At 74.2% G+C, this 114267-nt stretch carries 106 protein-coding genes and 2 tRNA genes (2 of these 108 running past the window's edge); 29 read left to right on the plus strand and 79 right to left on the minus strand.

The window, feature by feature from the left end; genetic code table 11:
* Positions 1-442, plus strand: partial view of a GH25 family lysozyme gene (locus FE634_RS14350; protein WP_187366710.1) — the 3' portion only. It extends 410 nt beyond the left edge of the window; 442 of the gene's 852 nt are visible here — the last part of the coding sequence; the start codon falls outside the window, past its left edge; the stop codon is at positions 440-442.
* Positions 443-684: 242 nt separating this feature from the next.
* Here the strand turns inward: FE634_RS14350 and ffh are convergent, their stop codons facing one another.
* Positions 685-2250, minus strand: coding sequence for a signal recognition particle protein (gene ffh / locus FE634_RS14355; protein WP_138876264.1), 1566 nt, complete (start codon positions 2248-2250; stop codon positions 685-687).
* Positions 2251-2329: 79 nt separating this feature from the next.
* Here ffh and FE634_RS14360 point away from each other — a divergent pair, with 79 nt between their 5' ends.
* Positions 2330-2647 carry a hypothetical protein gene (locus tag FE634_RS14360; RefSeq protein ID WP_137293426.1) on the plus strand — a complete coding sequence of 106 codons (318 nt, stop codon included), beginning with the start codon at positions 2330-2332 and terminating at the stop codon, positions 2645-2647.
* Positions 2648-2680: 33 nt separating this feature from the next.
* On the opposite strand, the gene FE634_RS14365 is transcribed toward FE634_RS14360, so the two are convergent.
* From FE634_RS14365 to FE634_RS14385, 5 genes are all read right to left on the minus strand, one after another.
* Positions 2681-4009: a hypothetical protein gene (locus tag FE634_RS14365; protein WP_148240711.1), complete on the minus strand. Its 1329-nt coding sequence runs from the start codon at positions 4007-4009 to the stop codon at positions 2681-2683.
* 60 nt (positions 4010-4069) lie between these two features.
* The gene (locus FE634_RS14370) at positions 4070-6283 is read right to left on the minus strand and encodes a [protein-PII] uridylyltransferase (protein WP_137293424.1); all 2214 of its coding nucleotides are present in this window, start codon (positions 6281-6283) and stop codon (positions 4070-4072) included.
* Between the two features lie 41 nt (positions 6284-6324).
* Positions 6325-6663 (minus strand): P-II family nitrogen regulator, encoded by a 339-nt coding sequence (locus tag FE634_RS14375; protein WP_137293423.1) that lies wholly within the window; start codon positions 6661-6663, stop codon positions 6325-6327.
* Positions 6664-6822: 159 nt separating this feature from the next.
* Positions 6823-7161, minus strand: a complete 339-nt coding sequence (locus FE634_RS14380) for a P-II family nitrogen regulator (protein ID WP_134767370.1) — start codon at positions 7159-7161, stop codon at positions 6823-6825.
* Positions 7158-8465, minus strand: coding sequence for an ammonium transporter (locus FE634_RS14385; RefSeq protein ID WP_262347432.1), 1308 nt, complete (start codon positions 8463-8465; stop codon positions 7158-7160). Before FE634_RS14385 ends, FE634_RS14380 begins: the two co-directional genes overlap by 4 nt.
* Before the next feature lie 302 nt (positions 8466-8767).
* Between FE634_RS14385 and FE634_RS14390 the strand changes: the two genes are divergently transcribed.
* Both FE634_RS14390 and FE634_RS14395 read left to right on the plus strand, forming a co-directional pair.
* The gene (locus FE634_RS14390) at positions 8768-10750 is read left to right on the plus strand and encodes a glycosyltransferase family 2 protein (RefSeq protein ID WP_138876266.1); all 1983 of its coding nucleotides are present in this window, start codon (positions 8768-8770) and stop codon (positions 10748-10750) included.
* Positions 10751-10776: 26 nt separating this feature from the next.
* The gene (locus FE634_RS14395) at positions 10777-12444 is read left to right on the plus strand and encodes a glycosyltransferase family 2 protein (protein ID WP_148240712.1); all 1668 of its coding nucleotides are present in this window, start codon (positions 10777-10779) and stop codon (positions 12442-12444) included.
* A gap of 28 nt (positions 12445-12472) precedes the next feature.
* Here FE634_RS14395 and FE634_RS14400 read toward each other — a convergent pair whose 3' ends face one another.
* Positions 12473-14614 (minus strand): acyltransferase family protein, encoded by a 2142-nt coding sequence (locus FE634_RS14400; RefSeq protein ID WP_187366711.1) that lies wholly within the window; start codon positions 14612-14614, stop codon positions 12473-12475.
* An 88-nt stretch (positions 14615-14702) separates the two neighbouring features.
* Entirely contained in the window at positions 14703-15434 is a 732-nt protein-coding gene (locus FE634_RS14405; protein WP_148240714.1) for a class I SAM-dependent methyltransferase, read from the minus strand.
* A gap of 127 nt (positions 15435-15561) precedes the next feature.
* Here FE634_RS14405 and FE634_RS14410 point away from each other — a divergent pair, with 127 nt between their 5' ends.
* The 3 genes from FE634_RS14410 (at position 15562) to FE634_RS14420 (ending at position 19830) form a co-directional block, all read left to right on the plus strand.
* Positions 15562-16599, plus strand: a complete 1038-nt coding sequence (locus tag FE634_RS14410; protein WP_187366712.1) for a class I SAM-dependent methyltransferase — start codon at positions 15562-15564, stop codon at positions 16597-16599.
* Between the two features lie 73 nt (positions 16600-16672).
* On the plus strand, positions 16673-18211 hold the full coding sequence (locus FE634_RS14415) for a glycosyltransferase 61 family protein (protein ID WP_138876272.1): 1539 nt from the start codon (positions 16673-16675) through the stop codon (positions 18209-18211).
* On the plus strand, positions 18208-19830 hold the full coding sequence (locus tag FE634_RS14420) for a glycosyltransferase family 61 protein (protein WP_148240715.1): 1623 nt from the start codon (positions 18208-18210) through the stop codon (positions 19828-19830). The genes FE634_RS14415 and FE634_RS14420 overlap by 4 nt, the downstream gene beginning before the upstream one ends.
* A gap of 9 nt (positions 19831-19839) precedes the next feature.
* On the opposite strand, the gene ftsY is transcribed toward FE634_RS14420, so the two are convergent.
* The 15 genes from ftsY to FE634_RS14495 form a co-directional block, all read right to left on the minus strand.
* Positions 19840-21021 carry a signal recognition particle-docking protein FtsY gene (ftsY, locus tag FE634_RS14425; RefSeq protein WP_137293415.1) on the minus strand — a complete coding sequence of 394 codons (1182 nt, stop codon included), beginning with the start codon at positions 21019-21021 and terminating at the stop codon, positions 19840-19842.
* A gap of 48 nt (positions 21022-21069) precedes the next feature.
* Positions 21070-21294, minus strand: a complete 225-nt coding sequence (locus FE634_RS14430) for a hypothetical protein (protein ID WP_137293414.1) — start codon at positions 21292-21294, stop codon at positions 21070-21072.
* Positions 21295-21397: 103 nt separating this feature from the next.
* Positions 21398-21865, minus strand: coding sequence for an acyl-CoA thioesterase (locus FE634_RS14435; RefSeq protein WP_138876274.1), 468 nt, complete (start codon positions 21863-21865; stop codon positions 21398-21400).
* Entirely contained in the window at positions 21865-25467 is a 3603-nt protein-coding gene (gene smc / locus FE634_RS14440; protein ID WP_148240716.1) for a chromosome segregation protein SMC, read from the minus strand. The genes FE634_RS14435 and smc overlap by 1 nt, the downstream gene beginning before the upstream one ends.
* 192 nt (positions 25468-25659) lie before the next feature.
* A complete protein-coding gene (locus FE634_RS14445) occupies positions 25660-26148 on the minus strand; it encodes a VanZ family protein (protein WP_137293411.1) in 489 nt (162 codons plus the stop codon).
* 4 nt (positions 26149-26152) lie between these two features.
* Positions 26153-27433, minus strand: a complete 1281-nt coding sequence (locus FE634_RS14450) for an MFS transporter (RefSeq protein WP_138876275.1) — start codon at positions 27431-27433, stop codon at positions 26153-26155.
* Positions 27434-27473: 40 nt separating this feature from the next.
* On the minus strand, positions 27474-27677 hold the full coding sequence (locus FE634_RS14455; protein WP_138876276.1) for a hypothetical protein: 204 nt from the start codon (positions 27675-27677) through the stop codon (positions 27474-27476).
* A gap of 74 nt (positions 27678-27751) precedes the next feature.
* Positions 27752-28636 (minus strand): bifunctional DNA-formamidopyrimidine glycosylase/DNA-(apurinic or apyrimidinic site) lyase, encoded by an 885-nt coding sequence (mutM, locus tag FE634_RS14460; RefSeq protein WP_138876277.1) that lies wholly within the window; start codon positions 28634-28636, stop codon positions 27752-27754.
* Between the two features lie 9 nt (positions 28637-28645).
* Entirely contained in the window at positions 28646-29353 is a 708-nt protein-coding gene (gene rnc / locus FE634_RS14465; protein WP_222847755.1) for a ribonuclease III, read from the minus strand.
* Between the two features lie 22 nt (positions 29354-29375).
* Positions 29376-29561, minus strand: a complete 186-nt coding sequence (gene rpmF / locus FE634_RS14470; protein ID WP_134767351.1) for a 50S ribosomal protein L32 — start codon at positions 29559-29561, stop codon at positions 29376-29378.
* Positions 29562-29570: 9 nt separating this feature from the next.
* Positions 29571-30164: a YceD family protein gene (locus tag FE634_RS14475; RefSeq protein WP_137293463.1), complete on the minus strand. Its 594-nt coding sequence runs from the start codon at positions 30162-30164 to the stop codon at positions 29571-29573.
* A gap of 70 nt (positions 30165-30234) precedes the next feature.
* Positions 30235-30723 carry a pantetheine-phosphate adenylyltransferase gene (gene coaD / locus FE634_RS14480; RefSeq protein WP_138876278.1) on the minus strand — a complete coding sequence of 163 codons (489 nt, stop codon included), beginning with the start codon at positions 30721-30723 and terminating at the stop codon, positions 30235-30237.
* 31 nt (positions 30724-30754) lie between these two features.
* On the minus strand, positions 30755-31318 hold the full coding sequence (rsmD, locus tag FE634_RS14485) for a 16S rRNA (guanine(966)-N(2))-methyltransferase RsmD (RefSeq protein WP_148240717.1): 564 nt from the start codon (positions 31316-31318) through the stop codon (positions 30755-30757).
* Between the two features lie 124 nt (positions 31319-31442).
* Positions 31443-33671, minus strand: coding sequence for an ATP-dependent DNA helicase RecG (locus FE634_RS14490; RefSeq protein WP_137293404.1), 2229 nt, complete (start codon positions 33669-33671; stop codon positions 31443-31445).
* Between the two features lie 15 nt (positions 33672-33686).
* Positions 33687-35438: a DAK2 domain-containing protein gene (locus tag FE634_RS14495; protein WP_148240718.1), complete on the minus strand. Its 1752-nt coding sequence runs from the start codon at positions 35436-35438 to the stop codon at positions 33687-33689.
* A gap of 172 nt (positions 35439-35610) precedes the next feature.
* Between FE634_RS14495 and rpmB the strand changes: the two genes are divergently transcribed.
* Positions 35611-35796, plus strand: a complete 186-nt coding sequence (gene rpmB, locus FE634_RS14500; protein WP_134767345.1) for a 50S ribosomal protein L28 — start codon at positions 35611-35613, stop codon at positions 35794-35796.
* A gap of 79 nt (positions 35797-35875) precedes the next feature.
* Here the strand turns inward: rpmB and FE634_RS14505 are convergent, their stop codons facing one another.
* Both FE634_RS14505 and FE634_RS14510 read right to left on the minus strand, forming a co-directional pair.
* On the minus strand, positions 35876-36433 hold the full coding sequence (locus FE634_RS14505) for a dihydrofolate reductase family protein (protein WP_148240719.1): 558 nt from the start codon (positions 36431-36433) through the stop codon (positions 35876-35878).
* Between the two features lie 105 nt (positions 36434-36538).
* Positions 36539-37528 (minus strand): thiamine-phosphate kinase, encoded by a 990-nt coding sequence (locus FE634_RS14510; protein WP_148240720.1) that lies wholly within the window; start codon positions 37526-37528, stop codon positions 36539-36541.
* A 135-nt stretch (positions 37529-37663) separates the two neighbouring features.
* Here FE634_RS14510 and FE634_RS14515 point away from each other — a divergent pair, with 135 nt between their 5' ends.
* Positions 37664-37900: an Lrp/AsnC family transcriptional regulator gene (locus tag FE634_RS14515; RefSeq protein WP_134767342.1), complete on the plus strand. Its 237-nt coding sequence runs from the start codon at positions 37664-37666 to the stop codon at positions 37898-37900.
* A 2-nt stretch (positions 37901-37902) separates the two neighbouring features.
* Entirely contained in the window at positions 37903-38424 is a 522-nt protein-coding gene (locus FE634_RS14520) for a DUF3515 domain-containing protein (RefSeq protein ID WP_187366713.1), read from the plus strand.
* 113 nt (positions 38425-38537) lie between these two features.
* Here the strand turns inward: FE634_RS14520 and FE634_RS14525 are convergent, their stop codons facing one another.
* Positions 38538-39653, minus strand: coding sequence for a D-alanine--D-alanine ligase family protein (locus tag FE634_RS14525; RefSeq protein WP_148240722.1), 1116 nt, complete (start codon positions 39651-39653; stop codon positions 38538-38540).
* A gap of 24 nt (positions 39654-39677) precedes the next feature.
* On the opposite strand from FE634_RS14525, the gene FE634_RS14530 reads away from it, so the two are divergent.
* On the plus strand, positions 39678-40787 hold the full coding sequence (locus FE634_RS14530) for a trans-sulfuration enzyme family protein (protein ID WP_187366714.1): 1110 nt from the start codon (positions 39678-39680) through the stop codon (positions 40785-40787).
* Positions 40788-40912: 125 nt separating this feature from the next.
* On the opposite strand, the gene FE634_RS14535 is transcribed toward FE634_RS14530, so the two are convergent.
* Together FE634_RS14535 and FE634_RS14540 are read right to left on the minus strand one after the other, a co-directional pair.
* The gene (locus tag FE634_RS14535) at positions 40913-41929 is read right to left on the minus strand and encodes an NAD(P)H-dependent glycerol-3-phosphate dehydrogenase (RefSeq protein WP_148240723.1); all 1017 of its coding nucleotides are present in this window, start codon (positions 41927-41929) and stop codon (positions 40913-40915) included.
* A complete protein-coding gene (locus FE634_RS14540) occupies positions 41926-42705 on the minus strand; it encodes a lysophospholipid acyltransferase family protein (RefSeq protein WP_137293397.1) in 780 nt (259 codons plus the stop codon). The genes FE634_RS14535 and FE634_RS14540 overlap by 4 nt, the downstream gene beginning before the upstream one ends.
* 61 nt (positions 42706-42766) lie before the next feature.
* Between FE634_RS14540 and cofC the strand changes: the two genes are divergently transcribed.
* The gene (gene cofC, locus FE634_RS14545; protein ID WP_246060629.1) at positions 42767-43423 is read left to right on the plus strand and encodes a 2-phospho-L-lactate guanylyltransferase; all 657 of its coding nucleotides are present in this window, start codon (positions 42767-42769) and stop codon (positions 43421-43423) included.
* Positions 43424-43483: 60 nt separating this feature from the next.
* Here the strand turns inward: cofC and FE634_RS21895 are convergent, their stop codons facing one another.
* From FE634_RS21895 to leuC, 3 genes are all read right to left on the minus strand, one after another.
* Entirely contained in the window at positions 43484-44242 is a 759-nt protein-coding gene (locus FE634_RS21895) for an HU family DNA-binding protein (protein WP_138876282.1), read from the minus strand.
* Positions 44243-44479: 237 nt separating this feature from the next.
* Positions 44480-45079, minus strand: coding sequence for a 3-isopropylmalate dehydratase small subunit (gene leuD / locus FE634_RS14555; RefSeq protein WP_137293395.1), 600 nt, complete (start codon positions 45077-45079; stop codon positions 44480-44482).
* Positions 45080-45082: 3 nt separating this feature from the next.
* Entirely contained in the window at positions 45083-46519 is a 1437-nt protein-coding gene (gene leuC, locus FE634_RS14560) for a 3-isopropylmalate dehydratase large subunit (RefSeq protein WP_137293394.1), read from the minus strand.
* Positions 46520-46628: 109 nt separating this feature from the next.
* On the opposite strand from leuC, the gene FE634_RS14565 reads away from it, so the two are divergent.
* A complete protein-coding gene (locus FE634_RS14565; protein ID WP_091021586.1) occupies positions 46629-47351 on the plus strand; it encodes an IclR family transcriptional regulator in 723 nt (240 codons plus the stop codon).
* A 134-nt stretch (positions 47352-47485) separates the two neighbouring features.
* On the opposite strand, the gene FE634_RS14570 is transcribed toward FE634_RS14565, so the two are convergent.
* Together FE634_RS14570 and FE634_RS14575 are read right to left on the minus strand one after the other, a co-directional pair.
* A complete protein-coding gene (locus FE634_RS14570; RefSeq protein ID WP_138876283.1) occupies positions 47486-47974 on the minus strand; it encodes a methylated-DNA--[protein]-cysteine S-methyltransferase in 489 nt (162 codons plus the stop codon).
* 1 nt (position 47975) lies between these two features.
* Positions 47976-49490, minus strand: a complete 1515-nt coding sequence (locus FE634_RS14575) for an AlkA N-terminal domain-containing protein (protein WP_138876284.1) — start codon at positions 49488-49490, stop codon at positions 47976-47978.
* 115 nt (positions 49491-49605) lie between these two features.
* On the opposite strand from FE634_RS14575, the gene FE634_RS14580 reads away from it, so the two are divergent.
* The gene (locus FE634_RS14580) at positions 49606-50859 is read left to right on the plus strand and encodes an LCP family protein (RefSeq protein ID WP_138876285.1); all 1254 of its coding nucleotides are present in this window, start codon (positions 49606-49608) and stop codon (positions 50857-50859) included.
* An 83-nt stretch (positions 50860-50942) separates the two neighbouring features.
* Here the strand turns inward: FE634_RS14580 and FE634_RS14585 are convergent.
* From FE634_RS14585 to FE634_RS14605, 5 genes are all read right to left on the minus strand, one after another.
* Positions 50943-51015, minus strand: a tRNA-Glu gene (locus FE634_RS14585).
* Positions 51016-51105: 90 nt separating this feature from the next.
* Positions 51106-51177 (minus strand) — tRNA-Gln (locus FE634_RS14590).
* A gap of 55 nt (positions 51178-51232) precedes the next feature.
* Positions 51233-52249, minus strand: coding sequence for a CPBP family intramembrane glutamic endopeptidase (locus FE634_RS14595; protein ID WP_262347433.1), 1017 nt, complete (start codon positions 52247-52249; stop codon positions 51233-51235).
* Positions 52246-53697, minus strand: a complete 1452-nt coding sequence (gene gltX, locus FE634_RS14600) for a glutamate--tRNA ligase (RefSeq protein ID WP_212721631.1) — start codon at positions 53695-53697, stop codon at positions 52246-52248. The genes FE634_RS14595 and gltX overlap by 4 nt, the downstream gene beginning before the upstream one ends.
* Before the next feature lie 50 nt (positions 53698-53747).
* Positions 53748-54557 carry a fumarylacetoacetate hydrolase family protein gene (locus tag FE634_RS14605; protein WP_137293389.1) on the minus strand — a complete coding sequence of 270 codons (810 nt, stop codon included), beginning with the start codon at positions 54555-54557 and terminating at the stop codon, positions 53748-53750.
* 46 nt (positions 54558-54603) lie between these two features.
* On the opposite strand from FE634_RS14605, the gene FE634_RS14610 reads away from it, so the two are divergent.
* Positions 54604-55497 (plus strand): 3-methyladenine DNA glycosylase, encoded by an 894-nt coding sequence (locus FE634_RS14610; RefSeq protein ID WP_148240724.1) that lies wholly within the window; start codon positions 54604-54606, stop codon positions 55495-55497.
* Positions 55498-55557: 60 nt separating this feature from the next.
* On the opposite strand, the gene FE634_RS14615 is transcribed toward FE634_RS14610, so the two are convergent.
* Positions 55558-57180, minus strand: coding sequence for an ATP-binding cassette domain-containing protein (locus FE634_RS14615; RefSeq protein ID WP_138876286.1), 1623 nt, complete (start codon positions 57178-57180; stop codon positions 55558-55560).
* A gap of 194 nt (positions 57181-57374) precedes the next feature.
* Between FE634_RS14615 and FE634_RS14620 the strand changes: the two genes are divergently transcribed.
* From FE634_RS14620 to FE634_RS14630, 3 genes are all read left to right on the plus strand, one after another.
* On the plus strand, positions 57375-57656 hold the full coding sequence (locus tag FE634_RS14620; protein ID WP_138876287.1) for a DUF2087 domain-containing protein: 282 nt from the start codon (positions 57375-57377) through the stop codon (positions 57654-57656).
* Positions 57657-57758: 102 nt separating this feature from the next.
* On the plus strand, positions 57759-58418 hold the full coding sequence (locus FE634_RS14625; RefSeq protein WP_138876288.1) for a maleylpyruvate isomerase family mycothiol-dependent enzyme: 660 nt from the start codon (positions 57759-57761) through the stop codon (positions 58416-58418).
* Positions 58419-58474: 56 nt separating this feature from the next.
* Positions 58475-58783 (plus strand): hypothetical protein, encoded by a 309-nt coding sequence (locus FE634_RS14630; protein WP_137293384.1) that lies wholly within the window; start codon positions 58475-58477, stop codon positions 58781-58783.
* A 21-nt stretch (positions 58784-58804) separates the two neighbouring features.
* On the opposite strand, the gene FE634_RS14635 is transcribed toward FE634_RS14630, so the two are convergent.
* From FE634_RS14635 to FE634_RS14645, 3 genes are read right to left on the minus strand one after another with little or no spacing between them, the layout of a single operon-like run.
* On the minus strand, positions 58805-59341 hold the full coding sequence (locus FE634_RS14635) for a GNAT family N-acetyltransferase (RefSeq protein ID WP_262347434.1): 537 nt from the start codon (positions 59339-59341) through the stop codon (positions 58805-58807).
* 2 nt (positions 59342-59343) lie between these two features.
* On the minus strand, positions 59344-60771 hold the full coding sequence (locus FE634_RS14640) for an amidase (RefSeq protein WP_138876289.1): 1428 nt from the start codon (positions 60769-60771) through the stop codon (positions 59344-59346).
* A 31-nt stretch (positions 60772-60802) separates the two neighbouring features.
* Complete coding sequence (locus FE634_RS14645; RefSeq protein WP_138876290.1) at positions 60803-61363, minus strand: NAD(P)H-dependent oxidoreductase; 561 nt, start codon at positions 61361-61363, stop codon at positions 60803-60805.
* A gap of 92 nt (positions 61364-61455) precedes the next feature.
* Here FE634_RS14645 and FE634_RS14650 point away from each other — a divergent pair, with 92 nt between their 5' ends.
* Positions 61456-62052 (plus strand): TetR/AcrR family transcriptional regulator, encoded by a 597-nt coding sequence (locus FE634_RS14650; protein ID WP_170981525.1) that lies wholly within the window; start codon positions 61456-61458, stop codon positions 62050-62052.
* Positions 62053-62097: 45 nt separating this feature from the next.
* Here the strand turns inward: FE634_RS14650 and cimA are convergent, their stop codons facing one another.
* From cimA to FE634_RS14680, 6 genes are all read right to left on the minus strand, one after another.
* Entirely contained in the window at positions 62098-63693 is a 1596-nt protein-coding gene (gene cimA, locus FE634_RS14655) for a citramalate synthase (protein WP_138876291.1), read from the minus strand.
* A 212-nt stretch (positions 63694-63905) separates the two neighbouring features.
* Positions 63906-64601 (minus strand): response regulator, encoded by a 696-nt coding sequence (locus FE634_RS14660; RefSeq protein ID WP_212721621.1) that lies wholly within the window; start codon positions 64599-64601, stop codon positions 63906-63908.
* On the minus strand, positions 64598-65677 hold the full coding sequence (locus FE634_RS14665; RefSeq protein WP_138876293.1) for a sensor histidine kinase: 1080 nt from the start codon (positions 65675-65677) through the stop codon (positions 64598-64600). Before FE634_RS14665 ends, FE634_RS14660 begins: the two co-directional genes overlap by 4 nt.
* A gap of 27 nt (positions 65678-65704) precedes the next feature.
* Positions 65705-66511: an ABC transporter permease gene (locus FE634_RS14670; protein ID WP_148240725.1), complete on the minus strand. Its 807-nt coding sequence runs from the start codon at positions 66509-66511 to the stop codon at positions 65705-65707.
* Positions 66511-67479 (minus strand): ABC transporter ATP-binding protein, encoded by a 969-nt coding sequence (locus FE634_RS14675; RefSeq protein WP_138876295.1) that lies wholly within the window; start codon positions 67477-67479, stop codon positions 66511-66513. The genes FE634_RS14670 and FE634_RS14675 overlap by 1 nt, the downstream gene beginning before the upstream one ends.
* 145 nt (positions 67480-67624) lie before the next feature.
* Positions 67625-69445: a serine/threonine-protein kinase gene (locus FE634_RS14680; protein ID WP_148240726.1), complete on the minus strand. Its 1821-nt coding sequence runs from the start codon at positions 69443-69445 to the stop codon at positions 67625-67627.
* A 113-nt stretch (positions 69446-69558) separates the two neighbouring features.
* Here FE634_RS14680 and FE634_RS14685 point away from each other — a divergent pair, with 113 nt between their 5' ends.
* Together FE634_RS14685 and FE634_RS14690 are read left to right on the plus strand one after the other, a co-directional pair.
* Positions 69559-70917 carry a M20/M25/M40 family metallo-hydrolase gene (locus tag FE634_RS14685; protein WP_138876297.1) on the plus strand — a complete coding sequence of 453 codons (1359 nt, stop codon included), beginning with the start codon at positions 69559-69561 and terminating at the stop codon, positions 70915-70917.
* Positions 70914-72365 carry an MFS transporter gene (locus tag FE634_RS14690; protein ID WP_137293375.1) on the plus strand — a complete coding sequence of 484 codons (1452 nt, stop codon included), beginning with the start codon at positions 70914-70916 and terminating at the stop codon, positions 72363-72365. Before FE634_RS14685 ends, FE634_RS14690 begins: the two co-directional genes overlap by 4 nt.
* A 49-nt stretch (positions 72366-72414) precedes the next feature.
* On the opposite strand, the gene FE634_RS14695 is transcribed toward FE634_RS14690, so the two are convergent.
* The 3 genes from FE634_RS14695 to FE634_RS21680 all read right to left on the minus strand — a co-directional run bounded on the left by FE634_RS14695 (position 72415) and on the right by FE634_RS21680 (position 74823).
* A complete protein-coding gene (locus FE634_RS14695) occupies positions 72415-73488 on the minus strand; it encodes a branched-chain amino acid aminotransferase (RefSeq protein ID WP_137293374.1) in 1074 nt (357 codons plus the stop codon).
* Between the two features lie 86 nt (positions 73489-73574).
* Positions 73575-74678 (minus strand): 3-isopropylmalate dehydrogenase, encoded by a 1104-nt coding sequence (locus FE634_RS14700; RefSeq protein ID WP_148240727.1) that lies wholly within the window; start codon positions 74676-74678, stop codon positions 73575-73577.
* 10 nt (positions 74679-74688) lie between these two features.
* The gene (locus FE634_RS21680; protein WP_262347435.1) at positions 74689-74823 is read right to left on the minus strand and encodes a hypothetical protein; all 135 of its coding nucleotides are present in this window, start codon (positions 74821-74823) and stop codon (positions 74689-74691) included.
* A 383-nt stretch (positions 74824-75206) separates the two neighbouring features.
* On the opposite strand from FE634_RS21680, the gene FE634_RS14705 reads away from it, so the two are divergent.
* Positions 75207-75806 carry an O-methyltransferase gene (locus FE634_RS14705; RefSeq protein WP_137293372.1) on the plus strand — a complete coding sequence of 200 codons (600 nt, stop codon included), beginning with the start codon at positions 75207-75209 and terminating at the stop codon, positions 75804-75806.
* Between the two features lie 126 nt (positions 75807-75932).
* Here FE634_RS14705 and FE634_RS14710 read toward each other — a convergent pair whose 3' ends face one another.
* The 10 genes from FE634_RS14710 to FE634_RS14755 form a co-directional block, all read right to left on the minus strand.
* Entirely contained in the window at positions 75933-76403 is a 471-nt protein-coding gene (locus FE634_RS14710; RefSeq protein ID WP_262347436.1) for an FHA domain-containing protein, read from the minus strand.
* A gap of 306 nt (positions 76404-76709) precedes the next feature.
* Complete coding sequence (locus tag FE634_RS14715) at positions 76710-77990, minus strand: vWA domain-containing protein (protein WP_137293370.1); 1281 nt, start codon at positions 77988-77990, stop codon at positions 76710-76712.
* On the minus strand, positions 77983-79116 hold the full coding sequence (locus FE634_RS14720; protein WP_137293369.1) for a double zinc ribbon domain-containing protein: 1134 nt from the start codon (positions 79114-79116) through the stop codon (positions 77983-77985). Before FE634_RS14720 ends, FE634_RS14715 begins: the two co-directional genes overlap by 8 nt.
* Before the next feature lie 19 nt (positions 79117-79135).
* Complete coding sequence (locus FE634_RS14725) at positions 79136-81568, minus strand: serine/threonine-protein kinase (RefSeq protein ID WP_137293368.1); 2433 nt, start codon at positions 81566-81568, stop codon at positions 79136-79138.
* Complete coding sequence (locus FE634_RS14730; protein WP_262347437.1) at positions 81568-82737, minus strand: hypothetical protein; 1170 nt, start codon at positions 82735-82737, stop codon at positions 81568-81570. The genes FE634_RS14725 and FE634_RS14730 overlap by 1 nt, the downstream gene beginning before the upstream one ends.
* Positions 82738-82745: 8 nt before the next feature.
* Positions 82746-83717, minus strand: a complete 972-nt coding sequence (locus FE634_RS14735) for a glutamate ABC transporter substrate-binding protein (protein WP_138876299.1) — start codon at positions 83715-83717, stop codon at positions 82746-82748.
* Entirely contained in the window at positions 83714-85006 is a 1293-nt protein-coding gene (locus FE634_RS14740; RefSeq protein WP_148240728.1) for a hypothetical protein, read from the minus strand. The genes FE634_RS14735 and FE634_RS14740 overlap by 4 nt, the downstream gene beginning before the upstream one ends.
* On the minus strand, positions 85003-86559 hold the full coding sequence (locus FE634_RS14745; protein WP_138876301.1) for an AAA family ATPase: 1557 nt from the start codon (positions 86557-86559) through the stop codon (positions 85003-85005). Before FE634_RS14745 ends, FE634_RS14740 begins: the two co-directional genes overlap by 4 nt.
* Positions 86560-86569: 10 nt before the next feature.
* The gene (locus FE634_RS14750; protein WP_138876302.1) at positions 86570-87091 is read right to left on the minus strand and encodes a hypothetical protein; all 522 of its coding nucleotides are present in this window, start codon (positions 87089-87091) and stop codon (positions 86570-86572) included.
* Positions 87092-87120: 29 nt separating this feature from the next.
* The gene (locus tag FE634_RS14755; protein ID WP_137293362.1) at positions 87121-88371 is read right to left on the minus strand and encodes a toxic anion resistance protein; all 1251 of its coding nucleotides are present in this window, start codon (positions 88369-88371) and stop codon (positions 87121-87123) included.
* A gap of 88 nt (positions 88372-88459) precedes the next feature.
* Here FE634_RS14755 and FE634_RS14760 point away from each other — a divergent pair, with 88 nt between their 5' ends.
* A complete protein-coding gene (locus FE634_RS14760; protein ID WP_187366715.1) occupies positions 88460-88999 on the plus strand; it encodes a type II toxin-antitoxin system PemK/MazF family toxin in 540 nt (179 codons plus the stop codon).
* A 9-nt stretch (positions 89000-89008) separates the two neighbouring features.
* On the opposite strand, the gene yczE is transcribed toward FE634_RS14760, so the two are convergent.
* Positions 89009-89710 (minus strand): membrane protein YczE, encoded by a 702-nt coding sequence (yczE, locus tag FE634_RS14765; RefSeq protein WP_148240730.1) that lies wholly within the window; start codon positions 89708-89710, stop codon positions 89009-89011.
* A gap of 61 nt (positions 89711-89771) precedes the next feature.
* Between yczE and yczR the strand changes: the two genes are divergently transcribed.
* Positions 89772-91208 carry a MocR-like transcription factor YczR gene (gene yczR, locus FE634_RS14770; RefSeq protein WP_138876304.1) on the plus strand — a complete coding sequence of 479 codons (1437 nt, stop codon included), beginning with the start codon at positions 89772-89774 and terminating at the stop codon, positions 91206-91208.
* A gap of 48 nt (positions 91209-91256) precedes the next feature.
* Here yczR and serA read toward each other — a convergent pair whose 3' ends face one another.
* Positions 91257-92828, minus strand: a complete 1572-nt coding sequence (gene serA, locus FE634_RS14775) for a phosphoglycerate dehydrogenase (RefSeq protein ID WP_262347438.1) — start codon at positions 92826-92828, stop codon at positions 91257-91259.
* Positions 92829-93106: 278 nt separating this feature from the next.
* Between serA and FE634_RS14780 the strand changes: the two genes are divergently transcribed.
* A complete protein-coding gene (locus tag FE634_RS14780) occupies positions 93107-94762 on the plus strand; it encodes an ABC-F family ATP-binding cassette domain-containing protein (RefSeq protein ID WP_148240731.1) in 1656 nt (551 codons plus the stop codon).
* Here the strand turns inward: FE634_RS14780 and efeB are convergent.
* The 4 genes from efeB to FE634_RS14800 form a co-directional block, all read right to left on the minus strand.
* Positions 94755-95999 (minus strand): iron uptake transporter deferrochelatase/peroxidase subunit, encoded by a 1245-nt coding sequence (gene efeB / locus FE634_RS14785; protein ID WP_138876305.1) that lies wholly within the window; start codon positions 95997-95999, stop codon positions 94755-94757. The two genes, FE634_RS14780 and efeB, sit on opposite strands and share 8 nt — an antisense overlap.
* A gap of 13 nt (positions 96000-96012) precedes the next feature.
* Positions 96013-97176 (minus strand): iron uptake system protein EfeO, encoded by a 1164-nt coding sequence (gene efeO / locus FE634_RS14790; protein ID WP_222847586.1) that lies wholly within the window; start codon positions 97174-97176, stop codon positions 96013-96015.
* The gene (gene efeU, locus FE634_RS14795; RefSeq protein ID WP_148240732.1) at positions 97173-98063 is read right to left on the minus strand and encodes an iron uptake transporter permease EfeU; all 891 of its coding nucleotides are present in this window, start codon (positions 98061-98063) and stop codon (positions 97173-97175) included. The genes efeO and efeU overlap by 4 nt, the downstream gene beginning before the upstream one ends.
* Positions 98064-98159: 96 nt before the next feature.
* Positions 98160-98909: a DsbA family oxidoreductase gene (locus FE634_RS14800; RefSeq protein WP_262347439.1), complete on the minus strand. Its 750-nt coding sequence runs from the start codon at positions 98907-98909 to the stop codon at positions 98160-98162.
* Between the two features lie 161 nt (positions 98910-99070).
* Here FE634_RS14800 and FE634_RS14805 point away from each other — a divergent pair, with 161 nt between their 5' ends.
* The gene (locus tag FE634_RS14805) at positions 99071-99997 is read left to right on the plus strand and encodes an ABC transporter ATP-binding protein (RefSeq protein WP_148240733.1); all 927 of its coding nucleotides are present in this window, start codon (positions 99071-99073) and stop codon (positions 99995-99997) included.
* On the plus strand, positions 99994-100794 hold the full coding sequence (locus FE634_RS14810) for an ABC-2 transporter permease (RefSeq protein ID WP_138876306.1): 801 nt from the start codon (positions 99994-99996) through the stop codon (positions 100792-100794). Before FE634_RS14805 ends, FE634_RS14810 begins: the two co-directional genes overlap by 4 nt.
* 88 nt (positions 100795-100882) lie before the next feature.
* Here the strand turns inward: FE634_RS14810 and ilvC are convergent, their stop codons facing one another.
* From ilvC to FE634_RS14840, 6 genes are all read right to left on the minus strand, one after another.
* The gene (gene ilvC / locus FE634_RS14815) at positions 100883-101911 is read right to left on the minus strand and encodes a ketol-acid reductoisomerase (RefSeq protein ID WP_281283795.1); all 1029 of its coding nucleotides are present in this window, start codon (positions 101909-101911) and stop codon (positions 100883-100885) included.
* Positions 101912-101960: 49 nt separating this feature from the next.
* Positions 101961-102500, minus strand: a complete 540-nt coding sequence (ilvN, locus tag FE634_RS14820; RefSeq protein ID WP_137293353.1) for an acetolactate synthase small subunit — start codon at positions 102498-102500, stop codon at positions 101961-101963.
* The gene (locus FE634_RS14825; protein ID WP_137293352.1) at positions 102497-104254 is read right to left on the minus strand and encodes an acetolactate synthase large subunit; all 1758 of its coding nucleotides are present in this window, start codon (positions 104252-104254) and stop codon (positions 102497-102499) included. The genes ilvN and FE634_RS14825 overlap by 4 nt, the downstream gene beginning before the upstream one ends.
* Before the next feature lie 254 nt (positions 104255-104508).
* Positions 104509-105234, minus strand: coding sequence for a 4a-hydroxytetrahydrobiopterin dehydratase (locus FE634_RS14830; RefSeq protein ID WP_148240734.1), 726 nt, complete (start codon positions 105232-105234; stop codon positions 104509-104511).
* Positions 105231-105644: a VOC family protein gene (locus tag FE634_RS14835; protein ID WP_138876308.1), complete on the minus strand. Its 414-nt coding sequence runs from the start codon at positions 105642-105644 to the stop codon at positions 105231-105233. The genes FE634_RS14830 and FE634_RS14835 overlap by 4 nt, the downstream gene beginning before the upstream one ends.
* Before the next feature lie 28 nt (positions 105645-105672).
* Complete coding sequence (locus FE634_RS14840; RefSeq protein ID WP_138876309.1) at positions 105673-106368, minus strand: GNAT family N-acetyltransferase; 696 nt, start codon at positions 106366-106368, stop codon at positions 105673-105675.
* Positions 106369-106448: 80 nt separating this feature from the next.
* Between FE634_RS14840 and FE634_RS14845 the strand changes: the two genes are divergently transcribed.
* Complete coding sequence (locus tag FE634_RS14845; RefSeq protein WP_138876310.1) at positions 106449-106820, plus strand: UBP-type zinc finger domain-containing protein; 372 nt, start codon at positions 106449-106451, stop codon at positions 106818-106820.
* A gap of 17 nt (positions 106821-106837) precedes the next feature.
* Here the strand turns inward: FE634_RS14845 and FE634_RS14850 are convergent, their stop codons facing one another.
* The 4 genes from FE634_RS14850 to FE634_RS21685 all read right to left on the minus strand — a co-directional run bounded on the left by FE634_RS14850 (position 106838) and on the right by FE634_RS21685 (position 111588).
* Positions 106838-108073 carry an FAD-binding domain-containing protein gene (locus FE634_RS14850; RefSeq protein ID WP_138876311.1) on the minus strand — a complete coding sequence of 412 codons (1236 nt, stop codon included), beginning with the start codon at positions 108071-108073 and terminating at the stop codon, positions 106838-106840.
* A gap of 64 nt (positions 108074-108137) precedes the next feature.
* Positions 108138-109160 carry a S66 family peptidase gene (locus FE634_RS14855; RefSeq protein ID WP_138876312.1) on the minus strand — a complete coding sequence of 341 codons (1023 nt, stop codon included), beginning with the start codon at positions 109158-109160 and terminating at the stop codon, positions 108138-108140.
* Between the two features lie 5 nt (positions 109161-109165).
* Positions 109166-110386: an MFS transporter gene (locus FE634_RS14860; protein WP_262347674.1), complete on the minus strand. Its 1221-nt coding sequence runs from the start codon at positions 110384-110386 to the stop codon at positions 109166-109168.
* Positions 110383-111588, minus strand: a complete 1206-nt coding sequence (locus FE634_RS21685; protein ID WP_262347440.1) for a kynureninase — start codon at positions 111586-111588, stop codon at positions 110383-110385. Before FE634_RS21685 ends, FE634_RS14860 begins: the two co-directional genes overlap by 4 nt.
* 86 nt (positions 111589-111674) lie before the next feature.
* Here FE634_RS21685 and FE634_RS14870 point away from each other — a divergent pair, with 86 nt between their 5' ends.
* Entirely contained in the window at positions 111675-112868 is a 1194-nt protein-coding gene (locus tag FE634_RS14870; protein ID WP_138876314.1) for a GNAT family N-acetyltransferase, read from the plus strand.
* Between the two features lie 34 nt (positions 112869-112902).
* Here the strand turns inward: FE634_RS14870 and FE634_RS14875 are convergent, their stop codons facing one another.
* Positions 112903-113898 carry a hypothetical protein gene (locus FE634_RS14875; RefSeq protein WP_138876315.1) on the minus strand — a complete coding sequence of 332 codons (996 nt, stop codon included), beginning with the start codon at positions 113896-113898 and terminating at the stop codon, positions 112903-112905.
* A 23-nt stretch (positions 113899-113921) separates the two neighbouring features.
* Positions 113922-114267 carry the final stretch of a dihydroxy-acid dehydratase gene (gene ilvD / locus FE634_RS14880; protein ID WP_138876316.1) on the minus strand. It continues 1355 nt past the right edge of the window, so the window shows 346 of its 1701 coding nt (coding positions 1356-1701); its start codon lies beyond the right edge, outside the window; the stop codon is at positions 113922-113924.

The raw sequence follows: 114267 nt of genomic DNA on the forward strand, positions 1-114267 counted from the left end.
CGTCGACAACGTCGCCGGGGCGCGCAGGGCCGGGCTGCGGGTCGGCGGCTACCACTACTTCAGCCTCTGCTCCCCCGGCGCGCCGCAGGGCGAGCACCTCGTCGAGACCCTCGCCGCGGCCGGGCGCACCACCCTCCCGCCGGCCATCGACCTCGAGCTGCAGGGCCAGTGCGCGACGCCGCCGGCGCGCGCGGACCTGCTGGCCGAGGTTCGCGCGTTCCTCGACGTCGTCGAGGCGGCCACCGGTCGCCGGGTCGTGGTCTACGCCTTCCCGGACCTCGAGGAGGAGTACCGGCTCGCCGACGAGCTCGGGCGGCGCCAGTGGGTGCGCCGACTCGGCGACGTCCCGCCCGCGCGGGACTGGTGGATCTGGCAGCGCGCCGACGACGCCACGGTCGCCGGCGTCGACGGACCCACCGACCTCAACCTCATGCGCCCCTGACGCCGCGCCCGACAGCCGACCTGCGGTACCCAAACCGCGCGATCGCGCGGATTGGGTGCCCCGCACGCCCCACCACCGACCCAAACCGCGCGATCGCGCCGACTGGGCACCCCGCACGCCCCAACACCGACCCAAACCGCGCGATCGCGCCGACTGGGCACCCCGCACGCCCCAACACCGACCCAAACCGCGCGATCGCGCGGATTGGGTCTCGAGCGACCGACCCCACCCGGGGCCGGTCGTCACTTGAGGAACTTGGAGAAGTCCTTCGGGAGGTCGAGGTTGGCCGCGGCCGACTCGTAGTCGATGGCCTCGCCCGGCGTGCCGAACGGGGTCGCGGCGGCGCGCTCCTTCGCCGCGGCGGCCTCCTGGGCCGCCTTGGCCGGGTTGCCGGACTTCTTGGCGCCCTTGCCCTTCTTCACCTGCTGCTTGGCCTTGCCGCGCTTGCCGCCACCGGCGGCGCCGGGCATCCCCGGCATCCCCGGCATGCCGGGCATGCCGCCGCCGCGGGCCATCTGCATCATCATCTTGCGGGCCTCGAAGAACCGGTCGACGAGCTGGTTGACGTCGGAGACCTGGCGACCCGAGCCCTTCGCGATCCGGGCCCGGCGCGAGCCGTCGATCATCTTCGGGTTGCCGCGCTCGGCCGGCGTCATCGACTGGATGATCGCCTGGATGCGGTCGATCTCGCGCTCGTCGAAGTTCTCCAGCTGCTCGCGCATCTGACCCATGCCGGGGAGCATGCCGAGGATCTTCGACATCGAGCCGAGCTTGCGGACCTGCTGCATCTGCTCGAGGAAGTCGTCGAGGGTGAACTCGCCGCCCTGGCCGGCGAGCTTCGCCGCGGCCTTCATCGAGGACTCCTGGTCGAAGGCCTTCTCGGCCTGCTCGATCAGGGTGAGCATGTCGCCCATGTCCAGGATGCGCGAGGCCATCCGGTCGGGGTAGAAGACGTCGAAGTCGGTCATCTTCTCGCCCGACGAGGCGAACATGACCGGGCGACCGGTGACCTGGCGGATGGAGAGCGCCGCACCGCCGCGGGCGTCACCGTCGAGCTTGGTGAGCACGACGCCGTCGTACCCGACGCCGTCGAGGAAGGCCTGCGCGGTGACGACGGCGTCCTGGCCGATCATGGCGTCGACGACGAAGAGGACCTCGTCGGGCTGGACGGCGTCGCGGATGTCGGAGGCCTGCTGCATCAGCTCGGCGTCGACGCCGAGCCGGCCCGCGGTGTCGACGATGACGACGTCGTGGAGCTTGCGCCGGGCCTCCTCGATCGAGGCGCGGGCGACCGCGACCGGGTCGCCGGTGCCGTTGCCCGGCTCCGGCGCGTAGACCGGGACGCCGACGCGGCCACCGTTGACCTGGAGCTGGTTGACGGCGTTGGGGCGCTGCAGGTCGCAGGCGACCAGGAGCGGGGCCTTGCCCTGGTCCTTCAGCCACAGCGCCAGCTTGGCCGCGAGGGTCGTCTTGCCGGCACCCTGCAGGCCGGCCAGCATGATGACGGTGGGACCCGACTTGGCGTAGCGCAGCCGGCGCTCCTCGCCACCGAGGATGGTGACGAGCTCGTCGTGGACGATCTTGATGACCTGCTGGGCCGGGTTGAGGGCCCCGCTGACCTCCTCGGTGCGCGCCCGCTCCTTGACCGCGGCGACGAACTCCTTGACCACGGGCAGGGCGACGTCGGCCTCGAGCAGCGCGATCCGGATCTCGCGCGCGGTGGCGTCGATGTCGGCCTCGGAGAGGCGCCCCTTGCCCCGCAGGTTCTTGAAGGTGTCGGCGAGGCGGTCGGAGAGAGTGGCGAACACAGGAGTCCTCAGCAGTGGCTCTGGAGATGGCGCGGTCGTGAAAGCACCAGACTAACGGCGGCTCACCTACGGTGAGGACGTGGACGTCGTCATCGGGGTGGTCGGGGGGCTGGTCCTCCTGCTGCTCGCGTTGTGGGTCGGGCACCGCTCCCTCGGCGCCGGTGGTCCCAGCAGCGCCGGCGGCAACGCCCTGGCCGGCGGGTTCGAGGTCTTCGACCCCGCCCGCGCCCGGGCCCGCGAGGACCTCGACTCCAAGGAGACCGAGGGCGAGGCGCTGCCCGCCCCGAACGACGAGGACGTCCCCGTCCGCGTCGACCTCAAGACCGGCAAGGTCCACATCCGCAAGCAGCCGCCGGCGTCGGCGGACGCGACGCGACCGCCTGCCGACGAAGCCTGACCCGCGGGGTACGACGGCGTCCGGGGCGGACGCCTACCGGGCCGGCGGCGGCGGCGGTGGCGGCGGCGGCGGCGGTGACGGTGTGGTCGGCGGGTACGGCGTCGGCGCGATCGTCACCACGGCCGTCGTGCGCAGCGGCAGCAGCGCCCCGAGGAGCGAGGCGGCCAGGCCCGCGCTGGTCGCGAGCAGACCGACGTCGAGGGTGTCGACGTCGACGACCGCGACCAGGTGGACGAGCAGGCCGCCGGCCATGACGAGCACGAGGAACGGGCGAACGGCCCGTGGGCTGACCGACCGGCCCCGGCGGCCCAGGGCGACCAGCACCGCGACCACCCCGGAACCCAGGAGCAGCGCCCAGCCCAGCCACCCGAAGTAGGCCTCGGCGACCGGGTCGTCACCACCGCCGTACTCGCGGGTGGCGTCGCTGATGTCGGCGAAGGTGACGTCGGTGGCCCAGGGCAGGAACCCGTAGCCGGCCAGGCAGAGCACGGCGGCGAGCGCGGCGAGGACGACGGCGACCGGCTGGGTGGTGGAGCGCACGAGCGGACCCCGGCCGTACGGCACCGGCCACCCGGCGGGGCCCGGGGGCGCGCCGGGCCCCCCAGGTGCGGCGAGGTGGGCCGGGAACCCGGGCGCGCCCGGGCCTCCGACCGCGGCCCCGGACGGCAGCCGGTAGCCGACGCGGGGCCCGAGCGCGCCGGCGATCCACAGCAGGAGCGCGCCCCCGAACCAGGTGTAGGCGCCCACCGCCGGCTGGACCTCGGCCTCCAGGAACTCCGGCTCGGCCCTGCCGCCGGACTCGGGCGCAGCCCCGGTCGAGCTCGGCGCGGAGGTGTCGGGCCCGCCCGTGGTGTCGAGCACCCACCCGAGGTCCAGCAGAGCGATCATCCCGAAGCCGAGGGTCGCGGTCACCGCGACGACCGCGGCCGTGCGGGCCACCGTCGTCCGGGTCCGACGCCGCAGGCCCACCGAGGCCAGCGCGGCGAGCCCGCAGGCGACGACGGTGACGACCAGCGCCCCCCAGGGGAAGAAGGCCCCGGCGAGGGCTCCTGCGTCGTGGAAGCGCGGGACCACCCCGACGACGTCCTCGACGACGTCCCGGGCGTCGAAGAGGCCGGCGTACTCGCCCCTGTCGTCGAGCGGGCCGTCCTGGCCGGAGCCGTAGACGACGAACCGGTTGGTCTCGACCCAGTCGAGGGCCAGGCTGCCGAGCATCATCAGCGTGCCGAGCACCGCCAGCGGGAGGGCGAACCCGATCGCCTCACGCCGGACCAGCCCGGCGGACTCGGGGTCGACGTCGACCGGGTACGGCGGGTGGCCACCAGGGACGACGTGGGGCTGCCCGGCATCAGGGAAACTCATGGCGGTGAGCATGCCCCACGGGCGCCGTCCCACACGGCGGGTGGCGTCGCGTCGCGCGGGTCAGCTCAGCGCGGCCCGGACGGCGTGCGCGGTCTCCGCGGCACGGGTCTCCGACAGCGCCCCGGCCGAGGGCTCTTGGAGGTAGAAGACGTCGACGGCCTGCGGGCCGAGGGTGTCGACGTGGGCCGAGCGCACGGCGACGTCGAGGCGGGCCAGCTCGGCGCAGACGAGGTGGACGACGCCGGGCCGGTCGGCCGCGCGCACCTCCAGCACCGTGGCGTGCTCGCTCGCCTCGGGGCGCACGACGACCGTCGGGGCCAGCCCGTCCGCGGGGTGGGCACGGGCGAACCTGGCGGCCGGGTCGACCCGGCCGTCGACGACGGCCTCGTAGCGGGTGCGCAGGACGGCGGCGTCGACGGTGTCGGAGCCGACCTCCCACACCGAGACGCTGTGGTCGTCCTGGGCCCAGAGGCGGGCCGCGCGGATCGGCAGCCGGAGGAGCGCGAACGTCGCGGCGAGGTCGGACAGGAGCCCGACCCGGTCGAGGGCGATCGCGGTGACCCGGCTGCCGTCGGCGACCGGCTCGACGGAGATCGCGACCGAGGCGGCCGTCAGCCCCGCGGGCACGGCGACCTCGCCGACGGGGAAGGCCGGCAGCGTGGCGCCGGTGTCGAGGGCGGCGTGGGCCCGGCGGGCCAGGTCGGCGACCAGGCCGGCGCGCCACGACGTCCACGCCTTCGGGGCGGTCGCCTTGGCGTCGGCCTCGGTCAGGGCCCGCAGGAGGGCGAGCGCCTCGGGCGTGCGGAGCCGCGAGGTGAGGATCTCGACGGTCGCGGGGTCGTCGGGGTCGCGGGTGGTCGCGGTCTCGGCGAGGAGCAGGTGCCAGCGCACGAGCAGCGCGACCAGCTCGACGCACTCCTCGTCGAAGCCCATCCGGGTGGCCACCGCCCGGGCGATCGGCTCACCGGCGACGCTGTGCTCGGTGAGCCCGCCCTTGCCGATGTCGTGCAGCAGCGCGGCGACCATCAACACGTCGGGGCGGCGCACCGAGCGGATCAGCGCCGAGGCCTCGATGCAGGTCTCCACGACGTGCCGGTCGACGGTGAAGCGGTGGATCACCGAGGCGTGCGGCAGCATCCGGACCCGCTCCCACTCGGGCAGGAAGCCGGCCAGCGCACCGGTCTCCTCGAGCGTCTCCCACACCTCGAGCAGGCCGCGTCCGGAGGCGAGCAGCCGCACGAGCAGCTGCCGGGCCTCCTCGGGCCAGGGGTCGGGCAGCGGCGCGCCCTCGCGCACCAGCCGCGCGGCGGTCGGCGGGGCGAGGACGACGCCCCGCTCGGCCGCGACCGTCGCCGCCCGCAGGAGCAGCAGCGGGTCGGCGGCGGGGTCGGCACGGCCGTCGAGGACCACCTCGCCGGCCGACAGCGCGACGCCCGGCCCGAGCCGCTCGAGCACCGGGCGGCGCGCCGTGCGCGCCGACGCCGGTCGCGCCAGGACGCCGTCGACCCGGCGCCACGCGAGGCGCGACAGGTGGGTGATGCGGCGTCCGGCCTCCCGCACGTGCACCTGGGCGGCCCGGTCGCCGGCCAGGCCGAGCACCTCGGCCAGGACCGGCCAGGTCTCGGGCGTGATCCGGTCGGTCGCCCGCCCGGCGGCCTCGTGGACGACGTCGCGGACGTCGAGCAGGGTCTGCCGGCTGCGCTCGAGCTCGGTGTGCGGGACGTCGACCAGCCAGGTCGCGACCAGGCCGCGCAGGGTGGTGGCGTCGCGCAGGCCGCCCTCGGCCTCCTTGACGTCGGGCACCGACAGGTGGGCCAGCTCGCCCATCAGCCGGTGCCGCGCGTCGGAGGCCCGGCGGATCTCCGGCAGCCGCTCGCGCGCGCCGCGGCGCCAGCTCGCGAGCATGGTGGTCCGCAGCCGCAGCGTGAGGTGGGGGTCGCCGGCCACGTGGCGGACGTCGAGCAGGCCGGAGGCGACGCGGTGGTCGGCGTCCGCGGCGGCGACCATCTCGGGCAGGGAGCGCACCGCGTGGTCCAGGCGCAGGCCTGCGTCCCAGATCGGGTACCAGAGCTGCTCGGCGAGCGGGCCGAGGTCGACGTCCTCGTCGTGGACCAGGACCACGTCGAGGTCGGAGTACGGCGCGAGCTCGGACCGGCCGTAGCCGCCGACCGCGACGAGGGCCACGCCGGTGTCGGGACCGCCGGCCTTCTCGTAGGCCCCCGAGCAGAGCTCGTCGGCGGCGGCCGTGCGCCCGGCCCGGGCGGATGCGGTCATCCGAGGTCCACCTGGGGAGGCGGGCCGGGAGCCACGTGCGGTCAGAGCGCTTCGTTGTCGCGGTCGCCGGTGCGCACGCGGATCACGGTGTCGAGCGGGGAGACCCAGACCTTGCCGTCACCGATCCGGCCGGTGCGGGCGCTGCGCTCGACGGCGTCGACGATGGTGGCGACGTCGGCGTCGTCGACGGCGACCTCGAGGCGGATCTTCGGGACCAGCGCGATGTCGTACTCCGCGCCGCGGTAGACCTCGGTGTGGCCCTTCTGGCGGCCGTAGCCGCTGACCTCGCTGACGGTCATGCCCGTCACGCCCACGGCCTCCAGGGCCTGGCGTACGTCCTCCCACTTGTGCGGCTTGATGACGGCGGTGACGAGCTTCATGGCGGTCCTCCCGATGTGGTGTGCCTCGTGACGCGCGCGGCGTCCGGTGCGTCGATGGTGCGGCCGTGCCGGCGATCCTGCCAGCGGCCCGGGCCCTCGACGGGGCACCGGGCCGCTGGGTTGGTCAGGTGGAGCAGGTGGAGCGCGAGGAAGCGCGGGTCAGAGCGCGGCCTCGTCCTTGTCGCCGGTGCGGACGCGCACGACGGTCTCGACCGGGCTGACCCAGACCTTGCCGTCGCCGATCCGCCCGGTCTGCGCGGTCTTGACCACGATGCCGACGATGTCGTCGGTGTCGCTGTCGTCGACGACGATCTCGATCCGGATCTTCGGGACCAGGGCGATGTCGTACTCCGCCCCGCGGTAGACCTCGGTGTGGCCCTTCTGGCGGCCGTAGCCGCTGACCTCGCTGACCGTCATGCCGGTCACGCCGAAGGTCTCGAGGGCCTCGCGGACGTCCTCCCACTTGTGCGGCTTGATGACCGCGGTGACGAGCTTCATGCCTGGGCCCCTTCCTCGGTGCGCACGGTCGACTTGGCCAGGACGCCGGTCGAGCCGGCACCCGAGCTGAAGCTGCCCTGGTGCAGGTCGTAGGCGCTCTCCCCGTGCTCGGCGAGGTCGATGCCGCCGACCTCGTCGTCCTCGTCGAGGCGCAGGCCGATCGTGTACTTCACGCCCAGCGCGATGACGGCGGTGAGGATGCCGGAGTAGAGGACCGCGACGACCACGCCGAGCGACTGGTCGCCCAGCGAGCCGAGGCCGCCGCCGTACAGGAGCCCGTCGACGCCGCCGGCGCCGTCGGAGGTGGAGAAGACCCCGATCAGGACGGTGCCGATGATGCCGCCGACGAGGTGGACGCCGACGACGTCGAGCGAGTCGTCGTAGCCGAGCCGGAACTTGAGGCCGACGGCCCAGGCGCAGACCGCACCGGCGACGGCGCCGATGGCGACCGCACCCTCGATGTCGACCGCACCGGCGGCCGGGGTGATGGCGACCAGGCCCGCGACGATGCCGGAGGCGGCGCCGAGGGAGGTGGCCTTGCCGTGCACCAGGCGCTCGATGACGAGCCAGCCGAGGATGGCGGCCATCGTGGCCAGGGTGGTGTTCGCGAAGGTGCGACCCATCTCGGCGGTGATGTCCTGGTCGACGATCACGATCGAGCCGACGTTGAAGCCGTACCAGCCGAACCACAGCAGGCCGGCTCCCAGCATCGTCAGGGTGAGGTTGTGCGGGCGCATCTTGTCCTTGGGCCAGCCCGAGCGCTTGCCGAGGAGGAGCACCAGCACGAGCGCGGCGACACCGGCGTTGATGTGCACCGCGGTGCCACCGGCGTAGTCCTGGGCGCCGATCCGGCCGCAGATGAGCGAGTCGGCGGTGCAGCTGAAGACCATGTGGGCCAGCGGGAAGTACACGATGACGGCCCAGACCGGGATGAAGAGCAGCCAGGCCGAGAACTTCATCCGGTCGGCCACCGCACCGCTGATCAGGGCGCAGGTGATGATCGCGAAGGTCATCTGGAACATCACGAAGACGTAGTTCTCGGTGCCCACGTCCTTGAGCCAGAACAGGTCGAAGGGGTTGGCGAAGAACGTGCCGCCGCTGTCGACGTCGCCCGCCCAGCCCATCGACCAGCCGATCGCGACGTACAGGATGCCGACGATGGCCGCGGCCACGTACGACATCATCATCATGTTGAGCACGGACTTCGACCGGGTCATGCCGCCGTAGAAGAGCGCCAGCGCGGGCACGGTCATCATCAGGACCAGGGCCGTCGCGATGAGCATGAAGGCGTAATAGCCGTCCACAGAACCTCCATGGAGAGTGGGTCAGGGGAGCGGGAGTTCGCGACGGCGTTGTCGATGCCCGTCCCGCTCGAGTTGCCGGAACTCTGCTGGCCGCAGATTTCGACCGGCGCGGCTCGGTGTTGCGCGGGGGTAACGAACCTCGAGCCGGTGTTACTTCGGTGTTTCGGCGGTGCCGGGCACGCCCCGCCGCACCGGCGCCCGGGGTGCCGGTGCGACCCGCCGGTTCGGGTATCCTTCCGCGGAGCATCGCGCCGGACGGCGCTGATCGCCCCCAGTCTCGGATGGAGGAACGCAGCGTCGTGGTGAGCGGACTCCCAGCCTCGCGCACCGGGGCCCCGGCCGGCGACGCGCCTCCCGCCCCGGCGCCGCTCACGACGGCCGCTGAGGTCGAGGAGCTCCTCGCCGCGCTCCCCCGGCACTCGCCCGAGCTCCGGCTCGAGGTGGAGACGCTCGACCTGCTCCGGGTGCTCACCCTCGCCGACCCCGAGACCACCGTCGACCGCCTGGTCGTCACCGTCTCGGCGTGGGAGCGCCCGCTCGACACCTGGGTCGGCCGCCTGGGCCGCGTCGTGCACGTGCAGTCCTGCACGGTCGACTACCCCACCGTCGAGCCCCCTGCCCCGACGCGCTGGGCCGAGCTGGCCCCCCGGGTCGACCTCTCCGAGCCGGCCGACCACCCGGTCGACCTCCTCGCCCCCGCCACGGTCGACCTCCGGTTGAGCCGGCCGACGCCGCTCGCCGACGTGGCCCGCGGCGCCTACCCCCTCCTGGGCGTCGACCGCCGCCAGCACGGGCACGGCTTCGTCGAGCTCGGCACGGTCGGTGTGGGCGCGGCCGCCCTGGCCCTGCTGCCGAACCGGACCGCGCCGGGCACCCCGGGCCCGCCGAGCGTGCACCTCGAGGGCGCGGGGCTCAGCCACGCCGACCTGGGGCTGGTGGGCACGCAGGCCCGGTACGACGAGCTCCTCGCCGAGCGGGACACGGCGCGCACCCTCGTCGAGCACCCCCTCCTCGTCGAGCCGAGCGGGCACCTGGCGCTGACCGAGCGGGTGGAGCTCCCCCTGGTCGACCTCAACCTGCACAACCCGATCGGGCGCCGGCACATCCTCGAGCTCTCGCGGTGGACCTACGCCCTCACCTCGCCCGGCGGTGAGCTCACCTTCCGGCCCGTGCCGACCGGGGCGACGGAGCCGACCTGGCCCCCGGCCCGCAACCGCGTCCGCGACCGCACCGAGAAGCCCGCACAGTGGTCGCGTCCGGCCACCGCGGTGCTCTCGGGCCGCGAGGTCCGGCAGGTGCGCGAGGTCGAGGCGATCGACCTGTCCGGCCTGCAGGCCGCCGACCGCGACGCCGAGCTGGTGCTCTACCGGCGCCTGGCCGAGCTGGCCGCGACCGGCTCGATCCTGCACTCGCTGCCCGCCTCGTTCACCGGGGCCGACGAGGTCCTCGGGCCCACGCTCGCCGGGTTGCTGCGTCAGCCCTACCGGCCCACGACGGGTCTGGTGCGCGACCTGCGCTCGGTGCCCCAGCGCCGCGAGGCGATGCAGCGCTTCGGCGGCTTCCTCGAGCTGGCCGCCCACGCCGCGACGCTCGGGCACCGCCTGCTCCCGACCGTGAGCGTGGTGCTGTCCACGATGCGGCCGAGCCGGGTCGTCGACGTCCTGCTCGCGCTGGCCGCGCAGCGCTACCCGCACCTGGAGATCGCCGTCGCCGTGCACGGGGCCACCGAGCCCGTCGGCGCGGCGTTCGAGGACGCCGTCCGGGTCTCCGGCGCCTCGGTGTTCCACCACGACCGCTCGACGCCGTTCGGGTCCGTCCTCGCCGACCTCGCCCGGCACACCACCGGCGACCTGGTGGTCAAGATCGACGACGACGACGTCTACGGGCCCCGCGTCGTGGAGGACCTGGTCCTGGCCCACCTCTACTCCAACGCCGACGTCGTCGGGAAGACGACGGAGTACCTCTACCTCGAGGACATCGACCACACCGCGCACCGCACGTTCGCGACCGAGTGCTACCACACCCAGGTCGCCGGCGGGGCGATGATGCTCTCCCGCGCGATGCTCAACGAGATCGGCGGCTGGCGGCCCTCGCCGCACTCCACCGACCGCTCCATCCTCATCCGCGTCGGCCACGCCGGCGGCATCGGCTACCGGACGAACAGCCTCGGCTACGTCTACGTCCGGCACTCCGAGGGCCACACCTGGAAGCAGGCCGACTCCCTCCTCCTGCGCAACACGCCCGAGCAGTGGCCCCGGTTCATGCCCGAGATCATCGAAGCCTGACGCACCACCAGAGAGGCAACCGCCCCATGTCACCCAAGCCGCTGACGGTCAACCCCGCCCTGCGCGACGTCGTCTACAAGAACCGGTGGCGCGACGTCTTCGACGGAACCGTCCCCGAGGGCTGGGAGCCGACGCTCAAGGTCTCGGTCGTGACCGCGGCGTTCAACAGCGCCACCCTGCCGCTGACCCTGGCCTCGCTCGCGGCCCAGGACTACCCCGAGGACCTCCTCGAGGTCGTCGTCGTCGACGACGGCAGCACCGTCCCGGTCGAGATCGGCGACATCGCCCCGAAGCACACCCGGCTGATCCGGGTGCGCGAGGAGGACGGCGAGGGCTGGGGCCGGTCGAACGCGCTGCGCCGTGGCATCGAGGCCAGCGACGGCGACATCATCTACTGGGTCGACTCCGACATGATCCTGTTCCGCGACAACGTGCGCGAGCACGCCAAGTGGGCCCACTTCATCCCGGAGGCCGCGACCATCGGCCACAAGGGCTTCGTCGAGGAGTGGACCTTCACCCCCGAGGAGGTCTTCGCGGCGGTCAGCGACGGCACCATCGGCGAGCACCACGACCTCGACTCGCTCCACCGGCACTGGTCGCTCGACATCTACGACAAGACCGACGACCTCAACGACACCTCGGGTCGCAACTACAGCACCCACATGGGGGCCTGCGCGACGGTCACCCGCGCGGTCTACGACCGCACGCACGGCCAGGACCCCGTCCTGCGCCTCGGCGACGACACCGAGATCGCCTACCAGATCTGGCAGGCCGGCGCGGTGTTCATCCCGGTCAACTCCGCGCTGACCTACCACCTCGGCCGCGCCCTCATCCAGGACAAGGCCGACGACGTCTCGCACTACAACGGCCCCCACTTCGCCCAGCGGATGCCGATCCCGCGCTACCGGCGCCGGGCCGAGAACCGCCAGTGGCAGGTGCCCTACATCACCGCCGTCGTCACCACCGACCGCGACACCGCCCCGCTCGCCCGCGAGTGCGTCGAGCGGCTCCTCAACCAGACCGAGACCGACCTGCACGTCCACCTGGTCGGCCCGTGGTCGAGCCTGCAGACCGGGCGCCGCAGCGCGCTCAACGACCCCGACCTCGAGCTGCACCTGACCCAGGAGACCTTCCGCTGCGAGGGCCGGGTCTCCCTGGTCGACGAGGCGCCCGACGACGTCTTCCCCTCGCCGTACCGCCTCGACGTGCCGGTGCACGTCGGCCTGCCCTCGCGCGCGGTGTCGAGGATGATGCGCTCGGCCTTCGGCGACGACCTCGGCATCGTCAACTTCTTCCCGCCCGAGGGGTCCGACGTCTCCGAGGCGGTCCGGATCACCTTCACCGCGGCCCGCAGCCGCGCGCTCCCCCTCGTCGGCGACGACGTCACCTACGTCGAGGCCATGGACGCCGTGTGGGGCGTGGAGTGGAAGCCCAACCTCGAGCTCGGCTTCCTCGACCTGCGTGACGTCGAGCAGGGCGCCAAGATCCGCCGCGCGGACCCCGAGCAGGTGGAGTCGCTGCGCGAGCGGGTCGAGCGGCTCCGCGCCCGCGCCGTCGAGGCCGAGCAGGAGGTCCGCCGACTCCAGGACGAGCTCGAGGAGGCCCAGCAGCACCCGGCCTCCTCCGTCGCCGAGGTCGCCCGGCAGCGGGCCGGTCGTCTCGCGCGCGCCGCGCGCAACCGCATCTCGTCCTGACCGGTCCCCGACGGGGCGGGCGCGCGGGTCAGCCGGCGCGCGGCGCCCGCCGCCGGCGGTCGCCGGCCAGCAGGTCGTCGACGGCGTCCGCGACGGGCGCGCGCAGCGTCCGGACGAAGGTCCCGGTGAGGTGGTGCAGGTCCGCGAGCGTGACCACCCCGCCGACGACCGCGCGACAGGTGTCGTCGGGGCACAGGTAGGGCCGCACGTCGAAGAGCCCGACGCGCGGGTCGGTCGTGGCCAGCTCGGCGGCGACGTCGCCCTCGGGGTCGGCGACGTCGGCCTCCGCCAGCGGGCGGTCGCACGCGGCGAGGTCGTCCGGGTGGAGGTCGACGCACTGCGGGACCGTCTCCTCCTCCTGCCGGCGCGGGTTGTCGCGCATCACCAGGACCCTGCTCCCGGCGTCGAGCCAGCGCGTGATGATCCGGCGGTAGGAGGCCTCGGTCGCCCGACGGTTCTCCTCGGCCAGGTCCTCGCCCTCCAGCCCCACCAGCGGGACGAGGGTGCGGTTGGCCAGGACGACCATGTCGAAACCTCCGTCGGCGACCTCGTCGACCGCGCGCTCGTTGAACGTCTCGCAGTCGTCGGTCTGCACCTGCTCGGGGAAGGCGACCAGGCGGTCGGCGGTGTGGCACTCGAAGACGAAGTAGGTGGTCAGGCTCCAGGCCCGGTCCTCGGCCAACCCGCGGAAGGCCGGCAGCCAGTGCGCGGCGTGCGAGTTGCCGACCATCGCCACCCGGAGGGCGTCGTCGGCGTCGCTGCCGTAGTGGCAGGTCGGGTCGGCGCGCAGGCTCCCCAGGCTCGAGGTGCACCGGCCGTTGTAGACCGACTTCATGTCGGTCGCCGCGAAGGCACCGGTGGTGACCAGGCGCTCGCCCTGCACGTCGCAGCCGTTGACGACCGCGCCCGCACCGAGGCACGGGTCGGCGAGCTCGCCGGCCACCGGCGCGCGCTGCGCCTCCAGGGCCTGGTGGCGCACGGCGACGGCGCCACCGGCGACGAGGACCGCGCCGACCACGGCGAACACGAAGCTGCGGCGCAGGGGGACGCCGAGCGGACGCCGGCCCCGCAGCGGGTCCTCGACGAGGACCTTGGTCAGGTAGGACAGGACCAGCACGGCCGCGAGCGCCAGCAGCAGCTGCCAGGTGGCCGGCTCCTCACCGAGGGCGAACGGCAGCAGCACCACCACCGGCCAGTGCCAGAGGTAGACGGCGTAGGAGATCCCGCCGAGCTCCTGCACGGGACGCAGGGCGATGGCCGGCAGTGGCGACGCCCGACCGGGGCCGACCGACACCGCGACCACCAGGGCCGTGCCGAGGACCGGGACGAGGGCGGCGGTGCCGGGGAACGCGGTGGCGGCGTCGTAGCGCAGGGCCGCGAGGGCCACCAGCGCGAGGCCGAGCCACGCGCCCAGGACCCGCACCGCGGACGGGAGGCCCTGGAGCCGGGGCAGCGCCACGGCCACCAGTCCCCCGGCGGCCAGCTCCCAGGTGCGCGTCCAGGTCACGAAGTAGCCGGCCGGGTCGTCGCGCTGCAGGAACGACCAGAGCAGCGACGTCGCGAGCACCGCGAGCACCGCGACGCCCACGCACCGCCGCAGGCCGAGTCCGGCCCGCCGCGCGACGAGCGCCGCGACCAGCACGAGGACCGGCCAGCCGAGGTAGAACTGCTCCTCGATCGAGAGGGACCAGTAGTGCTGCACCGGGGTCGCGACGTTGTCGGCGGCCAGGTAGTCGACGGACTCGTCGGCGAGCAGCCAGTTCTGGACGTAGACGGCCGAGGCGACCGCCTGCTTGGCGGTGCCGAGCCACATCGTCGACGGGGCCAGCCACCAGGTCGCGGCGAGCGTGGCGACCAGGACCGTCAGGGCCGCCGGCAGCAGGCGGCGGATGCGGCGTCCCCAGAACTCGGCGAGGTCGCGCGGGGTCGCCGGGGGGTGCTTGAGCAGGTGACCGGTGATGAGGAACCCGGAGATCACGAAGAAGACGTCGACGCCGACGTACCCGCCGCTGAGCGCGGAGGGCCAGAAGTGGAAGACCACCACCAGCGCGACGGCGAGGGCGCGCAGCGCCTGGATGTCGAGGCGCACCCCTCCGGCGCCGGTGCCGGCGTCGGGCCCCGCGGTCGACCGGTCGGGCCCGGACACGATCTGCTCAGGCGCCGAGGTCACCCGCAGAAGTATCCGGATCACGCCGCGGCGCTCCGAATCCCCGGCGTCCGGGACGGGCCGGCCCCGCTGCGGCGGCGCCGCCTCCGGTTCAGCCGGCGAGGAGACGCACGCCGAGGTTCATGTGCCCGATGCTGACGCCCTCGTAGGACAGGCCGGAGCGGTCGAGGAACTCCATGAACGCCCGGTGCTCGTGCAGCTGCCAGCCGTGGTAGCCGAAGTACTCGTCGAAGACGATGACGGTGCCCGGCACGAACCACTCGAACAGGACGTCGAAGACGGTCCTGGTCGAGCTGTACAGGTCGGCGTCGAGGTGCACGAACGAGAACGGACCCTCGTGGGCGGCCTCGAACGGTGCGACGGTGGTGTCGAAGAAGCCGACGTGGAACTCGACGTTGCTCACGGGCAGCTCGGGCGGCTGACCGCCGATGTCGAAGTCGCCGGCGCCCTTCGACGTGCCGCTCCAGGACTCCGGCAGTCCGGCGAAGCTGTCGAAGCCGTGCACCGTCCGGGTGTCGAAGAACCGGGCGATCTGGGTCAGCGAGGTGCCCTGGTAGACGCCGAACTCGGCCACCATGCCGTCGAGGGTGGTGGCGCGGAGCGCGGCGGCGATGGCCTCGGGCTTGTTGAGCGCCACCTGCGCGGAGTCCAGACGACGCTCGCCGAGGATGTAGTCGACGGAGTGCTCGACCGAGCGCTCGCGCAGCTGGACCGGCACCGACGGAGGACGGGGCTGCCGGCTCCGGACGATCTCCTGACGGACCTGGGCCATCTCCTTGCGGAGGGCGCGGAGCAGGCGCGGGACTCGGTTCGGCTGGGGCAACGTGTCTCCTCGGTCGGATCGGTACGAGGACCCTAGCGGCCCGCCCCGGTCGGCGAGGGCAGCGACGCACCCGCCTAGGATCGGCGCGACCACGACCACGGAGGTAGAGATGGGCGTACGAGCACGGGTGGGTCAGAGCCTGGAGTCGACCCTGGGCAAGGACCGTACCGACAAGATCCGCACCGCCGAGCGTCGCTACCGCTCGGCGCTGTCGACCCGGCTCGCCCCGGCCCCCGAACCGGAGCCACGACGCCGGCGCAAGCCCGCACCGGGCTCCGCGTCCCCCGGCCAGCGCGCGGGCCGGCAGGCTCAGAAGAAGGTCGCCGCGCGGCCGTTGGGTGAGCCCAACGACCGCCAGGGCGGCTGGATCCCGTCGGACCCCTTCGTGCCGCACCCGGAGCCGAGGCTCACCCGGCACGACCTGCTCCGCGGGCTCCACGAGCGCCTCGCCCCGCGCACCTACCTCGAGATCGGGGTCAACGAGGGCGCCAGCCTCACGCTCTCCCGCTCGAGGACCGTCGCGATCGACCCCGAGTACGCCGTGCGCCACCCGCTGCACTGCGACCTCGACCTGGTCAAGGCCAAGAGCGACGCCTACTTCTCCCGCCCCGACGCGCTGAGCCACTTCGACGGCGTCCCGGTCGACCTCGCCTTCATCGACGGCATGCACCTCTCGGAGTTCGCGCTGCGCGACTTCATCAACGTCGAGCGGCACCTCGCCACGACCGGCGTCACCGTCTTCGACGACGTGCTCCCGCGCAACCCGCTGGAGGCGGCCCGCGTCCGGCGCACCGGCGCGTGGGCCGGCGACATCTACAAGTCCGTCGAGGTCGTCGCCCGGCACCGGTCCGACCTCGTGGTCCTGCTCGTCAACACCTGGCCCACCGGGACCGCCGTGATCATCGGCGCCGACCCCGCCTCGGAGGTCCTCGAGGACGGGTACGCCTCCGAGGTCCCGTACCTGGAGGCCGAGGACCCGCAGGCGCCGCCGCCGGAGTACATGTCGCGCACGGCCGCCGTCGACCCGGAGGCCCTGCTGGCCTCCGAGGCGTGGCCGATGCTGGTCTCCGCGCGCGAGAAGGGTGACGCGGACCTGTTCGCCGAGGCCGTCGCCGTGCTCCGGGCCATCCCCACCCTCGGGCAGTCGGGCGGGACGACGGACTGAGCGGGCACGCGACACCGGTGACGGTCGCGACTGCCCGCCCGGAGGTCCGGGCGCGCGCTGCTAGCGTGCAGCCGTGAATCCACTCGACGCCCGGTCGGTCGAGGACGCCGTGGTCTACCCGACCATCCGCGTCGCGTCCCACCCCGGCCGCCTCCTCATGGGCGTCTTCGACGCCGACGGGTACGTCGAGGACACCGTCCTGGACCGCCGCTCGGGCGAGGTGGGGGCGCCGATGGTGCGCGGCCTCTTCCCCGACGTCGTCGAGGCCGAGGACCCGGAGGCCATCTACGCCGGGCCGCTGTACTTCCACTTCGGGCACTTCCTGCTCGAGAGCCTCGCGCGCGCCTGGTACGCCCGCCGGCACCCGGACCTCCCGCTGGTGTGGGCCGGCGCGCACACCTGGCACGACGCCCGGCTGCGTCCGTGGCAGCTCGAGATCCTCGAGGTCCTGGGGCTGGCGAACCCCCCTCGGATCCTCGCCTCCCCCACCCGGTACCAGCGGCTGCACGTGCCCGACCTCGGCTACCGCTACGACGACCGGTTCCACCCCGAGCACGCCGCGTTCCTGGCGTCCTACCGCGGCCCGGCCCAGGTGCCCGGTGAGCGGCTCTGGCTCTCCCGCAGCAACCTCGACAGCGACGTCCGCGACCTCAACGCCGCCCCGACCGAGCGCCGGCTGGCGGCGGCCGGGTGGACGATCAGCCACCCCGAGACGCTCACCGTGCGCGAGCAGCTCGACCACCTGAGCCGGGCCGAGGTGGTGGCCGGCGAGGAGGGCTCCGCCTTCCACACCATCGCCCTGCTCGCCGACGTCTCCTCCAAGCGCCTGCGCGTGCTGCGCCGCCACGGCCAGGAGCACAACAACATGCACACGGTCGGCGACGCGCGCGGCGTCGACCAGAGCTTCCACTCGCTGCGCGACGAGGTCGTCCTGGAGGCGAAGGGGCGCGCGGTCACCAAGGTCAGCGCCCGCTCGGCGGAGGTCCTCGACCTCCTCGACGTGGCGGTGCCACCCGCCGTCGCGGCCGACGAGGCGTCGCCCGAGACGGCACTGCTGCTCCGTGTGCTGGAGGGCCTCGCCCCGCGCCGGCTGCTCGACCTCGGCGCCACGGACGCCGGCCTGGTCCTGGGCTCCACCGCCGAGAAGCGGGTCGCGGTGAGCCCGGCGTTCGCCTTCGACACCCGCTCGCACGCCGGCAGCGGCGTCGACTTCCTCGACCTCGACACCCGCACCTACGTCAAGCACTTCGTGAGCGCCCGGCGCCGCTTCGACGTCATCCGCGTGACCGGTCCCGACCTGGCCTCGGTGCTCACCTCGTTCCGCACCAGCCGGCGTCTCGCGACGCCCACGACCACCTGGCTGCTCGGCTCCGGCGAACTCGCCGCCCGGGCCGCCGTCGCCGTCGGCCTGAACCACCCCGGCTACGCCGTGCGGCGGGTGGTCGTGCGGCGCACCGTCGTGTTCGTCGTCCACCGGGTCGCGGGCGAGCCCACCAGCGACGACGCCGTCGCCGACCTCACCGACGACGAGGTCGCCCGCCGCACCCGTCGGATCCCCCTGGCGCTCCCCCGGTTCGTGCGGTCCGTCGCCCGGGCGGGCCGCGGCCGGTGACGTCGTCCGGACCCGCCACCGGGGTCCCCCCGCTCAAGTCGACCACGCTCGAGGGCGCCACGGTCCACCCCACGCTGGTCTCTCCCGACCCCACGAAGGTGCACTGCGGCGTGCTGCGCGCCGACGGCTCCCTGGTGGCGTCGACGATCGACGACCGGCGGCACGGGACCCACACCTTCATCCCGCCCGAGCCGTCGCTCTACGGAGCCGTCGACGACGACTCCGGCGAGGTGATCTACGGGGGCGCCTACCACCCGGCCTACGGGCACTTCATGCTCGAGTGCCTCCAGCGGCTCTGGTGGGCCGCCGAGCGACCCGACCTGCCGGTCGTGTGGGTCGGGTACCTCGACGGCCCGGTGCCCACCCTCACGCAGTGGCAGCACGACATGCTCGAGCTCGTCGGCGTCCGCAACGAGGTCAGGGTGATCATCCGCCCGACCCGCTTCGCGCGGCTGCACGTCCCCGACGCCGGCTACAAGTACGGCGACTGGAGCCACCCGGACCACCTCCGGTTCCTGGCCGCCCACGAGGGCCCGCCCCAGGAGCCGGGCGCCAAGCTCTGGCTCTCCCGGGCGAGCGAGAGCGGGGTCGGCCTCATCAACCGCGAGATCGTCGAGCGTCGGCTGCGGCGCCGGGGGTGGACGATCGCGACGGTCGAGAAGATGGCCCTGCGCGACCAGCTCGACACCCTTGCGCGCGCCGAGGTCGTCGCCGGCGAGGAGGGGTCGACCTTCCACAGCCTCCTGCTGCTCCGCGACGTCTCGGCCAAGAGGTTCCACGTCTTCCGCCGCCACGGTCCCGAGCACATCTCCTTCAAGACGATCGGCGATGCCCGCGACGTCGACCAGACCTTCCACTCGTGCAGCGACGACGCCGTCATCTCCGCGACCGGGCGGGCCGTGGTGCGGCTCGCGCCCAACGCGTCGCAGTACCTGTCCCACCTCGGGCTGCACATCCCCCGCGTCGACCCGGTGCCGCCGGACTGGACGCCGGGGCACACCGTACGCCGGGTCAACCGGCTGGCCGAGCTCCTCGGCGCCGAGACCTTCCTCCAGGTCGGGTGGCGCCACCGGTACGCCTTCACCGAGATCGCGGTCGCGGCCCGTGACGTCGTCGACGAGCAGTTCCGCTTCGACGTGCGGTCCTACCGCGACTCGGGCACGGCGTTCTGGGAGGTCACCCTCGACCGCTTCCTCGCCTGGTTCGCGGCCGGGCGGACCTACGACCTGGTCCTGCTCGACGACCTCGACGACTGGCGCACCGCCCTGGAGCGCCTGCGCCGCGTCCTCGACGCCGCCTCCCACGACCGCACCGTCGTCGTCGTCGACAACACCGCCCCGACCGGCGCCGACGGCGGCGACGTCTTCAAGGCGGTGCTCGCCGTGCACGACCTGCACCCCGAACTGAGCTACCGCACGATCACCACGCGGGGCGTGGCCCAGACCGTCGTGTGGCGCCAGGACCGCACGGTCGAGCCACGGTTCGCCGGGGAGGACGCCGTCGCCCGGCTGACCCACGCAGACCTGGAGGCGCACCGCGACCTGCTCGCCCCGGCCACCGAGGCCGAGGCGCTGGCCGACGTCGCGACGTGGCTCGGGGCCCGCCCGGCCGGGGACTGAGGCGCGGCCTCAGCCCAGGAGCGCGTCGACGAACGCGGCCGCGTCGAACGGCGCGAGGTCGTCGGGGCCCTCGCCGAGGCCGACGAGCTTGACCGGCACCCCGAGCTCGCGCTGGACGGCGACGACGATGCCGCCCTTGGCGGAACCGTCGAGCTTGGTCAGGACGATGCCGGTGACGTCGACGGCCTCGCGGAAGACCCGGGCCTGGATGAGCCCGTTCTGGCCGGTCGTCGCGTCGAGGACGAGCAGCACCTCGGTGACCCGGGCCTGCTTCTCGATGACGCGCTTGACCTTGCCGAGCTCGTCCATCAGGCCCTGCTTGTTCTGCAGGCGGCCGGCGGTGTCGACGATGACGGTGTCGACGCCCTGCTCGACGCCCTGCTTGACCGCCTCGAAGGCGACGCTGGCGGGGTCGGTGCCCTCGGCACCGCGGACCACCTCGACGCCGACCCGCTCGCCCCAGGTCGCGAGCTGCTCGACCGCGGCGGCGCGGAAGGTGTCGGCGGCCCCCAGGGTGACCGTGTGGTCCTCGGCGACCAGGATCCGGGCGATCTTGCCGACCGTGGTGGTCTTGCCGGCGCCGTTGACGCCGACGACCAGGACGACGCCCGGCTTGCCGTCGTCGCCGGTGACCTGGAGGCGGCGGTCCATGGTCGGGTCGACCAGGGTGATCAGCTCGTCGCGCAGCACGGACCGCGGGTCGCCGGCCTCGGCGCCGTCGACACGGAGGCGGGTGCGGAGGTTGTCGACGACCTGCTGGGTCGGGGCGACGCCGATGTCGGCGGTGAGCAGCAGGTCCTCGATGGACTCCCAGGTGTCCTCGTCGAGGCGGTCGCGGCTCAGCAGCGCCAGCAGGCCGCGACCGAAGCCGCCCTGGGAGCCGGCGAGCCGCTCGCGCAGCCGGGCCAGGCGCGAGCGGGTGCTCTCGGGCTTGTCGCGGACCGGGACGGGCTCCGGCTCGACGACGACCGGCTCGTCGAGCAGCGGGGCGTCGAGGAGCGGCAGGTCGCTCTCGAGGGTCGGCGGCAGCGCCTCCCGCTCGGCGGGACGGGTCGTGGTCGGTGTGGTCGACGTCGGCTCGGTCGGCTCGACCGGGCGCCGCGGTGTGCGGCGGGTGCGACTGGTGACCAGTCCGGCGAGGGCGACGACGGCCAGGACGGCGATGCCGATGACGAGGTAGAGCCACTCCATGGTGCTATCCAACCAGGATCGGGCCGACCGGGACCGAGCCGGTGGTGCTCATCGGGTGACGCCGCTGTCGTGCGGCACCTTGTCGTCGCTCCCCGCACCGGGGTCGAGGTCGCCGTCGCGCAGGACGGGGACGGCCTCGGCGGCCCGCTCGACGGCGTTGCCGAGCCACGACGCGCCCGGCACCCGGGCCCCGCGGTGCGGGAAGGCGGCGTAGGCGAGGGCGAGGGCGGCGACGGCCACGACGACGACCATGGTGACGATGACAGAGGTCAAGGTGGTTCTTCTCCGAGTTCTACCGGGTTCTACCGAGAGGCACCGACGCGGGTCCGGCCGGGCGCAACCCTCACTGCACCACAGGTGCCCGCCGGGACCGAACTCAGCCGCGCACGAGGGGCGCGACTGCGACACGGATCACGTCGGGCACCGGGGTGACCGACCGGGAGCCGGCGCCGTTGGTGACGTAGACGTGGACGAAGCGGCCCTCGGCGTTCGCGGGCTGGTCGGGTCCGCCGGCGCCCTGGAAGAGGCCGACGCGGTAGACGACCGAGGAGCTCCCGAGCCGGTCGACGACCAGCCCCATCTCGACGTCGGCGGGGTAGCCCATCTCGGCGAAGTAGCGGCAGGAGACCTCGGCGACGACGCCGATGGCGTCGAGGCCGCGGATGTCGACGCCGGTGGCCTCGGCCAGGTGGGCGTTGACCGCGGTGTCGACGAGGTCGAAGTAGCGGGCGTTGTTGAGGTGGCCGTAGACGTCGTCGTCGGACCACCGGGTGGTGGCGGTGCGCCACGCGACGTAGTCGGACCGGGTGGGCCGGGCCGGTCGGGTCTCGGGGGTCTCGGGCATCAGGACCTCCCCCGCGGCTCGGTGTCGCGGAGCCGCTGGCTGATGACGGTGCTGACCCCGTCGCCGCGCATGGTGACGCCGTAGAGGGCGTCACCGACCTCCATCGTGCGCTTCTGGTGGGTGATCACCAGCAGCTGCGAGGTCTCGCGCAGCTCCTCGTAGATCTGGAGCAGCCGGCCGAGGTTGGTGTCGTCGAGGGCGGCCTCGACCTCGTCGAGGATGTAGAACGGCGAGGGGCGCGCCTTGAACAGCGCCACGAGGAACGCCACCGCGACCAGCGACCGCTCGCCGCCGGAGAGCAGCGAGAGCCGCTTGACCTTCTTGCCGGGCGGCCGCGCCTCGACCTCGATGCCGGTGGTCAGCATGTTGTCGGGGTCGGTGAGCACCAGCCGGCCCTCACCGCCGGGGAAGAGCCGCGCGAACGTGGCGTCGAAGGCGACGGTGACGTCGGCGAAGGCCTCGGTGAAGACCTGCTCGACCCGGGCGTCGACCTCCTTGACGATGTCGAGGAGGTCCTTGCGGGTGCCCTTGAGGTCCTCGAGCTGCTCGGTGAGGAACTTGTGCCGCTCCTCCATCGCCGAGAACTCCTCGAGCGCCAGCGGGTTCACCTTGCCCAGCATCGTCAGCTGCCGCTCGGCGGTCCGCAGCCGCTTCGTCTGCTCCTCGCGGTCGTACGGCGTCGGGCCCGGCGGCTCCTCGCCCTCGGCCGTCTCGAGGGTCGCGGACGGCGGCACCGGCTGGTCGGGCCCGAAGTCGGCGACCAGCCCGTCGGCGTCGAGACCGAGCTCGTCGAGCGTGCGCTCCTCCAGCTGCTCGATGCGCATCCGCTGCTGGGCCCGGGCCAGCTCGTCGCGGTGCACGGAGTTGACCAGCTCGTCGTGCTCCCGGCCCAGGTCGCGCAGCGTGGCCCGGACGTCGACCAGCGCGCGCTCGCGTCCGCTGCGCGCCTGCTCGACCTCGAGCCGGGCGGTCGTCGCGGCGTCGATGGAGACCTCGAGCCGGGCCAGCACGTAGGCCGCGGCCAGCGAGACGGCCTCGGCGGCCTCGCCCTCGCGCAGCAGCCGCTTGCGTCGCTCGGCCGCGCGGGCGCGGGCCTCCCGCTCGGTGCGGGCCTGGCGGAGCAGCCCGTCGACCCGGCCGTGCAGCGCGCGGGCCCGCTCCTCGCCGGTGCGCAGCGCGAGCCGGGCGTCCATCTCGCCCTGGCGCGCGGTGCGGGCGGCCTCGACGAGCCGCTCGCGCTCGGCGGTGTCGGGCTCGTCGCCGTCGTCGGCGCCCTCCGTGGTCGCCTCGGCGGCCGCGAGGCGCTGCTCGAGGTCGGCCAGGCCGGCCAGGTCGGCGTCGCGCGCCGTCTCCGCCTTCTCGATGGCCTGGGCCAGGCGGTCGGCCTCCCCCTTGGCGGCCCGGGCCTGCGAGCCGTGCTGGCCGAGCTCCTCGGCGACGGCGGCCAGGGTGGCGTCGGACTCGTGCAGCCGGGCCAGGGCCGCGTCGACGCGCTTCTGCGCGTCGAGCCGCTCGGCCTCGAGACGGCTGACCTCGAAGCCGAGCCGCTCGCCGTCGGCGGTGGCCGCGAGCAGCCGCTCGGCGGCCTCGTCGACGGCGCTCTGGATCTCGATGAGGCTCTGCTGGGTCTGCGACCCGCCGGCGGCGACGTGGGTGCCGAGGACGTCGCCACCGCGGGTGACGGCGACGACGGTCGGCTCGGCCTGCACCAGGCGGTGTGCGGCGTCGAGGTCGTCGACGACGGCGGCGCGCAGCAGCAGGTGGGTCAGCGCCGGCCGGAGCCGGTCGGGGCACTCGACGACCTCGACGGCGTACGTCGCCCCGGCGGGCAGGGCCGGCCAGTCGCGCGCCGGGTCGGCGACGGGCGCGCCGGGGTCGGCCCCGAGCACGAGGCCGGCCCGGCCGAGGTCGCCGTCGCGCAGGTGGGCCAGGGCGGCGACCGCGGCGCCGGCGTCGGTGACCGCGACGGCGTCGGCGGACGCACCGAGGGCGGCGGCGACGGCGGTCTCGAAGCCGGCGCGGACGCCGAGCAGGGCAGCGACCGAGCCCATCAGGCCCCCGACGCCGTCGGCGTCGCCGGCGGCGAGCAGCGCCCCGGCACCGTCCTTGCGGGTCAGGCCCATCTCGAGGGCGTCCTTGCGGGCCGCGAGCCCGGCGCGGTCGCGGTCGGCCTGCTGGGCGGCGACGCGGACGGCGGCGAGCTCCTCCTCGAGGTCGTCGAGCAGCGCGACGGCGGCCTCGTGCTCGGCGTCGAGCCCCTCCTCGCCGGCGTCCAGCCCGGCCACCTGGGTCTCGAGGGCGGTGAAGTCGCGCTGGGCGCGCTCGGCCCGCGCGGCGGCCTCCTCGCGGGCCAGGGTGAGCCGGCCGACCTCCTCGGCGGCCGCGGCGGAGCGCGACTTCAGCGCGTTGACCTGGCCGTGCAGCCGGGCCAGGCCCTCGCGCCGGTCGGCGGCGGCCCGCTGGAGTGCCGCGATCCGCCGGTCCTCCTCGGCGGCGGCGTCCTCGGCGGCCTTGCGGGCGGCGACCGCCTCCTCGAGGCCGGTGCGGTGCCGCGTGACCTGGGCGCCGATCTCCTGCTCCTGCACGCGGATGCGCTCGGCCTCGGCCTCGATCTGGTCGGGGTCCCGCCCGTGCTGCGCGGTGGTCTCGGCGGCGCCGGCGGCGTTGCGGATCCGCTCCGCGGCCAGGCCCTGGGTGCCGTGGACGCGCTCGCGGAGCCCGCGCAGGGCGAACTGCACCTCCTGGGCGCGGCTCAGGGCCGGCAGGTCCTCGCGCAGCGCGGCCTCGAGCTCGGCCTCCCGCTGCCGCGCGGCCGCCACCGCGGCCTCGACCTCGGCGCGTCGCTCGAGCAGGATCGACTCGTCGGCCATCTCCTGCTCGAGGGCGGTGCGGGCGGTGACGAGGTCGTCGGCCAGCAGCCGGGCCCGGGCGTCGCGGGCGTCGGCCTGGACGCCGGCCGCCTTGCGGGCGACCTCGGCCTGCCGGCCGAGCGGCTTGAGCTGGCGGCGCAGCTCGTGGAGGAGGTCGCCGAGCCGGGTGAGGTTGCCCTCGGTGGCGTCGAGCTTGCGAAGCGCCTTCTCCTTGCGCTTGCGGTGCTTGAGGACGCCGGCGGCCTCCTCGATGAAGCCCCGCCGGTCCTCGGGCGTGGCGTGCAGGATGGTGTCGAGCTGGCCCTGGCCGACGATGACGTGCATCTCGCGCCCGATGCCCGAGTCGGAGAGCAGCTCCTGGACGTCGAGCAGCCGGCAGCTGGTGCCGTTGATGGCGTAGTCGGACCCGCCGCTGCGGAACATCGTGCGGGTGATGGTGACCTCGGCGTACTCGATGGGCAGCGCGCCGTCGGCGTTGTCGATCGTCAGCGCCACCTCGGCCCGTCCCAGCGGCGGGCGGCCGGACGTGCCGGCGAAGATGACGTCGTCCATCTTCCCGCCGCGCAGGCTCTTCGCGCTCGCCTCGCCCATCACCCACGCCAGCGCGTCGACGACGTTGGACTTGCCCGACCCGTTGGGACCGACGATGCAGGTGATGCCCGGCTCGAGCTGGAGCGTGGTCGCCGACGCGAAGGACTTGAAGCCCCGGAGGGTCAGGCTCTTGAGGTACAACGCGGGGCTCCATCGCCGGTGCTCGGGTAGGTCGGTGCTGGGCGTGACGCTACGGACGGCTACTGACACGGGGGAAGCTCAGCGCGGCCTCACCCTACCCGGGGGCCGTCGCCTCGCCGGTGGTACGCGCCGGGGCCACCGGCGTGCGGGAGCCGGCCGGGACCGTCCACCACCGGCCCCGGGCCGCACGCCCTACCGGACCGAGGCCCGCCCCGGCGAGCGGACGACGTCCCGCTGGGCCGCCCGGGCGCGCCGCTGCGCCGCGCGGCGCCGCGACGCCGGGTAGGTCAGCACCAGCCCGACCGCGATGCCGATCAGCGCGCCCACGGTGTTGGCGAGCAGGTCGCGCTCGTCGGGGACGCGGCCGGGGATCGAGCGCTGCGCGGTCTCGATCGCCGAGGTCATCAGGAACCCACCGATCCCGGCGACCCACCAGAACCGGGTGCCGACCAGCAGCAGGAGGAACACCCCGACCGGCACGAAGAGGGCGATGTTGGCCAGCAGCTCGGCCCGGTCGTAGGTCAGCCACGACAGCTCCTCGCGGCGCTGGAGCCGGTCAAGCACCCGCAGCACCAGGTCGCTGCCCGTGGGGGCGGTCGAGGCGGGGGTCAGCGTCACCCAGCCGACGAAGCCGAGGTAGGCGAAGGTGAGGACGCTGAGGAAGGGGTGCCGGTGGAACATGGGGTCATCCTCCCCCGGCTTCCTGGACGTCGACTGAGGGTGCCGTGGGCGGGACCGGCGCCTCGTCGGCGTGCGCGACGTGGCTGAGCTGGCGCCAGATCACCACGACGAAGACCGCCGACCCGGCGAAGGCGAACCAGAACGGCGCGGCGAGCCCCCCGTGCTGGGCGAGCAGGCCGCCGACGCCGGAGCCGACGACGAGGCCGCCGTAGACGCCGAGGAGGTTGACCGAGCCGACCCGGCCCTGCAGCGACGAGGGCACCGCGCGCTGGCGGACGGTGATCGACGTCGTCCCCCAGATGAAGGCGTGCGCGCCGAGGACGAAGAAGATCGGCAGCGCGACGTACGGCGAGGTGGTCAGGGCCAGGCCGAGGTGGGTGAGGGTCTCCACGACCAGCCCGACCCGCATCAGGTTGCCGAGGCTGACGTGCCGGGTGACCCACCCGTAGGAGAGCGTGCCGAGCAGCCCGCCGGCCGCACCGACCGTCGTCACCAGGCCGAAGCCGACCTCGCCGAGGCCGAGGCGCTGGGTGGCGTAGAGGACCAGCACCGACCAGGCGGCGCCGAAGGTGATGTTGAAGATGAAGATCGTCAGCACGAGCGTCCGGACGGCGGCGTGGTGCACGACCCAGCGGAAGCCCTCGGCGATGTCGTGGCTGATCCGCGCCACCGTCTCCGGTTCGCGCCGGTGCGGTGGCAGCTCGAGCCGCACGACCAGCAGCGCCCCGAGCAGCACGAGCACCGCCTCCGCGGCGAAGGGCCACGCGCTGCCGGCGGCGAACAGGGCCGCCCCGAGCGGCGGGCCGGCGAGCTGGTTGACGGTGATCAGGCCGGTCTGGATGCGGGAGTTGGCGACGGCGAGGTCGTCGCGGGCGACCAGCATCGGCACGAGCGTGCTCGCGGCGTTGTCGGCGAACATCTCGGCGGTCCCGAGGGTGAACATCGCGACCAGCACCACCGCGATCGAGACGGCGTCGGTGAGGATGAACGTCGTCAGCACCACCAGCACCGCCACCCGGAGGGCGTTGGTGACCAGCACGATCAGCCGCCGGTCGAGACGGTCGGTGATCGCGCCGGCGTGGAGCCCGAACACCAGCGGCGGCGCCCAGACCGCGAGCGCGGCGAGGGCCACGAGGAACGGCTGGTCGGTCTGCGAGGCGACCAGGAGCGGGCCCGCGGCGAGGGCGATGCCGTCGCCGAGGTTCGTCGTCCACGACGACGCCAGCACCCAGCGGAACCCGGCACCGAGCCGGGCGGGGACCACCAGCTCGACCAGGCTGCTCACGTCGGGACGCAGTCGGTCGGGCGGCGAGGCAGGCGCCGCCTCAGGCGGGCTGGAGCGTGGCGTCGTGCATCTGCGCGCCGAGCAGGTCGGCGGCCCGGGAGGCCACCAGCCGGTCGTTCTCCTCCGAGAGCCGCAGGACGAGGGACTCCAGCTCGGCCACCCGCGCGCGGAGCCGGGCGTTGTCGGCAGCCAGGCGGGGGTCTCGCAGGTCGCTGTTCAGGTAGCCGATCAGCGCCTTGGCCATGTCGAGCCTTCCGGTGGGTACGGGCGACCCGGGTTCTGGGCCGCTTACCAGAGTCCCACCGGAACCGGAAGGGGTCAATCTGGCGCGACCACCGGGGTGGGCACCCGGCGTCGGCGCGGCACCGGCTGGCAGCGCGGGCAGAAGTACGACGACCGGTTCATGAACGCGATCCGCCGGATCGGCGTCCCGCAGCGGTCGCACGGCTCGTCCTGGCGCCCGTAGGCGTGCAGCGAGCGGTCGAAGTAGCCGGACTCGCCGTTGACGTTGACGTAGAGGGCGTCGAACGACGTCCCGCCCTGGCCGAGCGCCTCCTCCATCACCTCGCGGGCGTGGCCGAGCAGGGTGCGCGCCTGGGCGGCGGTGAGCCGGTCCCCGGGCCGTTCGCCGTGCAGGCGAGCGCGCCACAGCGCCTCGTCGGCGTAGATGTTGCCGACGCCGGAGACCAGTCCCTGGTCCAGCAGCAGCCGCTTGACCCCCGAGCTCCGGCGACGCACCCGGGCCACGAACAGGTCGTCGTCGAACTCCGGGTCGAGCGGGTCGCGGGCGATGTGGGCGATCTCGGCCGGCAGCTCCGCGCCGCCGGTGGAGACCGAGAGGCCGCCGAACATCCGCTGGTCGACGAAGTGCAGGTTGCGGTCCTCCGCGGCCCCGTCGAGGACCATCCGGACCCGCAGGTGCCGCTCGGGGACGGCGTCGTCGGGCTGGACGAGCAGCTGCCCGCTCATGCCGAGGTGGCCGAGCAGGGCGTCGCCGTTGTCGAGCGGGAGCCAGAGGTACTTGCCGCGGCGCCGGGCCGCGACGATGCGGCGCCCGGCGAGGGCGGCGGCGAATCCCTCGGGACCCCGCGGGTCACGGCGCACCGGACGAGGGTGGAGGACGTCGACCCGGGTGATCCGCGAGCCGGTCACGTGCCGCTCGAGGCCGGCACGGACCACCTCGACCTCGGGGAGCTCGGGCACCGTGTGCCCTCAGGCGATCTCGTCGGGCCGGGCCGCGTGGGCGGCCAGGATCTCGCCGTAGGCCGTCTCGGCGGAGGCCTGCTCGGCCTCCTTCTTCGAGTTGCCGGTGCCGTTGCCGTAGAGCCGCTCGGCGACCCGGACCTGGGCGTGGAACGTCTTGCGGTGGTCGGGACCCTCGTCGGTGATGACGTACTCCGGCACGCCGAGGCCGTGCTCGGCCGAGAGCTCCTGCAGCGACGTCTTCCAGTCGAGGCCGGCGCCCATTGCCGAGGCCTCGTCGATGAGCGGGTCGAAGAGGCGGTGGATCACCACCGCGGCGACGTCGATGCCGCCGCTGAGGTGCACCGCACCGATCACCGCCTCGACGGTGTCGGACAGGATCGACGCCTTGAGGCGGCCACCCGTGGCCTCCTCGCCGCGTCCGAGCTTGACGTGGTCGCCGAGCCCGATCGTGACCGCGACGCCGGCCAGCGCGCGCGCGTTGACGACCGCGGCGCGCAGCTTGGCCAGCCGACCCTCCGACAGGTCGGGGTGCATCGTGTACAGCGTCTCGGTGACCACCACGCCGAGCACCGAGTCACCGAGGAACTCCAGGCGCTCGTTGGTCGGCAGTCCACCGTTCTCGTACGCGAACGAGCGGTGCGTCAGGGCACGCTCGAGCAGCTCGGGGTCGAGTACCGGGTCCCCGAGTGCCGAGCGCAGCTCGCTGTAGTTGATGTCGGTGACTGCCGACCGGGTCTCAGAGGACCTGGCGACGGTCGGCGCGGGCGCCGTACTGACCGCACTCGCCGCACGCGCGGTGCGGGAGGTGCTTCGCGGCGCACGCGGGGTTCGCGCAGGTGACGAGGGTCGGCGCAACGGCCTTCCACTGCGAGCGACGGTGCCGGGTGTTGCTCCGCGACATCTTCCGCTTCGGGACAGCCATGGTGATCTCCTAGTTGCTCGGGTCGTTCTGGGTGTTCTCGATCGTGGTGAGCGCCGCCCACCGTGGGTCGATCGGGGCCTCGTGCGTGTGATCCGGGTCTTCCTTGAGGTTGGCGCCGCACTCGGTGCACAACCCGGGGCAGTCGTCCTCACACAGCGGCTGGAACGGTAGTGCGAGCACCACCGCGTCCCTCAGCAGGGGTTCGAGGTCGAGCAGGTCGTCCTCCATCGTGCTGACACCGTCGTCCTCGTCGCCGTCGTCGGGACCGGCGTTGTCGGTCGGGCGGCCGCGGGAGTCCCGGGAGTCGCCGTACACGAACAGCTCCTGGAACCTCACGTCGACCTGGTCGACGATCGGGTCCAGGCACCGCGCGCACTCGCCCTCGAGGTCGGCCGTGGCCGTTCCCGTGACCAGCACGCCCTCCATGACCGCCTCCAGCCGCAGGTCCAGCTGGACCGGCGCTCCTTCGGCGACACCGAGGACGTCGATGCCCAGATCTGCCGGTGCCGGCACCGTCAGCGTCACCTCACGTTGGGACCCCGGGCGGCGGCCGAGCTCGCGGGTATCGAGCACGAGCGGCGCTCTCGGGTCCAGGCTGGTCAGGGGATCACTTCCGGGTCCGGGCACAAACAGATCAGCGAGAAGACTACTGGCGTTGTTCCCGAGGACGAAATCACGTCGTCCCCCCGGCGGCCAGGCGCGCCGTCAGCGCCGCGAGCACGAAGTCGGGCACGAACGCCGAGACGTCGCCGCCGAACGCCGCGACCTCCTTGACCAGGCTCGAGGAGACGAACGACTGACGGGTGCTGGTGGGCAGGAAGACCGTCTCGACGCCGGTGAGCGCGGAGTTCATCTGCGCCATCGGCATCTCGTAGTCGAAGTCGCTGGAGGCGCGCAGGCCCTTCACGATCGCCGGGGCGTCGTGGGCCAGGCAGAAGTCGGTGACCAGGCCGGTGAAGCCCTCCACCCGCACGTTGGCGAACGGCTCGACGGCGCGGCGCAGCATCTCGGTGCGCTCCTCGGGGCCGAAGAGCCGGCTCTTGGACGGGTTGACCCCGATCGCGACGATCACCTCGTCGAACAGCGACGCGGCCCGCCCGATGATGTCGAGGTGCCCGTGGGTGACGGGGTCGAAGGAGCCGGGGCAGACGGCCCTGCTCATCGGGTCCGCCCACGGGCGGCGCGGGGGGTGCTCACGGTGCGTGACCGTACCAAAGCACCGTCTCGCCGTACCGCTTGCTGCGGTCGCCGAGGATCGGCCGGGCCCCGGTCGGCCACGTCGGCTCCGGGCTGCGCCGGGACCGCTCGACGACCACGAGGGCGTCCGGCGCGAGCCACTCGGTGAGCAGGTCGAGGTCCTCGGCCAGGTCGGTCTCGGTGAGCGGGTACGGCGGGTCGCTGTAGACGACGTCGTAGCGCTGCTGCGGCACGCGGGCCAGGCACGGCTGGACCCGCGTCGCGTGCACCTCGGCGTCGGCGAACCCGAGGGTGCGGGCGTTCTGCTCGATGAGGGAGGCGGTGGCCCGGTCGGACTCCACGAGCGTGACGCCGGCGGCGCCGCGCGACCACGCCTCGAGGCCGACGGCCCCGCTGCCGGCGTACAGGTCGAGGAAGCGGAGCCCGTGCAGCGAGCCGGCCCACGACTCGACCGCGCTGAACAGCGCCTCCCGCACCCGGTCGGTGGTGGGACGGGTGTGCTCGCCCGGCGGGGTCTGGAGCCGGCGCCCCTTCGCGGTGCCGGCGATGATGCGGGTCATGCGGTGGGCCTCCGGTGGCTCGGGGACGTCGGGCGGGTGGTGCGGCCTCGCGGGGACGACGGTGCCGGCAGCGGTGGGAGTCCCCGGTGGACCGTCGACCCGTGCACCCGCCCCACCCGCCCCGTCAGGACTTCTCGATGAAGTCGGCGTTGGCGCTCGCCTCGAGGTCGGCGACGGCGTCGGCGAGCAGCGGGGTGCCGCCCAGCGACTCGTCGGTCTCGAGCAGCGCCTCGGCGGCCTCGCGGGCCTCGACGATGGTCTGCTCGTCGCGCAGGACGCGCAGGTTCTGCAGCGTCGAGCGCCAGCCCGACTGCGAGCGCCCGAGGACGTCGCCCTCACGGCGCTGCTCGAGGTCGACCCGGCTGAGCTCGAAGCCGTCGGTGGTGCCGGCAACGGCGTCGAGCCGGTCGCGCGCCGGGGAGAGCGGCTCGGTGTGCGAGACCAGCAGGCACAGCCCCGGCAGGCCACCCCGGCCGACCCGTCCCCGGAGCTGGTGGAGCTGGGAGACGCCGAACCGGTCGGCGTCGAGGATCACCATCGCGGTGGCGTTGTGGACGTCGACGCCGACCTCGATGACGGTGGTGGAGACCAGCACGTCGATCTCGCCGGCGGCGAAGGCGCGCATGGTCGCGTCCTTGGCGTCGGGCGCCATCCGGCCGTGCAGGACCGCGAGCCGCAGCCCCTCCAGCGGGCCCTCGGCGAGCTCGGTGACGACCTCCTCGACCGCCGCGAGCGGCGGCCGGTCGACCCGGGACCCGACCGGCTCGCCGTCCTCGTCGACCTCGGGGACGTCGACCTCGCCCTGCTCGAGCTCGTCGCCGGCGATGCGGGGACACACGACGTAGGCCTGGTGCCCCTTGTCGACCTCCTCGCGGACCCGCTCCCAGACCCGGCCGGCCCACCCGGGGTGCTCGACGAGGTCGACGACGTTGGACTGGATGGGCGCCCGGCCGGCCGGGAGCTCGCGCAGCACCGAGGTCTCGAGGTCGCCGAAGACGGTCATCGCGACCGTGCGCGGGATGGGGGTCGCGGTCATCACCAGCACGTGGGGCGGCGAGCCGGCCTTGTCGGTGAGCGCGGCCCGCTGCTCGACGCCGAAGCGGTGCTGCTCGTCGACCACGACGAGGCCGAGGTCGGCGAACTGGACCCGCTCCTCGAGCAGCGCGTGCGTGCCGACGACGATGCCGGCCTCGCCGCTGCCCAGCCGCGACATCGGGCCGGTGCGCTGGGCCTTGCTCATCGACCCGGTGAGCAGCTCGACGGACGTGCCGCCGAAGACCCCTCCCCCGGCCAGGTCGCCGAGCAGCGCGGTGATCGAGCGGTGGTGCTGCTGGGCGAGCACCTCGGTGGGCGCCAGCAGCGCCGCCTGGCCGCCGGAGTCGACCACGCGCAGCATCGCCCGCAGGGCCACGAGGGTCTTGCCGGAGCCGACCTCGCCCTGGAGCAGCCGGTTCATCGGGTACGGGTTGGCCAGGTCGGCCTCGACCTGCTCCCCGATCTCGCGCTGGCCGCCGGTCAGCTCGAAGGGCAGCGAGGCGTCGAACGCCGTCAGCAGGGCGCCGTCGCCGCCGTCGCGCGCCTGGGCGCCGAGCGCCCGCACCGCCCGCCGCCGCCGGGCGAGCACCAGCTGGGTGACCAGCGCCTCCTCGAAGCGGTAGTGGCGCTGGGCCTGCTCGACCTGGTCGAGGCGCTCGGGGACGTGGACCCACTCGAGCGCGGTGGCGGCGTCGACCACGTCGTACTGCTCACGCACGGTGTCGGGGACGACGTCGGGCAGCGTGTCGACGACGGAGCGCGCGAAGGTGACGACGCGGGCGACGTCCCACGACTCGAGGCCCTTGGTGAGCGGGTAGATCGGGTAGAGGTCGGCGATCGCCTCGACCGTCGCGATGTCGCCGTCCTCACTGCCGCCCTGGGCGCCGAAGAGCACCATCTGCGGGTGGGCCAGCTGCCACTGGTTGTTGAAGAGCTTGGCCTGGCCGATGAACAGGCCGGGCTGTCCGGGCGCGAGCTTGGTGGCGCGCCACTGCGCGGACTGGTGGCTCCGGGCGAAGAAGGTGATCTGCAGCCGTGGTCCGTCGGTGCGCAGCGAGGTCTCGACGCGGTGCATGACCTTGCCCGTGCGCCGGTCGGTGTGGCTCTTGACCTGGCTGCTGACGACCTCGCCCACGACGCTCAGCATCTGACCGGGCTGGAGGTCGTCGAGCTTGGTCAGCGTGCCGGTCTGGACGTACCTGCGGGGGAAGTGGTGCAGCAGGTCGCCGACGGTGCGCATCCCGAGCCCGTCGGTGAACTTCTTGGCCTTCCTCGACTCGCCGAGCACCGCCGCGACGGGTGAGTCGAGGGTGATCACGCCCTCAACCCTGCCTCACTCCACCGACAGCAGCAGCGGGTACCGGTCCTGGCCGCCGTCGTAGACGACGACCTCGACCGTGGGGTGGTGCTCCTCGGTCCAGGCCGCGGCGCGGTCGGCGAGGTCGCGGGCCCCCTCGCCGGCGACGATCGTGACGAGCTCGCCACCGCCGGCGACGAGCCGCTGGAGCACGGTGGTGGCGACGTCGTGCTGGTCGGCGCCGATGACGGCGAAGTCGCCCTCGATGACGCCGAGGACGTCGCCGGGCTCGCACCAGCCGGCCATCGTCAGGGCGTTCCTGGCCGCCACGGTGACCGCGCCGTGGCGGGCGTGCCGGGCGGTCGCGGTCATCTCCAGGACGTCGAGGTCGAAGCTGCGGCCGGGCTCGTGCACGGCGAGGGCGGCCAGCCCCTGCACCTGCGCCTGCGTCGGGATGACGACGACGCGCAGGCCGAGGTCGGTCTCGGCGGTGCCGGCCGCGATCCGGGCCGCGCGCACGGAGTCGGGGTCGTTGGGCAGCACCACGACCTCGCGCGCCCCCGAGGCGACGATCGCGTCGAGGAGCTCGCCGGTCGAGGGACGCCGGCCGGGCCCCCCGGCGACGACCACCGCGCCGGCGTCCTCGAAGAGCCGGGTCAGCCCGGCGCCGGCCGAGACCACGACGACACGACGGCCCGACGGTCCTGCCTGGCCTGCCTGGCCCGCCTGGCCCGCCTGGCCCGGCTGGCCCGGCTGGCCCGGCTGGCCGGGCTCGGCGGCGCGGCGGGCGGCGAGCTGCTCGGCGAAGTGGGTGACCCGCACGCGGTGCGGGCGGCCGGCCTCGATGCCGGCCTCGATCGCGGCGCCCACGTCGTCGACGTGCACGTGGACGTTCCAGAGCCCCTCGCCCCCCACGACGACCAGCGAGTCGCCGAGCGCCGCCAGCCGGACCCGGAGCCGGTCGACGTGGTCGTCGTCGGCGTCGAGGAGGTACATCACCTCGTACGACGGGCCGTCGGGCGCGAGGTCGTGCGGCTCGAGGGAGTCCGGCGACGCGGTGCCGGACGCCGTGCCGGACGCGGTGCCGGACGCTCTTGCTGGCGTGGTGACCGGCCGCCGCGGGCTGGTCACCGGGCTCGGACGGCGTCCGGTGAGCACGGTCTCGGCCGCGTCGAGGATGACGCTGAGGCCGCGCCCGCCGGCGTCCACGACGCCCGCGTGGCGCAGCGCCTCGAGCTGCTCGGGCGTGCGGGCCAGCGCCTCGCGGGCGGCGGCGGCGGCGCTGGTGAAGACGTCGCGGGCCCGGACGTCGTCGTGCCGGGCACGGTCCCGGGCGGCGTCGGAGGCCGCGCGGGCCACGGTGAGCATGGTGCCCTCGACGGGCTGGCCCACGGCGCGGTAGCTGGCCTCGGTCGCCTCGTGCAGGGCCTCCGACATCACCTGCGCGTTGCGCTCCTCGGGGGTCGAGCGGGCGATGCGGCGCGCGATCGCGCCGAGCATCTCGCTGAGGATCACCCCGGAGTTGCCGCGGGCGCCGAGCAGCGCTCCCCGGGCGAACGCGGCCAGGGCGCGCTCGCGGTCGGCGCCCTGCTCGGCGGCGGTGCGCACGGCCTCGCGGGCCGCGGAGACGGTGAGGTACATGTTGGTGCCGGTGTCGCCGTCGGGCACGGGGTAGACGTTGAGGGTGTCGATCTCCTCGCGCGCCTCGGCAAGGGCGTCGGTGGCGATGTCGACGAAGCGCAGCACGACCGCCAGCTCGATGCGGTCGCTCGCCGGTGACTGCTCCATGATGGGCAGAGAGTAGTGCGCTCCCCCGCCCGCGTGGCGCCGGTCACGCGGGGTGGGCACCGCGGGTCCACAATTTTGGCACCGCCCGTCGGCGGGATACTCTTCTTCGGTTGCCCGCCCCGGTGGGCCCCCGATCATCGATTCATCGATCCAACTTTCAGGAGTGTCCCCCGTGGCTGCCGTCTGCGACATCTGCGCCAAGCGCCCGAGCTTCGGCAACAACCGCCCTTGGTCGCGCAAGATCACCAAGCGCCGGTTCGACCCGAACATCCAGCGCGTCCGTGCCACCGTGAACGGCACCCCGAAGCGCCTCAACGTCTGCACCGGCTGCCTCAAGGCCGGCAAGGTCAGCCGCTGACCCCGCGCACCTCCACGAAGGCCGTCACCCCACGGGTGGCGGCCTTCGTCGTCGTCCGGGCGCGACGACCGTCGTGGGGTCAGCGCGTCCGGTAGCGGGTGTAGACCAAGCCGCTTCGGAACGAGCGCTCCTCGACCAGCTCGAGGTCGAGACGGACGCCGTCGGGGAAGAACCGGGTGCCGCCGCCGACCACGCTGGTGGTGACGAACAGGTGGTACTCGTCGACGAGGCCGGCCGCGATGGCCTGCGCGGCCAGGGTCGGGCCGTCGACGCTGAGGTCGTGCTCGGAGTCCTCCTTGAGCCGTCGCACGGCCGCGGGGTCGAAGCTCCGCTCGATCCGCGTCCGCGCGCTCGACACCGAGGTCAGCGTCGTGGAGTGCACGACCTTCTCGGCGCGCTGCCAGGCGCGGGCGTAGTCGACGACGAACGGCGGGTGCTCGGGGTCGGCGTGCGCGGTCTCCCAGAAGACCATCGTCTCGTACATCCGGCGTCCGTAGAGGTAGGTGCGGACGCCGTCGAAGACCTCGCCGACGAAGGTGTGCACCTCCTCGTCGTCGGCCCCGTGGCCGAGGTCGCCCTCGGCCGCCACGGCGTAGCCGTCGAGCGAGGTGATCATCGAGTAGACGAGCTTGCCCATGGTGCCCTCCCCGGTCCGACCGCGTCGGCGCTCCGGCGGTCCTGGAGGCTGTGACCCCGCCGCCGCCGCGAACTCATCGATCCCCCGGCGGCGCCGGGGCGCCGCTCAGAAGTGCGTCCACCCGGTGGGGCCGTCGTACGGCCGGCCGTCGACCGTGACGACGCCGACCTGGTCGGGCTCGGCGGCGCGGACCTCGCCCACGACCGCCCAGCCCGGCGGCACGCGGCCGGCGTCCGGGAAGGTCGCGAGGAGCGCGTGGTCGTCGCCGCCGCCGAGGATCAGGTGCACGGGGTCGCTGTTGAGCGCGGCGCCGACGGCGAGCAGCGGCTCGGGCACGTCGAGGGCCGCCGTGCGGACGTCGAGGGTGACGCCCGAGTCGGCGGCCACGTGCGCGGCGTCCGCGAGCAGCCCGTCGGAGATGTCGATGAGCGAGGTCGCGCCCGCCTCGGCGGCCACCCGGCCCGCGTCGTAGGGCGGCTCGGGACGGCGGTAGGCCTCGACCAGGGCCCGCGGCGAGCGGAACCCGCGCCCCAGGACGGCGAGGCCGCCGGCGGCCCAGCCCTGGCGCCCGGTGATGGCCAGCACCTCACCGGGGGCGGCGCCGGAGCGGAGCACCGGGGCCTGGGTGCACGAGCCGAGCACGGTGACCGCGATGACCACCTCGCTGGCGCGGGTCAGGTCGCCGCCCACGACGGAGGCGCCGACGAGGGCGCACTCGGCGGCGAAGCCGCGGGCGAAGTCGAGGGCCCACGCGACCGGGAGGTCGGCCGGCGCGGCCAGGCCGACGGTCAGCGAGTGCGCGCGCCCGCCCATCGCGTTGATGTCGGAGAGGTTCTGGGCGGCGGCGCGGTGCCCGACGTCCTCGGCGCTGGCCCAGTCGCGACGGAAGTGCCGGCCCTCGACGACCAGGTCGGTCGAGACCACGACGTGCCCGCCCCGGATCCGCAGCACGGCGGCGTCGTCGCCGGGGCCGACGAGCACGTGCTCGCCCTGGTCGAAGAGCGCCACCAGCTCGGAGATCAGGCGGAACTCACCGGCGTCCGCGAGGGTCGCCGACGGGCCGAGGGACGGGGTCGCGCCGGGCGGGGGTGCCATGGCTCCATCCCACCAGACCGCCCCCGGACGGCGGGTATCGACAGGTCGGCGCCCCGCGATAGGTTGGACGCCGCACCTCCCAGCAGCGCCCACCAGCAGCGCAACGTCGCGATGCCGTCCCGAAGGAGCAACCGCATGGTCGTCCAGGCCTACATCCTGATCCAGACCGACGTGGGCAAGGCCGCCGAGGTCGCCAAGTCGATCGCCCTGATCAAGGGCGTCACGCTCGCCGAGGACGTCACCGGGCCCTACGACGTCATCGTGCGCGCCGAGGCGCGCAACGTCGACGAGCTCGGCAAGCTGGTGGTCTCCAAGGTCCAGAACCTCGACGGCATCACCCGCACCCTGACCTGCCCGGTCGTGCACATCTGAGCGTGCAGCGCCGTCCCCGACGCCCCGAGTCCCGCCGGACCCGGGGCGTCGTGCTGTCCTCGGCCGTCGTGCTGCTCCTCACCGGCGCGCTGGCGGGGTGCGGCGGACCGGTCGAGATCGAGTCGCACGACCTCGACGACGCCGACCGGGCCGCGTGCGAGGCCTTCGTCGGCGACCTGCCCGAGACCCTGGCCGACGAGGAGCGGGTCGACGTCGAGCCCGACGACGCCCTCGGGGCGGCGTACGGCGACCCCGCCATGGTCGTCACCTGCGGCGTCCCCACGCCGGAGGGGTTCGACCTGACCGCGCAGTGCCAGGTGGCCAACGGAGTCGGCTGGTACATCCCGAACGAGGTGCTCGACGACCCCGACGCCGACGCCACGCTCTCGGCGGCCGGCAACCGCCCCGTCGTGGAGGTGTTCGTGCCCGGCGACGGCGACCGCGGCGACCGCGCCGCCGCCGCCATCGCCGAGCTCGCCCCCCTCGTCGAGGAGCACCTCCCCCTCGTGACCCGCTGCGACTGACGCTGACCCGTCAGTGATCAGCGACGGGTCAGTCCGGAGTCCCCGCTGACCCGTCAGTGATCAGCGACGGGTCAGTCAGATTCCCCGCTGACCCGTCAGTGATCAGCGACGGGTCAGCGCAGGCCGGTGTCGCGCTGGAGCGCCAGGGCGATCAGGCGGTCGACGAGCGCCGGGTAGTCGAGGCCGGAGGCGGCCCACATCTGGGGGTACATCGAGAGCGGGGTGAAGCCCGGCATCGTGTTGAGCTCGTTGACCACCAGCGAGCCGTCGGGCAGGACGAAGAAGTCGACGCGGGCCAGGCCCTCGCAGCCGACGGCCTCGAAGGCGCGCACCGAGAGCGCGCGCATCTGCTCCTCGACGCCGTCGGGCAGGACGGCGGGGATGTCGACCGAGGTCGCCTCCTCGGGCACGTACTTGGCCTCGAAGTCGTAGAACTCGTGGTTCCCGGTGACCCGCAGCTCGGCCGGCGCGCTGGTCTCCGGGACGCCGTCGAGGGCCTGCAGGACGCCGCACTCCACCTCGCGCGCGCCCTCCGCGGCGACCTCGACGAGCACCTTCGGGTCGTGCTCGAACGCCGTCGCGAGCGCGCCGTCGAGCTCGCTGGCGTCGTGCACCTTGGAGATTCCGATGCTCGAGCCGCCGCGGGCCGGCTTGACGAAGAGCGGGTAGCCGAGCTCGTCAGCCCGTCGTCGGACGGCGTCCGGGTCGGCCGCCCAGGAGCGGGTCGTGACGGTCAGGCTCGGCATCAGCGGCAGCCCCGCGTCGGCGAGCACGACCTTCATGAACGCCTTGTCCATGCTGACCGCCGAGGCCAGGACGCCGGCGCCGACGTAGCGCACCCCGGACATCTCGAGCATCCCCTGCAGCGTGCCGTCCTCGCCCCAGGGCCCGTGCAGCACGGGGAAGACGACGTCGACCTCGCCCAGGGTCTCGGGCGGGCGGGCGGCGTCGGTGACGACGAGGTCGGTGCCGCTCACCCCGTGCGCCAGGGTCACCGCCGCGCGGTCGCCGTCGACGCTCGGCAGCGCGCCGGCACCGAGGGCGAGCCGGGCGGGGTCGCCGGACTCCAGCACCCAGCGTCCGTCGCGGGTGATGCCGATCGGGACGACGTCGTAGCGCTCGCGGTCGATGGCCGCGAGCACGCTCCCGGCCGACACGCACGAGATGGCGTGCTCGCTCGAGCGACCGCCGAAGACGACGGCGACGCGGGGCTTCCGTCTGCCAGTCACGCCGCCGACCCTATCCTCGACCTCATGCCCGACCAGCGCGACGTGCCCGGCCCGACCCCTCTCCCGATGAGTCCCGCGACCCTCGCGGTCACGACCGGCCGCCCCCCGCGCGAGCCCGACCAGCCGCTCAACGTGCCGATCACCCTGGCCTCCACCTACGTCGCCGGCGGCGACATCGACTACGGCCGCTACGGCAACCCGACGTGGTCGGCGTTCGAGGACACCCTCGGCGCACTGGAGGGCGGACGCTGCCTGGCCTTCTCCACCGGCATGGCGGCGGTGACCACCGTGCTCGACCTCGTCGGCCAGGGCGCGAAGGTGGTGCTGCCGAAGCACGCCTACCAGGGCAGCCTGATGGCGGTCGCCGACCTGGAGGCCCGCGGGCGACTGGTGAGCCGCCTGGTCGACATCACCGACACCGCCGCGGTCGTCGCCGAGTGCCAGGACGCCGCGCTGGTGTGGCTCGAGTCGCCGACCAACCCCGCCCTCGAGGTGGCCGACATCGAGACGATCGCGGCCGCGGCCCACGAGGCCGGCGCCTACGTCGTGGTCGACAACACCTTCGCGACCCCCCTGCTCCAGCAGCCGATCCCGCTCGGCGCCGACATCGTCGTCCACTCCGCCACCAAGTACCTCGCCGGCCACAGCGACGCCCTCATCGGCGCGCTCGTCACCGCCGACGACGAGCTCCTCGAGGTGCTCAAGGGACGTCGCGGGCTCGCCGGCGCGACGCCCGGCACCATGGAGGCCTGGCTCGCCGTCCGTGGGATGCGCACGCTGCACCTGCGCGTCGAGCGCGCCCAGGCCAACGCACAGACGCTGGTGACCCGGCTGCGCGAGCACCCGGCCGTCGCCGAGGTGCGCTACCCGGGCTTCGGCGGCATCGTCGCGATCGTCCTGGCCGAGGGCGAGCTCGCCGCCGACCTGCTGGTGCGCAAGACCAGGATCTGGGTGCACGCGACGTCGCTCGGCGGCGTCGAGTCGACCTTCGAGCGTCGGCGCCGCTGGCGCACCGAGTCCCCCACCATCCCGGTCGCGCTGGTGCGGATGTCGGTCGGCATCGAGGACGTCGAGGACCTGTGGTCCGACCTCGAGACCGCGCTCGACACGTTGACGGCGAGTCCGCCGCGGTGAGCCGCGGGAGTTTCACCGCCTGAGCGGTGAAACTGGCGCTTCCTGCATGAAGTTTCAGCCGACCAGCAGGAGTTTCACCGCTTCAGCGGTGAAACTCCCGCGCCAGGACCCAGCGCGCGGGAAAGTCAGCCGGCCTCGGACTTGATCCCACGGGCCAGGATGGCGTCCATCATCTCGGGCGCGGTCATCCGGCCGGCGACGACGTCGTCGACGTACGTCGCGACGGGGGCGTCGCAGTCGGAGCGCTCGGCGAGGGCGCGCAGCGAGGCGCACGACTTGGCGCCCTCGGCGACCTGCCGGGTGGAGGCGTAGATCTCCTCGGAGGTCATGCCCTGGCCCAGCTTCTCGCCGAAGGTGCGGTTGCGCGACAGCGGCGAGGAGCACGTGGCGACGAGGTCGCCGAGGCCGGCCAGGCCCATCAGGGTCAGCGGGTTCGCGCCGAGCTTCATCGCCAGGCGCGCGGTCTCGGCGAGCCCGCGGGTGATGAGGGAGGCGGTGGTGTTGTCGCCGAAGCCGAGCCCGACGGCCATGCCGACGGCGAGGCCGACGACGTTCTTGTAGGCGCCGCCCAGCTCGCAGCCGAGGACGTCGTCGCTGGAGTAGGGGCGGAAGGCCGGCGAGTGCACCCGGGCCTGGAGCATCTTGGCGACCGACTCGTCGGCGCACGCCACGACGGACGCGGCCGGCTCGCGGCGCGCGATCTCCTTGGCCAGGTTGGGTCCTGAGATGACGGCGATCCGCTCCGGTCCGGCGCCGGTGACCTGGTGGATCACCTCGCTCATCCGGTTGAGGGTGCCGAGCTCGACGCCCTTCATCAGCGACACCAGGACGGCGTCCTGCTCGATGGACGGCGCCCACTCGGTGAGGTTGCCGCGCAGGGTCTGCGACGGCGTCGCCAGGATCACGACGTCGGCGCCGCTCAGGGCCCGCTCGACGTCGTGGGTCGCGCTCACCGACGGCGGCAGCTGGATCCCGGGCAGGTAGTCGGTGTTCTCACGCTGCTCGTTGATGGTCGAGGCGACCTCCTCGCGGCGGGCCCAGATCGCGACGTCGTTGCCGCCGTCGGCGAGCACGATCGAGAACGCCGTGCCCCACGAGCCGGCGCCCAGCACCGCGACCTTCGGGTTCGCTCCCCCACTCATCCGGACTCCTCCTCGTTGGTCTTCCTGCGTCGCGCGTGCGGGTTGCCGATCTCCGAGACGCCGGCCTTGCGCGGGTCGAACCGCTCGAGCGGTGCCTTCTCGTGGCGCAGCCCCTCGACGATGCCGGTGATCGCGGCCATGATCCGGCCGGTCGCCTCGTCGAGGACGGCGGCGTCGCGCGGCCGGCCGGCGAGGTCGGAGAGGTCGACGGGGTCGCCGACGACGATGTGGATCGGCTTGCGCGGGAACAGGTCGGGCTTCCTGGCGTACGGCGCCAGCAGCGCCTGGGCGCCCCACTGCCCGACCGGGATCACCGGGCACCCGGTCTCGAGCGCGATCCGCGCGGCGCCGGACTTGCCCTTCATCGGCCACAGGTCGGGGTCGCGGGTGATCGTGCCCTCGGGGTAGACCACGATGCACTCCCCCGCGCGCACGGCCGCGACGGCGGCGTCGTAGGCGCCGACGGCGCTCACGCTGGCCCGCTCCACCGGGATCTGCCCGGCCGCGCGCATGAAGTAGCCGAGCACCCGGCCCTTGAAGAGCCCGGACTTGGCGAGGTAGCGCGGCAGCCGGCCGTGGTCGTAGCAGAAGTGCGCGGCGGTCAGCGGGTCGACGTGGGACACGTGGTTCATCACGACCACGCAGCCCCCGCTGGCCGGGATCTTGGTGCCGTCGACCCAGCGCGGCTTGGTGGTGAGGAGGAACAGCGGCTTGAGGATCATCGCCCCGACGACGAACGCCCACCCCCGGGGCTCCTGGAACTCGCGGACTCTCACAGTGACGCAGGCTACTCGGCCGGGGACCCCGGGCCGCGCAACCACCTGGTTGGATCGAGCGGTGGACGCACGCATCACCCCCGACGGCGCCTTCGTCGTCGTGCTGCCGGTCAAGCCGCCGGCCCGCGGGAAGTCGCGGCTCCAGCGCGGCCTCCCCGACCAGGGCCGCCGCGACCTCGCCGAGGCGTTCGCGCTCGACACCGCGGCGGCGTGCCTGGCCAGCGCCCGGGTGCGTGCGGTCCTCGCCGTCACCGACGACGCGGCCTTCGCCTCCCGCCTCGGTGCGCTGGGCTGCGCCGCGATCCCGGACGGCGACGGCTCCGGCCTGAACGCCGCGCTGCGCCAGGGCGTCGCCGAGGCGGTCCGGCGCTGGCCGGACGCCCAGCCGGTCGCGCTGCTGGCCGACCTGCCGGCGCTGCGTCCGGGCGACCTGGACGCCGCCCTCGACGCGCTGGTGCCGGGCGGGCCGTCCTACGTCGCGGACGCCGACGGCACGGGCACGGTGCTCTACACCGCGCCGCACGACCAGTTCGACCCGGCGTTCGGCGAGGGCTCGGCGCGCGCCCACGAGGTCGGCGGTGCCCTCGCGGTGCGCGGCGACCTGGCGTCGCTGCGGCGCGACGTCGACGACGTCGAGGACCTCGTCACCGCCCTGGCCATCGGCGTCGGCCCGGAGACGCTGCGCCGGGTCGCCGAGCTCGACCTGCCCACCGGCTGAGCGGACGCCCGGACGACGGGCCGCCCTCCCGGAGGAGGACGGCCCGTCGTCGTGCGGCGGTCAGGACTTCTTGGCCGCCGCCTTCTTCGTCGTGGTCTTCGAGGCCGGCGTCTTCTTCGCCGCCGTCGACTTCGCCGCCGTCTGCTTGGCGGGCGTCGCCTTGGCCGGCGTCGACTTGGAGGCCGTCGCCTTGGACGCCGCGGCCTTGGCCGGCGCCTTCTTGGCGGCGGTCTTGGCCGGCGCCTTCTTGGCCGCCGACTTCGTGGCTGGCGCCTTCGTGGTGGCACTCTTCGTGGCGGCCGTCTTCGTGGCCGGGGCCTTCTTGGCGGGGGCCTTCTTGGCCGGGGCCTTCCTGGCCGTGGCCGACGTCGTGGCCGACTTGGTGGCCGTCGACTTCGCGGCGGTCTTGGCCGGCGTCGACCTCGTGGTCGCGGGTGCCTTCTTCGTCGCCGACGCCGCCACCGACGTCGCCGCCGAGGCCGCCTTCCGGGCCGGCGCGGTCGCCTTCCTCGCCGCCGGGGCGGCGAGCTTGGGGAGCTTGGTGGCGCCGGAGACGACGTCCTTCAGGTTGGCGCCGGCGGTGAACTTCGGCACCGACTTCTTCTTCGCCTTGATCCGGTCACCGGTCTGCGGGTTGCGGACCCAGCGCGCGGCCCGCACCCGCTTCTCGAACGAGCCGAAGCCGGTGATCGCGACCTTCTCGCCCTTGGCCACCTCGCGCGTGATGGTGTCGAGCACCGAGTCCAGGGCGTGCGCCGCCTGCTTGCGGTTTCCCTCGTAACGCGCCGCGAGCGCGTCGATGAGCTGTGTCTTGTTCACTGTCTTCCCTTCCAGAGAACAGGGGCCGCCGGACAGACGCCCGACTCTGCTCTGCACGCTAGGCACTTGTGTGCCACGTCACAATCGCCACGCCGCAACTCGCCGACGCATTTTGTGCGTGGTTGAGCGGATGCGCGTCGTGGGCGACCGAGCACCGTGGTCGCTGCGTCGCGCCGGGAAGAGGTCAGACCCGCTCAACCACGGGGATCCCCGGCTCGGCCGGCTGGCTGGTGGGGTTCAGAGAGTGGCGGGCTTGAACCGGGGACGCTCGGCCTCGAAGGCGGAGATCACGTCGGCGTGGCCGAGGGTGATGCCGATGTCGTCGAGCCCCTCGAGCAGCCGCCACCGGGTGTAGTCGTCGATGTCGAAGGAGTCCTCGATCGCGTCGACACCCTCGCCGGCGCGCACGGTGCGGGTCTCGAGGTCGACGGTGATCTCGGCCCCGGGCTGGTCGGCGAGCAGGTCCCACAACCGCTGGACGACCTTCTCGTCGACCTGCGCGGCGAGCAGGCCGGCCTTGCCGGAGTTGCCGCGGAAGATGTCGGCGAAGCGCGGGGAGATCACGGCCTTGAACCCGTAGTTCTGCAGCGCCCACACGGCGTGCTCGCGCGAGGAGCCGGTGCCGAAGTCGGGGCCGGCGACGAGCACGGAGCCGGCGGCGTACACGGGGTTGTTGAGCACGAACGTCGGGTCGTTGCGCCAGGCCGAGAACAGTCCGTCCTCGAAGCCGTCACGGGTGACCCGCTTGAGGTAGACGGCCGGGATGATCTGGTCGGTGTCGACGTTGCTGCGGCGCAGGGGGACGCCGACGCCGGTGTGGCTGGTGAACTTCTCCATGGCTCAGGCTCCTGCCGTGACGGGGGTGTCGGTCGACAGCGGCTCGAGGTCGGCCGGCGACGAGAGGGTGCCGCGGACGGCGGTGGCCGCCGCGACCGGGATCGAGACCAGGTGGGTGCGACCACCCTTGCCCTGGCGTCCCTCGAAGTTGCGGTTGGACGTCGACGCGCTGCGCTCGCCGGGCTCGAGGGTGTCGGGGTTCATGCCCAGGCACATCGAGCAGCCCGCACCGCGCCACTCCGCGCCGGCCTCCTTGAACACGACGTCGAGACCCTCGTCCTGGGCCTGGAGCCGGACACGCACCGAGCCGGGCACGACGAGCAGCCGGGTGTTCGGGTCGACCTTGCGGCCCTTGATGATCTCGGCGGCGAGGCGGAGGTCCTCGATGCGGCCGTTGGTGCAGGAGCCGACGAACACCGTGTCGACCCGGACCTCGCGCATCGGGGTGCCGGCGGTCAGGCCCATGTACTCGAGCGCCTTCTCGGCGGCGACCTGGTCCTGGGCGTCGTCGAAGTCGGCCGGGTCCGGCACGCTCGCGCCCAGCGGCACGCCCTGGCCGGGGTTGGTGCCCCAGGTGACGAACGGCGTCATCTCGGAGGCGTCGAGCACGATCTCCTTGTCGAAGACGGCGTCGTCGTCGGTGACGAGCGAGGTCCAGTGCGCCACGGCGGCGTCCCAGTCGGCGCCCTGCGGCGCCTCTGGGCGCCCCTGGATGTAGTCGAACGTCGTCTGGTCGGGCGCGATCATCCCGGCCTTGGCGCCCCACTCGATGCTCATGTTGCAGACCGTCATCCGGCCCTCCATGGAGAGCGCCTCGATGGCCGGGCCGCGGTACTCGACGATGTAGCCCTGGCCGCCGCCGGTCCCGGTGTGCGCGATGAGCGTCAGCACGAGGTCCTTGGCGGTGACGCCGGCCGGCAGCGTGCCGTTGACGGTGACCGCCATCGTCCTGGGCTTCGCCTGCATCAGGGTCTGGGTGGCGAGCACGTGCTCGACCTCGGAGGTGCCGATGCCGAACGCGATCGCCCCGAACGCACCGTGGGTGCTGGTGTGGCTGTCGCCGCAGACGATCGTCATGCCGGGCTGGGTCAGCCCGAGCTGCGGGCCGACGACGTGCACGATGCCCTGGTCGAGGTCGCCGAGCGGGTGCAGCCGGACGCCGAACTCCTCGGCGTTGCGGCGCAGCGTCTCGACCTGCGTGCGCGAGACCGGGTCGGCGATCGGCTTGTCCCAGTCGATCGTGGGGACGTTGTGGTCCTCGGTGGCCAGGGTGAGGTCCGGACGGCGGACCTGGCGGCCCGCGAGGCGGAGTCCGTCGAAGGCCTGGGGACTGGTCACCTCGTGGATGAGGTGGAGGTCGATGTAGAGGAGGTCCGGCTCCCCGGGGGTCGCCCGGACGACGTGCTCGTCCCACACCTTCTCCGACAGGGTCCTACCCATGTGTCCTGCTCCTTCGTCCCGAACGGGTCGCGCCTACGCTGGTTGCTGCTGCGACCACTGGTCGAGCGTAAGCCTTGCGTCCCATCTTGTGAGACGGTAATCTTGCCATATGGACAACTCCAGCGGCGTCGGCGTGCTCGACAAGGCGGCCCTCGTGCTCACCGCACTCGAGTCGGGACCGGCGACGCTGGCGGGTCTGGTGGCCGGCACCGGGCTGGCCCGGCCGACCGCGCACCGCCTCGCCGTCGCCCTCGAGCACCACCGGCTGGTGGCCCGCGACATGCAGGGCCGCTTCGTGCTCGGCCCCCGCCTCGCCGAGCTCTCCGCCGCCGCCGGCGAGGACCGCCTGCTCGCCACGGCCGGCCCCGTGCTGGCCCGGCTGCGCGACATCACCGGCGAGTCCGCCCAGCTGTGGCGCCGCCAGGGCGAGCACCGCGTCTGCGTCGCCGCCGCCGAGCGACCCTCCGGCCTGCGCGACACGATCCCGGTCGGCTCGCAGCTGACGATGCGCGCCGGCTCGGCCGCCCAGGTGCTCCTGGCCTGGGAGGACCCCGAGCGCATGCACCGCGGCCTGCAGAACGCCGCCTTCTCGGCCGCCGCCCTCTCCGGCATCCGCCGCCGCGGCTGGGCGCAGTCGGTCGGCGAGCGCGAGCAGGGCGTCGCCTCGGTCTCGGCCCCCGTCCGCTCCCCCGGCGGCAAGATCATCGCCGCCGTCTCCGTCTCCGGCCCGCTCGAGCGCCTCTCCCGCCAGCCCGGCCGGATGCACGCCCCCGCCGTCCTCGCCGCCGCCGAGCGGCTCTCCGAGTCCCTGCGGCGCGCCGCCGCGGAGTAGCCCGGGCGCGGGATTTCCCCGGTCGACCGGGGAAGTCTGAACTTGTCGGGCCAAATACCGGCCCCCCAGTTCAGGTATCCCCGGTCGACCGGGGAAACCTGAACTGGGAGGCCGAAATCCCGGTGGAGGGGCGGTCAGAAGAGGGCGTCCTGCTCGAGGCCGAGCAGGAGCTGCTTGCGCTCGAGACCGCCGGCGTAGCCGGTGAGGGTGCCGTTGGCGCCGATGACGCGGTGGCACGGGATGACGATCGGGATCGGGTTGCTGCCGTTGGCGAGGCCGACGGCGCGCGAGGCAGCGTTGGTGCGGCCGATCCGGTGCGCGACCTCGCCGTAGGACGCCGTCTCGCCGTAGCCGATCCCGCAGAGCGCGTCCCACACCTGCTGCTGGAACGCCGAGCCGGTGGGCGCGAGCGGGAGGTCGAACTCCTTGAGGTCGCGGGCGAAGTACGCCGCCAGCTGGCGCGCGCACTCGAGGAGCAGCGGGTGGTCGTCGGAGCGGACGCCGCGCGGCTGGCCGTTGGCGGCGGCGACCTCGCGCCACGGGGAGAACTCGATCGCGGTGATGGCACCGGCGTGCTCGACGAGGCGGAGCTCGCCGATCGGTGAGTCGATGACGGTCCACATGTCAGTTCTCCATCTGGTCGGCCGGCGCGGCGGCCGGCGTCGGGGGCATGAGCGTGTTCCAGAGGTGCATCAGCGCGTAGGAGCGCCAGGGCCGCCAGTCGTCGGCGCGGGCGATCACCTCGACGGGATCGTGGCCCAGGCCGCGCAGCGCGTTGCGGACGCCGATGTCGGTGGGCAGGAAGACGTCCGGGTGGGCCAGGGCGCGCATCGCGACGTAGTCGGCGGTCCAGGGCCCGATGCCGGTCAGCCCCAGCATCGTCTCCCGGACGACGGCGCGGTCGGTCCCGCGGTCGAGGACGACGTCGCCCCCCGCCAGCGCCGCGGCCAGGCCGACCAGCGCGCGCCCGCGGGCCCGCGGCATCGGCAGGGTCCCGGGGTCGACGCCGGCGAGCTCGGCCGCGGTCGGGAACAGGTGGGTCAGCCCGGGCAGCGTCGTCTCGACCCGGTCGAGGCGGCGTCCGTGCTCGGCCACGACCCGGCCGGTGACGGTGCGCGCGCCGGTGACGCTGACCTGCTGGCCGATCACGGTGCGCACGGCCGTCTCGTCGCCGTCGACCTGGCCCGGCAGGCGCAGACCCGGCGTGCGGCGCACCAGCGGTCCGATGACGGGGTCACCGGCGAAGTGGTCGGCGACGGCGGTCGGGTCGCAGTCGGCGTCGACGAGCCGCCGGGCGCGCTCGACGGCCGCGGCGGTGTCGCGCAGGTCGGCGAGCTCGAAGCGGGCCTCGACGAACGCCGTCTGGCCCGGCTCGAGCGCGTCGCCCATGGCCAGGCGCACCGTGCCCGGGCCGTGCGGCAGGTCGAGGGTGCGGGCGTACCAGCCGTCGCCGGCGACCTCGACGCCCGGCACCAGGTGGTAGGCGAGGAAGTCGATCAGGGCGCGGCCCGCGAACGGCGTCCGCACCGCGAGGCGCATCGTCACCGCCCCCGGCGTGCGCCGCCCGCCGCGCCGCCCGCGCAGCTCGGTCGGGCTGGCCGCGTAGACGACGCGCACCGTCTCGTTGAACTGCCGCACGCTCGAGAACCCGGCGGCGAAGGCGATGTCGGCGTAGCCGAGGTCGGTGGTCTCGATCAGCACCCGGGCGGTCTGCGCGCGCCGCGCCCGCGCCAGGGCCAGCGGCCCGGCGCCGAGCTCGGCGGTGAGCACCCGGGTCAGGTGGCGCGGCGTGTAGCCGATCCGGGCGGCCAGCCCCTCCACGCCCTCGCGGTCGACGACGCCGTCGGAGATCAGCCGCATCGCGCGGCCGGCGACGTCGGCGGCGACGTCCCAGTCGGGGCTGCCCGGGGTGGCGTCGGGCAGGCAGCGCTTGCAGGCGCGGTAGCCACCGGCCTGCGCCGAGGCCGGGCTCGCGTGGAACGACACGTTCGCGGACGCCGGCGTCCGGGCCGGGCACGAGGGGCGGCAGTAGATCCCGGTGGTGCGGACGGCGACGTAGAAGACGCCGTCGAAGCGCCGGTCGCGCGACTTCACGGCGCGGTAGCAGGTCTCGGGATCGAGACGGACGTGGGCGCTCATGGCACCCATCATCATCCTCCACCGGTGGGAGTTCCGGCGGGAATCGGACAGCGGGGTGGGCGGCCGACGCGCACGAGCACCCGCCCCCTCACCAGGTCGGTGAGAGAATGCCCACGTGAACGAGGAGAGCAGCGGCGCTGCGCAGGCCGACGTGAGCCAGCCGGGCAGCCGCAGGCTCCAGAAGCCGCGCAAGCCGCACCGGCGTGCCGTCTGGTCGACGATCCTCGCGACCCAGCTGGTCGTCGCGCTCGTCACCGCCGGCAGCGTGTTCCTCGTCCACCAGAACCTCAACGACAACATCGCCGACGGCGTCGACGTCGAGCACCAGGTCGACAAGGTGCTGCCGGACGGCGTCGAGAAGGGCGACCCGGAGCCGCTGAACATCCTGGTCCTGGGCTCCGACCTGCGCGCCGGCGCCGGCAACGACATCGACAACGAGAACGCCGACGGCTCCCAGCGCGCCGACACCACGATCCTGCTGCACGTCGCGCAGGACCGGAAGAGCGCCTACGGCGTGAGCCTGCCGCGCGACGCGATCATCGACCGCCCCGACTGCCGGGTCGGCGGCGAGGAGGTGGCCGGCGAGGACGGCGTCCGGTTCAACACCGCGTTCGCCGTCGGCGGGGCGACGTGTGCGGTGCAGACCGTCGAGGCCCTCACCAAGATCCACATCGACCACTTCATCTCCCTCGACTTCAACGGCTTCAAGGAGATGGTCGACGCCGTCGGCGGCGTCGAGGTCTGCATCCCCAAGGACGTCGACGACGACGAGCACAACATCCACTTCGACGCCGGCACCCAGGTCCTCGACGGCCAGCAGTCGCTGAACTACGTGCGCGAGCGCTCGGTGCTGTCGGTCAACGCCGACATCGGGCGGATGAAGCGCCAGCAAGCCTTCATCGCTTCGATGATCAGCACCGTCAGCTCCGCCGGCACCCTCACCCAGCCCCAGAAGGTCATCGACTTCCTCGGCGCCTTCACCTCCTCGATCGAGGTCGACAGCGGGCTCGACAAGGTCGGCAAGCTCGTCGACCTCGCGATGGAGGTGCAGGGCACCGACCTCGACAAGATCAAGTTCATCACCGTGCCGATCGAGCCCGACCCCGACAACCCCACGGTCACCCTGGTGTGGGGCCCCGGCGCCGACGACCTGTGGGAGCGGATCCGTCAGGACCAGAAGCTCGGCAAGGACTTCAGCGCCGGCAGCATCGGCGCCGACGACGACCCCTCCGGCGGCGACGGCGGCAACGGCGACGGCGGCTCCGGTGGCTCCGGTGGCACGTCCGGGTCGGGCTCCGGCTCCACGGGCGGCTCCGACGAGGAGTCCGACGAGAGCGCCGAGCGGGTCGCCGCCGGCCTCTGCGCCTGAGGGTCCCGCCCGCGCGGACGGCGGGGCGCGAGCGGACGAAAACGAACGAAGCCCGGTCCTGGAGGACCGGGCTTCGTGCTGTGTACCCCCGACCGGATTCGAACCGGCGCTAACGCCGTGAGAGGGCGCCGTGCTAGGCCGCTACACAACGGGGGCATGTCCCACACCAGTGCTGGTGGCGACCGGTGGAACCTTACAGATCCGCCTGCCGGTGGGACAAATCGGGACCCGGAGGACCCGATCTCGCTGGGATACTAGGACTCGAACCTAGAACGACTGGACCAGAACCAGCTGTGTTGCCAATTACACCATATCCCACTGTTCTACTGTTGTTCGGCACTCCTGGACGAGGTCCGGAGGCCGAGTGGAAACCTTACACGCGGGCTCCGGGACGGGCCAACTCGGCCAGGCCCTCGCGGCTGACGCGCGTCTGCACGCCCATCCGGCGCGCCACCCAGATCGAGAGCCCGACGAAGATGACGGACTTGAGCACGGTGAGCGCGACGTCCCACCAGCTACCGCCCTCGGGGGTCAGCACCGTCGTCATGTCGCCGACGGCGAGGGTGATGCCGAAGGCGAGCAGGTTGTTCACGACGTGGTAGGCGATGCCGGCCTCGAGGCCCCCGGTCGCGATGACCAGGATCCCCGCCGAGATCCCGAAGGCGAGGCGGTCCACGAAGACCGGGAAGTCCTGGGTGCCGTGGGCGAGGGCGAACAGCACCGCCGGCGCCAGGACGGCGACCGCGCGCGAGACCCGGAGGTCGGCGACGAGGCCGCCGAAGGCCTGGGTGAGGTAGCCCCGGAAGACGTACTCCTCCGCGATCGCCTGGAGCGGGGTCAGCAGCACGATCACCAGCAGGAAGTCGCGGCTGGTCGCGGTGAAGTCGTTGAGCTCCCCCGAGACCGTGCCGGTGTCGCCGCTGGCGGGGAGCAGCGAGCCGAGCACGATCGTCAGGACCAGGGCGAACAGCGAGACTCCGAACGACGCCGCCAGCCAGCGCCAGCGCACCCGCGGGCGCACCGAGGTCAGCCACCGCGGTGCGAGCCCCTGGAAGGCCCGCACGCACAGCCAGGTGCCGGGGATCGCCAGCACGATGACGAGGTTGACGAAGAGCAGCACGCCGGGCGTGACCGGGTCGGTGTCGGCCAGCCGCGCCACCTTGTCGGTGACCTCGTCGGCCGGCGTCCCGGTCGCGGCGAACCACACCGTGAAGACCGAGACGACGACCACGACGTTCACGACGAGGAACAGCACGGCGACCGCGAGCGCGCCGAGCAGCGACCACGCCGCGACCGGCTGGCGGCCGGCCCGGAAGAGCTGGTGGTACTCCAGGCCGTCGCGCCCGGACGGCGAGGTGCGCGCGTCCGGCACGCCGGCGGACGCCGTCACGCCAGCGCGCTGTCGAGACGCGCCAGGCTGCGCTCCCGTCCGAGGAGCTCCATGGACTCGAAGAGCGGCGGGGAGATCCGGCGGCCGGTGACCGCGACGCGGACCGGACCGAAGGCCACCCGGGGCTTGAGCCCGCGCTCCTCGACCAGCGCGGCCTGCAGCGCCGCCTGGATGGTCTCGGTCGACCAGACGGGCAGGTCGGCCACGGCGTCGCGCGAGGCGCGGACGATGTCGCGCCCGGCCCCGTCGTCACCGTCGAGCAGCTTGGCGACGTCGGCCTCGTCGCGGGTGAACGACTCCTCGTCGGCGAACAGGAAGCCGAGCATGTCGACGGCCTCGGTCAGCTTGTTGATCCGCTCGCCGACCAGCGGCATCGCCTGCTCGAGGAGCTGGGCGTCGGCGTCGGTGACGGGGTCACCGACCACGCCGGCGTCCTTGAGGAACGGCAGCGCCCGATGGGTGATGTCGTCGAGGGCCAGCCGCCGCATGTGCGCGGTGTTGATGGCGTCGCACTTCTTGAGGTCGAAGCGGGCCGGGTTGCCGTTCACGTCGCCGATCTCGAAGGCCTCGACCATCTCGTCGAGGGTGAACACGTCGCGGTCGGCCGCGATCGCCCAGCCCAGCAGGGCCATGTAGTTCAGCAGCCCCTCGGGCAGGTAGCCCTGGTCGCGGTAGGCGAGCGCGTTGGCCTCGGGGTCGCGCTTGGAGAGCTTCTTGTTGCCCTGGCCCATCACGTAGGGCAGGTGGCCGAACTCGGGGGCGCCGGTGCCGATCCCGACGTCGGCGAGGGCGGCGTACAGCGGGATCTGGCGCGGTGTGCTCGACAGGAGGTCCTCGCCGCGCAGGACGTGGGTGATCTCCATCAGCGCGTCGTCGACCGGGTTCACCAGGGTGTAGAGCGGCTCGCCGTTGGCCCGGGCGAGCGCGTAGTCGGTGACGTTGTCGGAGTGGAAGGAGATCGTGCCGCGCACGAGGTCGTCGAAGGCGATGTCGCCGTCGGGCATCTTGAACCGGACGACCGCGCCACGGCCCTCGGCCTCGAACGCGGCGACCTGCTCGGCGGAGAGGTCGCGGCAGAACCGGTCGTAGCCCTGCACCTTGGAGCCGCTGGCCTTCCGGCGCGCGTCGACCTCCTCGGTGGTGCAGAAGCAGCGGTAGGTGTGGCCGGCCGCGGCGAGCCGGGCCAGGGCGTCGGCGTACAGCTCGCCGCGCTCGGACTGGCGGTACGGCGCGTGCGGGCCGCCGACGTCGGGGCCCTCGTCCCAGTGCAGGCCGAGCCAGCCGAAGAGGTCGAACAGCGCGTCGTAGGACTCCTGGGTGTTGCGCGCGGTGTCGGTGTCCTCGATGCGGAGCACGAAGGTGCCGCCGTGGTGGCGCGCGAAGGCCCAGTTGTAGAGGCAGGTGCGCACCAGGCCGACGTGCGGGCTGCCGGTGGGGCTCGGCGCCATGCGGACGCGGACGGGGCGGGTGGTCGCCGGGGGGACGGGCGCTGCGGTGTTCAACGGAGGGCGATCCTGTTCGTGAGGGAGCCGAGGCCGGCGATCGAGACCTCGACCTCGTCACCGACCTGCATCGGGCCGACACCCTCGGGGGTGCCGGTGAGGATGACGTCGCCGGGCAGCAGCGTCATCACGCTGGAGACGTGGGCGACCAGGGCCGGCACGTCGAAGACCATGTCGGCGGTGGACCCGTCCTGGACGACGTCGCCGTTGAGGAAGGTCTGCACCCGGACGCCGTCCTTGAAGTGCTGCGGGTCGAGGTCGGTCTCGATCCACGGACCGAGGGGGCAGAAGGAGTCGAAGCCCTTGGCGCGGGTGAACTGGCCGTCCCTGCGCTGGAGGTCGCGGGCGGTGACGTCGTTGGCGATGGTGTAGCCGTGGATGACGTCGGTGGCCTGCTCGACCGGCACGTCGCGGCAGATCCGCCCGATGACGACGGCGAGCTCGCCCTCGTACTGGAGGTCCTGGGTCTGCGGCGGGTAGAACACCGGGTCGCCGGGACCGACGACGCTGGTGTTCGGCTTGAGGAACATCATCGGCTCGCTGGGCACCTCGTTGCCGAGCTCGGCCGCGTGGGCGGCGTAGTTGCGCCCGATGCCGACGACCTTGCTGCGCGGGAGCACCGGCGCCAGCAGCCGGACGTCGGCCAGCCGGAACTCCTGGTCGAGCAGCTTGACGCCGACGTAGAGCGGGTCGCCGGCCAGCGCCACGACGACGGCGTCCTCCTCGGGTTGGCCGAACTGGTCGACCTCGCCCGTCACGACGCCGTACATCGGTTCTTCGCCTGTGGTGAACCTCGCGATACGCACGACCTGAGCCTATCGAGGAGGCAGCGCCTCCGTAGGATGGCCCGTCGTGGAGGTGCTGGCGCGGGAGACGTGGGAGGCGCGCGCGGCGGCGCACGCCGAGCGGGTCGACGCGCTCGTGGGCCCGCACCTGGAGCGTCGCGACGCGCGGGTCAAGCACCCGGTGCACGACTTCCTGTTCACCTACTACTCCCACCGCCCCGCCCAGCTGCGCCGCTGGCACCCCGGCGCCGGGGTCGTGCTGGCCGGCGGGGCGGCGGCCTACGGCGGGTTGCGCGGCTACGCGGTCGACGACGACGACGCCGCCGTCGACCCGGCCCACCTCGAGTCCCAGCGTCCCCTCGTGGAGGCGCTGCACCGGCTGCTGGCGGCGACCGCGGCGCGCCCGGCCCACCTCGGGTGCTTCGGGCTGCACGAGTGGGCGATGGTCTACCGCCTCGACGACGACGAGACCCGGCACGCCGACTGGCCGCTGCGCCTCGGGGGCGCGGGCACCGACGCGGTCGTGGAGTCGCACCGGATCGCCTGCTCGCACTTCGACGCCCACCGCTTCTTCACCGACCCGGCCCGCCCGCTCAACACCCTCTCCCCCACCGCGGCGGACCGGCCCGCCTTCGAGCAGCCGGCCTGCCTGCACGCCGGGATGGACCTCTACAAGCACGCCTTCCGGCTCTCCCCGCTGGTGTCGTCCGACCTCGTCCTCGACGCCTTCGAGCTGGCCTGGGACATCCGGGTTCTCGACATGCGGGCGGCGCCGTACGACCTGACCGACGTCGTCCTCGACCACTCCGGCGAGACCTGGACGCCGGTGCCGATCGAGACCGCCGCCGGCAAGCAGGAGTACGCCGAGGCGCAGCGCCGCTTCGCCGAGCGGGGCGCACCGATCCGCCAGGCGCTCGTCGACGCGGGCGAGCGGCTGCTCGCGGCCCCGGCCGCCCGCTGACGGAGCTGCCGACGCCGGAGGCCGGGGCGGACGCCGACGGCGGCGCAAGAGGTGCACCCCTCAGCTGGTCGGGGCCAGCGCGACGGCGTCCCAGCCCGCGACGTCGCGCAGCAGCTGGCGGTCGTGGGTCGCGACGACGACAGCGGCGGCGGTCGCGTCGAGCGCCTCCGTCAGCTCGTCGACGAGCGTCGGCGAGAGATGGTTGGTCGGCTCGTCGAGCAGCAGCACGTGCGGCCGCTCGGCCAGCCGGAGGGCGAGCTCGAGGCGGCGGCGCTGCCCCTCCGAGAGCCTCCCGACCGGCATCGCACGGTGGTGCCGGTCGAGCAGGCCGAGCGCGGCCAGCGGCACCGCCTGGTCGGCGCGGAGCCGGCCGGCGGTGACCAGGGCCGCGACGTGGCGGTCGAACAGGTCGGCCGCCGTCGCCTCCCGGTGGAGCGCGGCCGACTCCTGCTCGACGAGCGCGACGCGGACTCCCGGCGCGTGACGCACCAGCCCCTCGGTCGGGTCGAGCCGAGCGGCGAGCAGGGCGAGCAGCGTCGACTTGCCCGCGCCGTTCGGTCCGGTCACGACGAGCCGGTCCCCCGAGGCGACGGCCAGCGTCGTCGGGGTCGTCAGCCGCGGCACCAGCGCGGCGGCGACGACGCTCAGCAGGGTCGTGCCCGCCCGGCGCGGAAGGGCCGGGACCCGCAGGGAGAGGGGTGGCTCGGGCACGGTGACGCGGTGCGCCTCCAGGCTCGACCGGCGCCGCTGGACCGCGCGCACGACGCCCGGCGCGTGGGTCTGGCGCCCGTGCTTCGGCGCCCCCTTCGGGGGCCGCCACCCGGTCGACAACCGTGCCTGGGCCTCCTCGACGGCCACCCGGAGCCGAGCGTGCTCGGCGACCTGGTCGGCGTGCCGCTGCACCCACGCCTCGCGCTCACGCCGCAGGCCCTCGCGCCAGGTGTCGTACCCACCGCCGTAGGTGCGCGGGCGGCCGTCGCTGCTCGGGTCGAGGTCCAGGACGTCGGTCGCGACGTCGCGCAGCAGCGCCCGGTCGTGGCTCACGAGGGCGACGCCGCCCCGCCGCGCCTGGAGCCGCTCGGTGAGGAACCGCAGCCCGGCGGCGTCGAGGTGGTTGGTCGGCTCGTCGAGCATGAGCAGGTCGTGCTCGGCACCGAGCAGGCACGCCAGCCGCACGCGGTGGCGCTGCCCGACCGACAGGGTCGCGAGCGGCCGATCGCGGTCGGTGCAGGCGTCGAGCGCGGCGAGCGCCTCGTCGACGCGACGGTCGGCGTCCCAGGCCTCGACCGCCCCGGCGCGTTCGAGTGCGGTCGCGTAGGCGGCACCGTCCCCCGTGCCGCCGGCCCACGCGGCCGCGGCGTCGTCGAGGGCGGCCAGGGCGGCGTGTGCCTCGGTGGTGGCCGCCGCGACGAGGTGGCCGACCACGATGCCCTCGTCGGCGGGGAGCTCCTGGTGGACGACGCCGAGCCGGCCGGTGCGACGGACGGTCCCGGCAGTCGGCTCGAGGACGCCGGCCAGGGCGAGCAGCAGGGACGTCTTGCCGCGACCGTTCTCCCCGACGACGGCGAGCCGGGTGCCGGCCGCGACGGTCAGGGTCACGTGGTCGAGGACGGTCCGGCCGCCGCGGTCGACCACCAGGTCGGTGGCCGTGAGGTGGGCAGGGGGAACGGGGTGAGGGTGCACGGTGGGCTCCGCAGCTCGAGGGTGAGCCGGGCAGCACTCGGCGGCTGCCCGGCGGTGGCCGAGGACAGCGGTGCAGGGGTGAGGAGGGTGCGCCGCCGTCAGCGGGCGGTGCGCAGCCTCATCAGCTGGGGTCCGTACATGGCCGCCACGTTATGAGGAGGCGGCAGCGCGGTGCCACTGGTTAACGTGCCGCCATGGACGACGCGGAGAGGATCGGGCGACGCTTCTTCGGCGACGACGGGCGGCTCGCCGTCATCCCCCGCAGGCGCGCGAAGCTGCTGGTGGTGCTCGACCGGCTGGCGCAGGAGTTCGACCTCGGCCGCACCTATGCCGAGAAGGAGGTCGTCGCGGTCCTCACCCGATTCCACGACGACCACGCGGCGCTGCGGCGCCACCTGGTCGACGAGGCGTTCCTCACCCGCGAGGACGGCGTCTACTGGCGCAGCGGCGGCACGGTCGACCTCGGCGACGTCTGAGCCGACGTGACGACGCCGGGCCCCGTCGCCGGGGTCGGACCCGCACGTCCTTTCACCAGTGACGCACCGATGACTTCGGGTCGGGCGGGCGGTCGGACCCGCATGACCGACGTCCAGCTGGACCGGGCCGCGATCGCGGCCGCCGTGCGCGTGGAGCGGCTGGCCCTCGCCGACCTGGCCGCCGGGCTCGACGAGGAGCAGCTGGCGACGCCGTCGCTCTGCACGGCGTGGACGGTGCGCGACGTGCTGGCCCACCTCACCACCACGACCCGGCTGAGCATCCCCCTGCTCGCCGGCGCGGTCGTCCGAGCGCGGGGGAGCTTCGACCGGATGGAGGTCGACCTCGCCGCCCGCCGGGCCACCCGGTTCACCACCGCCGAGCTCGTCGCGCAGCTGCGGGCGAGCGCGGAGTCCGAGCGGCGCTTCCCGGGCAGCCGGCCGGTGGACCCGCTCATGGATCTCGTCGTGCACACCCAGGACGTCGTCCGCCCGCTCGGGCTCGACCACGAGTCGCCGCCGGGTGCGCGGACCGCGTCGCTGGCCCACCTGGCCACCAGCACCCTGATGGGCGGGCCGCGGAGGATCGCCGGGCTGCGCCTGGTCTCGACCGACTCCGGCTGGACGCACGGTGACGGCGCGGTCGTCGAGGGGCGTGACTCCGACCTGCTGCTCGTCGTCGCCGGCCGGCCGGCCGGGCTGGCGGGCCTGCGGGGGCCGGGCGTCCCGACGCTCGCGGAGCGTGTCGGTCCGGCTGCCGGTTGAGCTCGACCATGGCCGGGCGTCCGGCGCGTCGCGGCGCGGTTGTTAGGTTCGGCGCCATGAGCGACCCCCTCGACGCCCGCCGCGCCGGTGAGCTGTACGTCGCCGCCATCGAGAGGTCGCGCGCCGGGGTGGCCAGGCGGGTGGTCACCGCCGCCGGCGAGCTCCTCAACGCCGCGATCGGCGGGGCCACCGAGCTGTCCAGCGTGGGCGACGTCGTCGTCCGGCGCCTCGACGACGACGCCGAGGTGGTCCGCGTCACCGCTGGCCCGAGCGAGGAGGCGGCCCTGACGATCCAGACCGTGCGCGAGCAGCTCGAGCACCTCTCGGTCGACGACTTCCGCGCCCGCTGGGGCGTCGACGACTGAGGGCCGCGGGTCGGCCGGTCGCTACCAGACGTCGCCGTCGCGCCAGTCGCAGGTGATCGGGGCGTCGAGGTCGAGCGGGCCGCCGGCGGGCCCGCCGAGCACGTGGATCGAGCCGTCGCGGTCCGGGGTCGGCTCGATGCCGGACGGCGCCAGCACCGAGCTCGGCCCCCGCCAGGGCTGCCAGCCGCGGGACGCGTAGAGCGGGAACCCCTCGGTCGAGGAGCTCAGGGCCAGGAGGTCGTGACCCGGCGCCAGGGCCTCGAGCTCGGCCATCACCCGGTCGCCGAGGCCCTCGCGCTTGCGGTCGGGGGCCACGGCCACCGACGCGACGTAGCCGCACCGCAGCGACCGGCCCTCCACCAGGAGGCGGCGCTGGACCACCGCGCCGTGCGCGACCACCGCGCCGTCGCGCGCATCGGCGTCGCGGACGACGACGTGCAGCCCGCCGAGCGTGTGCGCCCAGTCGAGGTCGGTGAAGTTGTCGAACGCGGCGTCCATCAGGTCGCGGATCGCGGCCAGCTCGGCCGCGGGGAGGTGGGCGGTGGGGACCACCGACACGCTCACCACCGCGGCGGCCTGCGGTCGTGCCAGGGGGCGGCGGCCTCGACCTGGGCGGCCAGGGCGAGCAGGACGTGCTCCTCGGCGGGACGGGCCGCGAGCATGACCCCGACCGGCAGCGGCTGCGGGTCCGCCGTCCAGTGCAGGGGCAGGGAGATCGCCGGCATCCCGGTGACGTTCCAGGCCGACGTCCAGGGGGTGAAGGCCTTCTGGTTCTCGAAGTCGCGGGCCGGGTCGGCGTCGTCGCGGATCGCGCCGACGGGCAACGGGGGCTGCGCGACGGTGGGGGTGAGCACGGCGTCGTAGGGCTCGAGGTCGACCAGCGCCTGCGCGGCGTGGCGGCGCATCGCGCCGATCGCGAGGCCGAAGTCCGGGGCGCTCACGGCGCGGCCGCGCTCGGCGAGCCACCGGGTCAGCGGCCGCAGCAGCGGCTCCGCGCCGGGCGGCACGACCGGCAGCGCGGTGAGCACCGCCCAGCAGGTCTCGAAGGTCGCCACCGCCTCGGGCGGCAGCGGCACCGCCACGTCGACGACGTCGTGGCCGAGGCTCTCGAGCAGCCGGGAGGCGTCCTCGTAGGCGGTGAGGACCTCGCCGTGGACCCCGCCGCCGGTGAGGTCGGTGATGACCGGCGCGCTGAACCGGGCGACCCGGAGCCGTCCCGGGTCGCGGTCGCAGGAGGCCAGGAAGCTCTCGCGAGGAGGCGGGGCCCACGACGGGTCCCCGGCCCGCCGACCGGCCATCACGTCGAGGAGGGCGGCGGCGTCGCGCACGGTGCGCGCGAGGGAGCCCGCGGTCCCCAGCCCCACGGGATCCCCGTAGGCGGGGAAACCGCTGATCCGCCCGCGCGAGGGCTTGAGGCCGACCAGCCCGCAGCAGGAGGCCGGGATGCGGATGGAGCCACCGCCGTCCGAGCCCTGCGCGACCGGCACCAGGCCCGCCGCGACCGCCGCCGCGGCGCCGCCGGAGCTGCCACCGGCCATGCGGGTGCGGTCCCACGGCGTCACGGCCGGCGGGGCGCCGTCCGGCTCGGTGTAGCAGGGCGAGCCGAGCTCCGGCGTGCTCGTCTTGCCGAGGCTCGGCAGGCCGGCCGCCTCCAGCGACAGCGTGACGTGGTCGGAGACGTCGGGCACGAAGTCGGCGAAGGCGCGCGAGCCGAACCGGGTGGGTACGCCCGCGGTCAGGTTGAGGTCCTTGATCGCGGTCGGGACGCCGCGCAGGGGCCCGCCGGCGCCGTCCCCGGTCGCGGGCACGCCGTCGGCGGCGCGCGCCTGCTCGCGCGCCCGTCCGGGCGTGAGCGTGACGAACGCGCCGACGTCGTCGAGACGTGCGGCGCGTTCGAGGTAGTGCTCGGTGAGCTCGAGCGAGGAGACCTCGCGGCGACGCACGAGGGCTCCCTGCTCGAGGGCGGTCAGGTCATGGAGCTCGGCCACGCCCCGACCGTAGTGCGTGGCCGGGGGCCGGTCAGGCGGCGGCGGGCTCGAAGGCGAGCAGCGCGTTCACGACGCCGTGGAAGCGCTCGATCGCGTCGACGTCGGTGAGCGGGTCGATCTCGAGCACCGACTGGGAGACGACGGCGCCGTCGACCACGGCCGCACCGGCGATCCGGGCGGAGCGCTGGGCGTCCTCGTGGGCCCACTTGCCGCCGAACGGCGTCGGGGTGGTGCCGAGCACGCCGAACGGCTTGGCGACGATCGCGCCGGCGCCGTAGGGGCGGGAGAGCCAGTCGATGGCGTTGTTGAGCACCGCCGGCATGGTGCCGTTGTACTCGGGGGTGATGGCCAGCAGGGCGTCGGCGGCGGCGACGCGATCGCGCAGGGCGACGGCCGCGGCCGGGGTGGCCTCGGCGTCGAGGGTCTCCTCGTAGAAGGGGAGGTCGGCCAGGCCGTCGACGATGTCGATGACGACGCCCTCGGGGGCCTGGTCGCGGAGCAGCTCGGCGACCTTGCGGTTGAGGGAGTCGGCGCGCAGGCTGCCCACGAGGACGGCGACGCGGCGGGCGGTGGGGGCGGAGTTGATCGTCATGTCCGTGCAAACGGACCGTGGTCCGGTTTTCTTCCCGCTCGGCCGGACCAATTCTCCGGGGCGCCTCTGGGCCGGCTCGCTAGGCTCGCGCCATGGAGGGGATGCGGCTGCTGCCGCTGGCGGGCGAGGCACAGCCCGAGCGGTCCGACGCCGCCCGCAACCGCGAGGCGCTGCTCGCCGCCGCGGCCGAGCTCATCGACCTCGGCTGCGTGGAGCAGGTCACCATGGACGCCGTCGCCCAGCTGGCCGGCGTCGGCAAGGGCACGGTCTTCCGCCGCTTCGAGAGCCGCGAGGGCCTGATGGCGGCCCTGCTGGACCGCTCCGAGACGGCGTGGCAGGCCAGCATCCTGTCCGGCCCGCCCCCGCTCGGTCCGGGCGCGCCGCCGCTGGAGCGGCTGCACGCCTTCGGCCACTCCCGCCTCGAGGTGGCGCTGCGGCACGCGGCGCTGATCCGGGCGGCCGGGCACGCCGGCGCCCGGGCCTACGCGGCGGTGTCGTTCACCGCGATGCACGTGCGCTACCTGCTCGGCGAGCTCGGCGTCCACGGCGACCTCGGCTACCTGGCCACCGCGCTGCTCGCCCCGCTGGAGGTGCCGATCCTCGAGCAGCAGGTGCACCTGGAGCACCGCTCGCTCGACCAGCTCCGCACCGGGTGGGACGACCTCGTGAGCCGCGTCGTCGGCTGCTGAGCCGCCCGTCGCGCCCGGCGGGCGCCGGGGCCGCCGGGGCTGGCGTCAGGCCTGGTGGTGGTGGCGCAGCCCGTAGGTCAGGCCGTCGAGCAGCGCCTCCCACGAGGCCTCGATCACGTTGTGGCCGACGCCGACGGTGACCCACGACGACGCGCCGTCGGTGGTCTCGATGAGCACCCGGGTGATCGCGTCGGTGCCGTGGCCCTGGTCGAGGATCCGGACCTTGTAGTCGATCAGCTCGAACTTGGCGACCTCGGGGAAGGCCTGGCCGATCGCGGCGCGCAACGCGAAGTCGAGGGCGTTGACGGGGCCGTTGCCCTCGCCGGTGACGACGTAGCGCACCCCCTCGGCGGTCAGCTTGACCGTGGCCTCCGAGACGGCCTCCTCGGTGTCACCGCGGTGGTTCAGCGTCTCGGTGATGACCCGCCACGACTCGACGTCGACGTAGGCCGGACGGCGTCCCTCGACCTCCTCGACGAGCAGCAGCTCGAACGAGGCGTCGGCGGCCTCGAAGGTGTAGCCGCGCTGCTCCATCGCCTTGACCCGGTCGGTGACACGGGTGACGACGTCGCGGTCGCCGGAGAGGTCGAAGCCGAGCTCGCGGCCCTTGAGCTCGATCGAGGCGCGACCGGCCATGTCGGAGACGAGCAGCCGCATGTCGTTGCCGACGCCGACCGGGTCCATGTGCTGGTAGAGGTTCGGGTCGACCTTGATCGCGCTGGCGTGCAGCCCGGCCTTGTGGGCGAAGGCCGACGTGCCGACGTAGGGCTGGCGCGAGGCCGGCGCGAAGTTGGTGACGTCGGCGACGGCGTGGGCGATCCGCGTCGACTCGCGCAGCGCGCCCTCGGGCAGCACCGGGCGGCCGAGCTTGAGCTCGATGTTGGCGACGGTGGTGACCAGGTCGGCGTTGCCGGTGCGCTCGCCGTAGCCGTTGAGGCAGCCCTGCACGTGGGTCGCGCCGGCCTCCACCGCGGCCAGGCTGTTGGCGACGGCGCAGCCGGTGTCGTTGTGGGCGTGGATGCCCACCCGCGCACCCGTCGCGGCGATGACCTCGGCGACGGTCTCCCCCACCCAGGGCGGCAGCATCCCGCCGTTGGTGTCGCACAGCGCGACGACGTCGGCGCCGGCCTCGGCGGCCACGCGCACGACCTCGAGCGCGTAGTCGCGGTTGCGGCGGAAGCCGTCGAAGAAGTGCTCGGCGTCCAGGAAGACCTGCTGACCCTCGGCCCGCAGGTGGCTGACGGTGTCGCGGACCATCTCGAGGTTCTCGGCCAGCGTCGTGCGCAGCGCGAGCTCGACGTGCCGGTCGTGCGACTTCGCGACCAGGGTGACCACGCCGGCGCCGCTGTCGCGCAGCGCGGCGACCTGCGGGTCGTCGGCGGCCCGGACGCCGGCCCGCCGGGTCGCGCCGAACGCCGCCAGCCGCGCGTGGCGCAGGTCCAGCTCGGCCGCGGCCCGGCGGAAGAACTCGGTGTCCTTCGGGTTGGCCCCCGGCCACCCGCCCTCGATGTAGCCGACGCCGAGCTCGTCGATCAGCCGCGAGATGGTCAGCTTGTCGGCGACGGAGAGGTTGAGCCCCTCCTGCTGCGCGCCGTCGCGCAGGGTGGTGTCGTAGACGTGGAACGCGCCGTGCAGGTCCATCGGTCAGCTCTCGGTTCGGTCGATCGGCTGGTGCGTCGGTCAGGTCGGGAACCGCGTCGGGGCAACAAAAAAACCTCCCGTGGGACGAGAGGTTCGCGCACCGAGCAGGGCCCGGTGCGCTAGCGAATGATGATCGCGCCGTGCTGCACGTCACTCATCGTGCCACGCAGCCCGCTGCGCCGACACCCGTTCCACGATCCGGGACCGGGTGGCTACGAGGGCCCGCGGCGCGGCGCGGGTGAGACCAGCCCGTGGTCGAAGGCGAACACGACCGCGGCGGCCCGGTCGCGCAGCGCGAGCTTGGCGAACACGTGGCCCACGTGGGTCTTCACCGTGCCCTCCCCCAGCACCAGCTCGGCCGCGATCTCGCCGTTGCTGAGCCCGGACCCGATCAGGGCCAGCACCTGCCGCTCCCGGGCGGTGAGGACGTCGGCCGCCGCGGAGGGTCCGGTCGCGCCCGCGGGGTCGCCGTCGCGGTAGGCCGACAGCACGCGCCGGGTGACGCCCGGGTCGAGCCAGGCGTCGCCGGCGGCGACCGCCCGGACCGCGCGCTGGAGGTCGTCGGCGGGCACGCCCTTGAGCAGGAAGCCGTCGGCGCCGGCGCGCAGCGCGCCCGCGAGCGTCTCCTCGTCCTCGAACGTCGTCAGCACCAGCACCGGCGGTGCGTCGTCGAGGGCCCCGAGCCGCCGGGTCGCCTCGACGCCGTCGATCCCCGGCATCCGCACGTCCATCACGACGACGTCGGGCCGCAGCGCGGTCACGGCGGCGACGACGCCGGCCCCGTCGCCGAGCTCGCCGACGACGTCGAAGCCGTGGGAGGCGCGCAGGATGCCGCGCAGCCCGGCGCGGATCAGCTCCTGGTCGTCGACCAGGAGCACCCGCACCGCGGGCACCCGGGGAGCGGTCACGCCGGCAGCACCGCCTCGACGCGCCATCCGCCCTCGTGCGGGCCAGCGGTGAGCTCGCCGCCCAGGGCGGCGGCGCGCTGCCGCATGCCGTCGAGCCCGGTGCCGTCGGCGGTGGTGACACCGGCCGGGGCGCGGCTGTCGACCACGACGCGGCTGCGGCCGGCGCCGACCTCGAGACGGGCGGTCACCGGCGCACCCGGGGCGTGGCGGACGACGTTCGTCAGCGCCTCCTGGAGGATCCGGTAGAGGGTCAGGCCCTCGGTGGCCGTCAGCGGGGTGGGGTCGCCGGTGACCGACCAGTCGACGTCGGCGCCGGCGCGCACGAACGACGCGACGAGCTCGTCCAGCTGGCCGACGCCCGGGAGCGGCCCGGCGGGGCCGGCGTCCTGCATCGACCCGACGACGCTGCGCACCTCGGCCAGGCTGCGCCGGGCCAGCCGCTCGGCCTCGGCGAGCGACACCGCGGCCTCGGCGGGATCCTCGTCGAGGGCGAGCCGGGCGCTGGTGACGTGCAGGAGGGAGACCGTGAGCGCGTGGCCGATGACGTCGTGCAGCTCGTGGGCGATCCGGTTGCGCTCCTCGGCCGCCGCGCGCTCGGCCAGCCCGGCCTGCGCGGCGCGCAGCTCGGCGAGCAGCACCCGCTGGCGGCTGGCCATCTGACACGCCAGCGCCGTGAACAGCACCCCGGCGCACCACGTGCCCCAGCCCGGCTCGGGCTCGAGGAGCCCCTGGGCGACGAAGCCGGCCAGGGTGACCACGGTGAGCGCCGCCGTCGGCGCCGGTCCGGAGGTGAGGGCGACCCAGCCCACGACGACGCAGACCGAGAACCAGCCCAGGTTCGCCGAGCTGCCGGCGGCCAGCAGGTAGACCAGGCCGACCACGGGCAGGAGGGCCGCGACGGCCGCCCACTCGGTCAGCCGCAGCCGGGCGACGACGAGGCAGGTCGCGACCGCGGCGCCGGCGACCGCCACCGCCAGGCCCACCGGCCGGTCGCTCAGCAGCACGCCCGCCGCGAGGAGCAGCGCGACGGCGGCCGGGCCGCTCCACCGCGCCGTCCGCTCGACCATGGGGTCCATGGGGTCCAGTCTCCCAGCAGCCACGGGTCAGAGCGCGGTACGGCGCGCGGCCAGCGCCGTCGTCAGCACCGCGAGCACCCCGACCACGACCAGGCCGCCGGTGCCGCCGTCGAGCCCGAGCCACGGCTCGCGGACGGCGTCGGTGACCACCTTGAGCGGGAGCACGTCCGAGATCGAGCGCAGCGTCGACGACATCACCGCCGGCGGGGGGCCGCCGACGCCGAGGAGGAAGGAGGGGAAGAACAGCAGCATCCCGACCGCCTGGGCGGCCCGGGCCGAGGGCAGCACCGAGCCGAGCAGCACGCCGAGCGACACGAACGTGACCGCGCCCAGGAGCACGCCGAGCACGACGCGCACCGGGTCGTCGACCGCCGGGATTCCGTAGACCGGGGCGGCGACCGCCAGCAGGACCACGCCGGAGGTGGCCACCGCCGTCAGGCCGAGCACCAGCTCGGCCAGCGCGAAGGACCACCGCGGGAAGCCGGCCGCGGCGAAGCGGCGCAGCACCCCGCGCTCCCGGTAGGACGCGATGTGCACCGGCAGCATGATCAGCCCGGTCGCGCCGATGACGACGGAGAAGTACGAGGCGACGTACCAGTGCGCCGGGTTGACGGGGAAGGCGTCGTCCGGCGTCGTGCCGAAGGAGCCGCCGATGATCAGCATCGAGATCACCGGGAAGACGAACACGAACGTCAGCGTCAGCGGGTCGCGGCGGAGCAGGCGCAGCTCGGCGGCGACGAGGCGACGGGTCGCCGAGGGGTGGCGGCCGGCCCGGCCCGACGGACGGGTCCCAGCGGTCCCGGGAGTGGGGGTGGTCGGGGTCGTGGTGGCCATCAGGCGGCGTCCTTGCTGGGGGTCGGGGTGTCGAGAAGGGCGAGGAGGGCGCCCTCGAGGTCGGGCGAGGTGACCGACAGGTCCTCGGGGATCTCGCCCCGGGCGACGAGCCAGGCCCCCACGTGGGCGATCGCGCTGCGCCGTCCGTGGACGGCGACCCGGTCGCCGCTGCGCTCGACGTCGAGCACCCCGGGCAGCGCCCGCAGCACGGCGAGGTCGCGCGCGGGCCGCCCCGCCGGCAGCCCGAACCGGACGGCGACCGGGCCGCCGTGGCGGGCGACGAGCTGCTCCGGCGTCCCGCTGTCGAGGACGCGGCCGGCCTGCATCAAGACCACGCGGTCGCACAGCGCCTCGGCCTCCTCGAGCTCGTGGGTGACGAGCAGGACGGTGGTGCCGTCGGCGCGCAGCTGCTGCACCGAGCGCCACACCTCGCGGCGCGCCGCCGGGTCGAGGCCCTGGGTCAGCTCGTCGAGGATCACCAGGCGGGGCCGGTTGAGCAGGGCGAGGACGAGGAAGAGCCGCTGCCGCTCCCCGCCGCTCATCGTGCCGAAGTGCAGGCGCCGGCGGTGCGCCAGCCCGAACCGCTCGAGCAGCCCCTCGGCGTCCCCCGCGTCGGGGCCGGCGAAGAGCCGGACCGCCTCCTCCACCCGCAGCCGGTCGGGCAGCCCGGAGTCCTGCAGCTGGCTGCCGATGAGCGGACGCAGCCGCTCGGCGTCGCGCGCCGGGTCGAGCCCGAGCACCCGGACGGCGCCGGCGTCCGCGCGCCGCAGGCCCTGGAGGCACTCGACCGTGGTCGTCTTGCCGGCGCCGTTGGCACCGATCAGGCCGACGACCTCGCCGGCGTCGACCCGGAGGTCGAGGTCGTCGACGACCACGCGGCCGTCGTAGCTCTTGCGGAGCCCGGTGACGCTGATGACCGGCGGCGCGGCCGGGCCGGCGGGCGGGTTCGGGAGTGGTGTGGTGTGCATGCCCCCAGGTTGCTCGTCCGAGGCACCCGGTCGCATCGGTCCACGGGCAGAACCGGCCCTCCCCCCACGGACAGAGCTGACCCGTCACTGATCAGCGACGGGTCGGCGCAGGATCTCCGTTGACCCGTCGCTGATCAGCGACGGGTCAGCGGTTGGCGAAGGGGTGGTCGGCGGCGGGGGCCCACGACGGGCCGCGCGCCTCGACGTACAGCCCGGCGGCCACGGCGAGCCCGAGGACGACGAGCGCCGCGACCAGCCAGCTGCCGACCCGGCGGCTCAGCGGGTCGACGACGCGGCCGACCGGGCCGCGCAGGCGGCTGCCCCCCGGGCCCCACCACAGCGCCGGGGCGAGCGTGAGACCGGTGACGAAGAGGGTGACCGGGATCGCGGCGCCGACCGCGTAGCAGACCAGGGCGGCCGCCACGGCCAGGCCGCAGGCCCACACCAGCAGCATCACCGCGCCCGGCACGGACTGCACGAGGTGCCACGGGGTGCTGAGCAGCAGCTGCGGGGCGTCGTACCAGCGCCGCCCGCGGACGTCGCGCCGGGCGCCGACGGCGCCGGTGGCCAGCGAGCCGCTGCGCAGCAGCCAGACCGCGACCACCACGACGGCCAGCGTGAGCCAGGGGGCGACCGCGACGGCGGCCCCGACCGCGAGCGAGCCGGCGCCGACCAGGCCGAGCCGGCGCAGCCGCTCGCCGAGCGCCGGGCGCTCGAGCGGTGTCGGGGCGAGGTAGGGCGGCGGGAGGTCGTAGGAGAGCGGCACGTAGGCCGCGGGCACCGCGGGCGCGGGCACGGGGACCGGCACGGGCGCGGGCACCGGGTGCCGCTCGCGCAGGGTCGGGTCGTCGCCGTGGGGCAGCACGAGGGTCGGGTGCTCCCGGACCGTCGGGGCGGACTCCTCCGGCACGACGTCGTCCTCGGCGTCGTCGTCGGCACCGTCGTCGGCACCGCCGTCGGCGCCGGGCCCGGGGCGCAGCATCACCGGCGCCGTCATCGCGGGCTCGGCCGGCGCGGCCGGCGCGTCGTGCGCCTGCGCCGCGAGGGCGAGCGACATCGCGAACGGGTCGTCGGGACCGGCACCCGGACCGGCGCCGGGACCGGCGTCGAGCCCACGCGTCGGCGGCGGGGCGAGCAACGGGGTCGGCCGGGTGGTCTGCGGGCGCAGCCAGGCCAGGACGGCGTCGAGGCTCGGGCGCCGCGAGGGCTCGGGGTCGAGCGCGGCCTCGACGACCTCGCGCAAGGGTCCGGTGAGGCCGGTGAGGTCGTGCTCGCCGCGGCGGACGCGGTCCATGATCGCCATCGACGGCCCACGCCCGAACGGCGCGCCGCCGATCCCGGCGAAGGCGACGGTCGCGGCCCACGAGTGCAGGTCGGAGGCGGCGGAGGCGTCGTCGCCGTAGAGGATCTCGGGGGCGAGGTAGCCGGGGGTGCCGAGCAGCCAGCCGGTGTGGGTGAGACGGGGGTCGTCGGCGACCCGGGCCAGGCCGAAGTCGATGAGGATGGGGGTGCGGCCCTCCATGAGGACGTTCGAGGGCTTCACGTCGCGGTGCAGGACGCCGACCGCGTGCACCGAGGCCAGGCCCTCGGCCAGGCAGCCCGCGAACCACAGCAGGTCGGCGCCCTCGATCGGTCCCTCCTGCCCGATCTCGTCGTGCAGCGAGAGTCCCGGGACGTAGCGGGTGGCGACGTACGGGATCGGCGCCCACGGGTCGGCGTCGACGATCTCGGCGACCCACCGGCTCCGGATCCGGCCCAGCGAGGACACCTCGCGGGCCAGTCGCTGCCGGGCCTCGTCGTCGCCGACGATGTGGGGGCGCAGCACCTTCAGCGCCACCCGCGGCCCGTCGCCGCGCCGCGCGAGGTGGACGACGCCCATGCCGCCCTCGCCGATCTTGGCGAGCAACGTGTACGGACCCACGGACCTCGGACCCGCGGGCGACTCGTCGCGGGGTCGGCTCGTCACGCGACGAGGTTACCCGCGCGGGGCCGGTCCCACCGGCACCACGGGCACCACGGCGGGGGCCGGTTCCGTGACGGGACGGGCCGGAACGGGTCCGATGCCCCTACAGTTCCGGCATGGCGACGTGGGGGGCGACCGACGAGCGGCCGACGGCGGCGGACGGGGAGGGTCGCGCGGTCGCGAAGCTGCAGGCGCTGATCCGGATCCCGACCGTCTCCGACCGCGACCCCGAGCGGGTCGACACGGCGGCGTTCGAGGCGTTCGGTCGCGAGCTGGAGCGGCAGTTCCCGCTGCTCCACACCCTCGACCGGACGACGGTCGCCGAGCACGGGCTGCTCGTGCACTGGCCCGGCACGTCGGCCGAGCGGCCCGTCGTCCTGATGGCCCACCTCGACGTCGTCCCGGTGGAGGGCGAGTGGCAGCACCCCGCGTTCGGGGGCGACGTCGTCGACGGCGCGATCTGGGGCCGCGGCACCCTCGACGACAAGGGCCAGCTGGTCGCCGTCTGCGAGGCCGTCGAGACGCTCCTCGCGGCCGGCTTCACCCCCGCCCAGGACGTGTGGCTGTCGTTCGGCTGCACCGAGGAGGTCTCCGGCAGCGGCGCCTCGGACGCCGTCGCCGAGCTGACCGCGCGCGGCGTCCGGCCGTGGTTCGTGCTCGACGAGGGCGGCGCCGTCGCGCACCAGGCGTTCCCGGGCGTCAGCACGCCGGTCGGCGTCATCGGCGTCACCGAGAAGGGCGTCACCTCCCTCGAGCTGCGCGCCGAGGGTCGCGGCGGGCACGCCTCGACCCCGGCCCGGCGCGGCCCGACCGCACGGATCGCCCGCGCGATCACCCGTCTCGACGCCTCGGCGATGCCCAGCCGGCTGCCCGAGCCCACCGTCGAGCTCTTCCGGCGGATGGCCCCGCACGCCCCGCTCCCCCTGCGCGCGCTGATGGCGAACGCCGCCCGGCTCGCGCCGGTGCTGGCGCGAGCGCTCGTGGCGGCCGGGCCGGAGGCGGCCGCGATGACCCGGACGACGTTCGCGGTGACCACGCTCTCCGGCTCGCCCGCCCTCAACGTCGTCGCCCAGACCGCCCGGGCCGGGGTGAACATCCGGGTGATGGTCGGCGACACCGTCGCGGACGCCGTCGAGCACGTGCGCGCCTCGGTCGGCGACGAGCACGTGCACCTCGACATGATCGAGGGCAACGAGCCGAGCCCGGTGAGCCCGCGCGACGAGGCCTTCGAGCTGCTCGAGGCCACGATCACGGCGGTCTTCCCGGACGCCGTGCCGGCGCCCTACGTGATGATGGCGGCCACCGACTCCCGCTTCTTCACCGAGATCTGCGAGCGGGTCTACCGCTTCGCGCCGTTCCGCATGACCAAGGCCCAGCGCGAGGCCATCCACTCCTACGACGAGCACCTCGGCGTCGAGGACTTCCTCGACGGCATCCGCTGGTACCGCCGACTGATCGAGGGGCTGCCCGCATGACCACCCCACCGCGCACGAGCACGAGGGAGGCGCTCGTCTCGCCACCGGCGCGCAGCCTGGCCGCCATCGTCGGCTTCCTGGTGTGCGTCGAGCTCGCGAGCGGGATCCTGCAGGGCTACTACACGCCGATCTTCAGCGACATCGCCGACTCCCTCGGCATCAAGGACGCCGACGTCAACTGGTTCGAGGCGGCCCAGCTGGTCGTCTCGGCCCTGGTGGTGCCGCCGCTGGCGCGGCTCGGCGACCTCGTCGGGCACAAGAAGGTGCTGCTGCTCTCGACGGTGGTCACCGCCGTCGGGTCGTGGATCCTCGTGGTCGCGCCGTCGTTCACCACCTTCCTGGTCGGCTGGGCGCTCCAGGGCGCCTACGTCGTGTGGCTGCCGATCGAGGTGGCGATCATCCACCGCCGCACGGCCGGCACGGGTCGGCAGGGACAGCTCACCCGTCGCGCCGCGGCGATCCTGGTGGGCGCGCTCGAGCTCGCCGTCATCGTCGGCGCGCTGACCTCCGGCGCCCTGGTCGAGGCGACGTCGATGTCGGTGCTGCTCACGCTGCCGGCCGTGGCGGTGACCTTGTGCCTGTTCGCGATCTGGTTCGGCATCGAGGACGCCCCCGGGACGGCGACCGGCGGCTTCGACTGGACCGGTCTCGCCCTGGTCACCGCCGCGATCGGGCTCGTGATGGGCGGGCTGATCGCGCTGCGCGTCGCCGGCCCCGACTCGTTCCTGCCCTGGGCGCTGGTCCTCGCCGGCCTGGCGGCCCTGGTGCCGTTCGGCCGCTACGAGGCCCGGCAGCAGGACCCGATGGTCGACGTCCGGCTCCTGGCGACACCGGGTCAGTGGCCGGTGCAGCTGACGGCGTTCCTGTTCGGCATGTCGGTGCTCGGCGCCCAGATCCCGCTGTCGACCTACGCCCGCACCGACCCCGACACGGTCGGGTACGGCCTCGGCGCCGACGCGTCGTTCGTCTCCACGCTGATCGGCGTCTACGTGGTCTTCCTGGCCGTCGGCGCCTTCACGCTGCCGCTGACCTCCCGGCTGCTGGGCACGCGGGGCGCGCTGGTCGGCTCGGCGCTGCTGGTCGCCGCCGGGTACGCGCTGTGGCTGCCGTTCCACGACTCCACCGGTCAGGCGCTGGTGAACATGGCGGTCGCGGGCCTCGGGTCCGGCGCGCTCGTGGCCGCGCTGCCCGCGTCCGCGGCGGCCGCGGCGCCGGCCGACCGCACCGGCTTCGCGACCGGGATGACCAACGCCACCAAGACCATCGGCGGCGCGATCGCGTCGTCGGTCTTCGCGATTGCGCTCGCCTCCGCCGGGTCGATCGACGACCCCGTCGAGGGTCACGCCCCGCTCTCGGGCTACCTCACGGTGTGGGCGATCTGCGCCGCCGCCGCGCTCTGCGCCGCGGTGGTGCTGGCGCTGACCCCGCAGCGCGAGGCGACGACCTAGCCCGTCGGCTGCCCACGGCCGGCCGGCGGGCGGCCCGGTGATCGGTGGCTCAGCCGACGGGGTGCATCCAGCCGAAGGTGTCCTCGGCCCGGCCGAACTGCACGTCGACGAGCGCCTGGCGGATCCGCATCGTGAGGTCGGTGCTGGCGGGCGCGGCCACCTCGCCGCCGTCCCACCTGAGGGCGCCGACGGGGGTGACGACCGCGGCGGTGCCGCACGCGAAGATCTCGGTGATCCGGCCGCTGGTGACGCCCTCGCGCCACTCGTCGATCGAGAAGCGGCGCTCCTCCACGGGGTGGCCGAGCTTGCCGGCCAGCTCGATGATGCTGGCGCGGGTGATGCCCTCGAGGATGGTGCCGGTGGCCGGGGTGACGATGTGGCCGTCGTCGTGCACGAAGTACAGGTTCATGCCGCCGAGCTCCTCGATGTAGCGCCCCTCCTGGGCGTCGAGGAAGACCACCTGGTCGCAGCCGTGGCTCGAGGCCTCCTGCTGGGCGACGAGCGAGCTGGCGTAGTTGCCGCCGGTCTTGGCCGCGCCCATGCCGCCGCGGCCGGCGCGGGTGTAGTCCTCGGTGAGCCACAGCGTCACCGGCTTCACGCCGCCCTTGAAGTAGGCGCCGGCCGGGCTGGCGATCACCATGAACGTGACGTGCTGGGAGGGCCGCACGCCGAGGAACGCCTCGCTCGCGAACATGAACGGGCGCAGGTACAGGCTCTTCTCGCCGCCCGACTCGGGCACCCAGCGCTCGTCGACCGCGACCAGGGCGTCGACGGCCCGCACGAAGTCCTCGACCTCGAGCACGGGCAGCGCGAGCCGGTGGCTCGAGCGCACCATCCGCGCGGCGTTCTCCTCCGGTCGGAAGGTCCAGACCGAGCCGTCGCCGTGCCGGTAGGCCTTCATGCCCTCGAAGGTCTCCTGCGCGTAGTGCAGGACGGCGGTGGCCGGGTCGAGGGTGAGCGGGCCGTACGGCGTCACGCGGGCGTCGTGCCAGCCGGCGTCCGGCGTCCACTCGATGGTGACCATGTGGTCGGTGAAGTGGACCCCGAAGCCGGGGTTGGCCAGGATCTCGGCCAGGCGCTCGTCGGTGGTCGGCTCGCTGGTGAGCGTGGTGCTGAACTCCATGGCCACAAGTTAGTCCTTCGTCGGGAGGTGGCGGACGCCGGACGGTGCGCGTCGATCGCGCGCCCGCCCGGCGTCCGTGGGGCGAGTCAGCCGGCGACCCGGGCGGCGATGGCGTCGCCGATCTCGGACGTCGTCCGCGGGGCGCCGGTGCGCGCGGCCAGGTCGGCCACGATGGCGGCGTCGACGACGGCGGCGGTCCCGGAGTGGCCGAGGTGGTCGAGCAGCAGCGCGACCGAGCCGATCGCGGCGGTCGGGTCGGCCTTCTGCTGGCCCGCGATGTCGGGCGCGGAGCCGTGGACCGGCTCGAACATCGACGGTGCCGTGCGGTCCGGGTTCACGTTGCCGGACGCCGCGAGGCCGATGCCGCCGGTGATGGCGGCGGCGAGGTCGGTGATGATGTCGCCGAAGAGGTTGTCGGTGACGATGACGTCGAAGAGGGCGGGGTCGGTGGTCAGGTGGATCATCGCGGCGTCGACGTGCATGTAGTCGACGGTGATCTCGGGGAAGTCGCGGGCGACGGCCTGGGTCAGGCGCCACCACACGGATCCCGCGTGCACCAGCACGTTGGTCTTGTGGACCAGGGTGAGCTTCTTGCGCGGACGCCGCTGCGCGCGGGCGAAGGCGTCGCGGAGGACCCGCTCGACACCGAAGGCGGTGTTGACCGAGACCTCGGTGGCGACCTCGTGGGGCGTGCCGACGCGCAGCGCCCCGCCGTTGCCGGTGTAGGGGCCCTCGGTGCCCTCGCGGACGACGACGAAGTCGACGTCGTCGCGGCCCTCGAGCACGTGCGGGGCCAGCGGCGAGGTGACGCCGGGGTAGATCCGCGACGGGCGCAGGTTGACGTAGTGGTCGAGCTCGAAGCGCAACCGCAGCAGGAGACCCCGCTCGAGGATGCCCGGCGGCAGGTTCGGGTCGTTCGGCTTGCCCCCGACGGCACCGAGCAGGATCGCGTCGTGACCGCGGACCTCCGCGAGCACCGAGTCCGGCAGCACCTCGCCGGTCGCGAGGTAACGCTCCGCGCCGAGGTCGTAGTGGCTCTGCTCGAACCTCAGGCCGGCGGGCGCGACCGCGTCGAGGACCTTGAGGGCCTCGGCGGTCACCTCCGGACCGATCCCGTCGCCGGGGATGACGGCGAGCCGGATCGTGCTGCTCGTGGTGCTGGCGGCGGTGGCGCTGTCGGTGCTGGTCATGGGGCGAAGGCTAGTTGTCGTCGGGGCGTTCGCCGCCGTTGTCTCGCCGGTCGAGGGACGTCTGCAGCGAGTGCGCGGTGGCGCGGCTGCCGTCGTCGGTGCTGCGGTTCTTCGCGGGGCCCCACTCGGGGTACATGTCGTACATCGGGCTCTCCTTCTCACAGGCGGATGTGTCGGTCACACCCGGAGATGTCCCCACGGAGGGGGACCCGTGGATCGCACGGGGAGAGCCTGCGGACGAGCGGATCGCGCTTCGAGTGGCCGAGGACCGGACCGCCGCGGAGACATCACCAGGAGTGGTGGTGCGAGGGGCCGGGAACGCACGAAGGACCACCGCGACGGGGTGGCCTCTCGCCGCAGGATTCAGACCTGCTGGGCCCCGTCGCGGCGCTCGATAAGTACGAAGACGTTCCGCATGGTGATCTCACCGTAGGGCGACGCGGCCCGGCCCGCCACGGAGTTCCGCGAACTGTTCACATGGCGAGACCCCGGTCCCAGGCGCCGAGACCGGCCGGGGAGACTCCCCCCATGAGCGCCCCACCCGACCTCCCCGACGTCGTGAACCGTGCGTTCGCGGTCTCCCGCCGGGCCGGGTACGTCTCCTTCTGCCGCAACGAGACCGGCCGCCTGCTCGCCATGCTGGCCGCGACCCGCGACGGCACCATGGCCGAGTTCGGCACCGGCTGCGGCGTCGGGACGGCGTGGCTGCGCTCCGGCGTCCGCGGCGAGAAGGCCCGGATCGTGACCGCCGAGCTCAACCCCAAGCTCGCCCGGGCCGCCGCGGAGATCTTCGTCGACGACCCCTTGGTCGAGGTGCTCGCCGCCGACTGGTCGACCCTGCTCGACAAGGGCCCCTTCTCGCTGCTGTTCCTCGACTCCGGCCAGCAGGACGCCGGCTGGTCCGACGGCGGGCGCAGCAGCGCGGTCGGCGTCGACGCCGTCGCCGACCTCGTGGAGGACGGTGGCATCGTCGTCCTCGACGACTTCACGCCGTGCGAGCAGTGGCCGCCGATCACCTACGGCCGCGTCGACACCCTGCGCGAGCAGTGGCTGACCGACGAGCGCTTCACCGCCGTCGAGGTGATGGTCGCCCCCGACGCCAGCACGATCATCGCGACGAAGCTCTAGCCGACCCGCGGGGCCGCCGAGTCGGCGTTCGGGTTGAGTGCTCGCGCCGACTCGGCGCCGTGGGACTTCAACTTCACGCCGACTCGGCGCCGTGGGACTTGAGCTCCACGCCGACTCGCGGGTGGGTCAGATCTCGCCGGGGGCGGCCCGGCGGACGACGATGCGGGTCCAGGCGCCGACGTAGACCCGCTCGTCGGGGCGGACCTCGACCTTGGCACCGACGGTGACGGGCGTCGTGGGCAGGACGCCGAGGGCGCCGCCGACGTAGGTGCCGTTGGAGGAGCCGAGGTCCTCGACGAACCAGCGGGTGCCGTCGGTGGTGAGCTGGGCGTGGCGGCGGCTGATGCCGGTGTCGGTGCCCAGGTCGAGGTCGGGGGCGATGCCGCGGCTGCGGGAGGCACGCCCGATGAGCACCGAGGTGTGCCGCAGCGCGACGACGACCGGCAGGCCCGGCGAGGGCAGCGGGTCGGTGCTCTGCTGCTCGGCGTACCAGTCGGGGTCGATCCAGACCTCGGCCACCCACTGCTCGGCCAGGGCCGGGGCGGTGCTGGCCGGGGCGGGCGCCGGCGTCGGCGGCACGGCGGGGGCGGCGGGCACGGCGGGCGCACCTGCCGGGTCCGACGAACCCGACGGCGGGTCGAGCGGGCGGGGCATCGTGCCGGTGGTGAAGTCGTAGCCGCAGTTCTCGCAGAAGAGCGCGTTCGGCGGGTTGGCCGTCGAGCAGCTCGGGCAGGCGCCGGACGCCGGGTCGCCCCCGGCGTCGGGGCCGGCGGTCGCGGGCAGCGGCGGGGGGTGCCCGCCGCCGGGGCGGGCGCGGCCCCCATGGCGATGCCGCAGGTGTCGCAGTAGTCGGTGGCCTCGGACACGTGGCCCGCGGGGCAGGTCTGGCTCACGTCGTCCGGCTCACTTCTTGATGCGGGTGGTCTTGGTGGACGCCGTGTCGAGCGCCATCTCGTCGGCCTTGGCGACCGCCCGCTTCAGCCGGACGGTGCCCTCGCGCTCGTCGTCGACGTCGACGACCTTGCGGAGCTTGGACGTCGCCTCCTCGTTGCCGGTGGCGGCGGCAAGCTGCACGGCGCGGCCGAGCTTGGTGGTGGCGGTGGCCTCGTCGCCGGCCGCCTTGGCCGCCAGGCCCTCCTGGATCATCTCGGCCAGCTCGGTCTGCCCGGTGTAGTGGGCGACCTGCTGGTCGATCTTGGCGGTGAGCTCGGAGTCGCCGGACCAGGTCGCCTTGACCAGGGCCTGGGTGATGACGTCGTCGCCGATCGCGAGCTGCACCCGGGCGGCGAGCTGCTCCTGGCCGATCGCCTTGGCCGCCACCCGGACGCCGACGTGGTAGTCGCGCGACTCGTCGGCCCACGCGCCGGTCGGGTAGGCGCCGGTGAGCGGGTTGACGTCGGTGCGGCGGCCGGTGAGGTCCTCCACGGTCGGCGCGACCTGGCGCACGAACAGGATCTGCGCGCCCTGCGGCGTCCAGACCCGCAGCTGGGCGTCGGCGACGCCGCGCGACATCGAGGCCTGCATCATCGCCCGAAACTGCTCGACCATCGTCTCGGGCGTCGGGATGATGTCGACGGTGCCGAGCAGGGCCTGCGAGATCCGCCGGACCTCCTCGACCTGCCAGTCGGTGCCGGCGCCGCGGCAGTCGCACTGGAAGTAGCCGGTGGCCCGCTGGATGGCGGTGTCGAGCTTGCCGGCGTCCTCGCGGTTCTCGCCGTCGGTGAGCAGGATGGCGTGGCGCTGGGTGACGCCCTCCACGGAGGAGAACAGCTGGCCGGCCAGGTCGAGCCAGGTGCTCATCGCCGTGCCGCCGCTGCCGACGAACCGGGAGATCGCCTCCTGCGCCTCGGCCCGGGTCTGCGCCGACATCCGCACCATCCCGGGACCCGAGGACACCGGCGGGTAGGCGAGCATCGCGCGGTCGGAGCCGGCAATGACGGCGAACCACACGCCGTCGAGGATCTCCCCCACCGCCGTGGCGGCGGCCTGCCGCGCGGCGGCCATGGTGCTCGGGCCCATCGAGCCGGAGGTGTCGACGATGATGATCTCGCCGGCCGAGGCTCCCCCGCCGCTGGTCACCGCCGAGCCGGCACCGGTGCAGGTGACGGTGACGATCGCGTTGACGTCGGTGCCCCCGTCGGGCAGGAACTCGTTCTGGTAGACGGTTGCGTCGAACTCAGCCATCGGTCTCCCCTTCGTCGGCGGTAGCGGCATTGTGCCCTGGGTCGGCCACGCCCGGCCCGGCCGGTGCGTCGACGCGGGCGAGCACGGCGGTGATGTTGTCCTGGCCCCCGCGGGCGTTGGCGAAGGCGACCAGGGCCAGCGCCAGGGCCTGCGGGTCGGTCGTCGCCGCGGCGGCGACCTGGTCGGCGAGCTCCTGCGGCTCCGAGGCGTAGTTCCACAGGCCGTCGGAGCAGTTGAGCACCCAGCCCGGGCCGGCGACGTCGAGGCTGGTGACGCGCGGGGCGAGGTCGGGCGCGTCGATCCCGAGCCAGCGGGTGATGGCGTGGCCCTGCGGCCCCTGCTCGGCCTCCTGGCGCGAGGCCCCGGCGGCGATCTGCACCTGCGCGACCGAGTCGTCGACCGTGAGCTGGACGCCGTCGCCGGCGTCGGGCAGCCAGTAGCACCGCGAGTCGCCGATGTTGGCGACGTGCAATCGCGCCCGGCCGGCGGTGCGTCCCTCGACGACCACGGCGGAGAACGTCGCGGACGGCGGCTGGGTCGAGCCCTCCGGCGTCAGGGCGACGATCGACCGCTGGGCCCCGTCGACCGCGGCGGCGAAGGTCCGCGTGACGGCCGCGGCCCGGCTCTCCGCGGTGCCCATGCCGCTGGGCATCGGGACGACGAGCGCGTCGCGCGCGGCCCGGGCGCCGGCGAGCGAGGCCAGGTGGGAGTCGTCGGTGTTGGAGACGCCGTCGAGCACGACGAGCACGGCCCGGTCGCCGGTGGCGAACAGCGCCATCGCGTCCTCGTTGCGCGAGTGCCTGATCCCGCGGTCGCAGGCCCCGGCGACCCAGTCGGCCGGCGCCTCCCGGAAGTGGTCGCGCTCGCTGGGCTGCTTGGAGCCGCACGACTCGCAGTAGCCGTCCGGGCCGACCGCTCCCCCGCACTGCAGGCAGGGCCGCGGCGTGCCGGGCGCGGGCCGCCCGGGCACCGCGGTGGCCGTGGTCAGCTCGAACGGCGCCGCCTCGGCCGCGACGTCGGCCGCCGGCGCCGCAGCGGGCGGCGCGACGGCACCGACCGGCGTGCCGCAGGCCTCGCAGAACGCGGCGCCCGGTGCGAGGGGCTCGGCGCAGGAGGGACAGTTCACAAGGTGTTCCTTCGCGTGCTCAGGTGAGGGTCCAGGCGCGGACAGCGTTGGCGCGGTTGACCAGCTCGACGCGCTCGCCGAGGTCGGCGGCGTCGCGGGCGAGGGCCCGGTAGGCCTTCTCGATGCCGGCCCGCAGCCCGGCCTCGTCGGCCACCGTGGACCCGATCGCCACCCCCGTCGTCGGGTCGGACGACGGGCCGGACGACGGGCCGGATGACGAGGTCACCACGGCGAGGGCCTGCTCGAGGATCCGCACGGTGTAGCGGCCGTGGGTGGCGGGGTCCATCGAGGCGGACTCGATCGAGCGCATGGCCTGGTCGAGGACGCGCAGGTCGGTCGCCCCCTGCCCGAGCAGCACCTCGGCCCGCAGCTGCCGGCTCTCGGGGTAGCCCCGGCTGGTCCTCGGGACCAGGTCGAGGGCGGCGACGGCGCCCGGCGCGTCGCGGCGCTCGGCGCGGATCCGCGCGACGCCGAACGCGGCCGGGGCCACGTAGGCCGCGTCGGTGGCGGCGCAGGTGAGGTAGAGCGACTCCGCGACCTCGGGCTGGCCGCCGTTCTCGCAGGCGACGGCGAGGGCCAGCTTGGCGGCGAGCTCGCCGGGCACCTGCTGGTAGACGGCGTTGAAGGAGGCGGTGGCGCGCGCCCAGTCGCGCTGGCTCATCGCGGCCAGGCCCTCGACCCACAGGGCCCGCCACTCCCAGGGGTCGTCGGCGAGGAGCTGGGCGGCGGTGTCGTGGGCCAGCGCGGTGTCGCCCTTCTCCAGCGCCGCCCGCGCGATCGCGAGCAGCACCTCGGGCGACTGCGCCGGGGCCTGCGAGGTGAGGACGTCGAGCAGCTCGTCGGGGCCGGTGGCCGCGATCCCGCTCAACCACGCGTGCTGGGGGTCGGTGGTGTCGACGCGGAGCAGCGGCAGCTGCGACCACAGCAGGACGCCGCGCGCGGTCGCCGGCGCCTCGAACAGCACCGACGCCGCCGAGGTCAGGGCGGTGCCGGTGGTGCTGCGGGCGACCGTCTCGCGCAGGACGCCGAGCAGCTGCGTCCGGAGCTCGTCGGCCGAGGAGAACCGGTCGGCAGGGTCGGGCGCGCAGCACTTGGCGATCAGCCAGTACAGCGAGTCGTTCGCGGCGAACAGCGGCGTGCTCCCCACCGGGGGCAGGCTGTGCAGGTAGGTGCCCTGGTAGCCGCGGAACTCCATGCACAGCACGACCAGCGTGCGGCCGATCGTGTAGAGGTCGGAGGCCACGCTGGGCCCGACCTGGGCCACCTCGGGCGCCTGGTAGCCGACCGTCCCGTAGATCGCCGACTCCTCGTCGTCGATCCGCCGGACGCCGCCGAGGTCGATCAGCTTGAGGGCGTCGGCGACCTGGATCATGTTGTCGGGCTTGAAGTCGCAGTACACGAGTCCGAGGTCGTGCAGGTACTGGAAGGCCGGCAGGATCTCGAGCACGAACGCCAGCGCCTGGTCGACCGGCAGCGGGTCGTAGCTGCCGCCGTTGACCCGCATCCGCTCCTTGAGCACCTGCTTGAGGGAGTGGCCGCCGACGTACTCCATCACGATGTAGCCGGCGCCCTCGTGGGTCACGAAGTTGTAGATCTCGACGATCAGCGGGTGCTCGACCTGGGCCAGGAACTGCTGCTCGGCGATCGCCGCTGCGAGCGCGTCGGGGTCGCCGGAGTTGAGCAGGCCCTTGAGCACGACCCACCGGTTGGAGACGTTGCGGTCGCGGGCGAGGTAGATCCAGCCGAGGCCGCCGTGGGCGATCGCGCCGGCCACCTCGTACTGCCCGCCGACCAGGTCGCCCGGCTGGAGCTTCGGGGTGAAGGAGAACTCCTGGCCGCACTGGGCGCAGAAGCCCTCGGTGCGCCCGGGGACGCCGTCGCGGCCGCGGCCGACGGCGTTGCCGCACCTGGAGCACGTGCGCTTGTCCTCGGGGACCATCGGGTCGGGCCGGATCGCCTCCACCGGGTCGACCGGCGGTGCCGGCGGGACGCTGGTGAGGCCGGCACCGATGCGTGCGGCCCGCATCCGTTGCGAGCCGGAGCGCGTGCGGCGCGTGGTGACGCTGGTGCCGGTGGCCCGCGCCGAGCCGAAGCGCGCCGAGGGCACCTGGGCCGACGACGTCCGCGACGACAGCGCGTCGGTCGCGGCGGGCGGCGGCGTGGGCGAGGTGGCGACGGAGCCGGCCGAGCCGGCGGGGGCCGCCGCGGCCGGGGCGGAGCCGCCGGCCATGCCGCAGGTGTCGCAGTAGCCGTCGGCGAGGGTGCCGGTGCAACCGGGCTGGGTGCAGGCACCGGTCGCGGCGGGACCGGCCGGGGTCGACGCCGCCGGCGCCGGTGCGGCCGGTGCCGCTGCCGGGCCGGAGCCGGGGCTCGGCGCCATCCCGCAGGTGTCGCAGTAGCCGTCGGCGAGGGTGCCGGTGCAGCCCGGCTGGGTGCAGGCGGGGGCGCTCATCAGGTCGCGTCCTTCCCGGTGGGGGGCCCGGCCACGGGTGGCGCGGCGGGTCCGGAGGTGAGGGCGGTGAGCCAGGACCGGTAGGTCGAGACGAGCTGGCGGCAGACCGCCATCGGCGCCGGGCGCCGGGCGAGGACGTCGCGCGCCTGGCGCTCGCTGGCCGCGAGGTCGGCGTGGTCGGCCAGGGCGCCGGCGCGGGCCCTGGCGACGTGGGCGTCGAGGAGCGCGGCGAGGTCGGTGTGCTCGGCCAGCGCGGCGGCGTAGCGCTCGTGGGCGTAGGCGATCGCCTGGTCGACGCGGTCGAGGCGGTCGAGGTAGGGCGTCAGCGCCTCGGCCGTGTTCGGCACCGGGCCGAGCGCGTCGACGTCCGGGACGGCGAAGCGCGGCGCCGGGTCGACGGTCGCGACGCAGGTGGCGGCCAGGGTGGCGAGCTCGGCCTCGCGGGCCACGAGCGCGGCCCGCCGGGTGCGCGCCTGCTCGACCAGGCCACGAGCCTCGCGGCGCTTCTGATTTCCCACGATGAGGTCGCGCTCGTACAGCGCGGCGTCCTGCTCGAGGGGGTTGAGCAGGCCCCCGACGTCGGCGCCGCGACCGGCGCGCTCGGCGACGTCGTTGAGCCGGACCATGAGGGAGGCGAGCCGGTCGACGGCGTCGTCGCGCAGCAGGGCCGGCTCGAGGGCGACCTGGTCGCGGATCCGTTCGAGCTGCGCGCGCAGGCCCTTGACGCGGACGGCGGCCTCGCCGGCGCCGGCGCCCAGCTCGAGGCGGGCGTGCAGCTGGCCGGCGATGGCGTCGTTGAGCCGGCAGGCCTCGGGCACCGACATCCCCTGGGACGCCGGTCCACCGGCGCCGCCGAGGCGACCCCAGACCAGCGAGCCGATCCGCTCGCGGTCGGTGGGGAGCACGCGACCGCCGTCCCACAGGGTCCACATCTCGCGGTAGCGGTCGGAGACGTTCTTCCACAACGACAGCGCGAGCGCCACGTCGGTGGCCACCTCGGCCCCGCGGCCCGCGGCGAGCGCGGCGGCGTCGAGGTCGTCGAGCTCGCTGCGGCGCAGCCGGACCCACGCCTCCAGGGCGGCCAGGTACGCGCCCAGCTCCGCCGGCTCGGGCGTGCTGCCGAGCGAGCCGGGCGCCACGGGCGCGGTGAGGGGGGCGTCGGTCGTCACCGCGGCACTCATCGGCCGTACGCGCGGGGCGGCTGGGTCGCACCGAGGTCGGCGTCGGCGGTCCCGAGCGTGGCGTCGTAGGCCCGCTGCCAGGCACCGCCACTCCAGTCCTCGAGCACCTGGTTGACCAGGCGGACCAGGTCGGGCCGGTCGCGGCTCACCCCGACGCCGTACGGCTCCTGGGTGAGCTGGACGGTGTCCAGGAGCTCCGCGTAGGGGTCCTGGGCCAGGAACCCGGCGAGCACGGTGTCGTCGGAGGTGACGGCGTCGGCGTCACCGTTCTGGAAGCGGACCATGCAGCGGGAGTTGTCCGGGGCGGTCACGATCTCGGCGTCCGGCACGAGGGTGAGGATGTTGTCGATCGTCGTCGTGCCGGCGGAGGCACAGATCCGCTTGCCCGCGAGGTCCTCCTCGGTGGTGATGCCCGATCCCTTGCCCACCAGGATCTTCTGGCCGGCGCGGTAGTACTCGGCCGAGAACGCGATCTGCTTCCACCGGGCGCAGTTGATCGTCATGTTGCGGGCGACGATGTCGACCGTGCCGTCCTGGAGCATCGCGATCCGGTCGGAGGCGGTGATCACCCGGAACTCGACCACGTTGTCGTCGATGACCTGTTGGCGGTCGATCCCGAAGATCTCGCCGGCGATGGCGTAGACGAGCTCGATGTCGAAGCCCTCGAGCTCGTTGGTCTCCGGGTTGCGCGAGCCCAGGAGGTAGGTGTCGCCGGCGACCCCGGCGACCAGCTTGCCCGAGTCGCGGATCTCCCGGACGGTCGCGCTGTCGCGGACGCCCGGCGTCGGCCTGTAGGAGCGGAGCTCGTCCTTGCCGTCGTTGGTGCAGTCCGCGGCGGCGGCCGGCGGCGCGGCCGCCGGTGCCTCCGGCTCCGGCACCGTGGTCGTGTCGTAGCCGCCGCACCCGGCGAGCAGCACGGCCCCGGCGAGGGTGGCGAGGGCGCCGAGGAGGCGCGGGCGGCGGTTCACTGGTACTCCTTGCGCCGTAGGTCGATCCCGCGGGTGACCGCACCGGCGGCGGCGAGGGCCCCGAGGATCGTGAGGGCCACCAGCACGAGCGCGACGGCGCCGCCGGAGCCGAAGCCGTCGCTGGCCTGCTGTCCCTGGTCGGCGGCGACCGCGGCCGTCGCGGCGTCGAACTCGTCGAGGGCCGCGGTGGCCGAGCCCTCCTCGGTGGACGTCGCCAGCGCGACGGCCGCGCCCCAGTCGCCGGCGTCGTCGAGGTCGCGGATCGCCCGGTGCGCCTCGACGTAGGCGCCCCAGAGCCCCTCGGTCGACCGGGTGGTGTTGTCGTCGACCACGGCGGCCTGCTCGTCCCAGTTCTTCTCGTAGGTGGCGCCGGCCCCGCGGTTGATGAGGCCCTGGCTCTCCCGGGCCTTCGCGTCGTTGCCGGCCGTGCGGGCGCTCGCGGCGGCGACCGCCTCGCCGTAGGCGCCGTCGCGCAGGGACTCGTTGTGGCCCTCGCGCAGGAAGGCGTGGGCGCCGGTGCCGAGGGCGAGGACGCCGACGATGGCCGCCGCGACGGCGAGCCCGACGTTGAGCCGTCGGCGGAACCGGCGCCCGACCTGCTGGTTGACCCAGAGCAGGACGGCGACCGCGAGGATCCCGAGGCCGAGCAGCCACCACGGGTGCTGGGCGTCCATCTCGTCGACGGCGCGCTCGGCGTTGGCGTCGACGAGGGCGTCGACCGCCGGCAGCGCGTCGGTGCGCAGGGAGGTGCCGGCGTCGTTGAGGTAGGCGATGCCGATGGGGAGCTGCTGGCGGTTGTAGTCGCGGGCCTGGCTCACCGCGGTGGTGTAGTCGGTGATCGCGGCGTTGAGGTCGGCGAGAACCTCGCGGTCGGCCGGCTGGGCCTCGGCCGCGTCGGCGACCAGGCGGAGCGCCCGCTCGACCGCGTCGTCGTAGTCGGCGCGGGCGTCGGTCGGCTCGAGCCCGCCGACCAGGAAGGAGTTGGTGGCCAGGGCGTCGGCGCGCAGCAGCAGCGACTGGACCTCCTGCACGCGCACGACCTGCTCGGTGTTGGCGGCGGCGCGCCCGTTGGCCTGCCACGCCAGCACCTGCACGACCACGGCGAGGACGCCGAAGACGACGCAGGCCGCGATGGCGATCGTCTGGAGGCGGTTGAGCAGCCGCGGCACGTTCTCGGTGAAGCCGCTGCTGGCCGGTTGGACCGAGGCGTGGGTGGCCCGGCCCGGCGGGGCCTGGCCGGCCGGCGCGGGCTGCGGCGCGGGCGCCGGCGGCGAGGCGGTCTGCGTCACGGGGTCTCCTCGCGGTCGGGCTCGGGCTCGGGCTCGGGCTCGGGGGGCACGATGTCGACCACTCCGGCCGGCACCTCGACGGCCGGCGCGAGCAGCTCGGCCGGGGCGTCGAGGTCGTCGACGTCGAGGGTGCGCAGCTGCTCGAGGGTCGGTGCGTCGACCTCGCGCAGCCGCCAGGCGTGCCGGCCGATCGCGGCCTCGAGCAGGTTGCGGACGTGGCGCGCGTTGCCGAACGTCGGTCCGCGCTGCACGCCCGCGAGGACGTCGCGCAGCCGGGCGAGCACCGGCTCGGCGGCGTCGTACTCGGCCCCGGCGGCCATCACGGCGAAGATCCGCACCAGCTCGTCGTCGGTGTAGTCGGCGAAGTCGATCGTGGTGCGGAACCGGCTCGCGAGGCCGGGGTTCTCGGAGATGAAGACCGCCATCGGCAGCGGGTAGCCGGCGACGATGACGACGAGGTCGTCGCGCCGGTCCTCCATCTCCTTGACCAGCGTGTCGATGGCCTCACGGCCGTACTGGTCACCCGACAGCGAGTAGGCCTCGTCGATGAACAGCACGCCGCCGGCCGCGGACGCGACGACCTCGGCGGTCTTCATCGCGGTCTGGCCGAGGTAGCCGGCGACCAGCTCGGAGCGGTCGACCTCGACCAGCTGGCCCTTCGAGAGCAGTCCGAGCGCCTGGTAGATGCCGGCGACCAGCCGGGCAACCGTGGTCTTGCCGGTGCCGGGGTTGCCGTTGAAGACCAGGTGCCGGGTGATCGTCGCGGCCTTCAGCCCGGCCTCGGCGCGCAGCCCCTCGACGCGCAGCACGGCGGCCTGCCGGTGGATCTCGGCCTTGACGTCGGCCAGTCCGACGAGCCCGTCGAGCTCGGCGAGCAGCTCCTCGACGCTCCTCCTCGGCACCTCCGGCGCGGGCTCGGAGCCGACGGGCGGCTCGGGGGCGGCCGGTGCCGTGGCGAGCGGGGACCCCCCGGTCGGACCCGTGGGCGGGCCCGCGATCGGCGCCGAGAGCGGGCTGCCCAGGCCGGCGAGCCGGCGCTGGACGACGGAGAGCTGCTGCAGCAGCGAGTCCGTCACCTCCTCGCCCAGGGTCGGCGCCGCCGGCCGGACCCCCGGCCCCCCGGGCTCGGAGAGCTGGGCGGCCGCGGCGGTGGCGGCGTTGCCGGTGGCCCGCGGGTCGGGCGTGCCGAGGCCGGCCGCGGCCAGGGCGACGTCGCCGAGGGCGGCGGCGTAGGCCGGGGCGTGGGTGGAGCCGGTGGTGGCGAGCAGGCTCATCGAGGCGGTCGGGGCCGCCCGGTAGCGGCGCCCGCGCGACGCGGCGTCCTGGAACGCCTCGGCCGACGTCGGGCGGCCGGTCTCGGCGCACCAGTCGACGAAGGCCCCGCGGGACGGCTCGGCCACGGTGGCGGCCAGGCTCTCGCCCTCGTGGCGCGCGGTCGTGGCGTCGACGCCGGCGCCCACCGCGACGTCCTCGAGCGCCGCGAGCGCCGCCGCCAGCGAGGGGGCCGGTGTGGGGCCCGGCGGCGGGGTAGGCGTCGGGGTCGGCGTCGTCATCGTCGTCCTCTCACGTCGGGCTGCCCAGCTGCAGGTCGGGGCCGCCGTCGGAGGTCTGCCCGAACTTGGCGTCGAGGAACATCCCGTGCGCGACCAGGGCCTGGGCGTCGGCCCGGTTGGCGGCGTCCAGGATCTTGTCGGTCGTCGCCGCGAGCAGCTCGAGCTGCTCGACGAGCACCATGAGCGAGGTCTTGTAGCCGTCGATCGGGCGGGTGTCGGCCCACTCGCGCGGCAGCCGCAGGTAGGCGCCGACCGCCTCCGGCAGGTAGGTCGTGGCCGTCGCCACCACGGAGTACCCCTCCTGCGAGCCGAGCCCCAGGTTGCGCATCCGCGGCAGCGTGTCGTTGATGGCGCGGGCGATCCGGACCACCCGCGTGGTCACCACGGCGGGGGCGCCGGCCGCCGTCAGCTGGGCGTTGAGCCGGTTGAGGGCGGCCAGCACGTCCTGCTCGGTCGGCGGCGCCGGGGTCGCGGTGACGTCGGCGGCGCCGCTCCCGTCGCGGCGGTGCCGCCACCAGTCCCTCAGTCCCACGCGCGTCCCGGATTCGGTGTCGGTCCGGGTCAGCTCAGCGGCTGCGCGGAGAGGTCGAGGGTGCCCGCGGCGTTGCGGGCGTCGTGCTTCTGGACCCGGTCGAGGTAGGACCGCGACTTCTCGACCTCGGTCTCGAGGACCCCGATCGTGGAGGACATCGAGTCGAGCGCCTTGAGCTTGAACTCGTCGATGGAGTCCATGGTGGCGTAGATGTTGGCGAAGGCCGCCTGCAGCTGCTCGATGCCGATCGTCGAGGACGCCGCCTGCTCCTGGATCGCCGCCGAGTTCTCCCGGAGCATCTCGGAGGTGCGCTGGATCATCCCGGACGTCGTGGTGTTGAGCGCGGTGATCTGGTCGAGCACGAACTTCTGGTTGCCCAGCGCCTGGGCCACGATCACCGCCGTCCGCAGGGCCGAGACGGTGGTCGTCGAGGCCCGGTCGACGCCCTTGATGAGCTCGATGTTGTTCTTGATGATGATGTCGATCGCGAGGTAGGCCTGGATCGAGACGGCGAGCTGGGTGAGCAGGTCCTGGTGCTTCTGCCGCACGTAGAAGAGCACGTCCTGGCTCAGCGCCTTCGCCGCCTCGGGGTCGCTCAGCTCGAGCTCGGCGATCCGCGCCGCGAGCTTGGCGTCGAGGCGCTCGGCGACGTAGACGTACTGGTTGAGCCGGCCCATCACCGCCCACAGGCTGGTCTTCTCCAGGTTGAGGGCGACGTTGTCGCGCTGCAGCTCGTCCTGGCCGTTGCGCAGGCTGTGCAGGATGCCGTTGAGCTGGGTCTGCGCCGACTGGTACTTGCGGAAGTAGTCGGTGATCTTGTCGCCGAAGGGCAGCAGGTCGAGCCAGCGCTTGGCCCCGGTGGCCTGGCTGGGGTCGAGGTCCTCCACGGTGCGGCGCAGCTCGAGCAGGGTCCGGCCGACCGCCGAGCCCTGCGCGATCCCGCCCTCCTTGAGCGCGGTCACCGGCTTGTCGAGCATCCGGTTGGAGGTCTCGGCCGCCTTGCGGATCTCGGCGTCGCCCATCGTCCGGACGTTCTCGGCCTGGGCCGCGAACTCGGGGCTGCCGGCCTGGGTGCTGCCCAGCGCGGCGAGGAAGCCCTCGACCTTGGCGTCGAGCTCGGGCAGCACGGCCGCCGCGACCGGCGGCGCCATCCTCGGCGCCTGCGTCTCGAGGACCAGCGGCGGCGCCTCGGGGGCGGTGAGCGTGATCACGGGGTCGGGCGGGGCGAGGGGTGCGACGGCGGCCTCGCCGCCCGGCTGCTCGGGGGTGCCTGCGGTCATGGCGCGCAGTCTGTCACGCAGATCACCTCGCGTCGCGGGCCAACCGCTCCGCAGCTGCCCGGCCCGCGCCGTCGGTAGGGTTCGGGACATGGCAGAGCGAGCGGTCGCGCGCTGGGCGCGCAGGGTGTGGCGACGGCGTCCGACCGCCCCGGCCCGGCCGGCGGCCCGTCCGACCGCCCCGGTCCGGCCGGCGGCCCGTCCGACCGCCCGTCCGACCGCCAGTCCGGCGGGGCCGGCGTACCGCGGCGACTTCGGCGGCACCCCGCAGGTCACCTACGCGCCGCACGCGAACGGCGTCGCCGACCCGGGCGAGGTCGTGTGGGCGTGGGTGCCCTACGAGGAGGACGCGACGCGCGGGAAGGACCGGCCGGTGCTGGTGCTGGCCGTCGACGGCGCGGACCTGCTCGGGCTGATGCTCACCAGCAAGGACCACGACCGCCGGCACGACGCCGACGCGTGGTTCGACCTCGGCACCGGCGCCTGGGACCGCCAGGGCCGGCCCAGCGAGGTGCGCCTCGACCGCGTGCTGCGGCTGGCGCCGTCCGCGGTGCGACGCGAGGGGGCGACCCTCGACCGGGCCCGCTTCGACCGGGTCGTCGCGGCGATGCAGGAGCGCCGCGGTCGCTGACCTCGGACCTCAGCCGGCCTCGGGGACCTCGGGGACCGGTGGGGTCGCGCCGACGTCGACGACGAAGTACGGCATCAGGGCCTGGGCCACCGGCCCGATGCCGAGGGCGTAGAGGACGGTGCCGAGCCCCAGGACGCCGCCGAGGGCCAGTCCGACCAGGACCACGGTGACCTCCAGACCGGTGCGCACCAGGCGCAGGGACAGGCCGGTGCGGCGGGCCAGTCCGGTCATCAGGCCGTCGCGGGGGCCGCGGCCGAGCTGGGCGCCGATGTAGAGGGCGGTGGCCACGCCGCAGACCAGGACGCCGCCGACCATGAGCGCGAGCCGGGCGGCGAACGGGCCGGGGACCTCGAGCACGGCCAGGGTCGCGTCGGCGGAGAACCCGACCACGAGGGCGTTGGCCAGGGTGCCGACGCCGGGCATCTCGCGCAGCGGGATCCACAGCACCAGCACCACGAAGCTCATCACCACCACGGCCTGGCCCAGGGTGAGCGGCACGTGCCGGATGAGGCCGGAGTGCAGCACGTCCCACGGGGCCAGCCCGAGGTCGCCGCGCACCATCATCGCGAGCGAGACGCCGTAGAGCACCAGGCCCACGAACAGCTGGACGAGCCGGCGGACGAGCCGCCCGGCGCGCAGCTGGGCGATCGGCCCGAGGTCGGCCAGGGCCCGGGACGGTCGGGGGTGCGGGGTGGTGGTGCGGACCTTCATGGACCCAGCGTGCCGCCGATTGGCCTTGGAATCGATAGCCAATCGTGGGAAAGTGGTCTGCATGGTGCAGTCCATCCCGGCCGCGCGGGTGGCCACGCTGGTCGGCGACTTCGACCGCTCCCCCGCCTACGTCGGCCTGTCGGAGGCCCTCACCGAGCTGGTCGGCGACGGGCGGATCGGGCTCGACGTCCGGCTGCCCAGCGAGCGCGACCTCACCGCCGCCCTCTCCGTCTCGCGCACGACGGTGACCCGCGCCTACGCGCTGCTGCGCGACGGCGGGTACGCCGAGGCCCGGCAGGGGGCCGGCACCTTCACGCGGGTGCCCGGCGGCCGGTCCCGGGCCCACGACCGCGCGCTCCTGCCCGGCCCCGACGACGGCGACGCGATCGACCTCAACTGTGCCGCCGCCTCGGCGCCGCCCGGCATCGCCGCCGCCTACGCCGACGCCGCGGTCGAGCTGCCGGCCTACCTCGGCGGGCACGGCTACTTCCCCGCCGGGCTCCCCCGGCTCCAGGCCGCGATCGCCGCGACGTACGACGCCCGCGGCCTGCCCACCGCCCCCGAGCAGGTCATGGTCACCCCTGGCGCGCTGACGGCGGCGGCGATCGTGGCCCAGGCCTTCACCGGGCCGCGCGACCGGGTGCTCGTCGAGTCGCCGGTCTACCCGAACGCGGTCGGCGCGATCCGGCACAGCGGCGCGCGGGTCACCGGGCTGCCGGTGGACCCGGACGGCTGGGACCTCGACGCCGTCGGTGCGAGCCTGCGGCAGGTGCGGCCCACGCTCGCCTACCTGATCCCCGACTTCCAGAACCCGACCGGCCACCTGATGACCGAGTCCCAGCGCCGCACCTACGCGAGCCACCTCCGGGCGGCGGGCACCGTCGGCGTCGTCGACGAGGCGCACCAGGCGCTGGCCCTCGACGGGCAGGAGATGCCGCGCCCGTTCGCGGCGTTCGACGACCGGACGATCACCCTCGGCAGCGCCAGCAAGTCGTACTGGGGCGGGATGCGGCTCGGCTGGATCCGGGCTCCGCACGGCGCCATGGAGCGGCTGACCCGGGCCCGGCTCGGCCTCGACCTCGGCGCGCCGGTGATGGAGCAGCTGGTCCTGGCGCGCCTGCTGACCCACCCCAACGACGTCGTGCAGCGGCACCGCGACCGGCTCCGCGAGCAGCGCGACGCCCTGCTCGCCGCGCTCGGTCGCGACCTGCCCACCTGGCGCGTCCGTCGTCCGAGCGGTGGCCTGGCGGCGTGGTGCGAGCTGCCCGCCGCGCGCGCGACGGCGGTGGCGGTCCGGGCCGAGCGGCACGGCCTCATCGTCGCGCCCGGCCCGGCGTTCGCGGCCGAGGGCGGGCTCGACCGGTTCCTGCGCGTGCCGTGGACCCGGCCCGCCGCCGAGCTCGAGGACGCCGTCCGGCGGCTCGCGGCCGCGTGGGCCGAGGTCTCGGGCGACGCCGCACCCGCCCCCCGGTCCTCGGCGCGGGTGATGGTCGCCTGACCTGGCGCCCCTGGAGACCAGGAGGGACGCGGACGCCCCCGGACGCCGTCAGACCAGGTCGATGGACCGGGCGGTGCGCACGCTCATCGCCGCCTCGATCGCGGCCAGCACCTCGGGGCCGATCGCGGAGTCGACCGACAGCGCGACGAGCGCCTCGCCGCCCTTGGCGTGGCGCGAGACCTGCATGCCGGCGATGTTGACGCCGGCCTCGCCGAGGATCCGGCCGACGGTGCCGACCATCCCGGGCTGGTCGTGGTAGGTCAGCACGGCGAGGTGGTCGGTCGGCTCCAGATCGATGTCGTGGCCGTTGACCTCGACCAGCCGCTCGCGCTGGTGGATGCCGACCAGGGTGCCGCTGACCGAGACCTGCGACCCGTCGGCGAGGGTGCCGCGGATGGTGATCAGGTTGCGGTGGTCGGGGCTCTCGGACTCCGCCACCAGCCGCACGCTGGTGCCGCGCTCGGCGGCCAGCAGCGGGGCGTTGACGTAGGAGACGGCGCCCTCGACGACGTCGGTGAAGACGCCCTTGAGCGCGGCCAGCTCGAGCACCTTGACGTCGTTCTCGGTGATCTCGCCGCGCACCTCGACGTCGATCTGCTGGGCGACCTCGCCGGCCACCCCGGTGAAGATCCGGCCGAGCTTCTCGGTGAGCGGGATGCCGGGGCGCACGTCCTCGGCGATGACGCCGCCCTGGACGTTGACGGCGTCGGGCACCAGCTCGCCGGCCAGCGCCAGCCGCACCGAGCGGGCCACCGAGATCCCGGCCCGCTCCTGCGCCTCGGCGGTCGAGGCGCCGAGGTGCGGGGTGGCGACGACGTTCTCGAGGCCCAGCAGGGGGCTGTCGGTGCACGGCTCGCTGGCGAAGACGTCGATCCCGGCCGCGGCGACCCGGCCGCTGGTCAGGGCGTCGTACAGCGCGGCCTCGTCGACGATCCCGCCGCGGGCGGCGTTCACGAGCACCAGGCCGGGGCGCGCCGCGGCCAGCTGCTCGGCGCCGATCAGGCCGATGGTCTCGGCGGTCCTCGGCAGGTGCACCGACATGAAGTCCGACTCCGCGACCAGCGTGTCGAGGTCGACGAGCCGCACACCGACCTGGGCGGCCCGGCCGGCCTGCACGTAGGGGTCGTGGGCGATGACGTCCATCCCGAACGCCGCCAGCCGCTGCGCCACGAGGACGCCGATCCGCCCCAGGCCGACGATCCCGACGGTCTTCTCGTACAGCTCGGTGCCGGTGTAGCGCGACCGCCTCCACTCCCCCGCACGGAGGGCGGCGTGGGCCGGCGAGACGTGGCGCGCCGCGGCGAGCATCAACCCGACCGCGAGCTCGGCGGCCGAGACGGTGTTGGCCGACGGGGCGTTGACCACCATGACGCCGGCCATCGTGGCCGCGCGCACCTCGACGTTGTCGAGGCCGACGCCGGCCCGAGCCACCACCTTGAGGTGGCGCGCCGCCGCGAGCACCTCGGCGTCGACGCGGGTCGCCGAGCGCACCACGACCGCGTCGGCCTCGGCGACGGCGGCGAGCAGGGCGTCGCGGTCGGTGCCGTCGCAGTGGCGGATGTCGAAGTCGGGGCCGAGCGCCTCGACCGTCGCCGGGCTCAGCTCCTCGGTGATGAGCACGACGGAGCGTCGGTCGACGGCTTGGATCACAGCGGTCCTCGGGCGGTTTGGGACACGACAGGGCTCGGGTGCGCACGACGCTGTGCCGCCGGCCACAGTACCCGCTGGCCGGCACGAGAACTCGGTGGACCACCCGGTCGGGAGGTGTCTAGGCTGGCCGGCGTCCTGCCCCCGACGAACGGCGTGCGTCTTGAAGCTCTGAGGCCCGAACTCGCTTCGACCTCCACCCGCCCCCGTCCGCGAGCCTGCTCACGCGACGAGATCCAGGGAGCTTCCGCATGTCATCACCCCCGTGCGTCATCAGCCTGTCCGGCGTCACCTTCGCGTGGCCCGACGGCACCCCCGTCCTGTCCGGGCTCGACCTGCTCGTGCCGCCGGGTCGCTCCGCCCTGGTCGGCGTCAACGGCGCCGGCAAGTCCACGGTGCTGCGGCTCGTGGCCGGCGAGCTCACCCCGGGCGCGGGCCACGTCAGCGTCGCGGGCGAGGTCGGCTACCTGCCGCAGGACCTCACCCTCGACGCCGACCGGCCGGTCACCGACTTCCTCGGCCTCACCGGCACCCTGCGCGCCCTGCGGGCGATCGAGGCCGGTTCGGTCGACCCGGCCGACTACGACGCCGTCGGCGACGACTGGGACGTCGAGGAGCGCACCGCCGCCGTCCTCGGCCGGCTCGGGCTGCCGGTCGGCGCGCTCGAGCGCCGGCTCGACGAGCTGTCCGGCGGCGAGGTGGTCCAGCTCGGGCTGGCCCGCCAGCTGCTGCGGCGACCCGACGTCCTGGTGCTCGACGAGCCCACCAACAACCTCGACGCCGACGCGCGCGGGCGCCTGGTCGACGTCGTCGCGTCGTGGACCGGGTCGCTGCTCGTCGTCAGCCACGACCCCGAGCTCCTCGAGCACGTGGACCGGATCGGCGACCTGCGCGACGGCGCCGTGCGCTGGTACGGCGGCGGTTTCCGCGCCTACACCGAGCAGGTCGCCGCCGAGCAGGAGGCCGCCCGGCACGCCGTGACGGCCGCCCGCTCCGACGTGCGCCGCCAGCAGGGCGACCGGCAGGAGGCCGAGCGGCTGCTCGCCCAGCGCAAGCGGCAGGGCGCCCGGACCGCCGAGCGCACGAACATGCCGAAGGGGTCGAAGGACTTCTGGAAGAACCGGTCCGAGAAGCACGCCGCGCGGTACCGCCGCCTCCACGACGACCGGCTCGACGCGGCCCGCGGTCGCCTCGACGAGGCGGAGTCGCGGCTGCGCGAGGACCGCGAGATCCGCGTCGACCTCCCCGCCACCGAGGTGCCGCGCGGACGGGTCGTGCTGCGCACCACCGGCCTGGTGCTGCGCCACGGCGTCGCCCTCGACCCGGGGGGCGCGGGGCTGCTCGACGTGAGCGGGCCCGACCGGATCGCGCTGGTCGGCCCGAACGGCGCCGGGAAGAGCACGCTGCTCCACACCCTCGTCGGCCGGGTCGCCCCCGCGGCGGGGACGGTCGACGTGCGGGTCCCGGTCGGGCTGCTCCCCCAGCGCCTCGACCTGCTCGACGACGGGCTCACCGTCTACGAGAACGTCGCCGCCGCGGCCCCCGGCACCGACCCGAACGTCGTGCGGGCCGCTCTCGCGCGGTTCCTGTTCCGGGGGTCGCGGGCCGACCGGCCGGCCGGCACGCTGTCGGGCGGCGAGCGGTTCCGGGCCGCCCTCGCCACCGTGCTGCTCGCCGACCCGGCGCCGCAGCTGCTGCTGCTCGACGAGCCGACCAACAACCTCGACCTCGCCTCCTACGACGCGCTCGTCTCGGCGCTGTCGGGCTACCGGGGCGCGCTGGTCGTGGCCAGCCACGACCAGCGGTTCCTCGACGACGTCGGGGTGGAGCGGGTGGTCGACCTCGGCCCGGCCCCGGACCCGGACCCGGATCCGGACCGAGACCCGGACCCGGCCGGGGTCAGGTGAAGAGCGCCTGGCCGACGTACTCGCCGTCGGCGGTGCCCGGCGGCACGGCGAAGAGCGCCGAGCCGGTGGTCTTGAGGTACTCCATCAGCGCGTCGGACCTCGCCATCGCGTTCTGGATCGGGATGAAGTGGGTGTCGGGGTCGCGCACGTAGGCGATGAAGAACAGCCCGGCGTTCAACCCACCCCGGTCGTCGCTGCCGTCGACGAAGTTGTAGCCGCGGCGCAGCATCCGGGCCCCGCCGTGGAAGTCGGGGTGCACCAGGCGCACGTGGGCATCGACCGGCACCGACGGCGACGTGCCGGTGACGGCGTCGAAGTCGGGCTCGTCGAACTCGCCGCCGCCCGAGAGCGGACCGCCCTCGCCCTTGGTGCGGCCCACGAAGAGCTCCTGGTCGACGAGCGGCTGCCGGTCCCAGACCTCGATGGTCATGTTGATCCGGCGCGCGCACAGGTAGGACCCGCCGACCAGCCAGGCCGCCGCCGCGTCGTCGTTGTGGCCGACCCAGACGTGCTCGGCGAGCGCGGCGGTCTCCTCGGCCTTGACGTTGGCGGTGCCGTCCTTGAACCCGAACAGGTTGCGCGGGGTGTCCTGGGTCGTGCTGGTCGAGGACGTGCGGCCGAAGCCGAGCTGCGACCAGCGGACCGCGGCCCGGCCGAACGCGATCCGCGCCAGGTTGCGCACGGCGTGGACCGCCACCTGCGGGTCGTCGGCACACGCCTGGACGCACAGGTCGCCGTTCGACCTGGCCGGGTCGAGCGCGTCGGCCGGGAAGTGCGGCAGGGTGCGCAGCGCCGCGGGACGCCGGTCGGCGAGGCCGAACCGGTCGTCGAAGAGCGAGGGCCCGAACCCGAACGTGATCGTGAGCCCGGACGCCGGCAGGCCGATCGCCTCGCCGGTGTCGTCGGGCGGCAGCAGCGGGTCGCCCTCGACCGGCCCCACCACCCCGGCCGGCTCGGCCCGCGTCATCCGCTCCGCGGCCTCGGTCCAGTCCCGCAGCAGCGAGACCAGCTCGTCGCGGTCGTCGGTGGTGACGTCGAAGGCGGCCAGGTGCAGCCGGTCCTGGGCCGGCGTCACGATCCCGGCCTGGTGCTCGCCGCGGAACGCGTAGGCCGTGGGGCCGCTCGCGTCGGCCGCCGCGGCCGCGGTGGTGCGCCCGACGGCGAAGGCGCCGGCCACCCCGGCGGCGGCCGCGCCGCCGCCGAGGAGCCCACGTCGGGAGATGCGCGGTGTGCTCATGGTCCGAAGGAGATCAGACGACCGCGGCCGTCAGGCGACCGAGGGGCTCGGCGAGCGCGTCGACGGCGTTCGAGAGACCCTTGACCTCCTCGGGCGTGAGGTCGGTGTAGAGCTTGAAGCCGTCGCCCTCGCGCTGGGCGTCGAGCAGGGTCTGGAGCTCGTCGAACCGGGTGGTCAGCGTCTCGGCCAGCTCGGGGTCGTTCTTCTCCACGATGGGCTGGACGCCGTCGAAGGCGACGCGCGCGCCGTCGACGTTGGCCTGGAAGTCCCACAGGTCGGTGTGCGACCAGAACTCCTCCTCGCCGGTGACCTTGCCGACCGCGACCTCCTCGAGCAGGCCGCGCGAGCCGTTGGCGAGCTGGTCGATGGTGTAGTCGAGGTCCTGGATCTTCTCGTCGAGCGTCTCGGTGTTGGCCAGCAGGTCGTCGGCGAAGGTCGCCCGCTCCTGCGGCGTGAGGGCGCGGTACTTGACCGCGTCCGCGGGCCAGAGGTCCTTCTCGAGCTTGTGCCAGCCCGTCCACTCCTGGCCGGGCTCGAGGTCGGCCTCGCGCAGGTCCATCTTCGGGTCGAGGTCGCCGAAGGACTCCGCGACGGTCTCGATGCGCTCCCAGTGCGTGCGGGCGACGGGGTACAGCGCGCGGGCGGCGTCGTCCTGGTCGCCGGCCTTGTAGAGCTCGACGAACTCCCGGGTCTTCTCCAGCAGCTGCGCGGACTGGTCGCGCACGTAGAGCTTGTAGCCGGCCAGCGCCTCGTCGACGAGCTCCTGGTCGCTGGCGCTGAGCTGCTCCTCGCCCTCCTCGGACGCGGTGACGGTGAACGCGGAGCGGATGCCCTCGCCCTTCATCCCGGGCTTGCACGAGGCGAAGTACTCGCCGGCGGGGGCGTTGACGGTGAGGGTGTTGCTGCTGTCGGCACCGATGTTCTCGACCTCGCCGAGGATGCGCAGCCCGTCCTGGCCGAGCAGGTAGAACTCGGTCACGTCGCTGCCCTGGTTGCTGACCTCGAAGGTCAGGGTGCCGGCGGGGGCCTCGTCGCCGGAGACGGTGCAGGCATCGTCGGTGGACTCCACCGTGAACGCGCGGCCCGCCTCGGCCTGCTCGGTGCTCTCAGTGCCGCACGCGGCCAGGACGGGGGCTGCCACCAGCAGCCCGGCCGCGGTGATGAGGATTCGCTTCACGAGGTGGTTTCCTTCTCTTCGGTGCTGACGGGGGCGGGGCTCTGCGGGGCGGGCGCCCGGCTCGTGGGCCGGGTGCGGAGGATGAAGATCGTCATCACCGGCACGACGTACAGGACCCAGGCGAGGGCCTCCAGCACGGTGGGCGTGGGCGTGAAGTTGAACATCCCGCCCAGCAGCGAGCCGTACCACGAGCTCGGGTCGATGACGCCGGAGATGTCGAAGAGCTGGTTGCCGTAGCCGGGGAGGACGTCGATCTCCTGGAAGTCGTGGACGCCGTAGGACAGGACGCCGCCGGCGACGAGCACGAGCAGCGCCCCGGTCCAGGTGAAGAACTTGCCGAGGTTGATCGAGACCGCGCCCCGGTAGATGAGGTAGCCGATGACCACGGCGGTGCCGATCCCCAGGAGGGCGCCGACCAGCGGGGTCGACGTCGTCTCGAAGGCCTCGGACTTGTCACGACCGGTGGCGTCGCGGGTGTTGGCCCACAGGATGGCCGCGGTCTCCATCCCCTCCCGCCCGACGGCGAGGAAGGCGATCAGGACGACCGAGAGCCGGCTGTCGGCCGCGGCGTCCAGCTTGCCGCGCAGCTCGCCGGCGATGCTCTTGGCCGCACCGGCCATCCAGAAGATCATCCAGGTCACGAAGACCACGGCGATCAGCGACATCGTGCCGCCGAGGAGCTCCTGGGAGCGGAAGTCGAGGGCGCGGGACTGGAAGCCGAGGAACAGCGTGAACCCGACGCTCAGCGCGACCGCCAGACCGACGCCGACCCAGATCCACCGGAGCTGCGGACGTCGGTCGGACTTGACCAGGTAGGCCACCAGGATGCTGACGACGAGCGAGGCCTCGAGGCCCTCGCGGAGGCCGATCAGGAAGTTGCTGAGCACAGCCGAGAAGCGTACGCCCGAAGGATAGGTTTACCTAACCTGTGTGGCGACCGTCTCGTGCCCGGTGCGCGCCGGGCCAGCTCGGTCGCCGGCGGCTCAGGAGGTCGACGGCACGGCGCAGGCGCCGTCGTCGCAGCCCGGGGCGGCCGCGTCGTCGGCCCCGATCGTGAGGATCGAGCCGGGCGCGTGGTGGGTCCACGCGCGCTCGAGGAGCTGGGTGAAGACCTCCACCGGCTGCGCCCCGCTGACGCCGTAGCGACGGTCGACGACGAAGAACGGGACGCCGGTCGCACCAAGGCCGGCGGCCTCGCGGACGTCGGCCTCCACCTCGTCGTCGTGCCGGTCGGAGGAGAGCACGGCGCGGACGTCGTCGGGGTCGAGACCGGCGCCGGTCGCGACCTCGGTCAGGACGGCGGGGTCGGCGAGGTTGCGGGCCTCGACGAAGTAGGCGTGCAGGAACGCCTCCTTCAGATCGGCGCGCAGCGGGCCCGCGGCGTGCAGCAGCCGGTGGGCGTCGCGGGTGTTGAGGTGCAGGCCCTCGGCGTGCCGGCCGAAGTCGAGCCCGACCTCGGCCGCGACCCCCGCGACCTGGGCGACCATCTGCTGCCCGGCGTCGGCGCCACCGCCGTACTTGCGGCCGATCATCTCGGCGACGCTCTCGGTGGGACCGTCGGCGCCGGCGGGTGCCGACGGGTCGAGCTGGAAGGAGCGCCACTCGACCTCGACCCGGTCGCGGTGCTCGAAGCCCGCGAGCGCCTCCTCCAGCCGGCGCTTGCCGATGTAGCACCAGGGACACACGACGTCGGACCAGATCTCGATGAGCACGTCGGTGCAGCGCCGACGCACCCCGATCTGTTCCCGGGCACCGGCCGGAGACCTCGCGGCGGGCCGGTCGGCCGGCCACGGCCGGCCCGGCACCCTGAGACGGTCTCGGGGTCGCGGACCAGGGTGCGCTCCGGCGCCGTCCCCGATGCCACGGGGGGCGTCGCAGCGCGAGGCTTCGGGACATGATCACGGTCGAGAACCTCACCAGGACCTACGGCGGCTTCCGAGCCGTCGACGACGTCTCCTTCACTGCACGGCCCGGACGGGTCACCGGATTCCTGGGGCCCAACGGCGCCGGCAAGTCCACCACCATGCGGGTCCTCGTCGGGTTGACCCCGGCGACCTCCGGGAGCGCGACCGTCGCCGGTCGCCGCTTCGCGGACCTGCCCAACCCCGCCCGCGAGGTCGGCGTCCTGCTGGACGCCTCGGCCCAGCACGCCGGACGCACCGGGCGCGAGATCCTGACCATCGCGCAGCACACGCTGGGGCTGCCGGCCTCCCGCGTCGACGAGATGCTCGAGCAGGTCAGCCTGACGCCGGCCGAGTCCCGGCGCCGGGTGCGCCACTACTCGCTCGGGATGCGGCAGCGGCTCGGCATCGCCGTCGCCCTCATCGGGGAGCCCGCCGCGCTCATCCTCGACGAGCCGGCGAACGGGCTCGACCCGGCCGGCATCCGGTGGATGCGCGACCTGCTCCGCACCTACGCCGACCGCGGCGGCAGCGTGCTGCTCTCCTCCCACCTGCTGCACGAGATCGAGGTCGTCGCCGACGACCTGGTCGTCATCGGCAACGGACGCATCGTGGCCAGCGGCACCAAGGCCGAGCTGCTCGCCAGTGCCGGCACGCTGGTCCGCACCCGCGACGTCCCGGGCCTCGCCCGGGCGCTGGCCGAGTCGGCCATCGACACCACCCCCCTCGACGGCGGCCTGCGGGCCGACGCCGACGCGGAGCTGGTGGGCAAGGTCGCGCACGCCGCCGGCGTCGCGCTGATGGAGCTGCGACCGGCCGAGGGCGCCGGGCTCGAGGAGATGTTCCTCGAGCTCACCGCCGACACGCAGCGCGAGTCCACCACCCCCACGCAGGACCACACGAACGGAGCCGCGGCATGACCGCCACCGCCGTCGAGACCCCCGACACCCCCGCACGCCCGACGTTCACCGCGATCCCGCTCGGCCGGGTCGTCGCGGTCGAGCTGCGCAAGATGTTCGACACCCGCTCGGGCTTCTGGCTGCTGTGCAGCATCGGCATCCTGGCCACGCTCGCCACGGGCGCGGTGATCCTCTTCGCCCCCGAGTCCGAGCTCACCTACGAGGCGTTCGCCACCGCCATCGGCTTCCCGATCGCCGTCGTGCTCCCGATCATCGCCGTGTTGTCGGTGACGAGCGAGTGGAGCCAGCGCACCGGCCTGTCGACGTTCACCTTCGTGCCGAACCGCGGCCGGGTGATCACCGCCAAGGCGATCTGCGCCATCGGCGTCGGCGTGGTCTCGATGGTCGTCGCCGCCGCCATCGGGGCGCTCGGCAACGTCGTGGGGACGACGATCGCCGGCGTCGACACGGTCTGGAACGTGTCGCTGCTCGAGCTCGGGCTGATCATCCTGGCCAACGTCCTCGGGCTGCTGGTCGGCTTCATGCTCGGCGTCCTGCTGCGCAACTCCGCCGCCGCGATCGTGGCCTACTTCGTCTACTCCTTCGTGCTCAGCGTCATGACCGAGCTCCTCGCCGGACTCCAGGACTGGTTCGCCGACATCCGGCCCTGGGTCGACTTCAACTACGCTCAGGCCCCGCTGTTCGAGGGCAGCGTGTCGGTCGAGCAGTGGACCCAGCTGGGCGTCGCGAGCCTCTTCTGGCTGGTCATCCCCCTGGCGGTCGGCCTGCGCATCGTGATGCGCTCCGAGGTCAAGTAGCCCGACCCGACCCGACTCGACCAGGCCCGGAGCAGAGCCGCCCCGCCACGACGTGTCGTGGCGGGGCGGCTGTGTCGGGCGGGTGCGGTCAGCGGGCCGAGGAGCCCTCGACGTAGTCGGAGTCGTGCGACTTCACCCAGGCCATGAGCTTGCGCAGCTCGCGCCCGGTGGACTCGATCGGGTGGGCCTCGCCCTTCTTGCGGAACTCGGTGAACTCCGGCGAGCCGTTGTCCATGTCGGCGATGAACCGCTCGGCGAAGGCACCGTTCTTGATGTCCTCGAGGACGGCGACCATGTTGGCCTTCACGTCGGGGGTGATGACCCGCGGGCCGGAGACGTAGTCGCCGAACTCGGCGGTGTCGGAGACCGACCAGCGCTGCTTGGCGATGCCGCCCTCGTACATGAGGTCGACGATCAGCTTGAGCTCGTGCAGGCACTCGAAGTAGGCGACCTCCGGCTGGTAGCCGGCCTCGATGAGGACCTCGAAGCCGTACATGACCAGCTGCGACGCACCGCCGCAGAGGACGGCCTGCTCGCCGAACAGGTCGGTCTCGGTCTCCTCGGTGAAGGTGGTCCTGATGCCGCCGGCCCGCAGCCCGCCGATGGCCTTGGCGTAGGACAGCGCCAGCGGCCAGGTGCCGCCCGAGGCGTCCTTCTCGACGGCGACGAGCACGGGCACGCCGCGGCCGTCGACGTACTCGCGACGCACGAGGTGACCCGGGCCCTTGGGCGCGACCATGAAGACGTCGACGCCCTCGGGCGGGGTGATGTAGCCGAAGCGGATGTTGAACCCGTGGCCGAAGACCAGGGTGTCGCCCTCGGCGAGCTGGGGGGCGATCTCCTCGGCGTACAGCTTCCGCTGGTGCTGGTCGGGCGCGAGGATGACGACGACGTCGGCCTCCTCGGCCGCCTCGGCGGGCGTGACGACGCGCAGGCCCTCGGCCTCGGCCTTGGCCCGGCTCTTCGAGCCGGGCTGGAGGCCGATCCGGACGTCGACACCGGAGTCGCGCAGCGACAGGGCGTGGGCGTGACCCTGGCTTCCGTAGCCGATGACGGCCACGTTCTTGCCCTGGATCAGGGAGAGGTCGGCGTCATCGTCGTAGAACATCTCAGCCACTGCAGGTTCCTTCTCTCGGCGCGAGCGCGCACATTCTTGTAGGGGTTGTTCAGCCCGCGACGGGCGGGACGGGAACGGTGACCGGGCGCAGGCTGCGCTCGGAGATGGAGCGCGAGCCCCGGCTGATCGCGACCTGTCCGGACTGGACGAGCTCGCGGATGCCGAAGGGCTCGAGGACGGCGAGGAAGTCGCCGATCTTGCCGGAGTTGCCGGTGATCTGGATGGTGACCGCGTCGGGGGCGACGTCGATGACCTTGGCCCGGAACAGCTGGACGGTGTCGAGCACCTGGCCGCGGTTCTCGGCGGTGGCCGCGACCTTGACCAGCACGAGCTCGCGGTTGACCGAGTTGGTCGGGTCGAGCTCGACGATCTTGATGACCTCGACGAGCTTGTTGAGCTGCTTGGTGACCTGCTCGAGCGGTGAGGACTCCACGGCGACCACGATGGTCATCCGCGAGATCTCCGGGTGCTCGGTCGGCCCCACGGCGAGCGACTCGATGTTGAAGCCGCGGCGGCTGAAGAGGCCCGCGATCCGGGCCAGGACGCCGGGCTTGTCCTCGACCAGGACGCTCAGGGTGTGTCGGCTCACAGGCTCGCCTCGTCCTCGTCGAAGTCGGGCGCGAGGTCGCGCGCGTACTTGATCTCGTCGTTGCTGGTGCCGGCCGCGACCATCGGCCAGACCATCGCGTCGCGGTGCACGCGGAAGTCGACCACGACGGGGACGTCGTTGATGCCCATCGCCTTCTCGATCGTCGCGTCGACGTCCTCGGGCCGCTCGCAGGCCAGGCCCACGCAGCCGTAGGCGTCGGCGAGCTTGACGAAGTCGGGGATCCGCCGCTCGGGGCCGGTGTGCAGGTCGGTGTTGGAGTAGCGCTCGTTGTAGAAGAGCGTCTGCCACTGCCGCACCATGCCGAGCGACTCGTTGTTGATGATCGCGACCTTGATCGGGATGTCGTTGATCGCGCAGGTGGCCAGCTCCTGGTTGGTCATCTGGAAGCAGCCGTCGCCGTCGATCGCCCAGACGGTGGTGTCGGGCATGCCGACCTTCGCGCCCATCGCGGCCGGGACGGCGTAGCCCATCGTGCCGAGCCCGCCGGAGTTGATCCAGGTGTTCGGCTTCTCGTAGCGGACGAACTGCGCGGCCCACATCTGGTGCTGGCCGACGCCCGAGGCGTAGACGGTGTCGGGACCGGCGATCGCGCCGAGGCGCTCGATGACGTACTGCGGCGACAGGCCGCCGTCGGCGGGCTCGTCGTAGCCGAGGGGGTAGGTCGCCTTGATGCCGGCGACGAAGGCCACCCAGCCCTCGAAGTCACCGGTGCGGCCCGCGGCCGCCTCGGTCGTGAGCGCCGCGACCAGGTCGAGGAGGACCTCGCGGACGTCGCCCACGATCGGGACGTCGGCGTGCCGGTTCTTCCCGATCTCGGCGGGGTCGATGTCGGCGTGGATGACCTTGGCGTGCGGCGCGAACGAGTCGAGGTTGCCGGTGACGCGGTCGTCGAAGCGGGCGCCGAGGCTGATGATGAGGTCGCTCTTCTGCAGCGCGGCGACGGCGGCGACGGTGCCGTGCATGCCCGGCATCCCGAGGTGCTGGACGTGGCTGTCGGGGAAGGCGCCGCGGGCCATCAGGGTGGTGACGACCGGGATGCCGGTGAGCTCGGCGAGCGCCAGCAGCTCGCGCGAGGCGCGGGCACGGATCGTGCCGCCGCCGACGTAGAGGACGGGCTTGCGCGACTCCAGGATGAGCCGGGTGGCCTCGCGAATCTGCTTGGCGTGCGGGCGGGTGACGGGGCGGTAGCCCGGCAGGTGCAGCTCGCTCGGCCAGTCGAAGGTGGTGCCCGCCTGGAGCGCGGACTTCGCGACGTCGACCAGCACCGGGCCGGGGCGGCCGGTGGAGGCGATGTGGAAGGCCTCGGCGATGCGGCGCGGGATCTCGGCCGGGTCGGTGACCAGGAAGTTGTGCTTGGTGATCGGCATCGTGATGCCGCGGATGTCGGCCTCCTGGAACGCGTCGGTGCCGATCATCGAGGCACCCACCTGGCCGGTGACGGCCACCATCGGGACGGAGTCCATGTGGGCGTCCGCGATCGGCGTCACGAGGTTCGTCGCGCCCGGGCCGGACGTCGCCATGCAGACCCCGACCCGGCCGGTGGCGGCGGCGTAGCCCTGGGCCGCGTGGCCCGCACCCTGCTCGTGGCGAACCAGGATGTGCCGGATCGTGGAGTCCATCAGCGGGTCGTACGCCGGGAGGATGGCGCCGCCGGGGATCCCGAAGATCGTGTCGGCGCCGGCTGCCTCCAGCGACCTGATCAGGCTCTGGGCGCCTGTCATGTGTTCGGTCATGCCGAGGGTTTCCTTAATGCTGGTGGTGCGGATGGGTCGGGGTCCTCCGGGCAACAAAAAACCCCTCGGCCAGGGTGGCTGCGAGGGGTGACGCGCTGGCGTTGCCTGGTGGGACCAGGGTCAACCGGCGCGTCGGGTGCGTACGAGAAGGCGGTGGAGCATGTCCTCACCGTAGCCGGTGGCCCCGCGCCGGCGGCGCCCAGTCGGCCACCGTCCCACATGTCGGGACGGAGGTCCCGACATGTGGTCACGACTCAGGCGATGCCGCGGCCCAGCCAGGTGGTGATGCATGCCTGGTTGCCCTGCGCGTCGGCCAGCACCCAGAACGCCGGGGCCCGCTCGTCGGAGACGAGCGTCCCTCCGGCCTCGAGCGCCTGCCTGACCCGGCGCTCGGCCACCTCGGGCGGGACCCGGAGGTCGAGGTGCCAGCGCTGCTGGGGCCGGTCGTGCCGGTCGGCGTGCTGCGCCCAGATGGTCGGCATCGTCCCGTCCGGGTCGACGAGCTCGTCGTCGCCGTCCTCCCCCTCGTAGCCCAGCAGGGCCGCCCAGAACGGCCTGACCTCGGCGAAGTCCCAGGTGTCGAGCCCGATCTCGAGCACCGAGACCTCGTCGGGCCGGGCGGTCGCGCCGAGACGGCCGGCGAGGTCGGTGATGGTGCGGGCGAGGCGGACGTCGCGCATGGTCACGCCGCCGACGTCGTGGCTGGTGAGCCGGACGTCGACGCGGGGGTAGGTGAGGTCGACGTCGGGGTGGTGGTCCATCTCCTCGGCCGCGGCACCGATCGCCTCGACCAGCTTCACCCCGGTGGCGAAGTCACCGGTCTCGAAGCGGCCGTGCAGCGTGGAGAACAGGATCCGCCAGTCCGCGAGCAGCTCGGCCTCCACCTCGTGGCCGGACAGCACGGTCCGGTCGGTCCGCTCCTCGCCGTCGTGCCCGGTCGGGTCCGTCGTGTCCGTCGTGTCCGTCGTGTCGTCGCTCATGGCAGCACCTTCTGTCCGATGGGTCCGGGATTGGTGGCGATCTCCCAGCGGAAACCGTCGGGATCGGCGAAGTAGCCGGTGTAGCCACCCCACTCGCGCTCCTGCGCCGGGCCGACCGCCACGGCGCCGGCGGCGACCGCCTCGGCGAGGACGGCGTCGACCTCGGCCGCGGTCCGCACGTTGTGGGCGAGCGTGATCGGCGCGACCCCGTCGCCGGTGGCGACCGGGCCGACCTCCGCCTCGAAGCTGGCCCTGCTCCACAGCGACAGCACCAGGTGCTCGCCGGCCGGGAGCATCAGCACGTCGCCGTCGTCGAGGGCGGGCTCCCAGCCGAGCCCGTCGACGTAGAACGCCCGGCTCGCCGCGAGGTCCGCGACCGCCAGGGTGACGAAGCTGATCCGCTGGTCCATGGCGGTGACCCTGCCACACACCAGCCGGTCAGGTCTGCACACGAAGGGGCGTGCGCTGGTGGCCCTCGTCGTCGAAGTTCGCCGGGTCGAGCCAGCGCTCGTGCGCCGCCCGGACCGCGGGCCACTCGGCGTCGGTGACGGAGAACCAGTCGGTGTCGCGGTTGCGGCCCTTGGTGATCATGTGGTTCCGGAACCGGCCCTCGTGGGTGAAGCCGAGCCGCGCGGCGGCCCGCCGCGACGGCTCGTTGAGGGAGTCGCACTTCCACTCGAAGCGCCGGTAGCCCAGGACGTCGAAGGCCCAGCGCATCAGCAGGTGCGTGGCCTCGGTGGTCGCCGGCGTCCGCTGGAGGTGGCGCGCGTACAGCACCCCCGCGACCTCGACCTGGCCGGTGGCCGGGTCGATCCGCATGAACGACGTCAGCCCGGCGGCCTCGCCGCCGCGCGGGACGACGGCCCAGGCCTCCACGGTGGCGGGGGCCAGGACGTCGGCGACGAACGCCTCCGTCGCCGCCACGTCGGCCGGGGGCTCGGTCGGCCGGTAGGTCCAGAGCGCGTGGCTCCCGGGGTCGCACAGCGAGCGGTGCAGCGCCGGCGCGTGGTGGAGCGCCAACGGCTCGAGGACGACGTACCGGCCCTCCAGCACGACCGGGACCGGCCAGGCCCGCGCCGACCACCCCTCCACCACGTCGCCGACCGGTTGACCGTGCTCGTCGAGGTGCGCCACGGGGCCAGTCTCCCCGACACCACGGGCGTCGGGCCCGCGGCTCTCGACCGCGGGGCCTCCGGCCCGGCACACTCGGCACCATGACCGATCCCGGTGCGACCCCGACGGACGCCGTCGACCTCTCCGTCCCTCCCAGCGGCGCCGGCTGCGTCGAGTGCGACGCCGCCGGGGGCTGGTGGGTGCACCTGCGCCGCTGCGCCGCCTGCGGTCACGTCGGCTGCTGCGACTCCTCCCCCGGCCAGCACGCCTCGGCCCACTACGCCGCGACCGGGCACAGCGTCATGCAGAGCTTCGAGCCGGGCGAGGACTGGTTCTGGGACTTCGCGCACGCCGCCGTCGTCGACGTCCCGGACGGGTTCGAGCTCGCCGAGCCGCGGTCGCACCCCCTCGACCAGCCCACGCCCGGCCCGCAGGGCCGGGTCCCGGCCGACTGGCGCTCGAAGATTCACTGACCCCGGGCACGAACCTCTCAGCGGCCGACGTCCTTGCGCCACGCGCTGAAGGACCGCACGCTCGCGGGCCGGTCGGCGCGCGGCGCCACCAACCACGGCCAGGGGTGCACCTCGACCACGTCGAGGGCTGCGCGCCGCCGGTGCCACCCGGGCACCGGGGCGTACGTCGTCGCGAGCGGGACGCCGGCGAGCTCGGCCACGACGTCGCCCCGACGCACCTCCAGGGGGCGGGTCGCGGCGATCTCGCCGAGGGTCTCGGCCAGGAAGACCAGTCGCTTGCCCGAGAGCTGGAGCCGCCGCAGGAGCGGCTCGTCGAAGACGAAGGTGGCGTGCCGGTCCGGGTCTGCGACGAGGGCGGGGTCACCCAGCCCGAGGGACTCTGCGGTCAACCAGACCCGCTCGCCGCCGCCCCCGACCACCGCATCGGGACCGCCGGGCACCGGCGCCCTGCCCAGCTCAGGACCTGGGACGGCCGGTCCCACGCCGGCGTCCGGCCAGTCGTCGATCGGGCAGGCGTCGCGCAGGCTGCAACGGCGGCACAGCTCCGGCGCTCGCTTCTCGACCTGCCACCGGCTGAAGCCGTAGGGCTTCCCGCTCCCGGTGCCGACGGTCCACTGCCAGCCGAGCCGGTTGGCGGCTCGCGAGCCGTCGAGGAGGTGGGCGAACATCGTGTCCTCACCCACACGCCACGCGGCTCCGGCCCGCACCGCCCACTGCGAGGCCAACCACATCCGCTGCTGGTTGACCACCCAGCCGTCGCTGCGAAGCGCGTCGGTCGCGTGCTCGACGCACCGCAGCTCCTCCGACCACGGCGCCGCGGGCCACCCGGACGGCCGGGGCTGTTCGTGACGCAGCGACCGCCCCAGGTCGGCGCCCACGCGTGCGTAGAGGTGACGTGCGTACTCCTGCCACAACAGCTCGTCCCGGTAGCGCCGGCGGTCGTGGTCCGCCGCCTGGGCGACCGCCGCCCACAACTCGGCGAGCCCGACCAGGCCGTGGCGCACGTACGGCGACATCCGGGTCGCCCCCTGCCGTGCCACCGGCAGCACCGTGCTGCGTGAGCGGGCGTAGCCACGCACGTCGAGACCCGCCAGGGCGGCGTCGGCCGCGGCCTGCCCGCCTCTCAGCGCACCGGGCCGGACGCCGTCCGCACCTTCGCGGGCGAGATCGCCGAGGTGGGCCGCCACCCACGACGCGACGTCCTCGGGGGCGGCTCCGTCGTCGAGCGACGGTGGGGCGGGCAGCACGGGCACCGGCTCATCGTGTCGGGGTCGGCGGCCGAGTCACCTCACCTCTCGGGTGACGGGGATGCCAGGGTCAGAGGAGCTGCTGCGTGACCTCGCGCCGGTCGCCGTCGACGACCACCCGCGCCAGGGCCCCGTTGACGAGCGGGAGGAACGGCTGGCAGTGGCCGACCTCGACGTCGAGCACGATCGGCACGTCGAGCGACCCGAGCGCGTCGCGGACGGCGTCGTGCTGGCTCAGGTCGGCGTGCCCGGGCGCGCGGGTGCGGCCCACCAGGACCGCGGTCGCCTGCTCGAACCAGCCGGCCAGCCGCAGCCCGTGCAGAGCCCGACCCACGGCGTAGGCATCGGCCTCGGCCGCCTCGAGGTAGACCACGAGGCCGTCGCCGGCGTGCAGCTCGCCGTAGCCCGGGACGTCGCCGAACGGCGTCCCGGCGAGGTGCGAGACCGTCTCGACGCAGCCGCCGACCAGCCGCCCGGTCACGTCGAGACCGCCGCCGCCGACGAGGGTCCAGGACCCGGTGCCCGGCAGCGTCATCTCCTCGACCGCCGGGTCGGCGCGGTAGTCGTCCCAGCCCTCGTCGCGGTAGCGGCCCGGGCTGCGCTGGACGACCTCCTCACCCTCGCCGAGCGCCGCGAGCGTCGTCCAGTGCGCGAGGCCCTCGGGCGTGCGGTAGGTGGTGTCCATCAGGTTGCTGCCGTGGATGGAGGCCCACCCGAGGCGGGTGGTCAGCGGCAGCAGCAGGGTCGACAGGTCGCTGAAGCCGACCACCCAGGTCGGCTCGAGGTCGGCCAGCGCCGTCCAGTCGAGCTGGTCGAGCAGGTCGACCAGCAGCTCCCCGCCCCACGGCGGGACGACCGCGCGCACCGTCGGGTCCGCGAGCATCGCGGTCAGCTCGGCGGCCCGCTGCGCCCGCGGCGCCGAGACGTAGCGGTCCCCGGCCAGGCAGTCGCCGACGCGGACCTCGTAGCCGCGGGCGCGCAGCCAGGCCACGTTGTGGTCGAGCCGCGGCCGCAGCGCGGCGCCGACACCGGAGGACGGTGCGGTCACGGCGATCGTGTCGCCCGGGCGGAGGGGTGCGGGGTAGCGGGTCACGCGCCTCACCCTGCCAGGCCGGGCCGCGGCTCCTCGCCGAGCGTCTCGGTGGCCACCAGCCACGGCAGCACGGCGAGCAGGCTGACCAGCGCGGTCACGCCGAAGGCGTACCCGAAGCCCCACCGGTCGGCGACCAGGCCGACCAGGACCGGCCCGAGGATCGCGCCGCCGTCCTGCGCCATCTGGAAGGTGCCCAGCACGGTGCCGCCGGCCCGGTCGGACCCGACGACGTCGGCCACCGTGGCCTGCTGACCGGGGTTGACGAGTCCGGCGCCGACGCCGGAGAGCGCGGAGAGGGCCAGCAGAGTGACGAGGTCGCCGCTGAGCCCGATCAGGCCGAGGCCGAGCGCCGTCACGACCAGCCCGACCAGCACCAGCGGACGCCGGCCGACCGAGTCCGCGACCCGGCCGGCGACCTGCAGGGTCAGCGCGGTGCCGAGCGCGGCGAGGGCGAGCGCGACGCCGGCGACCCAGGTGTCGTCGTGCACCACGACGGCGAACTGCGGCAGCACCGCGACCCGCACGCCGAAGTTGCACCACCCGTTCGCGAACCCCGACGCCAGCGCCGCCCGGTAGGCGGAGTGGCCGAGGGCCTCGCGCACGCGCATCGGCGCCTTGACCGGGCCCGACCCGTCCGGGCGCAGCCGGGCCGAGGAGAGCCGGACGCCGACCACGGTGGCCGCGACGACCAGCGCCACGGCGTAGGCGATGAACGGGACGCGCAGGCCGAGGCCGGCCAGCAGGCCGCCGAGCACCGGGCCGAGCATGCCGCCGATGAGGAACGAGCTCGCGTACGCCGAGGACACCCGGCCCCGGATGGTCGGCGGCGCGAGCCGCACCAGCAGCGCCATCGCCGAGACGGTGAACATCGTCGAGCCGATGCCGCCCAGGCCGCGGAAGACCAGCAGCTGCGCGTAGGACTGGGCGAACGCCGTCGCCAGCGAGGAGGCCGCGACCAGGAGCAGGCCGGTGAGGTAGACCGGCCGCTCCCCCAGCCGCGACACCAGCGCGCCGCCCGCCGGGGCGAAGACCAGCCGGAAGAAGGCGAACGCCGAGACCACGACCGAGGCGGCCGCGACCCCGACGTCGAAGCTGCGGGCGTAGGCCGGGAGGACCGGCGCGACCAGGCCGAAGCCGATCGCGATGACGAAGGCCGAGCCGACCAGGACCTTGATCTCGGCCGGGATCGGCGGCCGGGCTGCCTCCCGGGCCGTCCGCGCGCTCAGGTGAGGCCGTCCAGCACCTCGCGCACGGCCCGCAGCCCGCGCTCGACCTCGTCGTAGGACGTCGACAGCGGCGAGAGCCCGAGCCGCAGCCCGTGCGGGTCGCGGTAGTCGGGGACGACGTCGCGCTGCCACAGCGCGGCCGTGGCCTCGCGCATCAGCGGGTGGTTGAGGGTGACGTGGCCGCCGCGCCGCCCGGCGTCGCGCGGGGACGCGACCGTCGTCCCGGGCAGCAGCTCGTCGGCCAGCGCGATCGCGTGCTCGGTGAGCCCGACCGACTTGGCGCGCACGGCGTCCATCCCGACCTCGCCGAGCAGCGCGAGCATGTCCTGGACGGCGAGCATCCCGACCACCGGCGGGGTCCCCGACAGCATCCGCCGGATGCCGGGCGCGGGCGCGTAGGTCGGGCCCATCAGGAACGGGTCGCTCGCGCCCATCCAACCCTGGACGGGCTGGACGAGCGGCCGGTCCGGGTCGTCGAGGAGCCGCCGGGCGACGTAGACGAACGCCGGCGCGCCCGGCCCGCCGTTGAGGTACTTGTAGGTGCAGCCGACCGCGAGGTCGGCGTCCCAGGCGTCGAGGGCCAGCGGGACCGACCCGACCGAGTGCGACAGGTCCCAGAGCACGAGGGCGCCGGCGTCGTGGGCGACCCGGGTCAGCCCCGGACCGTCGGCGAGCCACGCCGACCGGTAGGCCACGTGGCTGAGGACGACGAGCGCGGTCTGCTCCCCGACGACCTTCGTGAGCTGCTCGGTGGTGACGCCGGCGGTGGTGTCGACGTCGATCCAGCGCAGCCGCAGCCCGCACTCGCGCGCGACGCCGTCGGCGACGTACCGGTCGGTCGGGAAGTTGTCGCGGTCGACGACGATCTCGGTGCGGCCCGGGCGCAGCGCCACCGCGGCGCGCATCGCCTTGTAGAGCAGCACGGTCGTCGAGTCGCCCACGACGGTCTGCCCGGCGGCCGCGCCGAGGCAGGTGCGCCCGAGCTCGTCGCCGACGACCTCCGGGAGGGCGAACCACCCCTCGTCCCAGCCACGGATCAGCCGGCTCCCCCACTCGCCGCCGACGAAGTCGCGCAGCCGGTCGCCGGTGACGCGCAGCGGTCGGCCGAGGGAGTTGCCGTCGAGGTAGACCAGCGGCCCGTCGGTGCCCACGAAGCGGTCCCGGTAGGTCGCCAGCGGGTCCTGCGCGTCGAGGTCGGTCACGGTGGCGAGAGTACCCAGCGGACCACCCGCACGGCCCGGGGCCGACCCGTTCGACACCGGCCGGCGCCACCGGGTAGACCTGCGGCGTGGAGATCCGGCGCCTGACCCTCGACGACCACGACCAGACGACGGCCCTGGGCCGGGAGGCCTTCGGCAGCCTGCCCCCGGGCACGCCGGCGCCGGCCCGGCCGACGACCGAGCCGACCGACCGGCGGGTGTGGGGCGCCTTCCGTGACGGCCGGCTGCTGGGCCGGGTCGCGGCGTACCCGTTCGCCTCGTTCTTCGGGGGCGCCAGCGTGCCGACGTCCGGGATCGCGTCGGTGGCGGTCGCGGCCGAGGAGCGGGGCGGCGGCCTGCTCGGCGAGCTGTTCGCCGCGATGCTCGAGGAGGCGGCGGGGCTGGGCGAGGTGGTCTCGACGCTCTACCCGACCGCCAACGGCATCTACCGCTCGCTCGGCTACGAGCTCGTCGGCTCCTACGACGTCGCGTCGGTGCCGACAGCCGAGCTCGCGCGGGTCCGGCCGCCGACGGCCACCCGCACCCGCCGGGCCACCGTGGCCGACGTCCCGGCGGTCCGGGCGCTGTACGCCGCCTGGGCCGCGGAGCAGGACGGCCCCCTGACGCGCACCGGCCCGGCCTTCGCGGAGGGCGACGAGGAGGTGCTCGGCGAGCACGACGCCGTCACCCTCGCGGTCGACGCCGACGACCGGGTCGTCGGCTACGCCGCCTGGGACCGGGGCCACGGCTACGACGCGGGCGCCAGCATCACGGTCCAGGACCTGCTCGCGACCACCCTCGACGGCTACCGCGCGCTGTGGTCGATGTTCGCGACGTTCTCGTCGGTGACCGGCCGGGTCCGGGTGCGGACCTCGGGCCAGGATCCCGCCCGCCTCGTGCTCGGCACCTCCACCTGGGACCTGGTCGAGCGGCACCCCTACATGCTCCGCGTCTGCGACGTCGTCGGCGCGCTCGACGCCCGCCGGGTCTCCGTCCCGGGCCTGGCCGCGGAGGTCGGCTTCGCCGTCGCCGGCGACCGGTTCGGCAGCACCGACGGCGCCTACCGGCTCGCCCTCGGTGACGGCCCCGGCCGCTGCACCCGCACGAGCGCCGGCGACGACGTCCCGACCTTCACGCCGCAGGGGCTGGCGATGCTCTACGCCGGCGCCCAGTCGTGCGGCAACCTCCGCCTGACCAGCCACCTCACCGGCCCGCGCAGGCACGACCACGTCCTCGACGCCGCGCTGGGCGGCCGCCCGTTCCACGTGCGCGACTACTTCTGACCGGTCGGGGGGCGGCCCTCGCCGACCGACGCCGCTACTGGAAGCTGACGAACCGCACCTCGGGACGGATGCGGTGCACGGCGGCGGCCGGCATCCGGCGGACGTCCTCGTCGTAGAAGAGCTTGAACCCCATCCGGAACTGCTGCGGGCGCGCGACGTGGCGGTAGGTCGCGAGCTTCTGCCCGGGGGTGCCGAAGCCGTCGACGTGCTGGACCATCGCGAGCCCGGGCCGGGCCCGGACCCGGTCGACGTCGGTGATCATCTCGCGACGGAACTGGTGCAGGACGAAGAGCTTCTCGGGCAGGTCGCGCTCGGCCCGCAGCCGCGCCAGCCAGGCCGCGGTCCGGTCGACCTCGGCACCTCGCACCGACCCGATCACCCGGCCGGGCACCTGCCGCGGGCCCATCCGCCACTCCGGGTCGAGCGCGAGGCCGACCAGGGGGTCGCGCAGCGCCCAGGCCCAGCGGCGGGCCACCTCGGGGAACGTCGACCGGCCCGGCTGGACGTCGAGCAGCAGCAGGGCGCCGTGGCGGCGCGCGGCGCGCAGGTAGCGCTCCACGACGGCCCGCGGGACGTCGTGGCTGTAGTCGCCGTCGGGGCCGGGCACGCCGTCGGCAACGGTGACGATGAGCTCGTAGACCGGCTGGACGGGGCGCCCGGGGCGGGCGAAGGTGCGCGCCTCGCGCAGGAGCCGGCGGTGCATCGTGTCGGGGTCGGACTCGCCGAGCACCCCGAGCGACGCGGTCTGGCCGGTGCCGTAGTAGGCCACCAGCACCCGGCCGCCCGCGAAGATGCCGCGCCCGGGCGGCGGCGTCGCGGGCTCCGGACCATCCGGCGTCGCGGCCGGCGGGCTCGGGACCTCCGACGCCGGCGCACCACCTGCGGGCGGTGCGGGTGCCGCGGGCGCCGGGCCCTCGGATCGAGCCGGGGCGACGTCGTCCTCGGTGAGGCGGACCACCCCGGCGAGCAGCACCAGCACCAGGATCGCCGCGAGGGCGCCGAGGAACCCCCGGCCCTCGCGGGTCAGCACGCTGGTGGTCCTGGCCGGGCCGCTCAGGAGGTGACGGCTCCGTGCGCGGCCGAGGCGACCGTGCGGGCGTACTTGCCGAGCACGCCGCGGGTGTACTTCGGCGGGTTCGGCTCCCACCCGACCTTGCGGGCCTCGAGGTCGTCGGGGTCGATCTCCACCTCGAGGGTCCGGTTGAGGACGTCGAGGGTGATCGGGTCGCCGTCGCGCACGAAGGCGATCGGCCCGCCGTCGACGGCCTCGGGGGCGACGTGCCCGACGCACAGGCCGGTCGTGCCGCCGGAGAACCGGCCGTCGGTGAGGAGCAGCACGTCCTTGCCGAGGCCGGCGCCCTTGATGGCGCCGGTGATGGCGAGCATCTCGCGCATGCCG

Origin of the sequence: Nocardioides sp. S-1144 (assembly GCF_005954645.2) — a bacterium.
Lineage (GTDB): Bacteria > Actinomycetota > Actinomycetes > Propionibacteriales > Nocardioidaceae > Nocardioides > Nocardioides dongxiaopingii.

What these genes read in the sequence shown, in the direction of transcription:
- FE634_RS14515 (WP_134767342.1), top strand. Translation starts at nt 37,664, where the DNA reads ATGGTCGTCCAGGCCTACATCCTGATCCAGACCGACGTGGGCAAGGCC.
- FE634_RS14435 (WP_138876274.1), bottom strand. Translation starts at nt 21,865, where the DNA reads ATGCCCGAGACCCCCGAGACCCGACCGGCCCGGCCCACCCGGTCCGAC.
- FE634_RS14380 (WP_134767370.1), bottom strand. Translation starts at nt 7,161, where the DNA reads ATGAAGCTCGTCACCGCGGTCATCAAGCCGCACAAGTGGGAGGACGTC.
- FE634_RS14685 (WP_138876297.1), top strand. Translation starts at nt 69,559, where the DNA reads ATGGCGACGTGGGGGGCGACCGACGAGCGGCCGACGGCGGCGGACGGG.
- FE634_RS14650 (WP_170981525.1), top strand. Translation starts at nt 61,456, where the DNA reads ATGGAGGGGATGCGGCTGCTGCCGCTGGCGGGCGAGGCACAGCCCGAG.
- leuC (WP_137293394.1), bottom strand. Translation starts at nt 46,519, where the DNA reads ATGGGTAGGACCCTGTCGGAGAAGGTGTGGGACGAGCACGTCGTCCGG.
- FE634_RS14620 (WP_138876287.1), top strand. Translation starts at nt 57,375, where the DNA reads ATGGACGACGCGGAGAGGATCGGGCGACGCTTCTTCGGCGACGACGGG.
- FE634_RS14495 (WP_148240718.1), bottom strand. Translation starts at nt 35,438, where the DNA reads ATGGAGCAGTCACCGGCGAGCGACCGCATCGAGCTGGCGGTCGTGCTG.
- FE634_RS14805 (WP_148240733.1), top strand. Translation starts at nt 99,071, where the DNA reads ATGATCACGGTCGAGAACCTCACCAGGACCTACGGCGGCTTCCGAGCC.
- FE634_RS14570 (WP_138876283.1), bottom strand. Translation starts at nt 47,974, where the DNA reads ATGTGGACCGTCATCGACTCACCGATCGGCGAGCTCCGCCTCGTCGAG.
- rpmF (WP_134767351.1), bottom strand. Translation starts at nt 29,561, where the DNA reads ATGGCTGTCCCGAAGCGGAAGATGTCGCGGAGCAACACCCGGCACCGT.
- FE634_RS14445 (WP_137293411.1), bottom strand. Translation starts at nt 26,148, where the DNA reads ATGTTCCACCGGCACCCCTTCCTCAGCGTCCTCACCTTCGCCTACCTC.
- gltX (WP_212721631.1), bottom strand. Translation starts at nt 53,697, where the DNA reads ATGGCGCCGAGCCCCACCGGCAGCCCGCACGTCGGCCTGGTGCGCACC.
- FE634_RS14825 (WP_137293352.1), bottom strand. Translation starts at nt 104,254, where the DNA reads ATGACCGAACACATGACAGGCGCCCAGAGCCTGATCAGGTCGCTGGAG.
- FE634_RS14745 (WP_138876301.1), bottom strand. Translation starts at nt 86,559, where the DNA reads ATGACGACGCCGACCCCGACGCCTACCCCGCCGCCGGGCCCCACACCG.
- FE634_RS14670 (WP_148240725.1), bottom strand. Translation starts at nt 66,511, where the DNA reads ATGGCCACCACGACCCCGACCACCCCCACTCCCGGGACCGCTGGGACC.
- FE634_RS14365 (WP_148240711.1), bottom strand. Translation starts at nt 4,009, where the DNA reads ATGAGTTTCCCTGATGCCGGGCAGCCCCACGTCGTCCCTGGTGGCCAC.
- FE634_RS14575 (WP_138876284.1), bottom strand. Translation starts at nt 49,490, where the DNA reads ATGAGCGCCCACGTCCGTCTCGATCCCGAGACCTGCTACCGCGCCGTG.
- rsmD (WP_148240717.1), bottom strand. Translation starts at nt 31,318, where the DNA reads ATGACCCGCATCATCGCCGGCACCGCGAAGGGGCGCCGGCTCCAGACC.
- yczR (WP_138876304.1), top strand. Translation starts at nt 89,772, where the DNA reads ATGGTGCAGTCCATCCCGGCCGCGCGGGTGGCCACGCTGGTCGGCGAC.
- FE634_RS14695 (WP_137293374.1), bottom strand. Translation starts at nt 73,488, where the DNA reads ATGGAGTTCAGCACCACGCTCACCAGCGAGCCGACCACCGACGAGCGC.
- FE634_RS14830 (WP_148240734.1), bottom strand. Translation starts at nt 105,234, where the DNA reads ATGAGCGACGACACGACGGACACGACGGACACGACGGACCCGACCGGG.
- FE634_RS14835 (WP_138876308.1), bottom strand. Translation starts at nt 105,644, where the DNA reads ATGGACCAGCGGATCAGCTTCGTCACCCTGGCGGTCGCGGACCTCGCG.
- FE634_RS14760 (WP_187366715.1), top strand. Translation starts at nt 88,460, where the DNA reads ATGGCAGAGCGAGCGGTCGCGCGCTGGGCGCGCAGGGTGTGGCGACGG.
- FE634_RS14845 (WP_138876310.1), top strand. Translation starts at nt 106,449, where the DNA reads ATGACCGATCCCGGTGCGACCCCGACGGACGCCGTCGACCTCTCCGTC.
- FE634_RS14530 (WP_187366714.1), top strand. Translation starts at nt 39,678, where the DNA reads ATGCCCGACCAGCGCGACGTGCCCGGCCCGACCCCTCTCCCGATGAGT.
- FE634_RS14535 (WP_148240723.1), bottom strand. Translation starts at nt 41,929, where the DNA reads ATGAGTGGGGGAGCGAACCCGAAGGTCGCGGTGCTGGGCGCCGGCTCG.
- FE634_RS14645 (WP_138876290.1), bottom strand. Translation starts at nt 61,363, where the DNA reads ATGACGATCAACTCCGCCCCCACCGCCCGCCGCGTCGCCGTCCTCGTG.
- FE634_RS14565 (WP_091021586.1), top strand. Translation starts at nt 46,629, where the DNA reads ATGGACAACTCCAGCGGCGTCGGCGTGCTCGACAAGGCGGCCCTCGTG.
- FE634_RS14705 (WP_137293372.1), top strand. Translation starts at nt 75,207, where the DNA reads ATGAGCGCCCCACCCGACCTCCCCGACGTCGTGAACCGTGCGTTCGCG.
- leuD (WP_137293395.1), bottom strand. Translation starts at nt 45,079, where the DNA reads ATGGAGAAGTTCACCAGCCACACCGGCGTCGGCGTCCCCCTGCGCCGC.
- FE634_RS14375 (WP_137293423.1), bottom strand. Translation starts at nt 6,663, where the DNA reads ATGAAGCTCGTCACCGCCGTCATCAAGCCGCACAAGTGGGAGGACGTA.
- coaD (WP_138876278.1), bottom strand. Translation starts at nt 30,723, where the DNA reads ATGAGCAGGGCCGTCTGCCCCGGCTCCTTCGACCCCGTCACCCACGGG.
- FE634_RS14625 (WP_138876288.1), top strand. Translation starts at nt 57,759, where the DNA reads ATGACCGACGTCCAGCTGGACCGGGCCGCGATCGCGGCCGCCGTGCGC.
- FE634_RS14690 (WP_137293375.1), top strand. Translation starts at nt 70,914, where the DNA reads ATGACCACCCCACCGCGCACGAGCACGAGGGAGGCGCTCGTCTCGCCA.
- FE634_RS14455 (WP_138876276.1), bottom strand. Translation starts at nt 27,677, where the DNA reads ATGGCCAAGGCGCTGATCGGCTACCTGAACAGCGACCTGCGAGACCCC.
- ftsY (WP_137293415.1), bottom strand. Translation starts at nt 21,021, where the DNA reads ATGGAGTGGCTCTACCTCGTCATCGGCATCGCCGTCCTGGCCGTCGTC.
- FE634_RS21680 (WP_262347435.1), bottom strand. Translation starts at nt 74,823, where the DNA reads ATGTACGACATGTACCCCGAGTGGGGCCCCGCGAAGAACCGCAGCACC.
- FE634_RS14780 (WP_148240731.1), top strand. Translation starts at nt 93,107, where the DNA reads ATGTCATCACCCCCGTGCGTCATCAGCCTGTCCGGCGTCACCTTCGCG.
- FE634_RS14395 (WP_148240712.1), top strand. Translation starts at nt 10,777, where the DNA reads ATGTCACCCAAGCCGCTGACGGTCAACCCCGCCCTGCGCGACGTCGTC.
- FE634_RS14665 (WP_138876293.1), bottom strand. Translation starts at nt 65,677, where the DNA reads ATGGACCCCATGGTCGAGCGGACGGCGCGGTGGAGCGGCCCGGCCGCC.
- FE634_RS14510 (WP_148240720.1), bottom strand. Translation starts at nt 37,528, where the DNA reads ATGGCACCCCCGCCCGGCGCGACCCCGTCCCTCGGCCCGTCGGCGACC.
- FE634_RS14700 (WP_148240727.1), bottom strand. Translation starts at nt 74,678, where the DNA reads ATGACCAGCACCGACAGCGCCACCGCCGCCAGCACCACGAGCAGCACG.
- FE634_RS14675 (WP_138876295.1), bottom strand. Translation starts at nt 67,479, where the DNA reads ATGCACACCACACCACTCCCGAACCCGCCCGCCGGCCCGGCCGCGCCG.
- efeB (WP_138876305.1), bottom strand. Translation starts at nt 95,999, where the DNA reads ATGAGCACACCGCGCATCTCCCGACGTGGGCTCCTCGGCGGCGGCGCG.
- FE634_RS14370 (WP_137293424.1), bottom strand. Translation starts at nt 6,283, where the DNA reads ATGACCGCATCCGCCCGGGCCGGGCGCACGGCCGCCGCCGACGAGCTC.
- yczE (WP_148240730.1), bottom strand. Translation starts at nt 89,710, where the DNA reads ATGAAGGTCCGCACCACCACCCCGCACCCCCGACCGTCCCGGGCCCTG.
- FE634_RS14715 (WP_137293370.1), bottom strand. Translation starts at nt 77,990, where the DNA reads ATGGCTGAGTTCGACGCAACCGTCTACCAGAACGAGTTCCTGCCCGAC.
- cimA (WP_138876291.1), bottom strand. Translation starts at nt 63,693, where the DNA reads ATGGACCTGCACGGCGCGTTCCACGTCTACGACACCACCCTGCGCGAC.
- FE634_RS14810 (WP_138876306.1), top strand. Translation starts at nt 99,994, where the DNA reads ATGACCGCCACCGCCGTCGAGACCCCCGACACCCCCGCACGCCCGACG.
- FE634_RS14755 (WP_137293362.1), bottom strand. Translation starts at nt 88,371, where the DNA reads ATGACCGCAGGCACCCCCGAGCAGCCGGGCGGCGAGGCCGCCGTCGCA.
- FE634_RS14630 (WP_137293384.1), top strand. Translation starts at nt 58,475, where the DNA reads ATGAGCGACCCCCTCGACGCCCGCCGCGCCGGTGAGCTGTACGTCGCC.
- FE634_RS14725 (WP_137293368.1), bottom strand. Translation starts at nt 81,568, where the DNA reads ATGAGCGCCCCCGCCTGCACCCAGCCGGGCTGCACCGGCACCCTCGCC.
- FE634_RS14505 (WP_148240719.1), bottom strand. Translation starts at nt 36,433, where the DNA reads ATGGGCAAGCTCGTCTACTCGATGATCACCTCGCTCGACGGCTACGCC.